Origin of the sequence: Agrobacterium sp. S7/73 (assembly GCF_019355535.1) — a bacterium.
Lineage (GTDB): Bacteria > Pseudomonadota > Alphaproteobacteria > Rhizobiales > Rhizobiaceae > Agrobacterium > Agrobacterium tumefaciens.
In genome coordinates this window covers 173,015-288,357 of the sequence record NZ_CP072136.1, presented here as the reverse complement: position 1 = coordinate 288,357, position 115,343 = coordinate 173,015, and the positions used below count along the sequence as shown (strand labels likewise).

103 protein-coding genes (2 of these 103 running past the window's edge) are annotated in these 115,343 nt (G+C 58.5%); 42 read left to right on the top strand and 61 right to left on the bottom strand.

Features of this window, described 5'->3' with window-relative positions; all coding sequences use genetic code 11:
• A protein-coding gene (locus J5276_RS01245) for a glycoside hydrolase family 2 protein (protein WP_112155399.1) crosses the window boundary here: on the top strand, positions 1–1,421 show its 3' portion. It extends 1,036 nt beyond the left edge of the window; the window shows 1,421 of its 2,457 coding nt (coding positions 1,037–2,457); its start codon lies beyond the left edge, outside the window; its stop codon occupies positions 1,419–1,421.
• Here J5276_RS01245 and J5276_RS01240 read toward each other — a convergent pair.
• Positions 1,392–3,209, bottom strand: a complete 1,818-nt coding sequence (locus J5276_RS01240) for a serine aminopeptidase domain-containing protein (RefSeq protein ID WP_112155398.1) — start codon at positions 3,207–3,209, stop codon at positions 1,392–1,394. The genes J5276_RS01245 and J5276_RS01240 overlap by 30 nt on opposite strands.
• Before the next feature lie 346 nt (positions 3,210–3,555).
• On the opposite strand from J5276_RS01240, the gene J5276_RS01235 reads away from it, so the two are divergent.
• From J5276_RS01235 to J5276_RS01220, 4 genes are all read left to right on the top strand, one after another.
• On the top strand, positions 3,556–6,273 hold the full coding sequence (locus J5276_RS01235; protein ID WP_003516808.1) for an ABC transporter ATP-binding protein: 2,718 nt from the start codon (positions 3,556–3,558) through the stop codon (positions 6,271–6,273).
• 43 nt (positions 6,274–6,316) lie between these two features.
• On the top strand, positions 6,317–6,772 hold the full coding sequence (locus J5276_RS01230) for a cyclic nucleotide-binding domain-containing protein (RefSeq protein ID WP_003516807.1): 456 nt from the start codon (positions 6,317–6,319) through the stop codon (positions 6,770–6,772).
• Between the two features lie 188 nt (positions 6,773–6,960).
• Positions 6,961–7,821, top strand: a complete 861-nt coding sequence (locus tag J5276_RS01225; RefSeq protein ID WP_019566087.1) for an MBL fold metallo-hydrolase — start codon at positions 6,961–6,963, stop codon at positions 7,819–7,821.
• A 209-nt stretch (positions 7,822–8,030) separates the two neighbouring features.
• The gene (locus J5276_RS01220) at positions 8,031–9,725 is read left to right on the top strand and encodes an adenylate/guanylate cyclase domain-containing protein (protein ID WP_003516805.1); all 1,695 of its coding nucleotides are present in this window, start codon (positions 8,031–8,033) and stop codon (positions 9,723–9,725) included.
• A gap of 37 nt (positions 9,726–9,762) precedes the next feature.
• Here J5276_RS01220 and J5276_RS01215 read toward each other — a convergent pair whose 3' ends face one another.
• Together J5276_RS01215 and J5276_RS01210 are read right to left on the bottom strand one after the other, a co-directional pair.
• Positions 9,763–10,245, bottom strand: a complete 483-nt coding sequence (locus J5276_RS01215) for a class I SAM-dependent methyltransferase (RefSeq protein WP_003516804.1) — start codon at positions 10,243–10,245, stop codon at positions 9,763–9,765.
• A gap of 79 nt (positions 10,246–10,324) precedes the next feature.
• Positions 10,325–11,665, bottom strand: a complete 1,341-nt coding sequence (locus tag J5276_RS01210) for a nucleotide sugar dehydrogenase (RefSeq protein WP_065703420.1) — start codon at positions 11,663–11,665, stop codon at positions 10,325–10,327.
• 127 nt (positions 11,666–11,792) lie between these two features.
• Between J5276_RS01210 and J5276_RS01205 the strand changes: the two genes are divergently transcribed.
• The gene (locus tag J5276_RS01205) at positions 11,793–12,890 is read left to right on the top strand and encodes a glycosyltransferase family 4 protein (RefSeq protein WP_065703418.1); all 1,098 of its coding nucleotides are present in this window, start codon (positions 11,793–11,795) and stop codon (positions 12,888–12,890) included.
• On the top strand, positions 12,887–13,630 hold the full coding sequence (locus J5276_RS01200; protein ID WP_065703416.1) for a polysaccharide deacetylase family protein: 744 nt from the start codon (positions 12,887–12,889) through the stop codon (positions 13,628–13,630). The genes J5276_RS01205 and J5276_RS01200 overlap by 4 nt, the downstream gene beginning before the upstream one ends.
• Here J5276_RS01200 and J5276_RS01195 read toward each other — a convergent pair.
• Complete coding sequence (locus tag J5276_RS01195; RefSeq protein ID WP_065703414.1) at positions 13,622–14,584, bottom strand: glycosyltransferase family 32 protein; 963 nt, start codon at positions 14,582–14,584, stop codon at positions 13,622–13,624. The genes J5276_RS01200 and J5276_RS01195 overlap by 9 nt on opposite strands.
• Before the next feature lie 213 nt (positions 14,585–14,797).
• Here J5276_RS01195 and J5276_RS01190 point away from each other — a divergent pair, with 213 nt between their 5' ends.
• The 7 genes from J5276_RS01190 (at position 14,798) to J5276_RS01160 (ending at position 24,480) form a co-directional block, all read left to right on the top strand.
• Positions 14,798–16,690, top strand: coding sequence for an ABC transporter ATP-binding protein (locus J5276_RS01190; protein WP_025594512.1), 1,893 nt, complete (start codon positions 14,798–14,800; stop codon positions 16,688–16,690).
• The gene (locus J5276_RS01185) at positions 16,687–18,588 is read left to right on the top strand and encodes an ABC transporter substrate-binding protein (RefSeq protein WP_112155396.1); all 1,902 of its coding nucleotides are present in this window, start codon (positions 16,687–16,689) and stop codon (positions 18,586–18,588) included. The genes J5276_RS01190 and J5276_RS01185 overlap by 4 nt, the downstream gene beginning before the upstream one ends.
• A gap of 1 nt (position 18,589) precedes the next feature.
• Positions 18,590–19,588: an ABC transporter permease gene (locus tag J5276_RS01180; protein WP_003516797.1), complete on the top strand. Its 999-nt coding sequence runs from the start codon at positions 18,590–18,592 to the stop codon at positions 19,586–19,588.
• Entirely contained in the window at positions 19,585–20,760 is a 1,176-nt protein-coding gene (locus J5276_RS01175; RefSeq protein WP_038492283.1) for an ABC transporter permease, read from the top strand. Before J5276_RS01180 ends, J5276_RS01175 begins: the two co-directional genes overlap by 4 nt.
• A gap of 72 nt (positions 20,761–20,832) precedes the next feature.
• Complete coding sequence (locus J5276_RS01170; RefSeq protein WP_003516795.1) at positions 20,833–22,041, top strand: glycosyltransferase family protein; 1,209 nt, start codon at positions 20,833–20,835, stop codon at positions 22,039–22,041.
• Positions 22,042–22,084: 43 nt separating this feature from the next.
• Positions 22,085–23,332, top strand: coding sequence for a glycosyltransferase family 4 protein (locus tag J5276_RS01165; RefSeq protein ID WP_209159553.1), 1,248 nt, complete (start codon positions 22,085–22,087; stop codon positions 23,330–23,332).
• Complete coding sequence (locus tag J5276_RS01160) at positions 23,329–24,480, top strand: glycosyltransferase family protein (protein WP_112155395.1); 1,152 nt, start codon at positions 23,329–23,331, stop codon at positions 24,478–24,480. The genes J5276_RS01165 and J5276_RS01160 overlap by 4 nt, the downstream gene beginning before the upstream one ends.
• On the opposite strand, the gene J5276_RS01155 is transcribed toward J5276_RS01160, so the two are convergent.
• The 6 genes from J5276_RS01155 to J5276_RS01130 form a co-directional block, all read right to left on the bottom strand.
• Positions 24,446–25,186 carry a copper homeostasis protein CutC gene (locus tag J5276_RS01155; protein WP_111782601.1) on the bottom strand — a complete coding sequence of 247 codons (741 nt, stop codon included), beginning with the start codon at positions 25,184–25,186 and terminating at the stop codon, positions 24,446–24,448. The genes J5276_RS01160 and J5276_RS01155 overlap by 35 nt on opposite strands.
• A gap of 79 nt (positions 25,187–25,265) precedes the next feature.
• A complete protein-coding gene (locus J5276_RS01150) occupies positions 25,266–26,471 on the bottom strand; it encodes an MFS transporter (RefSeq protein ID WP_065659915.1) in 1,206 nt (401 codons plus the stop codon).
• A gap of 66 nt (positions 26,472–26,537) precedes the next feature.
• Positions 26,538–27,968 carry a M81 family metallopeptidase gene (locus J5276_RS01145; protein ID WP_112155394.1) on the bottom strand — a complete coding sequence of 477 codons (1,431 nt, stop codon included), beginning with the start codon at positions 27,966–27,968 and terminating at the stop codon, positions 26,538–26,540.
• Between the two features lie 12 nt (positions 27,969–27,980).
• Positions 27,981–29,900 carry a beta-N-acetylhexosaminidase gene (locus tag J5276_RS01140; RefSeq protein WP_112155393.1) on the bottom strand — a complete coding sequence of 640 codons (1,920 nt, stop codon included), beginning with the start codon at positions 29,898–29,900 and terminating at the stop codon, positions 27,981–27,983.
• 42 nt (positions 29,901–29,942) lie between these two features.
• Positions 29,943–30,725 carry an SDR family oxidoreductase gene (locus tag J5276_RS01135; protein ID WP_065703402.1) on the bottom strand — a complete coding sequence of 261 codons (783 nt, stop codon included), beginning with the start codon at positions 30,723–30,725 and terminating at the stop codon, positions 29,943–29,945.
• A gap of 115 nt (positions 30,726–30,840) precedes the next feature.
• Positions 30,841–31,704 carry a MurR/RpiR family transcriptional regulator gene (locus J5276_RS01130; protein ID WP_003516783.1) on the bottom strand — a complete coding sequence of 288 codons (864 nt, stop codon included), beginning with the start codon at positions 31,702–31,704 and terminating at the stop codon, positions 30,841–30,843.
• A gap of 243 nt (positions 31,705–31,947) precedes the next feature.
• Here J5276_RS01130 and J5276_RS01125 point away from each other — a divergent pair, with 243 nt between their 5' ends.
• The gene (locus J5276_RS01125; protein WP_013636865.1) at positions 31,948–32,433 is read left to right on the top strand and encodes a hypothetical protein; all 486 of its coding nucleotides are present in this window, start codon (positions 31,948–31,950) and stop codon (positions 32,431–32,433) included.
• A gap of 146 nt (positions 32,434–32,579) precedes the next feature.
• Here J5276_RS01125 and J5276_RS01120 read toward each other — a convergent pair whose 3' ends face one another.
• The 5 genes from J5276_RS01120 to J5276_RS01100 form a co-directional block, all read right to left on the bottom strand.
• Positions 32,580–33,692, bottom strand: a complete 1,113-nt coding sequence (locus tag J5276_RS01120; RefSeq protein ID WP_003516776.1) for an ABC transporter ATP-binding protein — start codon at positions 33,690–33,692, stop codon at positions 32,580–32,582.
• A gap of 185 nt (positions 33,693–33,877) precedes the next feature.
• Positions 33,878–35,110 carry an extracellular solute-binding protein gene (locus J5276_RS01115; protein WP_003516773.1) on the bottom strand — a complete coding sequence of 411 codons (1,233 nt, stop codon included), beginning with the start codon at positions 35,108–35,110 and terminating at the stop codon, positions 33,878–33,880.
• Positions 35,111–35,150: 40 nt separating this feature from the next.
• Entirely contained in the window at positions 35,151–36,008 is an 858-nt protein-coding gene (locus tag J5276_RS01110) for a carbohydrate ABC transporter permease (protein ID WP_003516772.1), read from the bottom strand.
• Positions 36,005–36,889 (bottom strand): carbohydrate ABC transporter permease, encoded by an 885-nt coding sequence (locus J5276_RS01105; RefSeq protein ID WP_003516771.1) that lies wholly within the window; start codon positions 36,887–36,889, stop codon positions 36,005–36,007. The genes J5276_RS01110 and J5276_RS01105 overlap by 4 nt, the downstream gene beginning before the upstream one ends.
• A 12-nt stretch (positions 36,890–36,901) precedes the next feature.
• On the bottom strand, positions 36,902–38,083 hold the full coding sequence (locus tag J5276_RS01100) for a Gfo/Idh/MocA family protein (RefSeq protein WP_003516769.1): 1,182 nt from the start codon (positions 38,081–38,083) through the stop codon (positions 36,902–36,904).
• Between the two features lie 439 nt (positions 38,084–38,522).
• Between J5276_RS01100 and J5276_RS01095 the strand changes: the two genes are divergently transcribed.
• From J5276_RS01095 to J5276_RS01080, 4 genes are read left to right on the top strand one after another with little or no spacing between them, the layout of a single operon-like run.
• On the top strand, positions 38,523–39,278 hold the full coding sequence (locus J5276_RS01095) for a GntR family transcriptional regulator (protein ID WP_003516768.1): 756 nt from the start codon (positions 38,523–38,525) through the stop codon (positions 39,276–39,278).
• Positions 39,279–39,304: 26 nt separating this feature from the next.
• Positions 39,305–40,327, top strand: a complete 1,023-nt coding sequence (locus J5276_RS01090; protein WP_003516766.1) for an SIS domain-containing protein — start codon at positions 39,305–39,307, stop codon at positions 40,325–40,327.
• Entirely contained in the window at positions 40,324–41,490 is a 1,167-nt protein-coding gene (gene nagA / locus J5276_RS01085) for an N-acetylglucosamine-6-phosphate deacetylase (RefSeq protein ID WP_065703397.1), read from the top strand. Before J5276_RS01090 ends, nagA begins: the two co-directional genes overlap by 4 nt.
• 3 nt (positions 41,491–41,493) lie before the next feature.
• Entirely contained in the window at positions 41,494–42,420 is a 927-nt protein-coding gene (locus J5276_RS01080) for an ROK family protein (protein WP_065703396.1), read from the top strand.
• Positions 42,421–42,426: 6 nt separating this feature from the next.
• Here J5276_RS01080 and J5276_RS01075 read toward each other — a convergent pair whose 3' ends face one another.
• Both J5276_RS01075 and J5276_RS01070 read right to left on the bottom strand, forming a co-directional pair.
• The gene (locus J5276_RS01075; RefSeq protein ID WP_112155391.1) at positions 42,427–43,683 is read right to left on the bottom strand and encodes an FAD-dependent oxidoreductase; all 1,257 of its coding nucleotides are present in this window, start codon (positions 43,681–43,683) and stop codon (positions 42,427–42,429) included.
• 27 nt (positions 43,684–43,710) lie between these two features.
• Entirely contained in the window at positions 43,711–44,412 is a 702-nt protein-coding gene (locus J5276_RS01070) for a phosphatase PAP2 family protein (protein ID WP_065703394.1), read from the bottom strand.
• 163 nt (positions 44,413–44,575) lie between these two features.
• Here J5276_RS01070 and dxr point away from each other — a divergent pair, with 163 nt between their 5' ends.
• Positions 44,576–45,769: a 1-deoxy-D-xylulose-5-phosphate reductoisomerase gene (dxr, locus tag J5276_RS01065; RefSeq protein WP_112155390.1), complete on the top strand. Its 1,194-nt coding sequence runs from the start codon at positions 44,576–44,578 to the stop codon at positions 45,767–45,769.
• Positions 45,770–45,804: 35 nt separating this feature from the next.
• Here the strand turns inward: dxr and hemA are convergent, their stop codons facing one another.
• Positions 45,805–47,022, bottom strand: a complete 1,218-nt coding sequence (gene hemA, locus J5276_RS01060) for a 5-aminolevulinate synthase (protein ID WP_019566067.1) — start codon at positions 47,020–47,022, stop codon at positions 45,805–45,807.
• 371 nt (positions 47,023–47,393) lie between these two features.
• Here hemA and J5276_RS01055 point away from each other — a divergent pair, with 371 nt between their 5' ends.
• The 5 genes from J5276_RS01055 (at position 47,394) to J5276_RS01035 (ending at position 56,741) form a co-directional block, all read left to right on the top strand.
• Positions 47,394–47,645, top strand: a complete 252-nt coding sequence (locus J5276_RS01055; protein WP_003492347.1) for a YMGG-like glycine zipper-containing protein — start codon at positions 47,394–47,396, stop codon at positions 47,643–47,645.
• Positions 47,646–47,820: 175 nt separating this feature from the next.
• Positions 47,821–49,746 carry an autotransporter assembly complex family protein gene (locus J5276_RS01050; protein WP_112153887.1) on the top strand — a complete coding sequence of 642 codons (1,926 nt, stop codon included), beginning with the start codon at positions 47,821–47,823 and terminating at the stop codon, positions 49,744–49,746.
• Between the two features lie 45 nt (positions 49,747–49,791).
• On the top strand, positions 49,792–53,952 hold the full coding sequence (locus J5276_RS01045; protein WP_112153888.1) for a translocation/assembly module TamB domain-containing protein: 4,161 nt from the start codon (positions 49,792–49,794) through the stop codon (positions 53,950–53,952).
• 167 nt (positions 53,953–54,119) lie between these two features.
• A complete protein-coding gene (locus J5276_RS01040; RefSeq protein WP_003504949.1) occupies positions 54,120–54,596 on the top strand; it encodes a chemotaxis protein CheW in 477 nt (158 codons plus the stop codon).
• A gap of 408 nt (positions 54,597–55,004) precedes the next feature.
• Positions 55,005–56,741 (top strand): PAS domain-containing methyl-accepting chemotaxis protein, encoded by a 1,737-nt coding sequence (locus J5276_RS01035; protein WP_162647797.1) that lies wholly within the window; start codon positions 55,005–55,007, stop codon positions 56,739–56,741.
• Between the two features lie 43 nt (positions 56,742–56,784).
• On the opposite strand, the gene fdhD is transcribed toward J5276_RS01035, so the two are convergent.
• From fdhD to J5276_RS00995, 8 genes are all read right to left on the bottom strand, one after another.
• Complete coding sequence (fdhD, locus tag J5276_RS01030; RefSeq protein ID WP_111795625.1) at positions 56,785–57,600, bottom strand: formate dehydrogenase accessory sulfurtransferase FdhD; 816 nt, start codon at positions 57,598–57,600, stop codon at positions 56,785–56,787.
• Positions 57,601–57,875: 275 nt separating this feature from the next.
• A complete protein-coding gene (locus J5276_RS01025; protein ID WP_003516751.1) occupies positions 57,876–58,286 on the bottom strand; it encodes a F0F1 ATP synthase subunit epsilon in 411 nt (136 codons plus the stop codon).
• 129 nt (positions 58,287–58,415) lie between these two features.
• Entirely contained in the window at positions 58,416–59,870 is a 1,455-nt protein-coding gene (atpD, locus tag J5276_RS01020) for a F0F1 ATP synthase subunit beta (protein WP_003516750.1), read from the bottom strand.
• A 23-nt stretch (positions 59,871–59,893) separates the two neighbouring features.
• Positions 59,894–60,772 carry a F0F1 ATP synthase subunit gamma gene (locus J5276_RS01015; protein ID WP_003516748.1) on the bottom strand — a complete coding sequence of 293 codons (879 nt, stop codon included), beginning with the start codon at positions 60,770–60,772 and terminating at the stop codon, positions 59,894–59,896.
• A gap of 30 nt (positions 60,773–60,802) precedes the next feature.
• Positions 60,803–62,332, bottom strand: coding sequence for a F0F1 ATP synthase subunit alpha (gene atpA / locus J5276_RS01010; protein ID WP_003516747.1), 1,530 nt, complete (start codon positions 62,330–62,332; stop codon positions 60,803–60,805).
• The gene (locus tag J5276_RS01005; RefSeq protein WP_026330904.1) at positions 62,332–62,898 is read right to left on the bottom strand and encodes a F0F1 ATP synthase subunit delta; all 567 of its coding nucleotides are present in this window, start codon (positions 62,896–62,898) and stop codon (positions 62,332–62,334) included. The genes atpA and J5276_RS01005 overlap by 1 nt, the downstream gene beginning before the upstream one ends.
• A 261-nt stretch (positions 62,899–63,159) precedes the next feature.
• Positions 63,160–63,546: a phage infection protein gene (locus J5276_RS01000; protein ID WP_019566060.1), complete on the bottom strand. Its 387-nt coding sequence runs from the start codon at positions 63,544–63,546 to the stop codon at positions 63,160–63,162.
• 77 nt (positions 63,547–63,623) lie between these two features.
• On the bottom strand, positions 63,624–65,840 hold the full coding sequence (locus tag J5276_RS00995; protein WP_065705254.1) for a primosomal protein N': 2,217 nt from the start codon (positions 65,838–65,840) through the stop codon (positions 63,624–63,626).
• A gap of 144 nt (positions 65,841–65,984) precedes the next feature.
• On the opposite strand from J5276_RS00995, the gene J5276_RS00990 reads away from it, so the two are divergent.
• Together J5276_RS00990 and J5276_RS00985 are read left to right on the top strand one after the other, a co-directional pair.
• Positions 65,985–66,932 (top strand): tyrosine recombinase XerC, encoded by a 948-nt coding sequence (locus J5276_RS00990; protein WP_035252387.1) that lies wholly within the window; start codon positions 65,985–65,987, stop codon positions 66,930–66,932.
• 80 nt (positions 66,933–67,012) lie between these two features.
• Positions 67,013–68,107 carry a TraB/GumN family protein gene (locus J5276_RS00985; protein ID WP_065705232.1) on the top strand — a complete coding sequence of 365 codons (1,095 nt, stop codon included), beginning with the start codon at positions 67,013–67,015 and terminating at the stop codon, positions 68,105–68,107.
• Here J5276_RS00985 and J5276_RS00980 read toward each other — a convergent pair.
• The 16 genes from J5276_RS00980 to sdhC form a co-directional block, all read right to left on the bottom strand.
• Positions 68,091–68,579: a DUF2867 domain-containing protein gene (locus J5276_RS00980; protein ID WP_038492351.1), complete on the bottom strand. Its 489-nt coding sequence runs from the start codon at positions 68,577–68,579 to the stop codon at positions 68,091–68,093. The two genes, J5276_RS00985 and J5276_RS00980, sit on opposite strands and share 17 nt — an antisense overlap.
• A gap of 166 nt (positions 68,580–68,745) precedes the next feature.
• On the bottom strand, positions 68,746–69,246 hold the full coding sequence (locus tag J5276_RS00975; protein ID WP_065705230.1) for a cytochrome b: 501 nt from the start codon (positions 69,244–69,246) through the stop codon (positions 68,746–68,748).
• A 112-nt stretch (positions 69,247–69,358) separates the two neighbouring features.
• Positions 69,359–70,765 carry a dihydrolipoyl dehydrogenase gene (lpdA, locus tag J5276_RS00970; RefSeq protein WP_065705228.1) on the bottom strand — a complete coding sequence of 469 codons (1,407 nt, stop codon included), beginning with the start codon at positions 70,763–70,765 and terminating at the stop codon, positions 69,359–69,361.
• Between the two features lie 64 nt (positions 70,766–70,829).
• Entirely contained in the window at positions 70,830–71,474 is a 645-nt protein-coding gene (locus J5276_RS00965) for a LysE family translocator (protein WP_003516732.1), read from the bottom strand.
• Between the two features lie 14 nt (positions 71,475–71,488).
• Positions 71,489–71,902 carry an MAPEG family protein gene (locus tag J5276_RS00960; protein ID WP_013636885.1) on the bottom strand — a complete coding sequence of 138 codons (414 nt, stop codon included), beginning with the start codon at positions 71,900–71,902 and terminating at the stop codon, positions 71,489–71,491.
• A 68-nt stretch (positions 71,903–71,970) separates the two neighbouring features.
• On the bottom strand, positions 71,971–73,203 hold the full coding sequence (gene odhB, locus J5276_RS00955; RefSeq protein WP_019566052.1) for a 2-oxoglutarate dehydrogenase complex dihydrolipoyllysine-residue succinyltransferase: 1,233 nt from the start codon (positions 73,201–73,203) through the stop codon (positions 71,971–71,973).
• 53 nt (positions 73,204–73,256) lie between these two features.
• Positions 73,257–76,253 (bottom strand): 2-oxoglutarate dehydrogenase E1 component, encoded by a 2,997-nt coding sequence (locus J5276_RS00950; protein WP_065705226.1) that lies wholly within the window; start codon positions 76,251–76,253, stop codon positions 73,257–73,259.
• 176 nt (positions 76,254–76,429) lie between these two features.
• Complete coding sequence (gene sucD / locus J5276_RS00945) at positions 76,430–77,332, bottom strand: succinate--CoA ligase subunit alpha (RefSeq protein ID WP_003516727.1); 903 nt, start codon at positions 77,330–77,332, stop codon at positions 76,430–76,432.
• A gap of 17 nt (positions 77,333–77,349) precedes the next feature.
• Complete coding sequence (sucC, locus tag J5276_RS00940) at positions 77,350–78,543, bottom strand: ADP-forming succinate--CoA ligase subunit beta (protein WP_003516725.1); 1,194 nt, start codon at positions 78,541–78,543, stop codon at positions 77,350–77,352.
• 131 nt (positions 78,544–78,674) lie between these two features.
• Positions 78,675–79,637 (bottom strand): malate dehydrogenase, encoded by a 963-nt coding sequence (gene mdh / locus J5276_RS00935; RefSeq protein WP_003516723.1) that lies wholly within the window; start codon positions 79,635–79,637, stop codon positions 78,675–78,677.
• 176 nt (positions 79,638–79,813) lie between these two features.
• Entirely contained in the window at positions 79,814–80,977 is a 1,164-nt protein-coding gene (zapE, locus tag J5276_RS00930; protein ID WP_112153890.1) for a cell division protein ZapE, read from the bottom strand.
• Positions 80,978–81,064: 87 nt separating this feature from the next.
• Positions 81,065–81,607: an AprI/Inh family metalloprotease inhibitor gene (locus J5276_RS00925; RefSeq protein ID WP_112153891.1), complete on the bottom strand. Its 543-nt coding sequence runs from the start codon at positions 81,605–81,607 to the stop codon at positions 81,065–81,067.
• A gap of 205 nt (positions 81,608–81,812) precedes the next feature.
• Entirely contained in the window at positions 81,813–82,592 is a 780-nt protein-coding gene (locus J5276_RS00920; RefSeq protein WP_003516718.1) for a succinate dehydrogenase iron-sulfur subunit, read from the bottom strand.
• A 15-nt stretch (positions 82,593–82,607) separates the two neighbouring features.
• Positions 82,608–84,449 carry a succinate dehydrogenase flavoprotein subunit gene (gene sdhA, locus J5276_RS00915; RefSeq protein ID WP_003516717.1) on the bottom strand — a complete coding sequence of 614 codons (1,842 nt, stop codon included), beginning with the start codon at positions 84,447–84,449 and terminating at the stop codon, positions 82,608–82,610.
• A 7-nt stretch (positions 84,450–84,456) separates the two neighbouring features.
• Positions 84,457–84,837 carry a succinate dehydrogenase, hydrophobic membrane anchor protein gene (gene sdhD / locus J5276_RS00910; protein ID WP_003516716.1) on the bottom strand — a complete coding sequence of 127 codons (381 nt, stop codon included), beginning with the start codon at positions 84,835–84,837 and terminating at the stop codon, positions 84,457–84,459.
• Between the two features lie 14 nt (positions 84,838–84,851).
• Positions 84,852–85,244 carry a succinate dehydrogenase, cytochrome b556 subunit gene (gene sdhC, locus J5276_RS00905; RefSeq protein ID WP_013636889.1) on the bottom strand — a complete coding sequence of 131 codons (393 nt, stop codon included), beginning with the start codon at positions 85,242–85,244 and terminating at the stop codon, positions 84,852–84,854.
• Positions 85,245–85,550: 306 nt separating this feature from the next.
• Between sdhC and J5276_RS00900 the strand changes: the two genes are divergently transcribed.
• Positions 85,551–85,919: a hypothetical protein gene (locus J5276_RS00900; RefSeq protein ID WP_013636890.1), complete on the top strand. Its 369-nt coding sequence runs from the start codon at positions 85,551–85,553 to the stop codon at positions 85,917–85,919.
• Positions 85,920–85,924: 5 nt separating this feature from the next.
• Here the strand turns inward: J5276_RS00900 and J5276_RS00895 are convergent, their stop codons facing one another.
• The 5 genes from J5276_RS00895 to tsaD form a co-directional block, all read right to left on the bottom strand.
• Complete coding sequence (locus tag J5276_RS00895) at positions 85,925–86,569, bottom strand: methyltransferase (protein ID WP_111803902.1); 645 nt, start codon at positions 86,567–86,569, stop codon at positions 85,925–85,927.
• A 7-nt stretch (positions 86,570–86,576) separates the two neighbouring features.
• Positions 86,577–87,020 (bottom strand): EVE domain-containing protein, encoded by a 444-nt coding sequence (locus tag J5276_RS00890; protein WP_003516712.1) that lies wholly within the window; start codon positions 87,018–87,020, stop codon positions 86,577–86,579.
• Between the two features lie 6 nt (positions 87,021–87,026).
• Entirely contained in the window at positions 87,027–87,320 is a 294-nt protein-coding gene (locus J5276_RS00885; RefSeq protein WP_209159554.1) for a YciI-like protein, read from the bottom strand.
• 86 nt (positions 87,321–87,406) lie between these two features.
• Positions 87,407–88,390: an NAD(P)H-dependent glycerol-3-phosphate dehydrogenase gene (locus tag J5276_RS00880; RefSeq protein ID WP_112153892.1), complete on the bottom strand. Its 984-nt coding sequence runs from the start codon at positions 88,388–88,390 to the stop codon at positions 87,407–87,409.
• On the bottom strand, positions 88,390–89,487 hold the full coding sequence (gene tsaD, locus J5276_RS00875; protein ID WP_112153893.1) for a tRNA (adenosine(37)-N6)-threonylcarbamoyltransferase complex transferase subunit TsaD: 1,098 nt from the start codon (positions 89,485–89,487) through the stop codon (positions 88,390–88,392). Before tsaD ends, J5276_RS00880 begins: the two co-directional genes overlap by 1 nt.
• A 73-nt stretch (positions 89,488–89,560) precedes the next feature.
• Between tsaD and hemC the strand changes: the two genes are divergently transcribed.
• The 6 genes from hemC to J5276_RS00845 all read left to right on the top strand — a co-directional run bounded on the left by hemC (position 89,561) and on the right by J5276_RS00845 (position 95,582).
• Positions 89,561–90,490 (top strand): hydroxymethylbilane synthase, encoded by a 930-nt coding sequence (gene hemC, locus J5276_RS00870; protein ID WP_019566045.1) that lies wholly within the window; start codon positions 89,561–89,563, stop codon positions 90,488–90,490.
• A gap of 4 nt (positions 90,491–90,494) precedes the next feature.
• Positions 90,495–91,235 carry a uroporphyrinogen-III synthase gene (locus J5276_RS00865; protein ID WP_112153894.1) on the top strand — a complete coding sequence of 247 codons (741 nt, stop codon included), beginning with the start codon at positions 90,495–90,497 and terminating at the stop codon, positions 91,233–91,235.
• A 73-nt stretch (positions 91,236–91,308) separates the two neighbouring features.
• The gene (locus J5276_RS00860; RefSeq protein WP_112153895.1) at positions 91,309–92,751 is read left to right on the top strand and encodes a COG4223 family protein; all 1,443 of its coding nucleotides are present in this window, start codon (positions 91,309–91,311) and stop codon (positions 92,749–92,751) included.
• 3 nt (positions 92,752–92,754) lie between these two features.
• Positions 92,755–94,362 carry a heme biosynthesis protein HemY gene (locus J5276_RS00855; RefSeq protein WP_111803895.1) on the top strand — a complete coding sequence of 536 codons (1,608 nt, stop codon included), beginning with the start codon at positions 92,755–92,757 and terminating at the stop codon, positions 94,360–94,362.
• A gap of 10 nt (positions 94,363–94,372) precedes the next feature.
• Positions 94,373–94,861, top strand: coding sequence for a TerB family tellurite resistance protein (locus J5276_RS00850; protein WP_003516699.1), 489 nt, complete (start codon positions 94,373–94,375; stop codon positions 94,859–94,861).
• The gene (locus J5276_RS00845) at positions 94,851–95,582 is read left to right on the top strand and encodes a glutamine amidotransferase (protein WP_003516697.1); all 732 of its coding nucleotides are present in this window, start codon (positions 94,851–94,853) and stop codon (positions 95,580–95,582) included. Before J5276_RS00850 ends, J5276_RS00845 begins: the two co-directional genes overlap by 11 nt.
• A gap of 12 nt (positions 95,583–95,594) precedes the next feature.
• Here the strand turns inward: J5276_RS00845 and J5276_RS00840 are convergent, their stop codons facing one another.
• Positions 95,595–96,827, bottom strand: a complete 1,233-nt coding sequence (locus J5276_RS00840) for an MFS transporter (RefSeq protein ID WP_003516689.1) — start codon at positions 96,825–96,827, stop codon at positions 95,595–95,597.
• A 137-nt stretch (positions 96,828–96,964) separates the two neighbouring features.
• Here J5276_RS00840 and J5276_RS00835 point away from each other — a divergent pair, with 137 nt between their 5' ends.
• Entirely contained in the window at positions 96,965–97,255 is a 291-nt protein-coding gene (locus tag J5276_RS00835; protein ID WP_003516688.1) for a YggT family protein, read from the top strand.
• The gene (locus tag J5276_RS00830; RefSeq protein WP_209159555.1) at positions 97,252–97,563 is read left to right on the top strand and encodes a DUF167 domain-containing protein; all 312 of its coding nucleotides are present in this window, start codon (positions 97,252–97,254) and stop codon (positions 97,561–97,563) included. Before J5276_RS00835 ends, J5276_RS00830 begins: the two co-directional genes overlap by 4 nt.
• Positions 97,564–97,578: 15 nt before the next feature.
• Here J5276_RS00830 and ppa read toward each other — a convergent pair whose 3' ends face one another.
• The 4 genes from ppa to J5276_RS00810 all read right to left on the bottom strand — a co-directional run bounded on the left by ppa (position 97,579) and on the right by J5276_RS00810 (position 103,034).
• Complete coding sequence (gene ppa / locus J5276_RS00825; protein ID WP_003516686.1) at positions 97,579–98,112, bottom strand: inorganic diphosphatase; 534 nt, start codon at positions 98,110–98,112, stop codon at positions 97,579–97,581.
• A gap of 169 nt (positions 98,113–98,281) precedes the next feature.
• Entirely contained in the window at positions 98,282–98,788 is a 507-nt protein-coding gene (locus J5276_RS00820; RefSeq protein ID WP_003516685.1) for a GNAT family N-acetyltransferase, read from the bottom strand.
• A 215-nt stretch (positions 98,789–99,003) separates the two neighbouring features.
• Positions 99,004–100,824 (bottom strand): translational GTPase TypA, encoded by a 1,821-nt coding sequence (gene typA, locus J5276_RS00815; protein ID WP_003516684.1) that lies wholly within the window; start codon positions 100,822–100,824, stop codon positions 99,004–99,006.
• Between the two features lie 149 nt (positions 100,825–100,973).
• Entirely contained in the window at positions 100,974–103,034 is a 2,061-nt protein-coding gene (locus J5276_RS00810; RefSeq protein WP_112153896.1) for a M3 family metallopeptidase, read from the bottom strand.
• 176 nt (positions 103,035–103,210) lie between these two features.
• Between J5276_RS00810 and J5276_RS00805 the strand changes: the two genes are divergently transcribed.
• From J5276_RS00805 to J5276_RS00795, 3 genes are all read left to right on the top strand, one after another.
• Complete coding sequence (locus J5276_RS00805; RefSeq protein ID WP_112153897.1) at positions 103,211–103,636, top strand: hypothetical protein; 426 nt, start codon at positions 103,211–103,213, stop codon at positions 103,634–103,636.
• A gap of 133 nt (positions 103,637–103,769) precedes the next feature.
• The gene (locus J5276_RS00800; protein WP_112153898.1) at positions 103,770–104,225 is read left to right on the top strand and encodes a MarR family winged helix-turn-helix transcriptional regulator; all 456 of its coding nucleotides are present in this window, start codon (positions 103,770–103,772) and stop codon (positions 104,223–104,225) included.
• Positions 104,226–104,245: 20 nt separating this feature from the next.
• The gene (locus J5276_RS00795; RefSeq protein WP_080800730.1) at positions 104,246–105,424 is read left to right on the top strand and encodes a multidrug effflux MFS transporter; all 1,179 of its coding nucleotides are present in this window, start codon (positions 104,246–104,248) and stop codon (positions 105,422–105,424) included.
• Between the two features lie 55 nt (positions 105,425–105,479).
• On the opposite strand, the gene J5276_RS00790 is transcribed toward J5276_RS00795, so the two are convergent.
• Complete coding sequence (locus J5276_RS00790; RefSeq protein ID WP_003516677.1) at positions 105,480–106,703, bottom strand: argininosuccinate synthase; 1,224 nt, start codon at positions 106,701–106,703, stop codon at positions 105,480–105,482.
• Between the two features lie 339 nt (positions 106,704–107,042).
• Between J5276_RS00790 and J5276_RS00785 the strand changes: the two genes are divergently transcribed.
• A complete protein-coding gene (locus tag J5276_RS00785) occupies positions 107,043–107,897 on the top strand; it encodes an SDR family NAD(P)-dependent oxidoreductase (RefSeq protein ID WP_112153899.1) in 855 nt (284 codons plus the stop codon).
• 151 nt (positions 107,898–108,048) lie between these two features.
• Entirely contained in the window at positions 108,049–108,696 is a 648-nt protein-coding gene (locus J5276_RS00780; protein WP_003516674.1) for a LysE family translocator, read from the top strand.
• Positions 108,697–108,741: 45 nt separating this feature from the next.
• Here J5276_RS00780 and J5276_RS00775 read toward each other — a convergent pair whose 3' ends face one another.
• From J5276_RS00775 to J5276_RS00745, 7 genes are all read right to left on the bottom strand, one after another.
• Positions 108,742–109,536: an ABC transporter ATP-binding protein gene (locus J5276_RS00775; RefSeq protein WP_112178443.1), complete on the bottom strand. Its 795-nt coding sequence runs from the start codon at positions 109,534–109,536 to the stop codon at positions 108,742–108,744.
• Positions 109,533–110,414 carry an ABC transporter permease gene (locus J5276_RS00770; protein WP_003516669.1) on the bottom strand — a complete coding sequence of 294 codons (882 nt, stop codon included), beginning with the start codon at positions 110,412–110,414 and terminating at the stop codon, positions 109,533–109,535. Before J5276_RS00770 ends, J5276_RS00775 begins: the two co-directional genes overlap by 4 nt.
• A 96-nt stretch (positions 110,415–110,510) precedes the next feature.
• On the bottom strand, positions 110,511–111,464 hold the full coding sequence (locus J5276_RS00765; RefSeq protein WP_065688681.1) for an ABC transporter substrate-binding protein: 954 nt from the start codon (positions 111,462–111,464) through the stop codon (positions 110,511–110,513).
• A gap of 108 nt (positions 111,465–111,572) precedes the next feature.
• The gene (gene rlmN, locus J5276_RS00760; protein ID WP_075807724.1) at positions 111,573–112,745 is read right to left on the bottom strand and encodes a 23S rRNA (adenine(2503)-C(2))-methyltransferase RlmN; all 1,173 of its coding nucleotides are present in this window, start codon (positions 112,743–112,745) and stop codon (positions 111,573–111,575) included.
• A gap of 266 nt (positions 112,746–113,011) precedes the next feature.
• Positions 113,012–113,515, bottom strand: a complete 504-nt coding sequence (locus J5276_RS00755; protein WP_003516662.1) for an invasion associated locus B family protein — start codon at positions 113,513–113,515, stop codon at positions 113,012–113,014.
• Positions 113,516–113,813: 298 nt separating this feature from the next.
• Positions 113,814–114,194 carry a YkvA family protein gene (locus J5276_RS00750; RefSeq protein WP_013636907.1) on the bottom strand — a complete coding sequence of 127 codons (381 nt, stop codon included), beginning with the start codon at positions 114,192–114,194 and terminating at the stop codon, positions 113,814–113,816.
• A gap of 51 nt (positions 114,195–114,245) precedes the next feature.
• Entirely contained in the window at positions 114,246–114,551 is a 306-nt protein-coding gene (locus J5276_RS00745) for a 4a-hydroxytetrahydrobiopterin dehydratase (RefSeq protein ID WP_025594571.1), read from the bottom strand.
• 80 nt (positions 114,552–114,631) lie between these two features.
• On the opposite strand from J5276_RS00745, the gene J5276_RS00740 reads away from it, so the two are divergent.
• Positions 114,632–115,111, top strand: coding sequence for a low molecular weight protein-tyrosine-phosphatase (locus tag J5276_RS00740; RefSeq protein ID WP_111788686.1), 480 nt, complete (start codon positions 114,632–114,634; stop codon positions 115,109–115,111).
• On the opposite strand, the gene thpR is transcribed toward J5276_RS00740, so the two are convergent.
• On the bottom strand, positions 115,045–115,343 hold the 3' portion of the coding sequence (gene thpR / locus J5276_RS00735) for an RNA 2',3'-cyclic phosphodiesterase (RefSeq protein WP_003516655.1). The gene runs 295 nt beyond the window's last position; only the last 299 of its 594 coding nucleotides appear in the window; the start codon falls outside the window, past its right edge; its stop codon occupies positions 115,045–115,047. The two genes, J5276_RS00740 and thpR, sit on opposite strands and share 67 nt — an antisense overlap.

Sequence of the window (115,343 nt, the reverse complement as noted above, 5' to 3'; positions counted from 1 at the left end):
CGATGGCCTATGAAACGCCGGAGTTCTTCACGCTGTGCGATGAACTCGGCATCATGGTTTGGCAGGACGCCATGCTTGCCAATTTTGATTATCCAGCAAAGGATGAGGCGCTCAGCCAGCATATCGTTACGGAAATCTCGCAGTTCCTCGAGGCGACCGCCCTTTCCCCTTCGCTGATCGTTTTTTGCGGTGGTAGCGAAATGTACCAGCAGGGCGCGATGCTCGGTCTGCCGGAACAGATATGGAAGGGAACCCTCACCGAGACAATTTTGCCCGAAGTCCTGGCCGAAAAACGGCCAGACGCGGCCTATGTGGCGAATTCCCCTTCAGGCGGCGCCTTGCCCTTCTTTCCCAATGCCGGAGTTGGTCATTATTACGGTGTGGGCGCCTATTGCCGTCCGCTGGAAGATGCCCGCCGGGCCAATGTCCGGTTTGCCGCAGAGTGCCTGGCCTTCGCCAATATTCCCGAACAGGAAACGCTGGACAGACATCTACCCGCACTGGCGGTGCATGATCCGCGCTGGAAGGCGCGCACGCCACGCGATCGCGGCGCTTCCTGGGATTTCGAGGATATTCGCGACCATTATCTGAAACTGCTTTACGACGTTGAGCCGGACGTGCTGCGTCGGGAGGATGGCGGCCTCTATCTCGACATGTCTCGTGCCGTCACTGCCGAGGTCATGGAAGCAACCTTCGCCGAATGGCGTCGCGACACGTCCTCTTGCCGGGGCGCCCTGGTCTGGACCTTGCAGGATCTCGTTCCCGGCGCTGGCTGGGGTATCATCGATGCCACCGGCAGACCCAAATCTGTCTGGCATGCGCTGAAAAGAGCGTTTCGTCCCATCCAGGTCAGCCTTTCCGATGAAGGTACCAACGGGCTGGACATTCATGTCATCAACGAAACCGGCGACAACCTTGACGCCATGCTGGAACTGACCTGCCTGCGCGATGGCACGCAACCTGTCGTCCATGCCAAACGGCCGCTCACGCTCTCGCCGCGACAGAGCCAGACCATCGCCGCAACCGATTTGTTCGGCGCCTTTTTCGATACGACCTATGCCTATCGCTTCGGCCCGCCCTCCCATGATGTGACGGTAGCCCGGCTCCGCGATGTCGCGACCGGATCTGTCATCGCAGACGCGTTCCATTTTCCTCTCGGTCGGAAAAAAGCACTGCACGCCGCCAACCTTCAGGTGGGGGTGAGCGAGGCGAACGGCATCTGGTCGCTCGAGATCGGCACGGACCGGCTGGCGCAATCCGTCCATATCACGGCGCAAGATTACCGCGCCTCGGAAAGCTGGTTCCATCTCGCACCCGGTGAAACCAGAAAAATCGACCTTATCCCGGAGACAGCAACATCCGAAACGCCCCCTTCCGGCGATGTCGTCTCGCTAGGCTCCAGCCGGCGATTTTCCTTTTAGAGCCATCAGCTTCACCGCATCGATGTAGGCTTTTCTGGCCTGAGGCGTTGAAAGATTATGGTCGGCGTCAGGAATAATCGTCAGCGACACATTCCGATAGGCCGACAGGCCCCTGCCATCGGCGTTGAAATAATACCGGAAATGCTCAAGCCCGTCGTCATTGTCACTGTAAAGCAGGCTGATGGACACATCCCTTGTCTTGAGCTTGTCGAAAGCACCGTAGACGGCACGCCCTTCCTCGCTCCCCCGGCGGGAAAGCCTTGCCGTTTTTATCGAAAGCTTCTTGAGCGTCGCCTTGGCGATATTGCGACCAGCGCTCACCACATCGACATCGCCGCTGACGAGACGCTTGAACGTAGCGCCCTGGCGAAAACGCTGGCTGTATTCCCCAAAGGACCGTGGCGGTTTGTGCAGCGCTTCATCGACCGAGCGGCCTTTCCGCCAGTGGAACACAACCGGATTAACCGCAACCACCCCGCTGATCCGGTCATCGGCAAGCGCGCCATTGAAGGCGAGGTAGGCGCCACTGCAGCGCCCAGCAGCAACGACGGGTCCTTTGCCACGCCGACTGAGAAAATCGAGCGCAGCGGCCACGTCGTCATTCTGCGCCGCATCGTAAAGAACCTGATCGGGCGCGTTTTTGACCGGGGGGCTGTCGGCAATATTGGCCGCGTCGAACCGCAGCGAAGCGATACCCTCCCGTGCGAGCAAACGGGCCGTTTGCACGGAAAGCCTGCCCCAACCCGCATGCCGGTCGTAGGCCGCGCCGAGCAGAAGGACCGAGGAGACCGCCACCCGATCGTCAGGCTCGCAAAAAACACCGAAAAGCCGGCCGGCTTCGCCAAATTGCACCGGCTGTTCCAGAAAACCGCGACCGCGCTGCGGAGCGTTGACGATGAAATCCTCCTGTGGACCTGCCGCATCCGTGGTCTGGGTCTTGGACAGGACCCAATCCCGAAGCCGCTTCACCACATCGCCGGGTATTTTCGAGAGTGTAGGACTGGATACGAGATCGTCATATCCCTCAAATTCCGCCTCCCCCACCTCGGCACCAATCGCGGCGAGTTGTTTGGTAAAATCGCTGTCGCTCGCCCGGCCCGGTCTCGACAGCACCAGAATGCTCCGCGCAGGAGCAGTATCCAGCTTTGCAAGATTGACCTTCTTGATAGCATCAGCAACACCCACCGGCATGGCCATGCCTGCAATTGCCCCCGCCTCCGCCATGCGCTGCCCGGGACGAAGACCAAGGCCATCGTCAATCATGGACGACCACATTGCCAGTTCGCGAAGATAGCTCCGACCGGAGACGACGGGCGCCAGAAGCGCCATGGAACCGACCGCCGCCGCATCGGCGAGCGCCTGTATCGCGATCAGACAGCCGAGACCCTGAGCGATGACGACCACCCTGGAACAGCCGGAAAGACGTTTTAGATAATCGAGCGCCGCTCGCGTGTCCGAAAGCCAATCCGCCGCACGGTCGACATCCTCCGGATCGAGCGCATCCGCGGCGCCATGATAGTCGAACCGCAGGCTGGCGACGCCGGCCGCCGCCAACCGTTCAGCCACAACCCGCTGAAACTTGCGAGTGCACAGTTCCTCCATGCCCCAGGGGCTGACGAAAAGAACCGCATGGTCCTGTTTGACCTCTTTGCGCGCCGGGTGAAAAACACCCGTGCATCCTTGAAAAGAAACCGGATGTGCGATCGACCCATCGGATGCAATGCCCGAAAGCGACAACATGTCAGGGGACGGTTCACCGCTTGCACGCTCTGAAATATCTATCGCCATCGACCTTGCAATCACTACGCCTGTGTCGGCTCAACCATTTGCGGGATAACTATACCGGAGCGTCCTAACGTCCTGTTCTACAGTAAAACCAATAACATTAGGGAAGTCTAAAAATGTAGTCGTCTCAATATCGAATGTGGAATGCGCGTTACAAAAACAAATATCGGGGATCGTGGGCCAGCCTCGGCACGGGCGCTATTTTGCTCGAAACCGCTTGAATATACTGATAAATAGCGAGTCACATACCTATTTGCAGGAGGGGATCCCGCCACCCGGCAGCCTGACCGTCTTGACACCGCGCAAACCAACACGCCGGGCCCTGCCCGACAGGTCATAGAAGTTTTATATGGAACAAAGCCTTACGCGTTATATCTGGTCGCATACGAAGCGGCAGCAGCTTTTCATTCTGCTGATCGTCGCCCTGTCCATGATCCCCTATTTCCTCGCCTTCGATCTGCCCAAACAGATCGTCAACGGGCCCATTCAGGGAGACGGCTTCGAAGGGGCAAACGCGACACAGCTTTTCATGCATCTCACGGTCGATATTCCCTATTGGGGCACCGTGACGCTCTTCCCCGGGCTCGAACTCAACCGCATGTCGATGCTGATGGCGCTCAGCCTCACCTTCCTTGCGCTTGTCGTCATCAACGGGCTTTTCAAATATTATATCAACACCTTCAAGGGCCGCCTCGGGGAGCGGCTTCTCAGGCGTATCCGTTTCGAACTTATCGATCGGATCCTGCGGTTCCCGCCCACGCATTTCAAGCGGGTCAAGGGTGCTGAAATCTCCAGCATGGTGAAGGACGAGGTCGAGCCGCTGGGCGGATTTACCGGCGACGCCTTTGTGCAGCCGGCGCTTCTCGGCGGTCAGGCGCTCTCGGCACTCTTCTTCATTCTCGTGCAGAATTTCTGGCTGGGTCTGATTGCGGCTTTCATGGCCGCCATCCAGGTCGGCATCATCCCCAAAATGCGCCGTCGCCTCATCGAACTCGGGCGCCAGCGGCAGCTAAGCGCACGCCAGCTTGCCGGGCGCATCGGCGAAATGGTCGACGGCATCGGCACCATCCACGCCTATGACACCTCCAATTTCGAGCGTGCCGATGCCTCGCACCGGCTCGGCGACATCTTCAGGATCCGCTACGATCTCTACCAGTGGAAGTTTCTGGTCAAATTCATCAATAACTTCCTCGCGCAGCTCACCCCTTTCTTCTTTTATGCACTGGGCGGTTATCTCACGCTCAAGGGCAGCCTCGATGTCGGGCAGTTGGTTGCCGTCATCAACGCTTATAAGGAACTACCAGGACCGCTGAAGGAGCTGATCGACTGGGATCAGGCGCGTCAGGATGTCCAGGTAAAATACGAGCAGGTCTTCGAGCAGTTCGATGCGTCGAACATGATCGATGACAAGGTGCAAAAACTGTCACCGGGAGCAGTCGCGGCAATTGCCGCACCGATCGTCGTCAGCAATCTGACGCTGGAAGACGATAGCGGCAGCCGGCTTCTGGAACAGGCATCGTTGAAGATCGAGGCAGGCGAGGTGATCGCCATCGTCGGTGGATCGGGAGCAGAGGCGCTCGCGGATGCTATCGGCCGCACGCTCTGGCCGACTTCCGGCAAGGTGAGCATAAACGACGTCGACATATTGGAATTGCCTGAATCGCTGACGGGCCGGCGCATCTCCTATGTGTCCTCGGACAGCTATTTTTTCCACGCCAGCCTGAAGGACAATCTGCTTTACGGTCTCAAGCATGCACCGCTTGTCGAAAAGCAATACGAAGGTGCAGCGCTGGAACACCGCAAATGGGAGATCCGCGAAGCCAAGCTTGCGGGCAATCCGACGATCGACATCAACAGCGAATGGATCGACTACGCTTCAAGCCCGGCCGGTGATGGCAAACCGGAAAACCTCATCCAGGCCGTTCTGGCTGTGCTCGACAGCGTGGAACTTTCACAGGATATTCTGGAATTCGCGTTGCGCTCGACGATCGACCCTTTGACCGACCTGCATCTTGCGGCCCGCATTGTGGAACTGCGACATGTCCTGCGCGCCGAACTGGAAAAGGAGAACCTGAGCGGCCTCATCGCTCCGTTTGAGCTGGAGAGCTACAACAGTGAGGCCACCGTGGGCGAGAACCTGTTGTTCGGCACCATGCGCGACTCATCACAGTCGATCAGGACCGTCATCGAAAGCGAATATTTCCGTTCGCTGATGCGCGAAACAGGCCTCGTCAAAACCCTGTTCGAAATGGGGTATACGATTGCCGAAAACATCGTGGAAATCTTCGCCGACCTGCCGGGTGACCACCCCTTCTTCCAGCAGCTCACATTCATGACGCCCGACGATGTTCCGGTCTATCAGCAAATGCTGCAACGTCTTCAGAGCAGGAGTTTCGACGAGGCCAATGAAAGCGAAAGACGCGCGATGCTGCGGCTGAGCTTCTTCTACATTGAGCCCCGGCAGCGTTTCGGCCTGCTGTCACCGGAAATCATGAACCGGATCGTTGAAGTCCGGCACATGTTCCATGAAAACCTGCCGGACAGCCTGAAGAACGTGATCGAAATCTACGATCCGACGAAATACATGAGTGCCACCAGCCTCCTGGACAATATTCTCTTCGGCAAGGTCAGCCATCGTTATACCGACGCATCACGGCGCATCACCCACATCGTGGCCGAGGTCATGCGCAAGCAGGGCGTCTATGAGCGTGTGCTTGCGGTGGGTCTGGATTTCAACCTCGGCGCCGGCGGCAAGCGGCTCGGGCCACTCCAGCGGCAGAAGCTCAATCTCGCAAGGGCGCTGATCCGCAAGTCCGACTATTACGTCTTCAATCGCCCCCTTCCCGGCCTCGATCCGCGGCAACAGGAGGAAATTGTCGAACGGGTCATCACATTCCTGAAACAGAACAATAATAACCCGGCGATCGTGTGGGTTCTGTCGAATGCGACGCTCTCGCGCATGTTCGACCGGGTCATCGTCGTCCATCAGGGCCTTATCAGCGCTGATGGAAGTTACGAGACTCTTGCGCAGGAAAACGGTACATTCAAGGATATGGTCGCAACATAAATCCAAGAAAGTGACCGAGGTGGAACAAGAACAGGGTAAGGCAATGCTTTTCAAAGACGAAATTCAAATGCTGAAACGCGTCCCGTTTTTTTCGGAAATGGAACCGTCGAAGCTCAAACTTCTCGCATTCGCATCCGACCGCGTGTCCTATCACACCGGCGACATGTTGTTCCGGCAGGGAGATGTCGGCGATGCGGCCTACGTCCTTTTGACCGGCAAAGTGGATGTTCTGGTCGATTCTCCGTCGGGCACGTTAAAAGTGGCCGAAATGACCGGTAATGCGATCGTCGGTGAAATCGCCATTCTCTGCGACAGCGTCAGAACCGCAACCGTGCGCGCCTCCACCAACGTGGAAGCCCTGCGTATCGGCAAGGAACAGTTCTTCAAGCTCATGTCCGATTTCCCTGACATTACCATCAAGGTCATGCGCGTTCTTGCCGAACGTCTAACCCAGACGACGACGGAGCTTAGCAAAGCGCGTGCAAACGCGAGAACATGAGCCGCAATTTCTTGCTACCGTGGATGGCGATGTTGGAAAAATAAATGTCGCACCATTGCAATATAAATGAAATGCTGACTGAATAAGGGTAAGGGCGTCCGCCAAAAGAGAGCGGATATAATAATCTGTAGAGACAACGGGCTTCATGGGAGGAAGCGTGCAAGATTCCGTTGTAATCGGGGTGTGTCATGGCGTTCGATTCCGACATAGTAAGTCGGGAAGGTAATAAAGATTTTCGGGTAAAGATCTGGGGTGCGCGGGGAACGCTTCCTGTTTCAGGTGAAAACTTCCGAAAATATGGCGGGAATACCATCTGCATCGAGGTACGATGCGGAGATCATGTTCTTTTGTTCGACGCGGGTTCGGGGTTACACCCTGCTGGTCTGGCGTTGCGGGCGGAAGGTATTACCGACGTCAACCTGTTCTTCTCTCACTGCCATTACGACCACATCGTCGGCTTTCCCTACTTCAAGCCGTTCTACAATAGCTCCAACGATGTCGCCATCTGGTCGGGTCATCTTGCTGGCACCATGACAACGCGGGAAATGCTCAAGGACTTCATGAGCCCGCCATGGTTCCCCGTACCGCTGGAAGTCTGCTGCGCAAAAATGGCAACCCGTGACTTTATGCCGGGCGACGTCCTGGATGTTCATCCGGGCCTCTCGATCCGAACTGGAATGCTCAATCATCCGGGCAACGCCATCGGGTATCGCCTGGACTGGGCGGGAAAGTCATTCGCCATCATCACCGATACGGAACATGAACCGGGCAATATCGACAAGAACGTGCTTGATCTGATCAAGGACGTCGATCTCTTCCTCTACGACGCCATGTTTACCGATGAGGAGATGGGCCTTTATCGCGGTTATGGCCATTCGTCCTGGCAGGAGGCGATCCGCCTTGCCAAACTGGCAGGCGCAAAAAATGTCGGCTTCATCCACCACGCCCCAAGCCGCAGCGACGACGAACTGGACGACATCGAAAAACAGGCGAAAGCCCAGTTCAGCGGTGCATTCGCGACAATGGACGGCCAGATCATCGACCTCTGATCGCGGTCACCAATCTCGTGTTGCTGGCGTGCGTTTGACGCTTTTTTGAAGCCTGATTTGTATCATGCGGCGAACCGACGTTCGAACACGCACAATTGACCATCGCCGGCCCATTGCTCCACGATATTGCCACGAGATACCCTGCATTAAAGACACCAGAGCACACTTAATGATGATTCTGCGCCAAATGACCGCATGATGGGATTTGCATGATCCGTTTCTTTTCGGAGACCAATTTGAGACGCGCCCGGATCTTGTCCGGCCTCATCATTTTTGCCTTTGTATTTTCCCATCTTTTCAACCATTCGCTCGCTCTCATCTCCATCGATACCGCCGAGCGGGCGCGAAAATGGTTCAGCCTGATCTGGCTCAATCCCGTCAGCAGCCTGCTGTTTTATGGGTCGGTTGTGGTGCACGTCTGTCTTGTCCTGCGCTCGCTTTATCAGCGCCGGACATTGCGCATGCCGCTTCGCGAAGCGCTGCAAGCCATACTTGGTCTGTCGATCCCGTTTTTGATCATCAGCCACGCCGTCAATATTCGCGTGTCGCACATGATCTACAACATCGACGTGGGATATTACTCGGTCGTTCGCCGGCTCTGGATCAACAACCCGATGGCCGGCGCGTGGCAAAGCCTCGCATTGATCGTGATCTGGACCCACGGGTGTATCGGCCTGTTTTTCTGGTTACGGTACCGGGACTGGTATCCCAAAATTGCCGGGATATTCATGACTGTGGCGGTGATGCTGCCTTTGTTGGCGCTTCTGGGCTTCAGCGATGCCGGCCGCTGGCTGGAGGAGGTGGACAGAAAATACTCACTTCCTCCCGGGCTTGCAGATACCACCGTTCAAAGAGACGACATACCGTTGCAACGGGAGATGGAGACGCGTATCCGTTTCGTTACCGACGCAACGGAAGCGATTTTTGTCGGCGCGGTAATGCTGGTGTTCGTCTTGCGCGGCGTGCGCAGCTGGCGACAGAGATCGACGGCTATCGAAATCCGTTATGAGCATGGCGCGCAGGCGCGCGTCCCTGCCGGGCTCAGCATTCTGGAGGCCAGCAGACTCGCGGGCGTACCGCATTATTCCGTATGCGGCGGCAAAGGACGCTGTTCGACCTGCCGGGTCAGGATTGTCGAAAGCAAAGGCCCGCTTCCGCCTCCTGGAGATATCGAACAAACCACTTTGAGGCGCATCCATGCCGATTCAGATGTGCGGCTCGGCTGCCAGTTGCGGCCCACTCAGGATATTGGAATAGCGCTTCTGGTATCGCCGCCCCAACAGAGCGACCTGCCAGCGGATGCGCAACCGGCCCGGCCGGGCAAGGAAGAGGAGATCGCCATCCTCTTTTGTGATATCCGCAATTTCACCGCGCTTTCCGAGGCGAAACTGCCATATGACGTCGTGTTTCTTCTAAACCGCTACTTCACCATCGTCGGGCAGGCCGTAGAACAGGCCGGAGGACATCTCGACAAATTCATCGGTGATGGCGCCATGGCTCTTTTCGGACTTGGCGACGATGCAGAAAATGCCTGCCGCAACGCCATGAAGGCCGCCGCTATCATATTGCGGGAGCTTTCAATCCTGAATGAGGGACTGGAAAAACAATTTGCCGTCCGGCTGGAAGTGGTAGTAGGCATCCACGCTGGCCCGACGATAGTCGGCGTCATGGGCTATGGCGCAGCGAAAACCCTGACCGCCATCGGCGACACCGTGAATGTGGCGAGCAGGCTGGAATCCAAGGCCAAGGAATTCGGCGCCGCCATCGTCGTTTCCGAACCCGCCATCATTCAGGCGGGACAAGAGATTGCCGATCTGCGAAGCGAAAAAATCGCCATTCGCGGGAGAAACTCGCAAATGAAAGTTTTCCTGCTCTCGAAAGAAGAGAGCGAGCGTTACCTATAGGGCAATACCGGCGCGCTCGCTGACGGGCCATCCGGCCTCAAATCTTGCGATAGAGAAAATAACGGTCGGTCGGCACGCTTTCCGGCACCGGCAGAGGCTTCAGCATGGGATGATCCAGAGGCAGACCGCTGACCGCAACGCCGCCTTTTGCCAGCATGCCCGCGGCAAGGTCCGGCAGCCATGTCAGGGTAATGGCATCCTTTTCGGGGTAGCCCGTGCCGATATCGGCATGCACCATGGCCGCCTCCACACCGATGAAGGCCGGAGCGGTTTCCGATATTTCACCGATGACGAGATCTTCCTGCGCCGGAACGGAAGAGGCATGTGCACCCATGGCCCTGTCGAAGGCAACGATACGGCGTTGCGGAAACAGTTCCCGCAAATGATTGAACGTGCGCCCGTTTCCAAGGCCTATTTCCATGATCGCACCTTCGTCAGGCAGATCAAGATCGGCCTTGACGTGGTTGAGGATATCGCGCTGCGCGGTCAGCCGGCGAATAAAACTGTCCAATCTGCTCATAGTCCGTCCGTTCATGAATGCCGGGCATTTTCAGTAAAAGCGTATGGCGACTTTGCTGGAAATGTCCGGGAGAAGCCGATCAGGCCTTGATGATGTGTTTTGCGGCGATATCCCGACGTGCGAAGACGTTTCGCGTATCGATGATCAGCGGCGACCATTCGCAAAGAGCGGCATAGTCCACATTGTCGTGATCGGTCGCGACCAGAACAGCGTCAAAGGCGCTGACGGTCTGCTTGTCCCAAGCCACGGATTTCATGCCCATCAGGTGGCTATATTCCCGGGTTTTCGGGATTTCTGCCACGTGCGGATCATAATAGGCCGCTTCGCCGCCGCGCTCCTGAATAAGTTCTATGAGTTTCAGCGAAGGACTTTCACGAATATCGGGCACATTCTTCTTGTAGGCGAGACCGACCACCAGCACCTTGGAGCGGCTGAGCGCCTTGCCGGAACGGATGTCGAGGGCTTCCGCAACCCGTCCGATGACATGACGCGGCATGCCGGTGTTGATCTCGCCGGCGAGCTCGATGAACCTCGTCGGCAACTCATATTCCCGCGATTTCCAAGTGAGATAGAATGGATCGATCGGTATGCAGTGGCCACCAAGACCCGGGCCGGGATAAAACGGCATGAAACCGAACGGCTTGGTTTTCGCCGCGTCGATCACTTCCCAGATGTCGATGCCCATGGCCTCGTAGACGACCTTGAGTTCATTGACGAGCGCGATATTGACAGCACGGAAGACGTTTTCGGTGATTTTCACCGCCTCGGCCGTGGCGTTTGTCGAGACCGGAACGATCTTCTTGACCACTGAGCCGTAGAATGCAGCCATCAGTTTTCCGGCAGCCTCGCCATCGCCTGCAACGACCTTTGGAATGGTCGAGGTCTCGAAGTCGCGATTGCCGGGATCTTCCCGCTCGGGCGAAAAACCGATGAAGAAGTCGACGCCGGAGACAAGTCCGGTAGCTTCCAGAATGGTCTTCACAACTCCGTCGGTCGTGCCGGGATAGGTGGTCGATTCCAGCACCACAAGCTGCCCCTTGCGCAGATGCGCGGCAATGTCCCGGCAGGTCTTTTCGACATAGGAGAGGTCCGGCTCGCGATATTTCGTCAGGGGCGTCGGCACGCAAATGGCAATCACATCGCATTCAGCCAGTCTGGAAAAATCAGACGTTGCGATGAAGCCATCATCGCGCCTGACGCTTGCCAGCACCTCGTCCGAAACCGCCTCGATATAGCTGCGGCCGGCATCGATCGCGACCATTTTGCTGGGATCGATATCGAAACCGACGACCTTGAAACCGGCCTTGGCGATCGTGATGGCTAGAGGCAGGCCGACATAGCCAAGGCCGATCACCGCCGCTTTGGCGCTTTTGTTTTCGATGCTGGAAAGCAGGTTCTGGGAAACGACTGGGGAAGTCAAAGCGTGTCACGCTCCGCGCATGTGCAAAAGATGCCTTTCAGTTGGGCAAGAATGGTCAGGCTGTCAAGGCTCGGCCCTCTCAAATTCCGGTTGACGCCGGAGCCATGGGCGACGCACAACCATCCGGATGAGGATCGCTTTTTATTCACCGCTCAAATCGCCCAACCATCCCGTTCCCTCCGGAGACCGGCTGATGGCCCGCCTGCTGATGCAGGCGATGGCGATGGGCGGCCACGATGTTTCCGTCGCTTCCGAGCTGCGCAGCTTTCTCAAACAGGCTGACGATCCGGCGCGGTCCTTGCTTGCCGATGCTGCGACGCACGAAATCGAGACCATCACGGAGCGCTGGCAGCGGGAAGGCGCGCCGGATCTGTGGTTTTGTTATCACCCCTATTACAAGGCCCCGGACTTGCTCGGGCCGGAAATAAGCAGACGTTTCGGTATTGCCTACGTCACCGCCGAGGCCTCCTATTCCCCCAAGCGCAATGGCATGGGCTGGCAGGCGGTTCAGAACGAGTTACTGGCCGCATTGAACGCTGCCGCCATCAATATCTGCTTCACCGTGCGTGATCGCGACGGGCTTGTCCGCGCCTCTCCCGCACTCCGCTCGGCGATGTTGGCGCCCTTTATCGATGCCAGTAATTTTCTTGAAATTGCTCCGCGCCCCACACCGGGAAAACTCATCACCGTCGCCATGATGCGGGCGGGCGACAAGTTCGACAGCTATCGCGCGCTTCGCGAAGCGCTTGCGCTGTTGCCGCAGGATTTGAACTGGACATTGGATATCATCGGCGACGGGCCGGAACGCGCTGCCGTGCAAGCCATGTTCAGCTCTTTCCCCGATCGCCGTCTTGTCTGGCACGGAGAAAAAAACGCAAACGAAATCGCAGAACTTCTTTCAAAAGCATCGGTTTACGTCTGGCCGGGGCATGGCGAAGCCTACGGTCTCGCCTATCTCGAGGCACAGGCTGCGGGCCTGCCGGTTATCGCCGAAGCGGTGGCCGGCGTCCCCGAAGTGGTAAAATCCGGAACCACCGGATTACTGACACCGGAAAATGATACAGCCGCCTATGCTGGAGCAATCGAAACTCTGCTCGGCGACGACAAGCGGCGTGAGGAATTGGCAAGTGCAGCCCGCCAGTTCGTAAAAAATGAACGATCTCTGGAAAACGCCGCAAGAGAACTGAACGATATCCTGTTGCGAGCAAAGGCACGAACATCATGAGTCTGGAAACACTCGTAGCGGCACTGGATGAATGTGGACGACGCGGCATAACGGCCGATCTCTGGCTCAGGGACGACGATGCGGTGGAACCGACACCGGCGCTCGACACGCTGCTCGATCTTTGCAGCAGCTTTTCCGCGCCGGTCACGCTTGCGGTTATCCCCGAGATGACGACGGACAAGCTCGCGCAGCACCTGGATACGACTGACATTGCCCATGTCGCCGTGCATGGCTGGTCCCATACGAACTATGCCACCGAGAAAGAAAAGAAACAGGAACTCGGATCACACCGTGACCTGTCCATCGTTCTCGACGAATTGCAATCCGGGCTGGAAAAACTGCACGATCTGCATGGCAGGCGTTTCGTGCCTATGCTCGTTCCGCCGTGGAACCGCATAGATGCCAATGTGGTGCAGGGACTGGCAGACCTCGGATATCGAGCGCTTTCGGTTTTCGGCCCGGAGAAAGACGCCGTGCCACCTTGCCTGAACACCCATGTCGACGTGATTGACTGGCACGGCAGCCGCGGTGGGCGCGAAGACGACATCCTTTTCGCCGAGACCGCCGCCCGCATCCTGCAGACTGCGGAGCACGGCGGCACGACCGGCATCCTCACCCATCATCTCGTGCATGATGACAACGTCTGGCGTTTTCTGAAACGGCTGTTCGAAATTACCGGCAAACATCCTGCCGCGCGCTGGCGTTCCTCGGCGGAACTCATCAACCAGATATCACCATGACTTCCAGGCAATCAGCAAACCACCCGTCTTGGTGGCAAGTTCGCGCCTGACAGCTTCGACCTCCTGCAACGCGGCGCGATCGGCAAGAGAAGCGGCAACAAACCCCGCTGGCGCAAGGCTGATGCTCCCAGCCCGAGCGATAACGGTAAAGATCAGCGGACCCGTCGACCACCAGGCTGGCGCACGCGGCATTTCCTCAAGAATCCTCGGAAACGCCTCCAGCATCCTGCGGAAGACCGGATGGCCAGCAGGTGTCGCAATGAAAGAGTTGGCAAGAAGCATGCTGCCCTGCCCGGTATCGCGCGGTGTTTCTTCATCAAACGCCGTCAGCCCTACCAGTGGCAGGAAAGCATCGAAACTCGCATCATCCCGCGCCGGATACCAGTCGCAATCAAGATAGATGCCACCAAAACGCTCCAGCACGACATAGCGGGCCACATCGACAGCGCCGGGATAATCGCCATCTTCCAGCATCGTCCTGAAGACGTCATTCGAAAACACGCCTTCCCGCTCAAGATCGGCCTCCCGCCAGAGGTGATATTCGTAACCATGCGAGGCGGCATGGGCGGCCCAGGCCTTGACCGATACGGGCGGGGCCTTGTCTCCGATCCAAATCTGGTGGATGCGCCTGGGCACGTCCTCCCTGCTTTTCAGATTGATAGCGCGGTGTTCCTCCAGGGAAAAATGCGCATATTTTGCAAGCACCTGCGGCGGCGGAACCAGCGTATATTGATAGCCGATCCTCGCGACCACATCGCCTTCAGCCTTGGCAAGACGCAGCCGTGCCGCATGCAGCCGGCGCGGCAGACCGAGCACTGTCCGTTCACCCATCAGGTGCCCGTCTTTTACTGCAACCAGCGATAAGAGAAGCGCATGCGCTTCCGCATATTGTCCTTGGTTTTGCAACTGCCGGGCTCTATCCAGCTGGGCATCGTAATATTTCTTGTCGGACATGGATCCTCACCCGGGAACGTTCGTTAACATATCGCCAAACACAAGCCATCAGGCAAGCCATTGCAATTTGGAAGCCGGCTTTGAATTTGCTAAACAATTCGATGTTTCAGAGGCATAGACAGACAACAAACCCTACGATAACGTGCCTTTAAGCCCTCCTGAGCAAATTGTCACAAGACAACGATAAAGAGAGACGGCAAGGAACCCTTTAGCATGAGCGCAGGCGCAGATTTGCTCCGTATTGAAAATCTGCGGGTCTCGTTTTCTCTTATGGGTGGCACGATTGACGCCGTGAGGGGTGCCAGCCTTCGCATTCTTCCGGGAAAAGTGACCGCGCTTGTCGGAGAATCCGGCTCCGGAAAATCCGTCATCGGCCAGACCATCATGGGCATCCACCCCAAGACGGCGCGCGTGAACGGCCGCGTGCTGTTTACCGATCCCGCAAATGCCGCAGCCGGCCCCGTCGATCTGCTGCAACTGCCGAAGGACGGCCGGGAAATCCGCGCTATACGCGGAAATCGCATCGGGCTGATTTTTCAGGAACCCATGACGTCTTTTTCGCCGTTGCATACGATCGGCAACCAGATTGACGAAGCGCTGAGAATCCACAGCATCCTGTCGCCGGCCGAGCGCGCGGAAAAAATGTATGAGACGCTCGACCTTGTAGGGTTTTCCAACCCGAAGAAGGTCGTGAACATGTATCCCTTCGAATTGTCGGGCGGCATGCGCCAGCGCGCCATGATCGCCATGGCACTGATCTGTCGCCCCGCGCTTCTGATCGCCGACGAACCGACGACGGCTCTTGATGTAACCATACAGGCGCAAATCCTCAAACTCCTGCGCGATCTCCAGAGCCGGCTGAACATGAGCATGCTGCTCATCACCCACGATCTCGGCGTGGTGGCAAACATCGCCGACGAGGTTGCCGTGATCTATCAGGGCGAGATCATGGAAGCCGGAACGGTCGACGATATTTTCAAGGCACCGAGCCACCCCTATCTCAAGGGCCTGATGGCCGCCGTGCCGCATTTCGACATGAAGCCGGGTGAGAGGCTGAAGGCGCTTCGTGAGATCACCGTCGACCACGAAAGCCTTGTCGGCAAGAAGACCGCCGCAGTGAACAAGACCCCCGGCCCGCTCTTGACCGTGGAGAATATCAGCAAGACCTTCACGACCCGGAAGTCCAGCTGGTTCAGCCGCCGCGATGCCAATGCCACCAAGGCGGTGAACAGCGTCAGTTTTGAAATCCGCCGGGGAGAATGCCTTGGCCTCGTCGGCGAAAGCGGCAGCGGCAAGACAACCGTCAGCAAAATCCTCATGCGCGCCGTTCGCCCGGATGAAGGCTCCGTGACCTTTCACCGGCCGCAGGGCGATATCGACGTCCTCAATGCTAGGGACGGCGATCTAAAGGAATTGCGGTCGAAGATACAGATGGTCTTCCAGGACCCGATCTCATCGCTTTCACCGCGCATGACCGTGCGCAATATTTTGAGCGAGCCGCTTGAAATCCATGGACGGGGCGATGCGAAATACCGCGCGGAAAAAGTCCGTAATCTCGTCAAGGCAATCGGCCTTGGAGAAAGCGCGCTGAACCGTTATCCGCACAGTTTCTCAGGCGGCCAGAGGCAGCGTATCGGCATTGCCAGAGCCCTGGCGTTGGGTCCCGAACTGCTGATCTGCGACGAACCCGTTTCTGCCCTAGATGTCTCGGTGCAGGCGCAAATCCTCAACCTGCTCAAGGATTTGCAGAAGGACCTCGGACTTACCTACCTCTTCATCTCGCACAATCTGGCAGTGGTGGATTACATGGCGGACCGCGTGGCGGTGATGTGCGAGGGCCGCATCGTCGAGCTGGCGCCGCGGGAAATCATGATGCGCTCTCCGGTTCACCCCTATACAAAATCGTTGCTGGCGGCCGTGCCTTTTCCCGATCTCGACCGTCCGCTCGATTTCCGCACCATCGGCAAGATCAGCGCGACGGGCAAGTTCGACTGGGGCAAGCAATTCCGCGACGAGGGTGACGGCGAAATGATCTCTGCCGATCTTGGCGATGGCCATTTCGTTCTCGCAAATGGCAATGCCGACATCAGGGAGCTTCGCTCGTGATTACGCGCCGCACCACCCTTGCCTTGATGGCCTCCGTCTTTTTGCCAACCTATACGCGCGCTGCCTATACCGACCCCGCCTACTTCAAGGAAAAGCGGGAAAAAGGTGAGCTGCCTGATATTGCCGAGCGCTTGCCGAAAAACCCGCGCGTCATCGATATGAAGGCGCTTGGCCGGGAGCCCGGAAAACACGGCGGTTCCGTGCGCATGCTGATCGGCGGCCAGCGCGATATCCGGCTTATGCCCATCAGCAACTATGCCCGCCTTGTCGGTTACGACGAAAAATTCGAGCTTCATCCCGACATTCTGGAAAGCTACGACGTTCAGGATGAACGTATCTTCACCTTCAAGCTACGCGAAGGCCACAAATGGTCCGACGGCAGCGATTTAACGTCCGAGGATTTCCGGTATTTCTGGGAGGATGTCGCTCTCAACAAGGAAATTCACAAGGGCGGCCCGCCAATCGAACTGCTGGTCAACAACAATCCTCCCCAGATCGAAGTCATCGACCGGCTGACGGTGCGCTATACCTGGCAAGGCCCTAACCCCGATTTTCTGGCGAAGCTCGCAGCGGCATCGCCCGCGCGGCTTTTCCTGCCCGCCGCCTACATGAAGCAGTTCCACGTCAAATATCAGACCGCGGAAAACCTCGCCAAGCTCATCAAGAAGAACAAGGCGGATGACTGGAGCGGGCTGCATATCAAGATGTCGCGGCAGGTCCGTCCGGAGAATCCCGCTCTGCCGACGCTGGACGCCTGGCGCAATACGACTTCGCCACCGGCCGAACAGTTCGTCTTCGAGCGCAATCCCTATTATCACCGTGTCGACGAAAACGGCCTGCAACTGCCCTATCTCGACCGGTTCCTGCTGAACGTTACGTCCTCCGACATCATCTCGGCCAAGACGGCGTCGGGTGACAGCGATCTGCAATATTTCGGCCTCGATTTCGCCGACTACACCTTCCTGAAGGATGCCGAAAAACGCTTTCCTCTAAAGGTGAACCTCTACAAACGCTCTCAAGGTTCGCGCATTGCGCTTCTGCCCAATCTGAACTGCGCCGATCCTGTATGGCGGAGCTGTTTCCAGGACGTGCGCGTGCGCCGCGCAATGTCGCTCGCTATAAACCGGCACGAAATCAACATGGTCTGCTTTTACGGGCTGGCCAAGGAAAGCGCCGACACCGTCTTGCCGGAAAGCCCGCTTTACCGACCGGAATTTGCCGAGGCCTGGAGTGCCTTCGACCGGGCGATGGCCAACAGGCTGCTTGACGAAGCAGGTCTCGATAAGCGCGACAGCGCCGGCAACCGGCTTCTGCCGGACGGCCGTCCAGCCTATATCATCGTCGAGACCACAGGCGAAAGCACGCTCGAAACGGACGTGATGGAACTGGTCACGGACCACTGGCGGCATATCGGCATTGCGGTTTCGGTCCGCCCGACCCAGCGCGATGTCTTCCGCAAGCGCGCCATGGGCGGCGAGGTGCTGATGTCGGTGTGGATGGGCATGGACAATGGCGTGCCGACCCCCGACATGTTGCCTTCGGGCCTTGCGCCCACCGGCGACGACCAGTTGCAATGGCCGGTCTGGGGCATCCACTATCTGTCCGGCGGGCGCGAGGGCAAGGAGCCTGACCTGCCGGAAGCAGCGCAACTGCTCGATCTCCTGAAAAAATGGCGCCGAAGCGTCACCGAGGAAGAGCGCGAGGCAATCTGGCTGGAAATGCTTGGTATCTACACGCAGCAGGTATTTTCCATCGGCATCGTCAACGGCGCGCTACAACCCGTCGTCCATGTCAAACGCATGCGAAACGTGCCGGAAAAGGCGCTTTTCGGCTTTGAACCCACATCGTATCTCGGCATCTACATGCCGGATGCCTTCTGGTATGACGGAGACGCCTGATATGCTGCGGTATATTCTCAAGCGCATCCTCGTCATGATCCCCACGCTGATCCTGATCTCGATGCTGGTCTTCACCATCATCGAATTGCCGCCGGGCGATTATTTCGAAAGCTACGTCGCCGAACTGCGCGCCATGGGCGAGACCGCAAACCTTGCCGAAATCGAGGAGTTGCGCGTCCGCTATGGCTTTGACCAGCCGGCGCCGATCCGTTACTTCCGCTGGGCAACCGGCATGCTGGTTGGCGATTTCGGTTATTCTTTCGAATATCAGCTCCCGGTAAACGAGGTTGTGGGAGACCGTCTGTGGTTGACGGTTCTGGTGTCCTTCGTCACCATCATCGTCACTTGGATTCTTGCCTTCCCGATCGGCATCTACTCCGCCACGCACAAATATAGCTGGGGCGACTACGGCCTGACCTTCCTCGGTCTGCTTGGCATCGCCATCCCCAACTTCATGCTGGCGCTGATCCTGATGTATTTCGCCAATATCTGGTTCGGCATCTCCATCGGCCATCTGATGGATCGGGAATATCTGAACCAGGCGATGAGCTGGCCAAAGTTCAAATCGATTCTCGAACATATCTGGATACCCGTCCTCATCATCGGAACGGCGGGCACGGCCGGCATGATCCGCCGCCTGCGCGCCAACCTCTTGGACGAGTTGCAGAAACAATATGTCGTAACCGCCCGCGCCAAGGGGCTTCACCCTTTCAAGGTGCTGATCAAATACCCGCTGCGCATGGCGCTGAATTTCTTCATCTCGGACATCGGCTCGATCCTGCCCGCCATCATATCAGGCGCGGAAATCACCGCCGTCGTGCTGTCGCTCGAAACAACCGGTCCGATGCTCATCCGGGCGCTGCAAAGCCAGGACATGTACCTGGCCGGCTCCTTCCTGATGTTCCTTGCTTTCCTCACGGTGATCGGCGTTCTTGTGTCGGATATCGCCCTTGCCATACTTGACCCGAGAATCCGCTTCGGAGGTGGTAACGTCAAATGACTTCATCCATCCCGACATCCGGCGAAGCACTGCCCCACTACGTTTCGACGGCGCCGTTCGACCCGTCGCTCATCGAACCCAATACGTCCGGAATGGCGGCCTTCAGCAAGGCGTCGCAGCTGCGGCTCATGTGGTGGCAGTTCCGTCAGCACAAGATCGCCGTCTGGTCCGGCGCCTTTCTGGTGGTGCTTTATCTTTCGATCCTGATCAGTGAGTTCCTCGCGCCTTACAATCTTCACACACGCAATATCGAGCATATCTACGCCCCACCCCAGGCCATTCACCTTTTCAATGACGGAAAATTTGTCGGGCCTTTCGTCTATGGTCGGGAAATGACGCTCGACATGGACAATCTGCGGCGTGTCTACCGGGATGTGCCGACGGATATCCAGCCGCTGCGTTTCTTCTGCAAGGGCGATACCTATCATTTCTGGGGCATGATCGAGGCTAGAACCCACCTCGTATGTCCGGCCGAAGGTGGTGAATTGTTCCTGCTCGGCACCGACCGGCTTGGACGAGACGTGCTGTCGCGAATCATCTACGGCGCGCGCATCTCGCTGACGATCGGCCTTCTCGGTGTCGCCATGAGCTTCGTTCTCGGCATTGTGATCGGCGGTCTTGCAGGTTATCGCGGCGGCACTTTCGATCTCATCGTCCAGCGTATCATCGAAGTCCTGCAATCCATTCCGAGCATTCCGCTGTGGCTCGCACTCGCAGCAATCATGCCGGTGACCTGGAGTCCGATCCTCGTCTATCTTGGCATCACCATCATTCTCGGCATGCTGGACTGGACGGGACTGGCGCGCGCCGTGCGCTCCAAATTGCTGGCATTGCGCGAGGAAGACTATGTTTTGGCTGCACAACTGATGGGCGCCGGCACGCCGCGCATCATCGGCAGGCACCTTATCCCCGGCTTCATGTCACATCTGATCGCATCGGCGACGCTGACGATACCGGGCATGATTCTCGGCGAAACCGCGCTGAGCTTCCTTGGTCTCGGCCTCAGGCCGCCGATCACAAGTTGGGGAATTCTGCTCACGGAGGCGCGCAGCGTCAGCGTCATTGCGCTATATCCGTGGCTTCTCATCCCGACGATTCCGGTTGTTCTCGTCATTCTGGCCTTTAATTTCTTCGGTGACGGACTACGTGATGCTGCGGATCCCTTCAGATAAAATGGAACACGCCTTGATAAACTGCTCTTCCGCCATCGCCTTTTTTGGGAAAGGCAAAAAGAGGTGTGGCCGATGACCTCCCGTCTGAACGACGCACGCATCCTCATGTACAGCCACGATTCCTTCGGCCTCGGACATCTGCGGCGCTGTCGCACGATCGCTCACGCGCTGGTGGAGGATTATCGCGGCCTCAACGTGCTTATCATTTCGGGTGCGACTATCGCCGGCGCCTTCGATTATCGCGCTCGTGTCGATTTCGTGAAAATCCCGAGCGTCATCAAGCTGCGCAACGGCGAATACACCTCCATGGACCGGCATATCGATCTTCAGGAAACACTGAAGATGCGCCGCTCCATCATCTATCACACTGCCGAAAGCTTCCAGCCGGATATCTTCATCGTCGACAAGGAGCCCATGGGTCTTCGTGGCGAGGTGGAGGAAACGCTTGCGTATCTCAAGGGACAGGGAACCAAGCTTGTCATCGGCCTCCGTGACGTCATGGATGCACCGCAGTTGCTTGAAGCGGAGTGGAAGCGCAATGACGTGATGACCAAGATCGGCAAGTTCTATGACCACGTCTGGATTTATGGCCCCCCGGATTTCCACGACCCCTTGACGGGGCTCGACGTTCCCCAGACCGTTCGCGACAAGATGGATTTCGTCGGCTTCCTGCAACGCTCCAAAACGCAGGCGGAAACCGTGGCGCACCGGCCGGAGGGCGACTATCTTCTCATCACCACTGGCGGCGGCGGTGACGGCAGCGAATTGATCGATGACGTCATCAACGCCTACCGTCATGATAGCGAACTGACGCACAAGGCGCTCGTGGTGCTCGGCCCTTACATGCCGGCAGACCAGCGCCAGCGATTCATGAGCAGTGTTGCCGACATTCCGTACATAGAGATCATCGAATTCGACAACCGCATGGAAGACCTCGTTGCCGGCGCTCAGGCCGTCGTGTCGATGGGCGGCTACAACACCGTCTGCGAGATATTGTCGTTCGACAAGCCTGCCCTCGTCGTGCCGCGCACGGTGCCGAGAGAGGAGCAGCTTATCCGCGCAAGCCGCGCGTCGGAGCTCGGCCTTTTCGACATGCTTTTACCTGAGGATGCCGAGAATCCGGCAAAAATGGCGGCAGCTCTTAAAGCGCTGCCGAATCGCGCGCCGCCTTCCGTCAATTCGCAGGACCTGAAGCTCGATGGTCTGGAAAACATTTCGAAACGGATAGCCGAATGGCTGCCGCCCGAGGGCGACAAGGTGCCAATAACGCTGACGGCGTGACCGGCTCCCCGACAACCACCGCTTCAAAAGAGACACGCGCAACGTGACCGACACAAAAAAAATCGTGGTGCTCCTCAAGGGCTATCCGCGCCTGTCCGAGACTTTCATCGCCCAGGAACTTCTGGGGCTTGAAAAGGCTGGCCTTACGCTGGAACTCATGTCCATGCGCCGCCCGACGGATAAAAAACGCCACCCCGTTCACGATGAAATCCGCGCACCCGTGACCTACCTGCCGGAATATCTGCATGACGAGCCCATCCGCGTGCTGAAGGCCCTGTGGGCATGCCGCAAAAAGCCAGGCTTCACCAAGGCGCTGCGTCGGTTTTTCAGCGATCTGCCGCATGATCTCAGCCGCAACCGCTTCCGCCGTTTCGGGCAGGCGGCCGTGCTGGCGCACGAATGGCCCGTAGATGCCGGGTGGCTGCACGTCCACTTCATCCACACACCCGCCTCGGTCGCCGCCTATACACATCTTATCACCGGCACGCCCTGGACGATTTCGGCCCACGCCAAGGATATCTGGACCTCCAGCGACCGGGACCTTGCCGCAAAGCTGGAAAGCGCCCGCTGGGCCGTGACCTGCACCGCAAGCGGCTTTCAGCATCTTCGCACCCTTTCCGGCGTCAAGCAGAATGTGCATTTGAGCTATCACGGTCTCGATCTCACCCGCTTCCCGCATTTCGACACGCCGCGTCCGCAAAGAGATGGATCGGACGCTCATGATCCGGTCAGGATTTTGAGTGTTGGACGGGCCGTCAAGAAAAAGGGCATCGATATTCTGTTGCAGGCTTTGGCCTCGCTTCCACAGGACATCCATTGGCGTTTCACCCATATCGGTGGCGGCGACGAACTTGCCGGGTTGAAAAAACTCGCCGACGAGCTTGGCATCGCCGACAGGATCGTCTGGACCGGCGCCATGGACCAGAAACAGGTGCTGGAGAATTACCGCGAGGCCGACCTCTTCGCCCTTGCCTGCTGCATCACCAGCGATGGTGACCGAGACGGTCTTCCCAATGTGCTGGTCGAGGCCGCCAGCCAGGCGCTGACCTGCATTTCCACCAATATATCAGGCATTCCGGAATTCTTCGTGGACGGTGAAAACGGCCTGCTGACGGAGCCCGAAAATCCGGTTGCCTTCGCCGAGGCTCTGCGCACGGCGATTACCGATCCACAATTGCGTGAGCGTCTGGGTAGTGCGGCGGAAAACCGTGTGCGAACCGCCTTCGACAACCGCACCAGCATTGCCGAGTTGAAGACGCTGTTCGAAACCGAGTGGGAAAAAACGCCATGACCGATACGGAAAAGCGCCCTTCCGTTTTCTTCTACGTCCAACACCTTCTGGGTATCGGCCATATCGCCCGCGCCAGCCGCGTTGCCAATGCCCTTCAGGCAGATGGTTTCGATGTCGTTCTGGTGACAGGTGGCACCCCGGTTCCCGGCTTTCCGGGCGAAGGCATCCGCCATGTCGAATTGCCGCCGATCGCCGTCAGCGACGGCAGCTTTTCCGGCCTTGTCGATAGTTCCGGCAAACCGGTCGATGACGACTTCAAGAAGCTTCGAACGGATATGCTGATCGGCGCCTATCACGGCGCAAAGCCGGATATCGTCATCATAGAGGCCTTCCCCTTCGGCCGCAGGCAGGTGCGTTTCGAATTGCTGCCGCTTCTGCACGAGATCGAGGACAGTGAACCACGCCCGCTCGTCATGACGTCGCTGCGCGATATTCTGCAGGAAAAAGCCAAACCCGGCCGGGACGAAGAAACCGTGTCGCTGGTGAAGAAACATTTCGACGCGGTGCTGGTCCACGGAGATCCGGATTTCGTCCGGCTGGAGGAGACCTTTCCCCTTGCCGGCGAAATCAGCCAGCGCGTTGTCTATACCGGCCTCGTCGCGCCGCTGCCACCGCCGGAACCGGCGGAAAAATTCGATATCGTCGTTTCCGCTGGCGGAGGTGCCGTTGGTGCAGCCCTTATCCGGGCCGCACTTGAGGCATCGCCTCTGCTGGAAGAGATCAAAAGCTGGTGCCTCATAACCGGCCCCAACATGCCGCAGGCAGATTTCGATGCGATCTCGGCGCAGGCGCCCGAAAATGTGTCCATCTTCCGCTTCCGCAAGGATTTCGCAAGCCTGCTTGCCGGCGCGCGGCTTTCGGTTTCGCAGGCCGGTTACAACACCGTCTGCGATATTCTACAGGCAAAATGCCGCTCGCTTCTGATCCCGTTTGCGGCCGATGGCGAAACGGAACAGAGCGCCCGCGCCGAACGGCTGGCGCGGCTGCGACTGGCACAGGTTCTGGAAGAGAAGGAAATCTCTGCGCAATCCATGGCCGATGCCATCAGGGCGGCATTGGCCCTGCCGGGACCGGACGTGATCCACCTCGATCTCGATGGCGCCGCAGGAACGGCTAGAGCTTTGCGCCGCCTTTTTGATGAGCGGTGAGGATCGCCTTTAACTCTCGAACGGCCTCTTCATCCGTGCCCTTGCGCCCTGCGCCGGTGAAACCGAGTTTCGCCACCCGGCTTTCCGGATCGTAAAACGGAATGGCGGAACAGGATGCGTGGATCTCCGTAATGGGAAAGCGGTCCAGCAATGTCTGCACAACTGGTGGACGCACCCCGGCCCCCGGCATGATGACAATTCGTCCGGCGGCAAGCTCGGATAATCGGGCCAAGGTCTCGATGCCCTCAAGCGCCGAACGCGCGCCCCCGGAGGTCAGAATTCTCGGGAAACCCAGCGCGATAGCGGCCTCCAAGGCTTCATCCATGTCGGGAACAACGTCGATCGCCCGGTGCAGCGTCATATCGAGCCCGTTGGCGTGGCGGCACAGCTCTTCGAGCAGGGGAATATCGAGCGAGCCATCGCCAAGCGAGGCACCGAGCACCACGCCGGAAAGCCCCGCCGCGCGCGCCGCATCGATATCGCGTTTCATCACATCGGCTTCGTCGCGCGTGAACACGAAATCCCCGGCGCGCGGCCTGATCATCACGCTCACCGGCAGGGCGTAGGCCGCCGCCCGGTGCATGAAACCCGCAGACGGCGTCACACCGCCACCGGACAATGCCGCGCAAAGTTCTATTCGGTCGGCCCCACCCCTGACCGCCGCTTCCAGACCGGCCACGTCGTCCACGCAAATCTCGAGAATCATCGTAACCTCTTTCTTTTGAATGTGCCGTGTTTTCGCGCCGGCTAATCCGAAAACCGCCCACACTTTTCGGTCCGACGCTCTACCTGCGGCGGCCCTTCCCATCAAGCGCGTAGAGCATGTAAACGCCGCCGAGACCTACAACCGCTCCCAGGATTGAAGTGCCTGAATAGCTCGTGACGAGCGTGCCGACGGCAAAAATCAGCGCACCCAAACCCGCGCCGAGGAAGATGTTGACGGCAATCAGCGAGCTTCCAAGCCCCGGCCGATCCGCAATCAGTTCCTGCAGATAGGTGATCGGGATACTGATGATGGCGGCTGCGCCGAGCGCGCTGATCAAGGTCTGCGCATAGATATGCCAAGGTGCCGTCGCGAGACCCTGCAGGATGAGGTAGATGGCATAAAGCCCCGCTCCCGCCGCAAGGGTCAGCGTTTGCGGCACCTTCTTTTCGATCCAGCCCCACAGCAGAATGAAGACGATTTCCAGCGCGGCAACGATGCCAGCGACGATACCGATATCCGCGACCGTTCCCTTTGCCTGACCCGTTATGATGAGCGAGCGGATGGAATCATTGAGATGCAGCATCGAGCAGATGAGCGCGATGGCGATGATTCGCAGCAGCACCCGTCGCTCCCCGATTTCCGCAAGTGAAGCGCGGACGCCGAAACGTGCTTGCGTGTTCACCGATGTCGGCGTCGCCGTGCGCGGCAGGCAGAAGGCGACAAGCAGAAAGCAGATAAGCGCGCAAATGCCTGAGAACAGGAAAGCCATCAGCATATTGCCGGAGTTTACCAGAAAAATACCGACGATACCCGGCACCAGCACCCATGAAAGCGAAATCGTGGCCCGCATGATCGAATTCACCGCGATCATGTCGCCCGTCGAAAGATTGCGGGCATCGGCGCGCACATGCGCGAAAATCAGAGAGTTCATCGCCCCGAAAATCGGCAGGAGCAGCAGCTTTGCGGTCACGAAGGCGGTGGCATTACCAACGAGATAAACCAGCAGATAGCCGCTGACGCCGAAAAGCGCGATCAGCAGCATGGGTTTGCGATATTCGCCGAGCCGGTCTGCAACGATGCCCATCAGCACGCTGGCGCTGACATTGATGATGGCGGCAAACAGCATCAGCAGGGAATAGACGGTGTTGCTGAGCCCGATTTCGCGAATGCCGATCACCGCCTGATAGGGGGCGGTGGCGGCATTCGAAAATCCGAAGAACAGGATGGCGAGCGCCCCGATGCGGATCGACGGATTGTTGAAAACGATGGAAAGAGCCGACGGCATGAAGGTTCGCCTGAGATGATCCGGCACGGCCGGATCGCTGAATGAAATGCTATCGAACCGCTGTCATCACCAGCGGGCCGAAAGGATGGGTTTCGGGATATAGTTGAAATGCGGTTTCCATGGGTAAAAATCGCCATCCCGGCGGCGATTGGGGAGGTTTTCGATATCCTGATTGATAACCCCCTCCGTCAACGCCATGAGATTGGGATTGGCGATGGGCGCAAGCTCCGGCGAAAGATAACCTGACTTGACGACCAGCAGCCTTACCGCCTTCGGATCGAAGCCCAGACGGGTGAAATCCGCGATCATGTGATAAGGCCTGCGCCTTGCAGCCAGAATGACGGTAATGCCATCGATGACGACTACCGCCTGCCGCTGATCGGAAGCACCTGGATCGTCCAGTTTCAGGACCTTGGCTTCGACAGTGATGGAAGGGCTTTCGGGATCGAGACTGCCGCCGATCTTCAGGGAAAGCGCCGCGCCCTCGCCCGCCGCAAAACAGGCCTCGACCGCCGGCTTGTCGGTGATGCCGCCGATCAACGCGCCCTGCCAATTGCGCGAAATCAACGCCGCCAGAACATCGGCCCGATCGCCCACCCCGCCGCCGGTCGGATTGTCGCCGGAATCCGCCAGAATGATCGGCCCGGTTGTTGTTTTTTCCGCAATATCCATGATGACCTCGAGCGGTTCGGTCACGGGACCGAAACGGAAATCCTGTCGGGCATTCCAGTAGGATTGCGCAATCTCCGAGGCGACCGCCTGCGCGGCATCTTTGTCCGTCCCGGTCACGACAGCGCAGGCCGTCGCCCTTGGTTCATCGGCCCAGACGTAGCCGATCATGAAATTCGCATCCCAAATGCCGGGCCGCGCGTCGTAGTCCGGCAAGACGGCATAGAGGCTTTTGGCCGGTTCATCTTCCGTGGAGGTTTTTTCACCCGGCAGGAGAACGGGGATTTTCGCCCATGCCACACCGGGCTTCTCGCCAGTTTTCAGAGCCTTGATGAGCATCGTCCACGCCCGCACCATCGTCTCGCGCACATCGATATGCGGCGCAGTTCGGTAGCCGGCGAAAATATCCAATTGGTCGATGATCGACTGGCTGACATTGCCGTGCAGGTCGTAGCTGGCGGAAATGATCACATCCGGTCCGACTACGGCGCGGGCGCTGGAAATCCAGTCCCCTTCCGCATCGTCCATTCCCTCGACATTCATCGCGCCATGCATGGCGAGATAAAGCCCGTCGAGCGGCAGGCAAGCCTTGAGACGCTCCAAGAATTCCTGCTTGAACACATCATAGGCCGCGCGCGACACGGGACCACCCGGCACCGCCCGCGCATGCAGAAGCGGCAACACCTCCGCCCCGCCTTCACCGAGGAAATTGAAATATTCGGCTTCCAGCAACTCCGCCCCGCGAAAGACGCGAAAATCTTCCTGACGCATCAGCACCGGCGAATAGGTGCTGCATTCGGTATGAATTCCACCAACGGCAATACGCATCTCGCCTTCCTCTCAATAGACCGGGCTCAAGCGGACGATGGCGGAGAAACGCAGCCAGTCCTTCTGCGCTTTCGGCGTCCACGCCGCCTCGGCAATGGCGGGCAGTCTCGGGAAAACCAGATGGTTGAAATAGGCGCGATTGAGGAAATGTTCGGACCAGATGCAGGCCTGAACGCCTTTCATTCGCTCCTTCAATTCCTCGGGGAACTCACCGACTGCCTCGTAAGCATATGTATGCGACGGCGGAACGGTGCCGGCCCAGCTTGCGCCCGGCTCCTGCCAGGCTTCATCCTGCACCATGTCAAGATAATAGGCCTGTCCCGGCGTCATCACGACGTCGTAGCCCTGCTTTGCAAGCTCCAGGCCAACTTCCGGCTTCTGCCAGGCCATCAGCAATGTTCCCGAGGGATCGACGCCGCCGCCGTGCGAAACTTCGTCCCAGCCGGCAAGCTGGCGGCCGCGCTCATGCAGCATCCCCTGAATACGTTTCATGAAATAGGACTGAATGCCGAAGGTGCCGTCGAGGCCTTCCTTTTCCATCAACGACTTGGCAAGCGGCGAGGCAAGCCAGGAGCCATCTGCTACCTCGTCGCCGCCGATATGGATCAGCCGCGAGGGGAAAAGCTCCACCATCTCGTCGAATATCTTGCCAAGGAATTCATAGGTCGGCTCGATGGCGGGATTGAGCCCATTGTTGGGATAGCCCTGTACGGAGCGATAGCTGTCCGGCGCTTCCTGCCCATCCGTCAGCTCCGGATAGGCAACGAGAGCCGCCGTGCTGTGGCCGGGAATATCGACCTCCGGTACGATTTCGATGTTCAGTGCCGCCGCATGCGCGACGACCATGCGAACATCATCCTGCGTGTAATAACCGGAAACCGGCTCAGCCCCATTGCCGAGCTGCGGCAGAAGCGGCGCATCCGGTCCGCGCGTCGCGCCGACTGTCGTCAGCAGCGGGTAAGCCTTGATTTCGAGACGCCAAGCCTCGTCATCCGTCAGGTGCCAATGGAACCGGTTCATGCGCAGCCATGCAAGAATGTCGATCAGCCGCACGACATCACCGGTCGGATAGAATTGTCGCGAGACATCCAGATGGCAACCGCGCCAGCTGTAACGCGGCGCATCGGCGATGGTGCCTGAAACCGGGAAACGGAATTTGGTATCGGTGCGCGCGCCGTGCAGCAATTGCGCGAGCACAGTCAGACCGTATTGCAGACCTGCAGCGGCCGAATATTCCACGACGACGGCGTCATCAGAGAAAGACAGGCGATAACCTTCCGCTTCCAGACCGCTATGTTGTTTGAAACGAAGCGGTTTGCCCTCATGAACAGGCGCGAGGCTGAAAGGCACGTGACCAACGGCAAAAAGCCTCCGGAACAGCGACGAAACAGTTTCCACCGCAAGCACTTCTTGCTTGCCTGCCTCTTCGGTCGGGAAGAGTGCGACGGGGAAGTCTTCGCCCGGCGCGGCATCGATTTCTGCAGGCCAGGGCTGGATGGCGAAGGGCAGATCGAGCTTTCCTTCGGGAAGCAGGGCTGGCGCCGGCTCGCTATGGCGCCCGTCAAGCATCAGGTCAGCGACATCAACCGCGCGATGTGTGCCGTCGGCAAGGCTGATATAGGCGGATTTCGCACCGTCTGTGCGATGGCGAGCAGGCCTGAGCAGGCCGTCAACGGTGAAACGCCACGATTTCCCGGCTTCGAGCACGAAACCCGTTGGCGGCGCAAATTCATGGAAATTGGCATTGCGGCGCAGATAGACGGCATTGCCGCAGACGGGCTTGTCGATGGTCCGCGTCAGCGACGTATAGACGATCCGGAAATCCTTCACCGGCTCGCTGGAAAGATTGAACAGGGTGAAGGTGAAGCCACCCGATGCGGAATCGTCGAGCGGATGCCATGAGTTTTCGAGACGAAATTGTGCGAGCGCCATGATGCTCCCCTTTATTGTGCTTCAAGCCCGAGAGGACTTCGGTCAGTAGTGTTCGGATTGTGAGAAAGTGCGGGCGAGCGGCGCCTGCCCTGCCGTCAGGCCGCAATCCACCGGCAGGCACACGCCGCTGATGGCCGCTGCCTGTGGCCCGGCTAGAAAAGCGACGGCGTTGGCGACATCCTCAGGCCTCACGATGCGCTGCAACGGATACCAGTGCTTCGCTTCCTCGAAGACCTGAGGATTGACTGCCGCCCGCGCTTCCCAAGCCTGCGTGCGCACGGTTCCTGGAGCAACAGCATTGGAACGGATGCCGAATTTACCGTATTCGACAGCGATCAGCTTCGTCAGATGGATCAAGCCTGCCTTTGCCGCGCTATAGGCGGGATGGCCGAACACAGCCATGCCGTTGACGGAGGTGATATTGATGACAGACCCTTGCGTGCGCTTAAGCGCGTCCTCGAAAGCCCTGAAGCAGAGAAACGGTGCTTCCAAGTTAAGGGCATTGTCCTTGCGCCATATCTCTGCGGTCGTGTCGTGCAGGCTGACGGCCCTTGCAGCACCAGCATTGTTGACGAGGGTCGCGACATCACCCAGCTCCCCAACCTCCAAGGCCAGCCTTGCAAGATCCTGCGGATCGGTGACGTCGCAGGTTTTCGAAACGAAGGCGGAACCGGAAAGCAGGGAAAGCGCATTGGAAAGGGCGTCGGGATCGATATCGACCAACACCACCTTCGCGTGGCTTTCAGAAAGCGCCGCGGCAATTGCCCGGCCGATGTCGCCCGCCGCGCCCGTTACGACGGCGACCTGGTCTTTCCTGTCCTGCATGTCATGCTACTCCTTCGAGGCTTTCCAGAGCGGGTTTTGAGGTCAAGCCGCTCTACATCTTTGTTTTTATGCATTTTCCGGGCGTGAAACCGCTACGCGGCTCACTGGAAATGCTCTAGTCACCCAGCAATTGCCGGTCGTCCGGATCACGATGCTCCACAAGCTGCTGCTTGATGTGCCGCAGGGTCACCATCGACCGCTGCCGGTGGTGATAGGCAGCTAGCGTCGCCAGAACATCAACCGCCGCCAGATAGGCATAACGCGATGATGTTGGGCGGAAGATATTGTTTCCCTCAGGCACGTTGACGGCCACCACCATATCGGCGGCCAAGGCGACGGGCGTATCGCTCTGGGTCAGCGCGATGGTGGTGACCCCCATTTCCCGCGCCAGCCTGAAGCACTTCACCAATTCCATGTTGCGGCCGGAAAAGGAGGATCCGATGATGACGTCTTCCTTCCGCGCAGCGGCAGTCATCATCAATTGCATGCTGTGATCGGCGCTGGTCGAAACGCGCAGGCCAAGGCGAAACAGCCGGTTCTGAATTTCCGAGGCGATCATCGAGGAATTACCACCGGCTCCAAACGCGTAGATCATGCCGCTATTGGCAATCCGGACGGCCGCTTCGTCGGCGAGGGCGGGATCGAGCGTCTTGTGCAGCAGGAAAAGCGCCTCCTGCGCCTTGGCAAGCACTTCCTCGGCGACGTCCGACGGGCCTGTGCTTGTCGGTTCCGAGGTGAGGTAGCGGATGCCGACATAAGCGGTCTTGGCAAGGCTGACCTTGAAATCCGAAAAGCTCTGGCAACCCAGACGGCGGCAGAACCGCGTCACGGTTGGCGGTGAAACCTCGGCGCGGGCGGCAAGCTCGATGATCGATGCATTGACCGCAAACTCGAAGTCCGAAACCAGAATATCGGCGATCCGCCGCTCCGATTGCGAGAACTGTCCCCTGTCGTCTTGAATCTTTGCGAAAATATCCATGCTCACCGGTCTCCGTTCCGCCAAAACTTAAGGCTTGGCCCCGTTTCCGATGCACCCTAATCCGAGACGCCCGTCAACCGTACACACCCATGAATCGACCATGTTTCGCCCCGTTGACGACACGCCGGACACCTTTGATTTGAAAATTATTTTCTCTGTTGATTGCGAGATGAGCATATGCCAACAATATTCGCCAGAGAAATATCCAAATCTTGAAAATAATTTCAACAACGGACCTGAATCATGCGCGACCCATTCAAAAACCCTTTTCCCGAAACAGACGTCGCCCGCCACTCCATCTGGGACATGCTGGTAACGCGGGATATCGACGCCTTCCTCACTGCCGACTGGTCGAAAGTCGCGGATGATTTCGTAAAGGACGGCTTTCTCGGCATCAACGCCAACCGGGATGCAAACCCGGACAACTGGCGCCTGTCCTTCCCCTCGCTTGACGCCTATCGCGACGAATGGCTGCGACAGGCGCAGGATTTCCAGACCCAGCAATTCGCTGAAGACCCGCGCAACGCGATCTTCACCACCACCACGCTGGAAGAAATCGAAGTGGAAGGTGAGACCGCGCTGGTTCGCAAGAAGTTCGACGGCGGGCTTCGCAAGGCCGACGGCAGCTTCGACGTCATGAAATGGCAGACGCTCTATTATTGCCGACTGCATGAGGGCCGCTGGAAAATCAGCGGTTTCACCGGATACATGCCCAATCCCATGCCGTGATCCAGCGGACCTGCCAGACCGATTTGAACGCCGGGCCGAAAGCCCGGCGTTGCTTTTTCGTCTGGAGGACGAAGGCCGCTCAAAAACGATAGCGTCGCAGAAAACCGGGCATGGCGAGACAGATTTCATGGCCCGGTTCCCGCCCTTTATTGTATCAGTTTGAGGACAGAAAGATCGACACGCCGTTCGAGCGATGTGCCGCTTTCATCAAACAGATGGCAATCCGACGCCTTGATACCGGTGACGATGGTTTCATCGACGACAACAGGCGCAGAACCGGAAAGAAGCGCGCAATAATTTTCACCCGTGGGCGCGACGCCATAAGCGATCGTATTCACACCCAGCCGCTCGATAACGCTGGGCGCGACCTTGATATTCAGGTCGGCCGTTTCGAGACCGGTGTGTTCCGGGCGAATGCCGAGCGTCAGTTGCGTGCCTTCAAGACCGGCGCGCGGCTCCACCGGCACGGTGATTGTCTGGCCCTCATACTCCACGGTCACACCATCGGCGCTGACGGATTTGCAGGTGACCTTCAGGAAATTCATTTTCGGATTGCCGATGAAACCGGCGACGAACAGGTTTGCGGGCTTGTGGTAAAGTTCCAGCGGCGCGCCGACCTGGGAGATTTCGCCCGCATTCAGCACCACGATGCGGTCAGCCATGGTCATGGCTTCCACCTGGTCATGCGTCACGTAGATCATCGTCGCCTTCAGCGTCCGATGCAGATTGGTGAGCTCGATACGCATGTCGGCGCGAAGTGCGGCGTCAAGGTTGGAAAGCGGCTCGTCGAACAGGAATATCTTCGGCTCGCGAACGATGGCGCGGCCGATCGCTACACGCTGGCGCTGGCCGCCGGACAACATGCCGGGACGCTGCTGCAGGCGCTGGTCGAGTTGCAGGATCTTGGCGACGGCCTCCACCTTTTCCTTGATCTTGCCCTCTTCCATCTTTTCGACTCGGAGGGGAAAAGCGATGTTTTCAAAAACCGTCATATGCGGATAGAGCGCATAGGACTGGAACACCATGGCGATGCCGCGTCTAACCGGCGGCAAGTCATTGACCTTCACGCCGTTGATGACGATGTCGCCGGCGGAAATATCCTCAAGGCCGGCGATCATGCGCAGCAATGTGGATTTACCGCATCCCGAGGGGCCGACAAAAACGACGAACTCGCCATCCCTGATGTCGAGCTGAACGCCCTTGATGACTTCGAAATGTCCATAGTTCTTGCGGACGTTGTTGAGATAAAGCTGACCCAAAACTTGCCTCTCCCGTCACCAGCCGACATCAGGCTGCGTTCAGAGACGTTCCGCGACACGGAAAAATCGCGCCTTATCGGAACCGTTAAAACACACGAGAAGCTCCTGCCGTCATAGCGGCGGGTATTCTCGCAACGAATTATGAGGTTGCGGGCGACCTGCGCCCGCAACCGTATAAAAGTGGATTACTTGTACTGCTCGAGAGCGGCAGAGGCCTTCTTTGCGGCATCTTCCGGTGTCGCCTTGCCGGTAACGACAGACTGCACCATCTCAATCATCGTGTCCTGGAAGCCCTTGTAGTCAGTGAAGAGCGGCTCGGGACCGCCATAGGCGATACCGTCGATCAGCGGCTTCCAGAAGGGGTCCTTGGCGATGAACTCATCAACCTTCGGCGACGGACGAAGCGGGGTCAGGCCAGCGCCGCCCTGCAGTTCGTATTCGCCCTGCGGGCCGGGAGAAGTGATGAACTTGGCGAATTCAGTCGCCTTTTCTTCGACACCGGTTCCCTTGAAGATCGCGAGGCTGTCGGTGATGAGCAGCGTGCCGGGACCCTTGGCTTCAGGGCCGAGCGGCAGGGTTGCGATACCCCAGTTGATCTTGGTTTCCTGCAGGCGGGTTGCAGCACCCGATCCCGCCTGGATCATGCCAACCTTGCCATCGAGGAAGATGGCGCGGATTTCGTTCTGCTCGTAGGCCGTCGGACCTTCGACGGAGTAAGGCGTGATGTCCTTGTAGGCCTTCAGAGCTGCAAGAACCTGCGGGCTGTCGACGGTGATCTTGTCGCCGTCGATAACCTTGCCGTTATTCGTGTAAACCCAGTGCATGAACTGGTGCATGGTGTTGTCGAAGGTCTTGGCGGGCAGACCATAACCGGCGACACCGGTCTTTTCCTTGATCTGCTTGGCAAAGGCGATCTCTTCAGCCCAGGTCTTCGGCGGCACTTCCGGATCGAGACCGGCCTGCTTGAAGAGGTCCTTGTTCCAATAGAGCGCCTTGGTCGAGAAGGCGACGGGCACGCCCCACTGCGTATCCTCGAAGGTAACCGTGTCGACGATGTTAGGATAATAGGTCTTCTTTTCGTCTTCGGTCATCGGCACCGGAACGATGAGGTCGTTCTGTGCGAACTGCTTCAGCGTGCGCGAACCGACATAGGCCATGGCGACCGGAGTGCCGGCGGCTGCGAGCGTGGTTGCCTTGTCCTGGCACTGCGCCCAGCCGACGACTTCCGGAACGACCTTCCAGCCGGCATTCTTGCCTTCCCATTCCTTGATGTATTTTTCATGGATGGGGTCCATCTTGTCGCCGCAATAGATCCAGCTGATCTCCTTGTCGGCGGCGTGTGCCGCCACCGTGCCAAGGGCAGTGGAACCGGCAAATGCGAAGGCGCAAAGCGCCAATCCGTAATGTTTCAGTGCCATAGATAGTCTCCCGTTTTCTGGTGGTCGTTCCTATTGTTGATTATTTCACCGCGCCTGCGGTAAGCCCGCTGACGAGATAGCGTTGCATGAAGAAGATGACGACCATGGCCGGCGCAATGCCGACGAAACTGGCCGCCATCAACTCATTCCAGACGACTTCCTGACGACCGAAATAGGCAAACAGGCCGATGGGCAGCGGCATATATTCGGTCTTGGAATTGAAGGTGAGCGCGAAGATGAACTGCTGCGCATAAGCACCGATGAAGGTGGTGATGGACACGACGGCGATGCCAGGCATCGCAAGCGGCAGGATCACCCGGCGGAAGGTATAGAAATAGCTCGCGCCGTCCACATAGGCCGCCTCTTCCAGTTCGCGCGGAATGCGCAGCATGTAGGTTCGCAAAAGCCAGATGGCAGTGGGGATCAAAAAGGCGGCGCCGGGAATGATCATCGCCAGATAGGTGTTCAGCACGCCCATATTGCGCATCAGCCGGTAAAGCGGGATCAGAAGCACCGCACCGGAGAACATGTTGATCGCCAGAAACGCGCCGAGCAATTGCCCGCGACCGCGAAACTGGAACCGCGCGAAAGCATAGGACGCCGGCACCACCAGAAGCAGAACGATGATGGTCGATATTGTCGAGATGAAGAAGGAGTTGAAGACGTAGCGGGCAAAGCCGGGAACGCTAACCCACATGGTCCGATAAGCTTCGAAGGAGCCGTTTTCCGGCCAAAACTTGTACGGTGACGAAAAAAGCAGGCTGAGCGGTTTCAGCGAAACCAGAAACCCTTCGACAAACGGCGCCAGCACGAAGGTCAGGAATACGGCGATGCCGCAATAAATCCCGACGATCTCATACCATCTGTAACGGTTGATCATCGCATTTTTGTCGGTCATCGGCTGGTCTCCTGCGAGATACGGCTGGTGATGCGGAAGTAGAAGTAGGTGAATATGGACAGGAAGATGCAGATCAGCACTGCACGCGCCGCGCCCTCACCGTATTTGTAGGAACCGATCGCCGTCTTGTAGGTGTCGATGATCATGGTCGTCGTCTGGCCCGTCGGTCCGCCCTGTGTCAGGATCCAGATGATGTCGAAGGAATTGAAGGTCGAAATCAGCGAGATCATCGACATGGTAATCATGGCCGGCAGCATCAGCGGCAACGTGATGCGGCGGAAGCGGTAGGTGCGGCTGGCGCCGTCGGTCCAGGCTGCCTCGTAAAGATCTTGCGGAATGGCCTGAATTGCCGCCAGCAGATAAAGCGTCACCATCGGCACGCCGATCCATACGTCGGTGATGATGGTCGCCCAGAAAGCCGTGCTGCCATAGGCGAGGAAGGCGACTGGACCGTCCACCAGGCCAAGGTTCTGGAGAACACCGGAAATCATGCCGAACTGGCCGTTATACATCCAGCCCCACATGAAGATGCCGATAGCCATCGGCACGATCCATGGCGGCATCGTCAGGATGCGAAACAGGGCCCGACCGGGAACGGCCGAATTCAGCAACACCGCACCGAAGGTGCCGATGATCATCTTTATCGAGACGGAAAAGAACGTCCAGATAAAGGTCCGCGTGATGACCCCGGCGAAAGTCTCGTTGAAGATCTTCTCGTAATTGATGAAACCCACCCAGTTCGTCGTCTTTTTCAACGACGCGTCCGTGAAAGACAGGATGAAGGTATCGACGAGCGGATAAGCAACAATAACAGTGATGTATAAAAGCGCCGGCAAAAGAAGAAGCCAGGCAAAGATGACCGCGCTGCGTTTCGCATCCATCGCAGCGCCCCCTTAAGCCGATTTCACGGCGGGCGACTTCAACTGCCCGTGGAGTGCCAGATCATATTCCTCCCACACCGGCTTGAGATCGACCACCTTGCGGCCATGGCGCGCCTCGTCCATGGCGAGCGCCAGAATACCGGCCTCGATCGCATCGAGCGCGGAAACCGGCAGGGGCGTCCCCTTGACGACATGGTTGATCACGTCCTCGGCCATCTGCTCATCAGCGCCATAATGCTGGGAGAGCACGGTTGCCGCCGAATAGGTCTTGGCAACGGTCTTTTCGTTGGTGCGGGCATTGTGCACGTTCAGGAAGCCGCGCACGAAATCGCCCTCGGCCATGCCCTTGGCGCCGATGACGCAGAAACGGCGGAAATCGTCGGGAACGTTCAGATTGGTATGGAAGGCGAGCGATGCGCCATTTTCATATTCGACGATCGCGGTCTGGTAGTCGATGATATCGCCGTCGCTGTCGAAAACCTTGTCGGAACCCATCCAGCCGCTCGGCTTGCGATGGTAGACTTCCATGTCGTTGATGCCGTCATTTTGCGGAGCATTTGCAGGCGTGAAGCTCTTGCGCCCGCCAAAGCTCGACACGAAACGCGGCCGGGCACCCACCACGCCATTATAGAGATCGAGGTCGTGGCAGCATTTTTCCAGCATGAAGGAGCCGGAATAGTTCTCGTAACGCCGCCAGTCGCGCATGAAGAACGCGCCATGATAGGGCGGGATATGTTCCGAAGCCTCGATGGAGACGACGTCACCCAGCTTGCCTTCGGCCTGCGCGGCGCGCAGATCGCGGTAAAGCGGCGAGTAACGCAGGACCAGACCGACCAGCAGCCGCTCATGTCCATGCTTGTTGAGCAACCGGGCGAGTTCGAGGCTTTCCTCGATGCTGACGACGATGGGTTTTTCCGAGAAGATGGTGCAACCGGCTTCAAGCCCGATGCGGATATGCTCCAGATGCATATGGTTCGGTGAGCCGATCATCAAAAGGTCGAATGTCTCGCCGGCAATCAGCGCCTCGGGGCTGTCATAGGCCTTGCCAGCCGAAATGCCCTTTTCCTCAAGACCCGGCAGACCGGCCGGGGCAGGATCGACATAACCGACGATCTCGAAATCCTTGTCGATCTCGTGAAAAACGTAGCCCAGATAACCGAGACGGAATCCGAGTCCGATAATTCCCACCTTCATGAACTTTGTTCCCTGTTCATTCGTAATTCATTTTCGCAGAGGCAACCATTTCTGTGCTGGTTATCCTGATATCTGCGATAATTTTCCGCCACGATGAAATTAATTTTCATAACGGTCAAGTTAAATTCGATCTCGCAAATCCTAGTGAGGACCGGAGACCGATTTCCCCAGCGGAGACAGGCGCAAGATAGAGCGCCGTCAGCCACTGATACAAAAACAATACCAAAAAAATGCCAATCGTCTATAGCAATTCCAATTGCCGGAAATTTTTTTTGGTTAATGCAGAAATTTCAAGCAAGAGGCCTTATTATTCGGCAAATGATCGAAAAAACCACCGATTAATCGTACAAATCCACTAATGGTTCTATTTTGGTATTGCCGATTGTGACGCATATGGTATAGCCGGAATTCGCCACATCGATTGTGACAGAGGTTATGGATGAACGGGGCAGCGCTTAATCTGGACGACCTGCAATCGGGAGGCGGCGGCCCGCTTTACCTGAAACTGCGTCAGACGATTGAAGACGCCATCAATGGCGGCCGCCTCAAACATGGCGATGCCCTGCCGCCCGAGCGCGACATTGCCGAAAGCGCCTGCGTCAGCCGCGTCACGGTGCGCAAGGCTGTGGACGATCTCGTTCGCGACGGACTTCTCGTGCGCAGGCATGGGTCGGGCACCTTTGTCGTCAAACCGATCACCCGTATGCAGCAGCCGTTGACCAAGCTTACCTCGTTTACAGAGGATATGCGCCGCCGGGGAATGGTGGCGAGCACGCGCTGGCTTGAAAGAGGCCTGTTTTACCCGACCGGTGACGAGATGATGGCTCTCGGCCTTTCCCAATCCGCCATGGTTGCCCGGTTGACGCGACTGCGCCTTGCCAACGACCAGCCGATCGCACTCGAAGTCACGAGCCTGCCGGGCGATATTCTGCCGGACCCACAGCTGGTGGAAAACTCGCTTTATCAGGAGCTTGCGAAAAGCGATATTCGCCCCGTCCGCGCCATCCAGCGCATCTCTGCGCGCAACCTTACGGATGAGGAAACGATGCTGCTTGGGGTTCCCCCCGGGTCTGCTGCACTTTCCGTCCAGCGCATGGCCTATCTCGAAAGCGGCCGCCTCATGGAAATATCGCGCGCCCTTTATCGCAGCGACGCCTACGACCTCGTCGCCGAACTGACGATGACCTCCGACTGAAACACATCGACCAAGGACAGAAAACGATGACAACCCTGATGCGCCAGGAAATCAACGAGATTCCCGATGCCGTCGCCCGTCTGCTGGACAATACTAGTGCCGACTTCCGGCAGGCCGGAGACAAGCTGAAAGCCCGTGACCCGGCCGTTATCGTCACCATTGCCCGCGGATCGTCCGATCACGCCGCGCATTTCCTGAAATATGCGATCGAGTTACAGACGGGGCTTCCAGTCGCCTCTCTCGGTCCTTCGCTCGCCTCGATCTACCAGACGAAACTGCGGCTGGAACGGGCGGCAGCCTTCGCCGTATCGCAATCGGGCAAAAGCCCTGACATCGTCGCTTTGGCGGAAAGTGCCCGCAAGGGCGGAGCGCTTACCTTCTCCCTCGTGAACACCCTGCCCTCCCCCCTTGGAGACGCAGCCAATCACGCCATCGACATCCAGGCGGGACCGGAAAAGGCAGTTGCCGCAACCAAGTCCTTCGTCAACTCCATTGTCGCCGGTCTGGCCATCCTTGCCGAATGGACGGAAGACAGCCTGCTCGCGAAGGCCGTCAGCACCCTGCCGCAGAATTTCGCCAAGGCAATCGCACTTGACTGGAGCCATATTGGCGAGGCTGTGAAGGGTGAGGATTCACTTTATATGCTGGGCCGCGGCCCCGCCCTTGCGATTGCCGCGGAAGCCGCGCTGAAATGCAAGGAAACCTGCGAGCTGCACGCGGAAGCCTATTCGTCGGCAGAAGTCATGCACGGCCCGGTTTCGCTGGTCGCACCGAAATTTCCGGTAATCGCCTTTGCCGCGCGCGACCGCGCCGAGACCTCCGTTACGGATATTGCCGCAAGCCTTGCCCACAAAGGCGCCAATGTTTTCGTCACATCTGCCAAGGGTAGCCCGGCCAAGCCCTTGCCCTTCGTGGAAACCAACCATCCCCTGACCGATGCATTGCTGCTTATCGCACCGTTTTACGGCTTCATCGAGCAATTGTCGCGCGCAAGAGGCTTCAACCCGGATGCTCCAGTGGCATTGAAAAAGGTGACTGAGACCCAATGAGCGGCATAAAGGCATTTGTCGGCGCCCGCATTTTCGATGGCGCCGAATGGCATGATGACAAGGTGCTCCTGATCCGCGAAGGGCGCGTTGCCGCTGTCCTGGACAGCGTGCCTGCCGACGCCGAAGTGATCGATACAGATGGGCTGTTGATCGCGCCGGGCTTCATCGACCTTCAGGTCAATGGCGGTGGCGGCGTCATGTTCAACAACCAGCCGGATGTGGCTGGCATTGCCCGCATCTGCTCCGCCCACGCCCAGTTCGGCACGACGGCTTTGATGGTGACGCTCATCACCGACCGGTCGGACGTGACTTTCAGGGCGGCGCAGGCGGGGATTGCCGCGGGCAAGCAGCATGTGCCCGGTTTCCTCGGCCTGCATTTCGAGGGGCCGCATCTTTCTGTCGCGCGCAAGGGCACGCATGATCCGGCGTTGATCCGCAAGATGGAGATAGACGACCTCGCAGTCCTAACCGGCTGCAGGGCGGAACTCCCCTTCGTGCTGACAACCATTGCCCCGGAAAATGTTACTGTCGAGCAGGTTGCAGCACTCAGCGACGCCGGCATCGTCGTCAGCCTCGGCCATACCGACACCGGTCTCGATGTTGCGACGGCCTATGCTGATGCAGGCGCATCCATGGTAACGCATCTCTTCAATGCCATGAGCCCGCTTGGCCACCGCGAGCCGGGGCTGGTCGGGGCCGCACTTTCGAACGGCAAGTTGCATTGCGGGCTTATAGCCGACGGATTCCATGTCGATCCGGCCGCAATCGGCATTGCGCTGCGCGCCAAGAATGGCCCGGCCCGCATCTTCCTTGTCACCGACGCCATGTCCACCATCGGCACGGATGATGACGGTTTCGAACTGAACGGCCGGCGCGTCTATCGCAACGGTGGACGGCTAACGTTGGCCGACGGCACGCTGGCGGGAGCGGATATAGACATGCTCTCCTGCATCCGTTTCATGCGTGAGAAGATGGAAATGCCGCTGGAAGAAGCTTTGCGAATGGCATCCGCCTATCCGGCGCAGGCAATCGGCGCCTCCGGCAAGGGAAAACTCCTGCCCGGTTTCGATGCTGATTTCGTGATGCTGACACCAGACCTCCAGATGCATTCAACATGGATTGGCGGAGAAAAAATCTACGATGCCACACGTTCCGGAGTCTGAACCATGATCGTTTGTTTCGATATCGGCGGAACGACCATCAAGGGCGCGATTGCCCATGCCCCGGACGATATTCGCCCCGTACCGCGTATACCAACGCCCAAAACCAGCTTCGAAGACTTCGCTGCCGGCTTGAAATCCGTCATCGACAACAGCGGCGGCACACCCGACTGCGTATCACTGTCGATCGCGGGCGTCATCGATCTTGATACGGGAAAGGCGACAGTCGCCAATATTCCCAGCATTCACCGCAGAACGTTAAAAGACGATCTGGAAAAAGCCCTGAACCTTCCTGTTATCGTTTCGAACGATGCGGATTGTTTCGTGATCGCCGAATCGGAAATCGGCTCCGGACAAGGACATCGCGTCGTCTTCGGCGTTATCCTTGGAACAGGTGTCGGCGGCGGGCTGGTGATTGACGGCAAGCTCATCAACAGCGACGGCGGCTTCGCTGGCGAGTGGGGACATGGGCCAGTGGCCGCGACATTGGCCGGCAATCCACCGGTATCGCTGCCGCGATTCGAATGCGGTTGCGGCCTCACCGGCTGTGTCGACGCGATCGGCAGCGCGCGCGGCATGGAAAAGCTGCATCTGCATCTTCACGGGCAGGATATGACCAGTGAGGATATTATTGCCGCCTGGCAGGCAGGCGATGCGCAAGCCGCAAGAACTATCGATGTACTCATTGATATTCTCGCCTCACCGCTGGCGATGGTGATCAATGTCACCGGCGCAACCATCGTGCCCGTCGGCGGCGGGCTTTCGAATTCAAGGGAACTCGTGACAGCTCTGGACGAAGCCGTCAGGGGTCGCATTCTCAGGCGCTTCGACAGGCCGCTCGTCGTGCCTGCCATTTGCCGGATCGAGCCGGGGCTGATTGGTTCCGCCGTTATTGGACTGAAATATGCCAAGGAAATCGTAAACGCGGCTTAAGCCGCGTCACACCGTCTCGATCTTTTCCCGACGAAAGCCCAGCCCCACCAGCCTGCCGGTCAGATGGGCAAAAAGTGGAAACCGCATGATCGCCCTAACGATGGCGGGTGGGCCTTTCGGCTTTTCCGCCGTTTCCGTCTGCTCTTTCTTGCGACCGACACGCATCATCCGCTGCAAGAATTGCGTGGCCTTGGTTGGAAAGGATCGCCGTTTCTCTATGGCGGCAAGGTGGTCATCGGCAATGGTCCGGCCGGATGTGAATACCGGCACCAGAACATTGGCCGCGGCAACCGCATCCTGAATGGCAAGATTGATGCCGACACCGCCGACGGGCGACATGGCATGGGCCGCATCGCCGATGCAGATCAGGCCGGGCTTCCACCAGCGCTTCAACCGATCGATACGGACGGTGAGCAGATGCACGTCATCCCAGCTCGTAACTTCGTCGAGCCTCTCGCGCGGGAAAGGGCAGATTTCCGCAACCCGGTTCCTGAAGGCTTCAAGCCCCTCAATCTTCATGTCAGCGAAAAAGCCCTTGCGCACCACGTACCCGCATTGCCAGTAGTCACCGCGGTTGATCATCACGAAACCCTGCCGCGAACCCGCATGGCCCATGGTGTCGGCCGGATCACCCGGCTGTCTCGAAAGGCGCATCCAAAGCACCTCGGTCGGGATGCCGAAGCGCTGTACTTCAAGCTCCGCCGCCTCGCGGACGATGGAGTTGCGGCCATCCGCGCCCACCACCAGATCAGCGGCGATCTCGATTGCGCCTTCCGGCGTATTGACCATGAGGCCACCAACACGCCCGTCGCGCTCGATCAGGCCGGTTACCGGCGCATTCATCAGCAGCCGAAAATTCTCATATTGCCCGGCCTTGCCGACGATAAAATTGAGAAAATCCCATTGCGGCATGAAGGCAATGAAACGATGATGGACCGGCAGCCGCGAAAAATCCGCGATCGTGATACGCTCGCCGCCAATGACTGCGTTCAGCCGTGGCGCACGCGTATGCGGGAGGCTCAGGAACTCCTCGGCGAAACCCAGCTGCTCCATCAGTTCAAGCGTGGAGGGGTGAATGGTGTCGCCGCGAAAATCGCGCAGAAAATCTCCATGTTTCTCGACAACCGTTACGTCTATACCGCTGCGGGCAAGCAAAAGGCCGAGCATCAGGCCGGCCGGCCCGCCACCCGCCACGACAACGGACGTGCGGATGTGCTGAACGGCCCTGCAGTCATTCTCCGGCACGACTTTCGCTTCTTCCATCACCGCCCCCCTGTCCGTTAAACGTCTCTATCGTGCATCCGTCGCCGGCAGGTTTGCATTTTTCGGCTGTGGCCAACCATGTGCATCGAAACGGAAAAGCATTTCGGACCGGGCAAAGATAAAGGCGAAGGCCATGGCCGTCCACATGCCAAGCAACAGCCCGGCGGCCACATCGCTTGGATAATGCGCGCCGACGATGACGCGCGAAACACCAATGACAAGGGCAAGCAGCAGGAACGCCCAGCGGAAGCGCGGCATCAGCATGGCGAAAACACCGAAAAACGCCCCGGCAGCCGTCGAATGGCCTGACGGGAAGCTCTCATAAAGATTGTCACCGGTAAAAGGCGTGAGGCTATAGGCACCCATTTCCAGAAAAAGCTCCGGCCGCGCCCGCCCGATCAGGAATTTCAGCGTGTGGACCAATATGCTCGCCGTTCCGATCGTCAGGAAGAAGTAAGCGAGAAGCCGCCATGCCGTTCTCAGCCGGCCGGCATAGGTCCGCGCCTGCAGGACACGCGCGCCGACATAGGCAAGGATGGCAAGAGCGCCGGTGGAATAAAGCATCCAGCTGAAAGTACCGAAATCGGTAATGGAGCGATTGAAGGAAACTATCCTTCCCGGCAGGGCTTGAGCATGTTCCGAAAGGCGTGGGTCGAAAGGAATAAAGACCAGAACCAGCACAAGGCTTGCCGCAAAAATCCAACCGCTGGAAACCAGAAAACGTCGCATCAATATTCTCTCATCGTTTTTCTTGCATATGGCTTTGCCATCCGCAAAAACAATAGCCCGGCTGTGTCCTTGTTATGACGGGTTTTCACGAGTAGAGGCTAGTGCATGTCGCCAGAAACTATGCATCGGTTTCGGGCAACCGGAAACGACCGACGGACGGAAGATGACAGATACCAGTGAAATGCCACGCAGGCTGACGATATTGGGTTCGACGGGTTCGATCGGTACGAACACACTGGATGTCGTCCGTCAGCTGGGTGGTCGCAGACAATTCGAGGTTTTGGCGCTCACCGGCGCCGGAAACATCGATCTTCTGGCGCAACAGGCGCGTGAATTCGGCGCACAGCTTGCGGTAACCGCCGAGGATGGCAAATACGAAGCGCTGAAAGCGACCCTTGCCGGCACCGGCATTGAGGTTGCGGCAGGCAAATCCGGCCTCGAAGAAGCGGCCTCGATGGAGGCCGGCTGGGTAATGGCAGCGATTGCCGGAACACCTGGTCTTGCCCCGACATTGACAGCCGCACGGCGCGGCGCAGACATAGCGCTTGCAAACAAGGAATGCCTCGTTTCCGCAGGCGATGTTTTCCTGCGCACGGTCAAACAGGGCGGTGGCAGGTTGATCCCGGTCGATAGCGAACATAGTGCGATCTTCCAGTGCCTGACGGGCGATCACAAACAGGCCGTGGAGCGCATCGTACTCACCGCATCCGGCGGACCCTTTCGCACCTGGTCGCGTGAGCAGATGGCCAATGTCACGGCAGATATCGCCCGCGCACATCCCAACTGGTCGATGGGGTTGAAGGTATCGATCGGCAGCGCCTCGATGTTCAATAAGGGGCTGGAAATGATCGAGGCGAAATATCTCTTCGATCTCAAGCCCGAGCAGGTGGAGGTGATCGTTCATCCGCAGTCGATCATACATTCGATGGTGGGTTATACGGATGGCTCCTATATCGCCCAGCTCGGCTCGCCCGATATGCGAACCGCCATCTCTTATGCCCTCACCTATCCTGAGCGCGGCAATCTCAATGTCGAACGCCTGGATTTCGCCAAACTGGCGCGGCTCGATTTCGAAGCGCCTGATGAAACCCGGTTTCCAGCACTCCGACTGGCGCGCACGGCGCTGGAGCGCGGAGGCTTGCAGGGCGCGGCTCTGAATGCCGCCGAAGAAACCGCCTTTCACGCCTTCGTCGAAGGCGGCATCGGTTTTCTCGATATGGCCGAAATCGTCGAAACGGTCATGGACCGCATGCATGACGGCCGATCAGCCAACAGCATCGAAGACGTATTTTCGGCGGACGGGGAAGCCCGCAATCACGCGCGGGAACTGATCGCCAGCAAAGAAAAGGCCGCGTAAACGCGGCCAGATTTTCTCTTGTTTGAACTGCGGCCTTAAGCCACGGCACGCGCCAGCGCACAATGCGACCAGAGCTGGTGCAACGCGCCGACCAACTGTTCGATGTCGGCATCGGTGTGCAGCGGTGTCGGGGTGATGCGCAGACGCTCGGTCTTGCGCGGCACGGTCGGATAATTGATCGGCTGCACATAGACGCCGTGATTGTCGAGCAGGATATCCGAAATCCATTTGCACTTGGCGGCATCGCCCACCATGACCGGTACAATATGGCTGGGATTGTCCATATGCGGAATGCCGCGTGCATCCAGAAGCCCCCGCAGCTTGCGCACCCGGTCCTGATGGCGGGCGCGCTCAAAGGGGCTTGCCTTCAGATGCTGGATCGAGGCGATTGCGCCGGCAGCGAGCGACGGCGGCAGGGCCGTCGTGAAGATGAAACCGGAGGCGAAAGAACGGATAAAATCACAGACCGCCGTGGACCCGGCAATATAACCGCCCATCACGCCGAAAGCCTTGCCGAGCGTTCCCTCGATGATCGTCAGGCGATCCATCAGGCCTTCGCGCTCGGCAATACCGCCGCCGCGCGGTCCGTACATGCCAACGGCATGGACTTCGTCGAGATAGGTCATGGCGCCATAACGATCGGCAAGATCGCAGATTTCCTTGATCGGGGCGATATCGCCATCCATCGAATAGACGGATTCAAAGGCGATGAGCTTCGGCGCGCTTGGATCGGCTGCCTTGAGCTTTGCCTCGAGATCTTCGAGATCATTGTGTTTCCAGATCACCCGCTCGCAACGGCCGTAACGGATGCCTTCGATCATCGAGGCATGGTTGAGCGCATCGGAGAAAATGACGAGGCCCGGAATTTTCTGGCCAAGTGTGCCGAGTGTCGCCCAGTTGGAAACGTAACCCGACGTGAAGATCAGCGCCGATTCCTTGCCGTGCAGATCGGCAAGTTCCTGTTCCAGCAGGACGTGATGATGGTTGGTCCCAGAAATGTTCCGGGTGCCTCCCGCACCCGCGCCACAGTGATCGATGGCGGCTTTCATGGCTTCGATGACTTTGGGGTTCTGGCCCATGCCCAGATAATCGTTGGAACACCAGACGGTTACGTCTTTGCGCTCGCCATTGGCGTTGTACCGTGTCGCGCGGGGAAAATTGCCCTGCTGGCGTTCGATATCCGCAAAAACGCGATAGCGTCCCTCAGAATGCAGGCTCTGCAGTTCCGTCGTAAAAAATGCCTCGAAGTCCATGCCATGCTCCAGAATTGACCAGATCGTTTTCTGCCTCGACACCGGGACCGTCAACCCTTGCGAGCTGCTTTAACCACGTCTGCGTCAATTCGCCGTTGTTTTGAACCATTCCAATAAACCGTTTATAGACGCCGATGAAAAGTACAAAATTGATTCACATCAAAAAACCCGGAAATTTGGAACCTTTTTCAAACGGCGCCGTTGTTTGGGACGCAATCGATTTACGCGCGGAAGAACGCCTGAAAGAGGAGGCTTCCCTAAACGGTATCGAATTGTTAGTTATCTGTGGCGGTCGGAGGTAGCAGTCGCCGCAGATAAATATGGGACGCCTACCGAGCCGAAGAGCTCATTGTAACGTTGGAGAGAGTTTCATGAAAAAGGCAATCATATTTGCGCTGGTCGGCCTGTCGCTTGCAAGCTGCACGCAGACTGAAAAGGGTGCTTCGATCGGTGCCGTTTCCGGTGCGGTCCTGGGCGGCGCTATCACGGGCAACGTTCGTGGCGCGGCAGTGGGCGCGGCGATCGGTGGCGTTGGCGGCGCGTTGATCGGCAATGCATCCGAACCGGGCTATTGCTATTATCGCGACCAGTACGGTCAGCGTTACACGGCGCGTTGCCGTTAATAGCTGCACGAGATACCGTTGCACAGAAGCCCCGGTCATCCGGGGCTTTTTGCGTTAAGGCGGGCAAAACACAGTCCGAAGGGTCCTCAACGCCGTTTATTTATGATTAAACTGCACTGTTAACGGACAGGAAACGGGTCAGAGCCATAATAAATGCTCAACCATAAAGCAGCTTATGCGAAGAACACGGACTAACCCGAAGACAGGTATTGCGTATGGGAAAGCTGGCACCGCTCTTGCGGTTGCCGTTACGTTCGCCCTGTACCCGGCGTTTACTCGCGATGCTTTTGCTTTCAAGCTGTTCGGCGTGCGTCTCTGGGGTTCGGAAGAACCGGAGATCGAAGTTATAAATCCGGTCAAATATGCCGTGACGCTGAATGCTGCCGATGCAGACAAATCTCTCAAAGACAGCCTGGAAAACAGCTCGCTTCTTCTGGCCGACAAGGACAAACCGGCCTCCGGCGATCTCGGCCTCCTGATCAAGGCGCGTGATGACAGGGACAGGCTGATCGCAGCGCTTTACGAAAACGCCCGATATGGCGGCATCGTCAAGGTCACGGTCGCCGGCAAGGATGTGGACGATCTGCCACCCAATCCGGTGTTCGATCACTCCGCTCCGGTGCCCGTGGTCATAACCGTCACCCCCGGCCCGGTCTTCACGCTCGGCAATATCAGGCTCGAGGGTGATGTGACGGGCCGCAACCTTGAAGAATACGGTCTCGTCACCGGCGGCGATGCCGGATCTCTGGCAATCATCCGCGCCGGTAACAAGCTGATCGATGATCTGAAAGCCGAAGGCCGCCCGCTTGCGAAGCTGACGAAACGCGAGGCCGTTGCAAACCACGCGACGAACACGGTCGATATTACCATGGCTGCCGAAGGTGGCCCCGTGGCACACCTCGGCGCGGTCACCGTCACCGGCGAAAAAACCGTCGACGGCGACTTCATCCGCCGTTATTCGCGCCTCAATGGCGGCGAACCCTACTCCCCGGAAAAACTGCGCAAGGCCGCAGACCGGCTACGCCAGCTCGGCGTCTTTTCCAGCCTGACAATCAAGGAAGCAGGAACGCTGTCACGCGATGGCTCCATTCCGCTCACCATCGAGGTGTCAGAGGGCAAGCACCGTTATTTCGGCGTCGGCGCACAATATTCCACCACGGAAGGCATTGGCCTCCAGGGGTATTGGGGCCACAGGAACCTGTTCGGGCAGGCGGAATCGCTGCGGATCGAGGGTTCGGTTTCACGCATCGCCGAAGCATCGAGCGTCGAAGGTATGGACTATTCGGCGGGCATCTCCTTCACAAAGCCCGGCATGTTCAACCCGCGCACCACATTCAAGACCAGCCTGATCGCCAAGACCGAACATCCCGATACCTATGAGGCCAAGACCATAACGGGAGCCGCCGGTTTCAGTTATGAGCTGAACGACACCGATACCGCAGCCGCCGGTCTCGAGGTGCAGTGGGCAGATACCGAAGACGCATTCGGCAAGAACAAATATCTGACCACCTCCATACCGCTGGAATTCGTTCGCGATACGCGCGACGACAAGCTCAACCCCACTGAAGGCTTTCGTGCATCGGTGGCCGCCAAGCCCAGCTACGAAGCGCTGAACGGCACTTTCTTTTCCTCCTTTGAAGGCTCTATTTCGGGTTATAAGGGACTCGGCGCCGAAGATCGCTTGATCATGGCCGGAAAGCTTTCCGGCGGCGTGCTCGTCGGCGGCAGCAATCTGCAGGACATACCGACCACAAGGCGCTTTTATGCCGGCGGCGGCGGATCCGTCCGCGGCTATAGCTACCAGGAAATATCGCCCTATAATGCAGCCGGTGATGCAACTGGCGGCCGCTCTTACGTGGTTGGCTCCATCGAAGCCCGTATCAAGGTCACCGATACGATCGGAATCGTGCCCTTTATCGATGCGGGTGTGGTATCCGACAGCGTAACCCCTGATTTCTCCGATATCCGGGCTGGCGCCGGTATTGGTTTGCGTTACGCAACGCCCTTTGGGCCTTTGCGTCTTGATGTCGCCATGCCGCTTGAAAAATATGATGGTGGCAACAATTTCGGCATTTATGCTGGCATCGGCCAGTCTTTTTAAACGCCGCCATCGAACACCCTAGCAACAGAGTGTAGATTACGCTTGATGAGAACGTTGATTCGATTGCTGAAATGGCTGGGCTACGCTGCTCTTTGCGGCGTGGTGCTGGTGTTGCTTGCGGTTCTGTTCGTCGGTCTCACCCCGATGGGTGCAAGAATTGCCGCAAAGCAGATTTCATCGCTCGTTTCCACGCCCGACCAGACAATCGAAATCTCTCCACCCAGCGGTCTTTTGACCGGTCGCCTGCGGCTCGACAATGTCACCCTTTCGGATCGGCAGGGACCTTACGCCCGTGTGAACCAGATCGCCGTTGACTGGTCGCCGCTCTCGCTTCTTGCCGGAACCTTCCACGCCGACCGGGTGTCGGCCGGATCGATTGATGTCGATCGCAAACCGCTTCCCGCTGAGCAAACATCGACCAAAAGCTCCGGCAGTTCGTCCCTGCCGATTGAAATCGGCATCGACAGTTTCAATTTCCCCGATATTAGCCTCGGACAATCTCTTCTTGGCCGCGACTTCGAGCTGACCGCCGAGGGTAATCTCAAGGCCGCGCAGGACGATATCAGGCTATCGCTCACCGCCCACCGGCAGAGCACGCCGGACGCTGCCATCAATGCGGACATCGCGTTTCTGCCGAATGAAAATGTCTTGAAGTTGAAAGCGGAGATGAAGGAGCCCGAGGGCGGGCTTCTGGCCACGCTGCTCTCGCTTCCGGGCACACCCGCCGTGGCGATCGATGTGAACGGTGAAGGTCCGCTTTCTGACTGGACCGGCACTCTGCGCGGCAACGTCGCCGGCAACCCCGTGCTCAACGTCACCGGCCACCATCTACTTGAAGACGACGGCACGCGGCGTATCGAGGTCGCAGGCGGCGGCCAGCCCGATCTGCTTCTGCCCCCCGCTTTCCGGCAGCTTTTTGCCGGCGAGACGAAACTTGATGCAAACGCCACGCTCTCACCACAGGGCCGCATCGAAATCGGCAGCAGCACACTGGAAACCGGTACATTGCTGCTGACGGCCTCGGGCACCGTGGATCCGAACGGCCAGAACGATCTTAGTGCCAACCTCATCGGCACCGCCGGGCCAGTAGATTTCCGCTGGCCGCTGAACAATGGCGAGATCCAGGCCCTCATCAATGGCATTGATCTTTCCCTGAAAGGCAACGCTGATGCCGCTCATCTCAACACCACGGCATCGTTGCGCAGCCTTTCCCTCCCACAGGGTAGGCTTGATGATGTCAAGCTGACGGCCAGGAGCGGCAATCTCAACATTGCCGATCGCAGCGGCACCATCGACACCATTCTCTCCGTGGCACAATCGTCCTTCGTCAGCCCGGATATCGACCGGCTGGTGCGTGCGCCGGTCACCATCAAGGCGCCGGTCAGCCTCACCTCGTCGACGATCGGCTTTGACGGCGCGACGCTGGAGAGCGCCAGTGTCGGCGGAACGCTGAACGGCAGTTTCGACCTCGCCAACAATCGCCTGACATCCAGCGTGCAGCTCTTCGCGTTGCCCGCCACCCTGCCGCCAGCGCTGGCGGAAAAATTCGATACCACCATCGCTTTGCAGGGCGATATCGACCTGGTCATTGGCGGGCGCACAAGCGTTCAGAACCTCGTGGTCAAATCCGGAACAATTGAAGCGACAGGTGATGTCAGTCTCGAAGACGACGCGTTGAGCGCCAATCTGACGGGCAAGTTTCCCGCTCTCGAAAAACTGACGCCACAGGCAAAGGGCGTTGCCGATTTTGCAATTGAAGCCAGCGGCGCGCTTGCCGCGCCCGACTTCAATGTCACCTTAAGCTCCGAAAGTGCCACTCTTGCCGGACGGAAGCTTGAAGCCCTGAAGGTCAATGCCGCAGGCAAGGCCGATCCGGCCGCACCGCAGGCAAAACTGACCGCCAGCGGCAGCCTCGACCGGCAGAAGATCGACGCCAACGCCAATGTGGTGCAGACAGAAAACGGCACGGCAATACCCGAGCTTCATGTGGCAGTGGGTCGCAACATCTTGAACGGGAAGCTGCAATTCTCGCAACAATTCCTGCCATCTGGCAATCTGTCGTTCAATTTCCCGGACTTGGCCCTGCTGGCGGCACTTGCCGCGCAACAGGCAGATGGCGATATTGCCGGCGACATCGTACTCAGTAACGATAACGGCCGGATTGCCGCGACGATAAAGGCGAATGGCGGCAGTATCCGCCAGGGCACAACGGTTATTTCGAAGCTCGCTGCCGATATCTCCATTGACGACCTTCAGGCGCTCGCCATCAACGGCAAGGTCAGCGCCGACAGCGTCAATGCTGGCACCGCGGCGATTTCGGCGCTGAATGCAACCATTGGCCATTCCGGCACGACCACCAACTTCGATGTCAACGGACGCTACGACAATGCGCCGCTCGTGGTAAAGGGCAGTGCCAATACCGCAGGATCGCCGATGACCGTGCGGCTCGATGCCTTCTCGGCCGCCCCCAAGGGCGTTGCCGTACGGCTTGAAAAGCCGAGTACAATTGCGATCGAAAACGGCACGGCCCGCATCTCCGGTCTGACTATCATCACCGGCGACGGGCGCGTCGAGGTAAACGGCACGGCGGGTTCGACACTCGACATCAACGCCAATATCCGCTCGCTTCCCGCGAACCTCGCAAATGCCTTCGCCACCGGGCTGGATGCGGCGGGGAGTATATCCGGGACAGTCAGCGCCAAGGGCACGGCTTCAGACCCGGCGGTCGATTATAATCTGAACTGGACGAATGCCGAGGTTGCCCAGACGCGTGCGGCAGGGCTTGCAGCGCTCGGCATCAAGGCAAACGGCCGTTTCGCCGGCGGCACCCTGCAGATCGATACGAATGTAACCGGTCAGGGCGGCATGTCGCTTTCGGGCGGCGGCTCTCTCGGCATTGCCGGTAACCGTCCGCTTTCCATGGCCTTTTCTGGGAGGTTGCCCTTCTCCGCCGTTGCCGCACAAACCGCAGCACAGGGCCTCGATGTGGACGGCACCGCCGCCATCGATGTGAAGATTTCCGGCAGCGCTTCCGCGCCTGTCGTTACCGGCAGCATCACAACCGATGGTACACGACTGACCGATGTGCGCCGTAACCTCACGGTCAACGGGCTGGCAGCAACGGTCACCTTCGATCGTGATCGCGCCGTCATATCCCGGCTGACGGGAAAGCTTGCTGGCGGTGGAACGATCTCGGGAACGGGTAGCGTCGGTATAACGGGCGGTTCGGGCTTTCCAGCCGACATCACGATCACGTTGGACCGCGCCGGTTACAATGATGGCACACTGGTGACGACCATCGTGAGCGGCACGCTGACACTGAAGGGTCCGCTTCTGAATTCGCCCGTGCTTGGCGGCAAGCTGACGCTGGACAGAAGCGCCATCACCATCCCGGAGAAACTTCCAGCCTCGCTGACGGAAATCGACGTCAAGCACAAGAACGCCCCGCCGCAGGTGCGGGCGCAGGTAAAGGCACTCGGCAACGATCAGGGCGGCAGTGGTAGTTCATCGACCATCAATCTCGATCTTCAGGTAAACGCACCGAGCGGCATCTTCGTGCGCGGACGCGGCATCGACGCAGAACTGACCGGCAATCTGACCATTCGCGGTACGGCAGCTGTTCCCGTCATCTCCGGCGGTTTTGAAATGCGCCGTGGACGGCTCGAAATTCTCACCCGCCGTCTCGATTTCAATACGGGCAAGATAACCTTCGGCGGCGGCCTCGTGCCGGTTCTGGATATGGAGGCGCAGTCCACCGCTGGTTCCGCCACCATCACCGTTGCGGTTTCCGGCAATGCCAACGACCCGACATTCGCCTTCTCCTCAACCCCGGCTCTGCCGCAGGATGAGGTTATGGCACAGCTGATCTTCGGCCAATCCATGTCCAAGCTCTCGGCCTTGCAGATCGCGCGGCTGGCGGATGCGGCAGCACAGCTTGCCGGTGGGCGCTCCACCTCGTTGTTCGACAAGCTCCGAAGCAATCTCGGTGTCGACGATCTCGACATCTCGACGGATTCGGAAGGCCAGGCCCGCGTTTCCGCCGGAAAATATCTCAACGAGCGAACCTATCTCGAGCTGCAGCAAAGCGGCGATTCCGGAGCAAAGGCCATCATCAACCTCGATGTCGGGCGCGGCGTGAAGCTGCGCGGTGAAGCGGGCGGTAATGGCGAAGGTGCAGCCGGTATATTTTACGAGAAAGAATATTGAAGTCTTCGCATTTAGGTTTGCGAAACCATCTCATGCTACGAATCTTCCATTGAAGGCGGAAAATATTGTTTCCGGCTGTTCAGGCACCAGGCAGAACGCCAAATTCGCATATGCAAGTGTCGGTGCACTTGCGCTGGCCTCCACAGCGAGCATTGGGAAGAATTCTGATGGCAATGATAAACTCTACCAACTTTGGCGGCGAGACGCTCGAAATCATCGCATTCCGCCTGCATGATCAGGAATTCTGCGTGAAGACGACGACTATCCGCGAAATTCGCGGCTGGGCGCCTTCAACGCCCATTCCCCACGCGCCGAAAGACGTCATCGGCGTCATGAACCTGCGCGGTTCGGTTATTCCGATCATCGATCTCGCACACAAACTCGGAATGAAAAGCACCGTCGCAAATGAAAGAAGCGCCATCGTGGTGGCCGAAGTGCACAACATGGTCATCGGCATGCTCGTCGATCGCGTTTCGGACATTCTGACGATCCCGGCAAATCAGGTCCAGCCGGTTCCGGAAATCTCGGCCTCTTTCGACAAGTCCTACTCCGAAGGCATCATTGCCAACGAACATGGCATGATCTGCTTCCTGAACCTTGCAAAGATGTTCAAGGGAACCGAAGCGGAAGATCTCGCCGCCTGATCGTTGCAATTCCTTTGCATGACGGCCGGTTCGCGTTCTTAGGCGACCTAGGAACAAAGGCTCAAATACGAGACTATTGACCATTGAACCAAACCGCCGGAGCACCTGCCCGGCGGTTTTTGTTTTCATGACCGCCTCTTTTATTAAATAAGAACATTTTAATATTATAGATATCTAATATTAAAAGCCGACGAACAGTACCGCGCCTACATCACATCACGCGGGGTCCGATACCTGACTGAGGCTGACAAGTCGCAAGTGCCTGCATTGCTGCCTTTGGCGGCAGAACCTGTTCGTTGTTCAACATGATACGGCGCCGACCACACCTCCTGTGCGGCAGCGCGCGCCGAGGCCGCTATTTGGGGGACGTTAATGCTGGGGTTAGGGAAAAGCGCAGACAATCGAAATATGCTCGATGCGATATCCAGATCGCAGGCAGTCATAGAATTCGATCTTAAAGGCAATATTCTTACGGCAAACAGCAATTTCTGCGTGACGCTGGGCTATGATCTCGCGGAGATCGTCGGCAAGCATCATCGTATCTTCTGCGACCGGGAATTTGTCGCATCGCACGCATACCAGGAATTCTGGGAATCTCTTGCGCGCGGCGAATTTCAGGGCAAGGAATATCGCCGCATACGCAAGGATGGATCGACCGTATGGATCGAGGCCTCCTACAACCCCGTCTTCAGGTCAGGCAAACCCTATAAGGTTGTCAAGATAGCGACCGACATCACAGCCAAGAAGATCAAGGCTGTAGAAGATGCTAGCAAACTCGAAGCGCTTTCACGCTCCCAGGCCACCATCGAATTTTTGCCGGATGGCACGATCATTACCGCCAATCCGAATTTCTGCGCCACTGTCAACTACGACCTCAAGGAAATCGAAGGCCGGCACCACCGTATGTTCTGCGATCCGGCCTATGCAGCATCGCCAGCCTATGCCAATTTCTGGCCGCGGCTGGCATCCGGAGAATTCATCTCAGACGAATTTGTTCGTTATGGAAAGAACGGCAAGGAGATATGGATCCAGGCCGCTTACAACCCGGTATTGGATGAGACAGGCAAGGTGGTGAAGGTTGTGAAATTCGCAACCGACGTGACGCCGCGTATGAGCGCCATCACCCTTCTCGCCGATGCCTTGCAGGCACTGGCCGAGGGTGACCTGGTGCAGCGTCTCGATAGCAGCTTCGTGCCCAGCATGGAGAAATTGCGCCAGGACTTCAACGACGTGGTCGGCAAACTTCAGTCCACCATGCAGACGATCGCTCACAATGCCTCGACAATCGCATCCGGCTCGGGTGAAATCCGCATAGCCGCCGATCAGCTCTCGCAGCGAACCGAACAGCAGGCGGCCTCGCTGGAAGAAACAGCAGCGGCGCTGGAGCAAATCACCACCACCGTGACCGATGCCAGCCAGCGCGCCGGCGAGGCCGGGAAACTGGTGCTGCGCACGAGAGAACATGCCGAACATTCCGGTGAAGTCGTTCAGCAGGCAATTTCCGCCATGGACGCGATTTCGCGCTCCTCCGGTGAAATCACCAACATCATCGGCGTCATTGACGACATCGCATTCCAGACCAATCTTCTGGCGCTGAATGCGGGCGTGGAAGCTGCCCGTGCCGGTGAAGCGGGCAAGGGTTTCGCAGTGGTCGCCCAAGAGGTGCGGGAACTCGCGCAACGATCCGCCGTTGCTGCCAAGGAAATCAAGTCCCTCATCAACACCTCCCGCGAACAGGTCGCCAATGGCGTCGATCTGGTTGGCAAAACCGGCGGTGCACTGCGGGATATTCAATCGCAAATGGGCGAAATCGATGCCAACGTCTCGGCCATCGTCGAGGCCTCGCGCGAACAGGCCAACGGTCTGAGAGAAATCAACCAGGCCGTCAACGTTATGGATCAGGCGACCCAGAAAAACGCCGCTATGGTGGAAGAAACCACTGCCGCCAGCCACGGCCTCGCCAATGAAGCGGACAACCTGCACGAATTGCTGCGGCAGTTCAAAATATCCCGCGAAGGACAGATATCATCCGCCCAGCCGATCGATAAAAGAGCCGCTGCAATAACGAGGCTGACAGCACCACAGCCGCGATACGCAACGGCAAGGTCTCACGGAAATGCCGCGCCCGAATGGGCGGAGTTTTAGTATGCTTCGAAGCCCGGATGCCAATGCCGGCCGGCAACTGGCATTATAAAATGACGCGGTCCGCACGGGTGAAGATTTCGAAGTCTTCACCCCGCACCAGCGCAACAAGCGTGATGCCCGCACTCTCGGCGGTTTCGATGGCAAGCGCGGTAGGAGCCGAAATTGCTGCCATAACCGGACTACCAAGGATCGCTGTCTTCTGAACCATCTCCACCGACAGGCGACTGGTGACGGCAACAATGCCTGTCTTGGCGGAAATACCGGCATTCACGACAGCACCGGCCAACTTGTCGAGCGCATTGTGGCGACCGACATCTTCGCGCACCGCAAGCAAACCATCTTGAGGACTATAAAAACCCGCACCGTGAACGGCCCTGGTTTCGCGGTTGAGGCTTTGTGCGTCGCTCAGTGCTTTCACCGCGGCAACGATGTCATCACCGTGGATCGACATTCTCACGCCGCTGAGATCGGGGACCACGCGAACCGCCTGTTCTATGGATTCGATCCCGCACAGACCGCAACCAACCGGACCTGCCATATGCCGCCGTCTCGCCCGTAGGGCATCGGCCTCGGCATCCATCAGATCCACCTGGACATCATAGCCCTGCCCGGCTTCAATGACCTCTATCGCCCGGATTTCTGTGCGTGCCGATATGATGCCCTCTGTCAGGCTGAAGCCGACGGCGAAATCGACAAGATCAGCGGGACTAGCCATCATCACGGCATGGGTGCTGCCGCCGTAAGAAAAGGCAACCGGCACCTCCTCCGGCACGGCGCGCTCACCCGTGCTGAGGGCGCCCTGTCGCAGCGCGGATCTTGCGACCCTTCGATAACTGGCTTCTATCGACACGGCGATTATCCCTCCATGACAAGAAACATGCCTTCTCGCCTACTCCCGACCGGCAGCAGCACGTTACTTTTCACCATCATGTCTAGCCTATCGCCCTGAAAATCGGAATCGATTTCCGCAAACGTAATGAGCGGACCGAGGCGCTTTTACTGGAACGAGAACTCAGATTTTCTGCCTGCTTAAGAAAACAGGCAGTGGCCGAAAACAAAAAAGCGACCGAAACGGCCGCTTTTTTGTTTTAGGTATTGTGTGGACAGTCATTCTTTCGAACCCGCCCGGTGCTTTCAAGCGGCGACGAGAACCTCATGCAGGTTCGTCAGTTCGTAGAGATGCTTTTCAAGCTTGGTCAGATGTTCGTGGTGATGATTGCCTTCCTGGATTTCGGCCTTGGCCAAATCGATGCGCTTCTGCAGCGTGTCAGGGGACATATCGTCAGCCGAAACAGCGGATTCGGCGAGAAGCGTGCAACCTGTCGGAAGAATATCGGCAAAACCACCGAAAACGACGTATTTATGGGTTTCGCCAGAGGCGAATTTCACCGTCACCAGGCCCGGCTTGATCGTCGTCATGGTGGGCGCGTGATTGGCCAGAACCGTCATCTCACCCAGCGTAGCCGGAATGACGACTTCCGTAACCGTTTCTGAAACGAGCAGACGTTCCGGGGAAACGAGATCGAATTTGAAACTGTCAGCCATGGCTATTCACTTCTTTTCAATTACGCGGGCGTCACGGACTTGTTTATTAGAACGCCGGCAAAGCCGTTCCGGTTTCACCGTCATCGTCGGCAAGGCGCGTGGTCGAACCACGCGCCCGCCAATTCATAATCAGGCAGCTTCAGCAGTCAGCTTCTTTGCCTTTTCGATGGCTTCTTCCATCGAACCGACCATGTAGAAAGCTGCTTCCGGCAGGCTGTCGTATTCGCCGTTGACCAGGCCCTTGAAGCCCTTGATCGTGTCTTCGAGTGCGACGAGCTTGCCCGGAGAACCGGTGAAGACTTCGGCAACGAAGAACGGCTGCGACAGGAAGCGCTCGATCTTACGGGCGCGGGCAACCGTCAGCTTGTCTTCTTCCGACAGTTCGTCCATGCCGAGGATGGCGATGATGTCCTGAAGGGACTTGTAGCGCTGCAGGGTCGACTGAACCTTACGGGCAACCTCGTAGTGTTCTTCACCGACGATCATCGGGTCGAGCATGCGCGAGGTGGAGTCGAGCGGGTCAACAGCCGGGTAAATACCCTTTTCTGCGATCGAACGCGACAGAACCGTCGTTGCGTCAAGGTGCGCGAACGAAGTGGCCGGTGCAGGGTCGGTCAAGTCGTCGGCGGGAACGTAAATCGCCTGAACCGAGGTGATCGAACCCTTGTTCGTGGTGGTGATGCGTTCCTGCATCTGGCCCATGTCGGTTGCGAGCGTCGGCTGATAGCCCACAGCCGAAGGAATACGGCCGAGAAGAGCCGACACTTCCGAACCAGCCTGCGTGAAGCGGAAGATGTTGTCCACGAAGAACAGAACGTCCTGGCCTTCGTCGCGGAAGTTTTCAGCGATCGTCAGACCGGTCAGAGCGACGCGAGCGCGGGCGCCCGGCGGTTCGTTCATCTGGCCGTAAACGAGAGCTGCCTTGGAACCTTCGCCGCCGCCAAGCTTGTTGACGTTCGACTCGATCATTTCGTGATAGAGGTCGTTACCTTCGCGGGTACGCTCACCCACGCCGGCGAATACCGAGTAACCACCGTGCGCCTTGGCGACGTTGTTGATCAGTTCCATGATGAGAACCGTCTTGCCAACGCCAGCGCCGCCGAACAGGCCGATCTTGCCGCCCTTGGCGTAAGGAGCCAGAAGGTCAACGACCTTGATGCCGGTAACAAGGATCTGGCCTTCAGTCGACTGCTCGACGTAAGACGGTGCGTCCTGGTGGATGGCGCGCTTCTTGGCCGTTACGATCGGACCTGCTTCGTCAACCGGCTCACCGATGACGTTCATGATGCGGCCGAGCGTTTCCAGACCGACCGGAACCTCGATCGGGGCGCCCGTATCAGCGACGACCTGACCGCGGACGAGACCTTCGGTCGAGTCCATGGCGATCGTGCGTACGACGTTTTCGCCGAGATGTTGAGCGACTTCCAGAACGAGGCGGTTGCCGTTGTTATCGGTTTCGAGCGCGTTGAGGATCGGAGGCAGTTCGCCTTCGAACGCCACGTCGACAACAGCGCCGATAACCTGGGTAACCTTGCCCGCGCCGTTCACCGCTGCGGTTTTCTTGGGGGTAGCTGCCTTAGCCATTATCCTTACCCTCTTTCCTTACCTCAGAGCGCTTCCGCGCCCGAAATGATTTCAATGAGTTCCTTGGTGATCTGAGCCTGACGCTGACGGTTGTAGGAAAGCGTCAGCTTGTTGATCATATCACCGGCATTGCGCGTTGCGTTGTCCATCGCGCTCATCTTGGCGCCCATTTCACCGGCAACGTTTTCGAGCAGAGCCCGGAAAACCTGAACCGAAATGTTGCGCGGAATAAGGTCTTCCAGAATAGAAGCCGCATCAGGCTCATATTCGTAGACGGCGCTCTGCGTTGCCTCAACCTCTTCCACAACAGGGACTGCGGCAGGAATAAGCTGCAGACCGGTCGGGATCTGGCTGATGACGGACTTGAATTCCGAGTAGATCAGCGTGCAGACGTCAAATTCACCCGCATTGAACAGGGAGATCACCTTCTTGGCGATCTGGTCGGCGTTTTCGAAACCGACCTTCTTCACTTCGCGCAGTTCGATACGCTCGATGATATTAGCTGCGAATTCGCGACGAAGGCTGTCGTAACCCTTCTTGCCGACCGTGATGATCTTGACCGTTTTGCCTTCGGAAATCAGCTTGCGGGCTTGATCGCGGGCAAAACGGGAAATCTGCGAGTTGAAACCGCCGCAAAGACCACGTTCAGCCGTGCAGACAACGAGCAGATGCACGTTGTCCTTGCCGGTGCCGGTCATCAGCGCCGGAGCGACGTCCGCCTCTACCGCCTTGGCGATGTTGGCAAGAACGGCGCCCATGCGCTGAGAATAAGGCCGGGCGGCCTCCGCAGCTTCCTGGGCGCGCCGAAGCTTCGCCGCGGCGACCATTTTCATCGCCTTGGTAATCTTCTGCGTCGCCTTTACGGAGGCAATGCGGTTTTTCAGATCCTTTAGTGAAGGCATCCGTTATCCGTCCGAGTAAAAGAGCCCTAATTACGAGAAAGACTTCGCGAAGCTATCAAGAGCGCCCTTGAGCTTGCTCTTGGTATCGTCGCTGATTGCCTTTTCCGTGCGGATGGTGTCGAGGATCGCCTTGCCTTCCGAGCGGAGGTAGGAGAGCAGACCCTGCTCGAACTTGCCGACCTGCGCGACCGGAATCTTGTCGAGATAACCGTTGACACCGGCGAAGATCACCGCGACCTGCTCTTCCGTCTTGAGCGGAGAGAACTGCGGCTGCTTCAGAAGCTCGGTCAGGCGGGCACCGCGGTTAAGCAGGCGCTGCGTGGAAGCGTCAAGGTCCGAGCCGAACTGGGCGAAGGCGGCCATTTCGCGATACTGGGCAAGTTCACCCTTGATCGAACCGGCAACCTGCTTCATCGCCTTGATCTGGGCGGCAGAGCCAACGCGCGAAACCGACAGGCCGACGTTAACGGCCGGACGGATACCCTGGTAGAACAGGTCGGTTTCAAGGAAGATCTGACCGTCGGTGATCGAGATCACGTTGGTCGGAATGAAGGCCGAAACGTCGTTGCCCTGGGTTTCGATGACAGGCAGAGCCGTCAGAGAGCCAGCACCCATTTCGTCGGAGAGCTTTGCAGCGCGCTCCAGAAGACGGGAGTGAAGGTAGAAGACGTCGCCCGGATAAGCTTCGCGGCCCGGAGGACGGCGCAGCAGAAGCGACATCTGACGGTAAGCAACGGCCTGCTTGGAAAGGTCGTCATAACCGATGAGGGCGTGCTTGCCGTTATCACGGAAGTATTCGCCCATGGCGCAACCGGCAAACGGTGCAAGGTACTGCATCGGAGCCGGGTCGGAAGCCGTGGCAGCAATGATGATCGAATACTGCAGGGCGCCGCGCTCTTCCAGAACCTTTACGAACTGGGCAACGGTCGAACGCTTCTGGCCGATAGCAACGTAGACGCAATAAAGCTTGTCGCCTTCCGGACCATTGTCGTGAATGGCCTTCTGGTTCAGGATCGCGTCGAGAATGATCGCGGTCTTGCCGGTCTGGCGGTCGCCGATGACGAGCTCGCGCTGGCCGCGGCCAACCGGGATGAGGGCGTCGATAGCCTTGAGGCCGGTCGACATCGGCTCATGAACCGACTTACGCGGAATGATGCCGGGAGCCTTGACGTCAACGCGCGAACGCTTGGCGGCGTTGATCGGGCCTTTACCGTCGATCGGGTTGCCGAGGGCGTCAACGACGCGGCCGAGCAGTTCCGGACCGACCGGAACGTCAACGATAGCGCCAGTCCGCTTTACGGTGTCGCCTTCCTTGATGGCACGGTCGGAACCGAAGATAACCACACCGACGTTGTCGGCTTCGAGGTTGAGCGCCATGCCGCGAACGCCGCCAGGAAACTCGACCATTTCGCCGGCCTGAACATTGTCGAGACCATAGACGCGGGCGATACCGTCACCGACGGAAAGCACCTGACCGACTTCCGAGACTTCCGCCTCGTTGCCGAAATTTTTGATTTGATCTTTCAGAATTGCGGAAATTTCCGCGGCGCGGATATCCATCAGCCAACCTCTTTCAGTGCAAGCTTAAGGGTGGAAAGTTTGGTGCGAAGAGACGTATCGATCTGGCGAGAACCAACCTTGACGATCAGGCCACCGAGGATCGAAGGATCAACGGTAACGGAAACCGTCACATCCTTGCCGGTAACGCTCTTCAGCGCCGCCTTCAGTTCAGTTTCTTGCGCTTCGTCGAGCGCATGTGCCGAGGTGACCTCGGCGGTAATTTCGCCGCGATGGGCAGCAGCAATGGAGCGATAGGCGCGGATCATGCCGGGAACGGCAAACAGACGGCGGTTATTCGCAACGACCTTGAGGAAATTGACAGCAAGACCGGCAATACCGGCCTTCTCGCAGATTGCGGTGATTGCCTTGAACTGATCCTCGGCGGAAAACACCGGGCTCGCAACCAGACGCTTCAAATCGTCACTTTCATCGAGAAGTGCGCCGAACCTGTCCAGATCGGCTCCAACTGCCTCGACCGCACCCGCTTCCAAAGCAAGCTCGAAAAGCGACGATGCATACCTTTCGGCTACACCGGATGTTCCATGGGAGGTATCTGCCACGGGCACTTTTTCCCTGCTAATCGTCCAAGAACATCAGCGAGGGGGATCCTCCGCATCAAATTCTTGAAATCGTTTCAATTTCCCCGAAAAAGACCGGAATTCCCCCCTGCCTTTTCCCAATTTCGCGGTCCGTCTAGCATAGGACGCCGGGACTCGCAACACGCGTAATAGCGGAAAGCGCCGTTTGGGCAAGGGGGAATGCGTTTAAATTTTCCGATTCCGCCCAGGATGCGCCGCAGGTGCGGCACAAAAGCCAAAAAGCCCGTCTCAGACCAGTCCGAACACGTAGCTCAACGACAGTGCAGACAACAGAAGGTGTACAACCAGAAGTATGAAATTCCGCACTGTTGCGCCTCCATCCGAGAGAATGGAGAGAATGCCGCCGAACACGCTGAGACCGAAAGCCGCACCGAAGGCGAGATAGACCATGGGCTGCGCCAGAAGCAGGGCGGAAGCACCGAGGCCGAGATAAAAACCGGCAAGCGACGAGCGCACAAGCGCGTAACCATCCCGGCGCTCGCCGATCGCCTGCAGACCGAAGGCACGCAGAGTAACGCCTGGTGCAAACATGAAAAAGAGGCCGATCACGACCGACACCACCGCAGCGCCGAAGGCCAGCTGCTCGCCGAATTCGGCGGGAAAATAAAACTCCATCTCGTTCCCCAAATCATTTTTGCCTGCTGCGTTATGACACGGTCATGACAGCGGGAAAACGTCCCCATTGATAAAGTTCAAAGGAAACTTTGCGGATCGATATCGAGCTGCACATGCACGCTGCCGCGTTCCTTCGGGCCATTGGCCATAAGCGTTCGAAGGAAGGATTGCATGTCGGAATTGCGCCGACCATGCACCAGCAGGCGAAAACGGTGCCGGCCACGGATAAGCGCCAGCGGCGCTTCCGCCGGGCCGAGCAGCATGATGCCCGTAACCTGCGGTGCTGCTGCCCTTAAACCCCGCGCATGGGTTTCGGCCTCCGCACGCGTATCGGCGGAAACGATGATTGAGGCAAGCCGTCCGAAAGGCGGAAGAACGGCTTTTTCCCGCTCCACGATCTCCCTTTCGTAAAAGGCAGATGCATCGCCGGAGACGATTGCCTGCATAACAGGGTGTTGCGGCTGATAGGTTTGCAACAGGCCGTGGCTTTTCAGCCCGGTTCGCCCGGCGCGACCGGTCACCTGCGAGAGCAGCTGGAACGTTCGCTCCGCTGCGCGCGGATCGCCATTGGCAAGCCCGAGATCGGCGTCGACAATACCGACAAGCGTCATAAGGGGGAAGTTGTGCCCCTTGGCAACCAGCTGCGTGCCGATGACGATGTCCGCCTCTCCCTTGACGATCGCCTCCAGCTCCAGACGCAGCCGCTTGACGCCCATCAGGTCAGAGGAGAGCACGATGGTGCGGGCCTCGGGAAAGTGTTTCTCCACCTCCTCGGCGATCCGCTCTACCCCAGGCCCGCAGGCCACCAGATGATCGAAGGTGCCGCATTCCGGGCAATGGTCCGGCGTCGGCTCGTTGTGACCGCACTGGTGGCATTGCAGTTGATTGCGGAACCGGTGCTCCACCAGCCAGCTCGAACATTGCGGGCACTGGAAACGGTGACCGCAGACCCGGCAGAGCGTCAGCGGCGCGTAACCGCGACGATTGAGAAAGAGCAGGGACTGCTCGCCCTTTTCGATGGTTTTGCCGATGCCGCGCAGGAGAACCGGCGAAAGAAACCCTCCCCTTTCCGGCGGATGGCGACGCATATCGATCAGATGCAGATCGGGCATCGCCGCATCGCCGAAGCGCGTATGCAGATGGATGGTGTTATAGCGGCCAGAACTGCCGTTGACCTGGCTTTCCACTGACGGCGTGGCGGAGACCAGCACCACCGGGAAATCCCCGATCCGGGCTCTGACGACCGCCATGTCGCGGGCGTTGTAAAAGACGCGGTCTTCCTGCTTGTAGGCCGGGTCATGCTCCTCATCGACGATGATGAGGCCGAGATTGTCGAAGGGAAGGAACAGCGCCGAGCGCGCGCCGGCCACCACCTTCACCTCACCCGTCACCGCCTGTCGCCAGACCTTTTCGCGCATGCGCGGCGACAGGTCAGAATGCCATTCCGCCGGCTTAGCGCCGAAGCGGTCGTGAAAGCGATCCAGGAAGGCCGCCGTCAGCGCGATTTCCGGCAACAGGATGAGAACCTGCTTGCCTTGTCGCAGCGTTTCCGCCACCGCCTCGAAATAGACCTCGGTTTTGCCGGAGCCGGTCACACCATCAATCAGTGAAACATGGAAACCACCCTTGCGCACATCCTCGAGAATTTCCGATGCCGCCTGTTTCTGCGGGCCTTCCAGTCGCGGCTCGGCATAGTCAGGATCAGGCTCGGCCACAACGGGCGGCGCGGGCAGAAATACCGTCTCGAATACGCCCTGCTTGACCAGACCATCGACAACGCTGGTAGAAACGCCGGCGGCATGGGCAAGGCCACTCTTCGTCCAGCCATGGCCCTCGGCCGCCAGTTCCATCACTCTCTCGCGGGCGGGAGTAAGCCGCTCCGGCCTGCCTTCGGTCAGCCGCAGCCCCTCGATCATAGGTTCGGGATCGAAGGCGGCGGGGGCGCGTAGGGCCATGCGCGCCACAAGGCCGGGCGGAGAAAGCGTGTAAGCGGCAACCCAGTCGATGAAGCGCCGCATTTCCGCTTTCAGCGGCGGGCACTCGAAACTCTTGGTGATGGGCCGCAGCTTTTTCGGATCGACGCTCTTCTCTCCTGCATCGTCCCACACCACGCCGAAGACCTGCCGTGGTCCAAGCGGCACCTGAACGATGGAGCCGGTCTCCACCACCATATCGTCAGGCACGGCATAACTGTAGGGTCCAGGCGCCGGCATCGGCACGAGAACGGGCACCGTGCGCGTGAGCGACGGCGGGTCGAACAGAGCCCCAAACAGATCGGACGAATCTTTTGCCATGATGTGGCGAACATGCCCCGGCGGAATGAAAAAGGAAACCGCCCGGATGTAATGGCAGACCCCGGTAAAGTCCACGCCAGATGCAAAGCCCAGGCGCAAGCCTTAACCAAATACTGACCATAAGGGCATAGCGTTGGGAGAGGAATGGAGCGCCCCGTGACCGAAATTCTGACTTTTGCCACACCCGATCTCTTGAACGAGCGCCAATCCTGGCTTGCCGCGATTGCCGGTGAACGCCGCCTTGCGGACAATACCGTCGAGGCCTACGAGCGCGACACTCGCCAGTTTTTGACATTCCTCACCGGCTATATCGGCAAGCCAGCTTCAATCGCCGATATCGCCGATCTGCGCCCGGTCGATCTTCGCGCCTTTCTGGCCAGTCGTCGCAGGGAAGGCGCCGGCGCACGCTCGCTGGGGCGGCATCTGGCGGGCCTGCGTTCCTTTCTGCACTATCTGCAAAAGAAAGGTCTGGTGAATGCGGCCGGGGCCACCGCCATGCGCTCGCCGAAACAGCCGAAATCTCTGCCGAAACCGCTGACGGACCGGCAGGCGCTGAAAATAACCACCACCGAGGCGCAATTGAATGAAGAGCCGTGGATTGCCGCCCGTAACGCTGCGGTTCTCTCGCTTCTTTATGGCTGCGGTCTTCGCATCTCCGAGGCGCTCGGGCTGGCTCCGGCCGATTTCACGCCCGACGCCCGCAGCCTTCGCATCACCGGCAAAGGCAACAAGACCCGGATGGTGCCTTTGCTGGCGGTGGTAACGGAAGCGGTTGAGGCCTACAAAAAGCTCTGCCCCTATCATCTGGCTGCCGACCAGCCGCTATTCCTCGGCGCGCGCGGCGGCAAGCTGCAACCTGCCATCATCCAGCGCGAGATGCAGAAGTTGCGTGGCGCTTTCGGCCTGCCGGAAAACGCCACACCGCATGCGCTGCGCCACTCCTTCGCCACCCATCTATTGGCCGGCGGCGGCGACCTGCGCACCATTCAGGAACTGCTCGGCCATGCCAGCCTCTCCACCACGCAGATCTATACCGGCGTCGATACCGCAAGATTGCTGGAAATCTACGATAATGCCCACCCGCGCGCATGAAGCAGGAAATGCTTAACCATAGTCATTAATCAGACGTCCAAGCCGCCGTTCTATAAGTGGACTAGAACCGGATGGTACCTATGCAAAGCCTGATAAAGCCACAAAATCTCACCGCCACCCTGATGGGCAAGACCGGCGACACCCTGCTCTGGTTGCTCGCCGCGCTGCACGTCACTGCTGTCGCAATCCTCTTCGCGACGTTGCTATCGTTGGGTGAGGCGCAAGCCGCCGAACAGGAGATAAGCTGCACGGGCAGCGATATTCTCGTGGAGATGCGCAAGAGCGACCCGCAGAGCTTCGCGAAGATCGAACAGGAAGCGGCAGCTATACCGAACGGCAAGGGCAACTTCTGGCGCATCGAAAAAGCTGGAACGGCACCGTCCTTTCTTCTCGGCACCATGCATGTCACCGATCCACGTGTTCTTGGCATGCCAGCGGCCGCAACACCCGCATTTGAAAAAGCCGCGACGGTCATCGTGGAATCGGACGAAATCGTCGATGACAAGAAAATTGCGGCATCGCTGCTGACAAGACCCGACCTCACCATGTTTCTGGACGGCAAGTCGATCACCGACATCCTGTCACCCGAAAATGTCGCACGCCTTGAAAAGGGTCTTAAGGAGCGCGGCATTCCGCTGAGTGCCGTTTCGCGCATGAAGCCATGGATGCTGTCGAGTTTCGTCGCCCTTCCCGCCTGCGAATTTGCCCGCAAGGCCACAGGCCTGTCTTTCCTGGATAAGAAGCTCGCTGAAGATGCGGTCGCGGATGGAAAGCACCTTGTCGGGCTGGAGACCATGGTGGAGCAGCTTGCGGCCATGTCTGAGCTGCCAATGGAATTTCATCTGCAGGCGCTGATCGAAACGCTCGAATTGGGCGACCGCATGGACGACATCATGACGACCATGACCGATCTTTATGTCAGCGGTGACATCGGCATGACCATGCCCATGCTGAAGAGCATCGATCCCAAGAAAGCGTCTGAAAATGACCAGGGCTACGCCGCCTTCGAGCAACGCATCATCACCGATCGCAACCACGTCATGGCGGAGCGATCGGCCCCTGAGCTTGCCAAAGGCAATGTCTTCATGGCCGTCGGCGCTTTGCACCTGCCGGGCGAAGAAGGCGTAATTGAACTCCTGCGTGCGCAGGGCTTTACCCTCACACGGGTCGACTGATCCACTCGTCTCCGGCCTTGACGGGGCGGACATTGGCGCAAAACGGCCGCATCGTCGCCGGCACGATGCGACGATGAAACGGACCGACGACGAAAAGATAGAGACGCCCGAACAGGTTCTTGCGCCGGACGATAGTCGTGACCTTCACGATCTGCCGACCAGGCTCCTGTTCCACATCGACGACGATACGGAAATCGAGATGGTTGTCGTCAAAGCCGAGCACTGTCCGGTCCGCAGTAGACGACAGCACGGGAAATCCGCCCGCCGAAGTACCCGCCGCCAGCTCGACCGTTCTGAGACCGAAAAGCGATACGAGACGGTTTCGAAGCGCCATAAGGCCGCTGATCCATGCCGGAGGATGATCGAGGAGAAGTCTGCTCACGTCGAGTGAACTCGATGCGGCCGTCACCATCTCTCCTTCAAAGCAATCCCGCCAGTCCGCGCCCGGCAATATGTCTTCGCTATCCCGCATCCCATAACCTCATTGCCGCCTTGTGTGGCGAGGCTCATCATCACTATTTCCGATCATCCGGGAACGTGACAAACCGCCGCTAATGGCAATTCGAGCGGGTTTAGCTTCAGAAAATACGAAGAGACAGACACATGGAGCGTTTTCACTTTTGGAAAAGCGTAGTGCTTTAGCCGTGCGTCATACGCTTCAAAACATTGGTGCGCCAGTAGAACTGGTGAACCAGAACTGCGGCGACGTGGCCGGCGATCAACACCCACATCAGCCCCTTGAACGGCCCGGAATGCAATTCTCCTGCTACTCGCGCGCCGAAATAATAGGCCGCAATGCCCGACAATGGCAGGGCAAAAAACAGCGCGTAAAAGGTGAAATGCGCGACCTTCGCGGCGATTTGAGAAGCGCGCGGTTCATTGGCGGGATGCGGCGGCACCCCCTGGAAAAACCGCAGACAGAGGCGCAGAACCGCAAGGGACAGGACGGCAAAGCCGACATACGCGTGAATATTGGCCGAGGAGATCTGGTCCGGCGTCAGCGTTTCACCCCGCCGCATCAACCGATACGCATGGGCCATGCCATCTGGAAACAGAAGGTTGAAGAAGATCAGAAGCGCCATCGTCCAGTGAAGGATACGCTGCGGAGCGGAGAAGGAAACTTGAGTAGAGGACGCCATTTTATTGCCTTTTATCAAAAGGTTAGACAGGCTATGGCGCAAATATGCTGAACCCCGGCCTGCATTGCAAGCCGGGGTTCGCTTTATGGCTGAAATTTAATATTGGCTACAATCACATATGGATCGGCTTGAAGAAAGTTGCCAGCGCCGCTTCCTTCACCGCTTCCGACATGGTCGGATGCGCATGGCAGGTACGGCCGAGATCTTCCGAGGAACCACCGAATTCCATGAGCACGGTGATCTCGTGGATCATTTCGCCAGCGCCGAAACCAACGATATGGCCGCCGAGAACCCGGTCGGTTTCCTTGTCAGCGAGGATCTTCACGAACCCATCAGTCACCTGCATGGCGCGGGCGCGACCATTGGCGGTGAAGGGGAACTTGCCGACCTTGTAGGCGACACCAGCGGCCTTCAGTTCTTCTTCCGTCTTGCCGACGGAAGCGACTTCCGGCTGCGTATAGACCACGGCCGGAATGACATCGTAGTTCACATGGCCGCGCTGGCCGGCAAGAATTTCCGCAAGAGCGACGCCCTCGTCTTCCGCCTTATGTGCCAACATCGGGCCCTTCACCACGTCGCCGATGGCGTAGATGCCATCCACATTGGTCTTGAAGTGGCCGTCGATTTCGACACGGCCGCGGCTGTCGAGCACGACACCGGCTTCCGCAAGGCCGAGACCCTCGGTGTAGGGCTTGCGACCGGTGGAGATCAGCACAACGTTGGCTTCCAGCGTTTCAGCCGCGCCACCCTTGACCGGCTCGAACACCACCTTTGCGCCGGTTCCCGTCTTTTCAACGCCCGTCACCTTGGCACCGAGCTTGAAATCGAGACCCTGCTTGGCGAGCAGACGCTGAGCCTGCTTGGAGACTTCGCTATCCATGCCGCCGAGAATGGTGTCGAGATATTCGACGACGGTGACCTTCGCGCCAAGACGCGACCAGACCGAACCAAGCTCGAGGCCGATGACACCGCCGCCCACCACGATGAGCTTTTCCGGAACCTTGGAGAGCGCAATCGCGCCGGTGGAGGAAACGATGACGCTTTCATCGATATCCACCTCGACGCCGGGAATACCAGCAACATCAGAACCGGTGGCGATGACGATGTTCTTGGCTTCGATTTCCTGGCTCTCGCCCTTGTCATTGGTGACGGAGACCTTGCCGGCGGATACAACCTTGCCTGTGCCCTGGAAGGCATCGATCTTGTTCTTCTTGAACAGGAAGGCAACGCCGTCGACATTGGCTTTCACCACGCTGTCCTTGTGCCCCATCATCTTCTCGAGGTTCAGCTTCGGAGCGGCGACTTCGATACCAAGCGTATCAACGCCATGGGCCACATGCGCGAAGGTTTCGGAAGCGTGCAGCAATGCCTTGGAAGGAATGCAGCCGACATTGAGGCAGGTGCCGCCATAGGTCGCGCGCTTTTCGATCACTGCGACCTTCAAGCCAAGCTGTGCCGCCTTGACCGCGCAAACATAACCGCCGGGACCCGTACCGATTACCACTACATCATATGCCATGTTTCTGTTCCTGATTGATTGCGGGCAGGATTTTGAACCGCCCTGCTTCCGTTTGACCTGAAACTCAGGCCGCTTTTTCCGTTGCGAGTTTTATACCGAGAGCGATGAAGACCACGCCACTGGTGCGGTCGATCCATTGGCTGGCGCGCTGAAAAGCTGCGCGCATGCGAGGTGTCGTCATGAACAGGCTGACGCCGACGAACCACAGGATAAGGCAGCTTGCCATGACGAGCCCATATCCGAACTTGATGCCAACAGGCGTATGCGCGTGAACCACCGTCGAAAAGATCGACAGGAAGAAAAACACCGGTTTGGGGTTAAGCGCGTTGGCGGCAAAACCGAGCGTGAAGGCCTTCAATGCAGTCTGGCCGCTTCTTGCCCGAACGCCATCTTCGCCTTCCGCAGCCGGCAATTCGGTCTTGCCTGCGCGCAGCGCCTTGATGCCGATATAGATCAGATAGGCGACACCCAACCACTTGACGATGTTAAAGAGATATATCGACTGGGAAATGATGAGACCAAGTCCAAGGATCGTATAGGTGACGTGGAACATCAGGGATGTGCCAACACCGAAGCTGGTGATGATGGCCTGCTTGCGCCCATGCACCATGGCCTGACGCATGACCATCGCCAGATCCGCGCCGGGAGAAACGATCGCGAAAAAGAAGATCGCCATCAGGGATGCAAGTTCGATCAGATACTGATGCATGGGAAAATCAACCTCTAAAACATCAACACGAAAAGCATCAGCCCAAGACCGAGCATCGAACCGAGCCAGACCAGCGAGCGGATATAGGGCACACCAGCGAGATAAAGTGGAATATAGACCACCCGGCAGATCAGCCAGATCAAAGCGCCGGTGAAGGCCAGCCCGGACGGATCGCCGGCCATGATGACACCGAAGGCGAGCGCAATGAAAGCGGGATAGGTCTCGCGAAAATTCGCCGAGGCACGCGCGGCGCGTCCGGCAACCCTGCCCTGCGGCTTCTTTTCAGCATCCCGCGGACCGGCATTCCAGTCCAGCCCGAATTCCCGCGTTGCCGTCATTCCCTGCAGCGCAATGTGGGCGGCCAGCAGCAGGACGCTGAGCCCGATCAGCGGCAAAAAGGGTGACGCGGCAAGAAATGTCGGCTGCACTTTCGCTCTCCTGATGGCATTTCAGCGGGATCGACTTGAAACCCCGCTGAAACGAAAAGCAAGACCGATCAGAGATCGAGAACCAGACGTTCCGGATCTTCGAGGCTTTCCTTGACGCGAACGAGGAAGGTCACGGCTTCCTTGCCGTCAACGATACGGTGATCGTAGGAGAGCGCAAGATACATCATCGGACGGATGACGACCTGACCACCGATGGCGACCGGACGCTCCTGGATCTTGTGCATGCCTAGGATGCCCGACTGCGGCGCATTAAGGATCGGCGAGGACATCAGCGAGCCGTAGACGCCACCATTGGTGATGGTGAAGGTGCCGCCCTGCATGTCGGCCATGCCGAGCGAACCGTCGCGCGCTGCCTTGGCGAGACGGCCGAGTTCCTTTTCGACACCAGCGATGGAGAGCTGGTCGGCATCGCGAATGACCGGAACGACGAGACCCTTGTCGGTGCCGACAGCCATGCCGACGTGACAATAGTTCTTGTAGATGATGTCCGTGCCGTCGATTTCAGCGTTAACCGCGGGCAGTTCCTTCAGCGCGTGGGTCACGGCCTTCGTGAAGAAGCCCATGAAGCCCAGCTTGACGCCGTGCTTCTTCTCGAAAACGTCCTTGTAGCGGTTGCGCAAATCCATGACGGCGCTCATGTCCACCTCGTTATAGGTGGTCAGCATGGCGGCCGTGTTCTGTGCATCCTTGAGGCGACGTGCGATCGTCTGGCGCAGGCGGGTCATCTTGACGCGCTCTTCGCGAACCTGATCCTGCTCGGCCGAAACCGGACGGGGAGCAGCAGCAGCGACTGGAGCGGCGGCAGGTGCCGAAACACCCTTGGCAACAGCGGCGAGAACGTCGCCCTTCAGAACCTGGCCACGCTTGCCCGAACCGTCGACCTGATCGGCGGAAAGGTTGTTTTCAGCGAGCAGCTTGCCGGCGGCAGGTGCCGGCGGCATGGCGCTTCCAGCCGGAGCGGCGGCCACGGCTGCGGCAGGTGCCGGTGCAGCAGCAGGCGCAGCAGGCTTTGCTGCGGGTGCAGAAGTTGCAGCGCCGGCAGCACCTTCGGCGATCTGGCCGAGAAGGGCGTCGAGACCGACGGTTTCGCCGTTCTGCACGACGATTTCGGTCAGCACGCCGGAGGCGGGCGCCGGAACTTCGACGGTAACCTTGTCGGTTTCGAGTTCAACGAGAGGTTCGTCGGCCTTGACGGTATCGCCGACCTTCTTGAACCAGGTGCCGACGGTCGCTTCGCTGACGGATTCGCCGAGGGTTGGTACGCGGATTTCAGTGGCCATGATCTAGTTCCGTTATTCGGGTGTCTTTTTTGCGGGGCGATGCGGGAGAGTTCTCACTCTCCCAGCGCGTCTTCCAGGAACGCAGCAAGCTGCGCCAGATGCTTGGACATCAGGCCGGTCGCCGGAGAGGCGGCAGCCGGACGGCCCGTGTAACGGACCTTCTGGTACTTGGCGTCGATATGCGCCAGAACCCATTCAAGGTAAGGATCGATGAACGACCACGCACCCATGTTCTTCGGCTCTTCCTGGCACCACACCATTTCCGCGTTACGGAAACGGGAAAGCTCGTTGATGAGCGCCTTGGCCGGGAACGGATAGAGCTGTTCGACACGCAGCAGGTAGATGTCGTCGATACCGCGCTTTTCACGCTCCTCGAGCAGATCGTAATAGACCTTGCCCGTGCACATGACGACGCGGCGGATCTTCGAATCCTTCTGCAGCTTGATCGGACCATCCTTGATGACCTCCGCATCGTCCCACAGGAGACGGTGGAAGGAGGACTCGCCTGCAAGCTCCGCAAGCGACGAGGTGGCGCGCTTGTGACGCAGCAGGGACTTCGGCGTCATCAGGATGAGCGGCTTGCGGAAGTCACGCTTCATCTGGCGGCGCAGGATATGGAAGTAGTTAGCCGGCGTCGTAACGTTGGCAACCTGCATGTTGTCCTCGGCGCACATCTGCAACCAGCGTTCCAGACGGGCGGACGAATGTTCCGGACCCTGACCTTCATAACCATGCGGCAGGAGGCAGACGAGACCGGACATGCGCAGCCACTTGCGTTCACCCGAAGAGATGAACTGGTCGAATACCACCTGGGCTCCGTTGGCGAAGTCGCCGAACTGGGCTTCCCAGAGCGTCAGTGCATTCGGGCGGGCAAGCGAATAGCCATATTCGAAACCAAGAACCGCTTCTTCCGAAAGCATCGAGTTGATGACTTCGTAACGGGCCTGCGTCGGCGAAAGATTGGCAAGCGGGATGTAACGCTCTTCAGTCTCCTGATCATAGAGAACCGAGTGGCGCTGCGAGAAGGTGCCGCGTTCGCAGTCCTGACCGGACAGACGAATCTTGTGGCCGTCTACGACCAGCGAACCGAAGGCCAGAGCCTCAGCCATCGCCCAGTCCAGCCCCTCGCCGGTCTCGACCATCTGGGCACGGTTTTCCATGAAGCGCTGGATCGTGCGGTGTGCGCTGAAGCCTTCCGGAATGGTCGACAGCTTCTTGCCGATTTCCTTCAGCTGCTTCATCGGCACGCCGGTCTTGCCACGACGCTGCTCATCGGCATTGTCGGCGGCGCGCAGACCGGACCACTGACCATCCAGCCAGTCGGCCTTGTTCGGCTTGTAGGACTGGCCTGCCTCGAACTCCTGCTCGAGATGGGCGCGCCAATCGGCCTTGATCTTCTCGAAATCGCCTTCGGTGATCAGGCCTTCCGCAATCAGGCGGTCAGCATAGATGCGGGCAACAGTCTTGTGGCCACGGATGACCTTGTACATCTTCGGCTGCGTGAACGCAGGCTCGTCGCCTTCGTTATGGCCGAAGCGACGGTAACAGAACATGTCGATGACGACAGGCTTGTGGAACTTCATGCGGTATTCGGTTGCAACCTTTGCCGCATAAACCACCGCTTCCGGATCATCACCGTTAACGTGGAAGATCGGCGCCTCGATCATCTTGGCAACGTCGGACGGATAGGGCGACGAGCGCGAGAAGGCCGGGTTCGTCGTGAAGCCGATCTGGTTGTTGATGATGAAGTGCATGGTACCGGCAACGCGGTGACCGCGCAGGCCGGAAAGGCCGAGAATTTCGGCAACCACGCCCTGACCCGCAAAAGCGGCATCGCCGTGCAACAGGAGCGGCAGCACCTTGGCGCGTTCCGACAGCGGAATGATGTCGCCGTCCCATGTCTTGGCAAGCTGGTCCTGCTTGGCGCGGGCCTTGCCCATGACGACAGGGTTGACGATTTCAAGGTGCGACGGGTTGGCCGTCAGCGAGAGGTGAACCTTGTTGCCGTCGAATTCGCGGTCTGAGGAGGCACCGAGATGGTACTTCACGTCACCGGAACCTTCGACGTCATCAGGCTTGAATGAACCGCCCTTGAACTCGTGGAACACGGCGCGGTGCGGCTTGCCCATCACGTTGGTCAAAACGTTCAGGCGGCCGCGGTGAGCCATGCCGAGCACGACTTCTTCCAGACCGTCCTGGCCGCCGCGCTTGATGATCTGCTCAAGTGCCGGGATCAGCGATTCACCACCATCGAGGCCGAAACGCTTGGTGCCCTTGAAACGCACGTCGAGGAACTGCTCGTAGCCTTCGGCTTCGACGAGCTTGGACAGAATGGCCTTCTTGCCTTCCGGCGTGAAGTCCACACCCTTGTCCGGACCTTCGATGCGCTCCTGGATCCAGCCCTTTTCTTCCGGGTTGGACATATGCATGAATTCGACGCCGAGCGTCGAGCAATAGGTGCGCTCGAGGATATCGACCATTTCGCGCACGGTCGCGTATTCGAGACCGAGGACGTTATCGATGAAAATCTTGCGATCGTAGTCGCTTTCCTCGAAGCCATAGGACTTCGGCGAAAGCTCGTTATAGTCCTCAACGGCGCTGGCGATGCCGAGCGGGTCGAGCTTGGCGTGCAGATGGCCACGCATGCGGTAGGCGCGGATCATCATGATGGCGCGGACGCTGTCACGGGTCGCCTGAAGCACTTCGGCTGGGCTGACGGCCTTGCCGGTATCGGCGCTCTTGGCCTCGGCCTTCGCCTGAACCTTCTTCTCGATGGCCTTCTCGACCGTAGCCCAGTTGCCATCAAGCGCGGATACCAGGTCGCCGTTTGCCGGGATCGGCCAGTTGGAGCGCTTCCAGGAGGCGCCCTTGGCTGCCTTCTTCACGTCTTCCGGATTGTCGGACAACGCCTTGAAGAAGCTCTGCCACTCCGGCGACACGGAAGAGGGATCCTCTTCGTACCGGGCATAGAGCTGCTCGATATAGGCTGCATTCGCGCCGTCCAGAAACGACGTGATCTGAAACTGCTCGTTCGCTTCTTGCCTTGCCATTGTGTTCTTGCGGACTTGTCCGTCCGCCTCCTCGATGCCGTTAGGGCCGTTTATCGGCCTGCCGCTTGATTATTGCTGTCTGCCGCCGGGGCGGTATGCCGTCTGTCTGTCGTTCTTTGCGGCTTCGGGCAGCGTGGCGTTAAAGCCGCACCGCCCGTTACCGGTCTCATGTGGTCTCAGCCCTTGAGGACTTCAACCAGCGTTTTGCCGAGGCGCGCCGGGGAAGGCGATACCTTGATGCCTGCAGCTTCCATTGCTGCAATCTTCGATTCCGCATCGCCCTTGCCGCCGGAAACGACAGCGCCGGCGTGGCCCATGGTGCGGCCCTTCGGAGCCGTACGGCCCGCGATAAAGCCAGCCATCGGCTTCTTGCGGCCCTTCTTGGCTTCGTCGATCAGGAACTGTGCCGCATCTTCTTCGGCCGAACCGCCGATTTCGCCGATCATGATGATCGACTGCGTGGCTTCGTCGGCCAGGAACATTTCCAGCACGTCGATGAACTCGGTGCCCTTGACCGGATCGCCGCCGATGCCGACAGCCGTCGTCTGGCCGAGGCCTTCGTTGGATGTCTGGAATACGGCTTCATAGGTCAGCGTGCCGGAGCGCGAAACGATACCGACCGAACCCTTGCGGAAGATCGAGCCCGGCATGATGCCGATCTTGCATTCTTCAGGCGTCATGATGCCCGGGCAGTTGGGGCCGAGCAGGCGCGAGTTCGAACGGTCGAGGCGGGCCTTGACGCGCACCATGTCCATCACCGGAATACCTTCGGTGATGCAGGTGATGAAGGGGATCTCAGCCTCGATGGCTTCGATGATGGCGTCGGCTGCACCTGCCGGCGGAACATAGATCACGGATGCGTCTGCACCGGTCTTTTCCTTGGCTTCGGCGACCGTTGCGAAGATCGGCAGGCTTTCGCCCTTGGAGCCGGTCCAGGTTTCGCCACCCTTCTTCGGGTGAATACCACCGACCATCTGCGTGCCGTAATAAGCAAGCGCCTGTTCGGTGTGGAAGGTACCGGTCTTGCCGGTCAGACCCTGAACGAGGATCTTGGTGTCTTTATTAACAAGAATAGACATTATTTCCGGTCCCTCAATTAGCCGTTGATCGCCGCGACGATCTTCTTGGCTGCGTCGTCCAGGTCGTCAGCAGCCGTAATCGCAAGGCCCGATTCGTTCAGGAGCTTCTTGCCAAGTTCGACGTTGGTGCCTTCGAGGCGAACAACGAGCGGAACCTGCAAACCGACTTCCTTCACCGCGGCGATAACACCTTCGGCGATGACGTCGCACTTCATGATACCGCCGAAGATGTTGACGAGGATACCCTCGACCTTCGGGTCAGCAGTGATGATCTTGAAAGCTGCAGCAACCTTCTCCTTGCCGGCGCCGCCGCCGACGTCACAGAAGTTTGCCGGCTCCTTGCCGTAAAGCTTGATGATGTCCATCGTCGCCATGGCGAGACCGGCACCATTGACCATGCAGCCGATGTTGCCATCGAGCGCAACGTAAGCGAGGTCCCACTTGGAGGCTTCGATTTCCTTGGCGTCTTCTTCGGTCTCATCGCGCAGCGCCTTGACGTCGTCATGGCGGAACAGCGCGTTGCCGTCGAAGGACATCTTGGCATCGAGAACGCGCAGATGACCGTTTTCCATGACGATCAGCGGGTTAACCTCGAGGAGAGCCATGTCCTTCTCGTTGAAGGCCTTGTAGAGGATCGGGAACAGCGCCTTGGCGTCTTCCGCAGCAACACCTTCAAGCTCGAGCGCCTTGGAGATCGCAGCAACGTCAGCGTCGCTCACACCCTTTTCCGGGTCGATGGCGATGGTGTGGATCTTCTCGGGCGTGTCGTGGGCAACAGCTTCGATATCCATGCCGCCTTCGGTGGAAACCACGAAAGCAACGCGACCGACCGAGCGATCGACCAGCAGCGAGCAGTAAAGCTCGCGAGCGATATCCGCGCCGTCTTCGATGTAAAGGCGGTTGACCTGCTTGCCGGCATCGCCCGTCTGCGCCGTTACCAGCGTGTTGCCGAGCATATCCTTGGAGTGGGAAACGACTTCTTCGATCGTCTTTGCGAGACGAACGCCACCCTTGGCGTCGGGGCCGAGTTCCTTGAACTTGCCCTTGCCGCGGCCGCCAGCGTGAATCTGGCTCTTGACGACGTAGAGCGGGCCGGGAAGCTGCTTTGCGGCGGCTTCGGCTTCTTCAACCTTGAGGATGGCGACGCCTTCAGCGACCGGCGCACCATAGCCCTTCAGAAGAGCCTTGGCCTGATATTCGTGAATATTCATGGAATAATCCCTGTTTGGAGCCGCTTGAAGCGCCCTGCATCCTTATCTGACGCAGGGCGCTTCAAGCTGTTGAATCTACGCATCGTGCCTTGCAAAAATCCAATCCGGTTTTGCGCCGATGCGTCAGGCTATTACTTCAGCGACGGAGCGATGTTGATGCAGGCTTCGCAAAGACCGGCAACAGCGCCGACGGACTTCTGGAAGGCGGCTTCTTCATCTTTGTTCAGCTCGATCTCGATGATGCGCTCGATACCACCGGCGCCGATGATGGTGGGCACGCCGACATACATATCGTCCACGCCGTACTGGCCCGACAGATGGGCAGCGGCGGGCAGAACGCGCTTCTTGTCCTTGAGGTAGGATTCAGCCATTTCGATCGCCGAAGCGGCTGGCGCGTAATAGGCCGAGCCGGTCTTGAGCAGGCCGACGATTTCCGCACCGCCGTCGCGGGTGCGCTGGATGATCTCTTCGAGACGCTCGGCGGTGAGCCAGCCCATCTTGACGAGATCGGTCAGCGGAATGCCGCCAACGGTGGAGTAACGCGCCAAAGGCACCATCGTATCGCCGTGGCCGCCGAGAACGAATGCCGTTACGTCCTGAACCGAAACGTTGAACTCTTCGGCGAGGAACAGGCGGAAGCGAGCGCTGTCGAGAACGCCGGCCATGCCGACGACCTTGTTCTTCGGAAGACCGGAGAACTTCTGAAGCGCCCAGACCATGGCGTCCAGCGGGTTGGTGATGCAGATGACGAAAGCGTTCGGGGCATATTTCTTGATGCCGGCGCCGACCTGCTCCATGACCTTGAGATTGATGCCGAGAAGATCGTCGCGGCTCATGCCGGGCTTGCGGGCGACGCCAGCGGTGACGATGCAGACATCAGCGCCTTCGATGGCAGCGTAGTCGGAAGCGCCAGTGAGCTTGGCATTGAAACCTTCAACCGGTCCGGACTGGGCAATATCCAGACCTTTGCCCTGCGGGATGCCGTCGGCAATATCGAAGAGGACGATATCGCCCAGTTCCTTCAGGCTGGCGAGATGCGCCAGCGTGCCGCCGATCATGCCAGAACCAATAAGTGCAATCTTTTTGCGAGCCATCGAATGCTTCCTCTAGAGCTTCAATTCAATTTCACCACGCCACCGGCAGCCAAATTGTCGCACTTCGATTAGCCCCATTGACCAAAATTGGCAACAGATTCTTTTGGCATGAATATTTTCAATCGTTTAGATCATTATTTTCTTACGTAAACGTAAGAGAATGCGTCACGAAAGTGTCAAACTTTCTGCCGTTTTTCATGGTGGAGCACCAGATAATCTGCACTGCGCATCTCAAACAGGCGCGAGGCGGTGCGATCGAACTCGAAACCTTCGGTGCCCTTGCGCTTGCCGAGCAGGTCTTCGGGCATGGCCGCAGCGGAGGCGAAGAGGCGGACGCTGTGATCGTACAGCGCGTCTATGAGAATGATAAAACGCTTGGTTTCGTTCCGTTTGTCGGCATTGAGAAACGGGATGTGGTCGATGAAGACTGTATCGAAACGATTGGCTATCGCGAGAAAATCAGAAGCGCCGAGCGGCTTTTCGCAAAGGTCGGAGAAGGAAAAGCGGGCCACACGGCCGCTGGCGCGCGGCACCAGAATGGAGCGGCCCTTCATCGGTATTTCAGTTGGCGCGACAAGATGGCCGCCGGTCATGTGCCGCCAGGCCATATCCATCGCCTGATCCGCCGCACCGTCTAGTGGCATGACATAGACCGGCAGGCTTTCCAGCTTTTCCATGCGGTAATCGGTGGGACTGTCCAGCGTCACCACTTCCACATGCTTCTTCAGCAAATCGACAAAGGGCAGAAACAGGTCGCGATTAAGCCCGTCCTTGTAAAGATTGTCGGGCACAACATTGGACGTTGTTACCAGTGTGCAGCCATTGGCAAAAAGCTCGCTGAACAGCCGGGCGAGGATCATCGCATCGGCAATATCCGTGACGGTGAACTCATCGAAGCAAAGAAGCTCCGCTTCCGCCAGAAGCTGGGCTGCCACAGGAGGAATGGGATCGGCCTGCTTGGTTTCGCCATTCTTGAGCTTCTGCCGATGCGCGTGCACGCGATTATGGACATCAGCCATGAATTCGTGAAAATGGCAGCGCCGTTTGGAAGAGACGGGCGCCATCTCGTAGAACATGTCCATCAGCATCGTCTTGCCGCGTCCAACGCTGCCATGGACATACAGTCCCTTGACGAAGGCGGCAGGGCCAGCCTTGCGAGCGAACATCCAGCCGAGTGCGCTTTTTTTCCTGGCGGGTTTGCGCGCTTTCAAATCGGCAAGGATACGGTCGAGGTGGGCCGCAACGCCGCGTTGTGCGGCATCCGCCTGCAAGGTGCCAGCTGCCGTCAATGCGTTGAGCTGTTCAACGACACTATGGTTGTAGTCAGGCAATGGCTTCATGGAAAAGCGCCCCGGTCGCGGACGGACGCCCGCGACGAATGGAATGGCTTGAAACAGGCGAGGCGATCCGGATGCACCGGAGATGCTCTATCGGCTGAGGCTCAGCGGCTGGCCGCTATTCGTCGTGCCGTCAAAGCGCGCATCGGCGCTCTTGTAGACGCGGCCGATCGTATCGCCGGAACGGTTCTTGAAGAGGACCATCTTGCCGGACACTTCCCAGGACCCCATCGCCGTGAGTTCGCCGGAGCAGCCACGCGTGCCGCCACGAGAACCGCTGCCGAGATTGGTAAGCGTCAGGAACATGTCGCAATTGGCGCCGCCATTGGAAACGCGCCAGTTGCCAACCATGGATTCCTTGGTGACATCAAGCGCCGTTGTCGGCGGAGCGGCAGAAGCCATATCAGCGCCGCCAGGCGTCGCAGAAGCGGGTGCTGACGGGAACTGACTGCCGGAAGCACCACCGGGTGGCGGCAGGGCGCCAGACTGAACGGAGGGAACCGGCTGTGCCTGCAACGGCGGCGTATAACCGGGATTGTTGCTGGTGTTGTTGTTGTAATCGTAGGAGGTACGTTGGCAACCGGCCAGGCTCATTACAACCGCAAGACCCGTCACCACATATCTGAATTGCATATCAAGCTCCCGATTCTCTCGCTTCCGGAAAGACCATGATCAAACAAGAAGGCTGAATTATTACCAAAGCCTTATCTTGCGCAAGCGATGGCTGGGATAATTACCATTTCGGTCGATTTTTACCGAAATTTCCCGCGCCCGGTTGTAAAAAAGGGCCGCGGTCCAAACCGCGGCCCGATAGATTTTCTGTCCAAACGAATCGTCTTCAGACGCGACGCTCGACCATCATCTTCTTGATTTCCGCGATCGCCTTGGCCGGGTTGAGACCCTTCGGGCAAGCCTGCGCGCAGTTCATGATGGTGTGGCAGCGATAAAGACGGAACGGATCTTCGAGATCATCAAGACGTTCGCCGGTCGCTTCGTCGCGGCTGTCGATCAGCCAGCGATAGGCCTGCAGCAGAACGGCGGGGCCGAGGTAACGGTCGCCGTTCCACCAGTAGCTGGGACAGGAAGTGGAGCAGCAGGCGCACAGAATGCACTCGTAGAGACCGTCTAGCTTCAGGCGGTCCTCATGGCTCTGCTTCCATTCCTTGGCAGGCGTCGGCGAAACCGTCTTCAGCCACGGCTCGATGGAGCGGTGCTGCGCGTAGAAGTTCGACAGGTCCGGAACGAGATCCTTCACCACTGGCATATGAGGCAGCGGATAGACCTTCACCGTTCCCTTGATCTCTTCCATGCCCTTGGTGCAGGCGAGCGTATTGGTGCCGTCGATGTTCATAGCGCAGGAACCGCAAATGCCTTCACGGCACGAGCGGCGCAGCGTCAGCGTCGGGTCGATATTGTTCTTGATGTACAGCAGCGCATCGAGAACCATCGGCCCGCAATCGTCGATATCTATATAATAGGTATCGATGCGCGGGTTCTGGCCATCATCCGGGTTCCAGCGATAGATCCGGTATTCGCGAACGTTCTTGGCACCATCCGGCTTCGGCCAGACTTTGCCTTCGCTGATCTGGGAATTCTTGGGGAGAGCGAGTTCAACCATATCCAGTTCCTCAAATCAGTAGACGCGAGCCTTCGGCTCGATCTTTTTCGGATCGATGCCGTCGGCAATCAGGTCGGTGTGAACAGGGCGGTAGTCGAGCTTGACATCACCTTCAGGGCTGACCCAGGCAAGCGTGTGCTTGCGCCAGTTCACGTCGTCGCGACCGCCGAACGGACCATCGACGAAATCCTCGCGGGCATGCGAACCGCGGCTTTCCTTGCGCGCTTCCGCGCCGTAGACCGTGGTGATCGCGTTGGCCATCAGATTGTGCAGTTCGAGCGTTTCCACCAGATCGGAGTTCCAGACCATCGAACGGTCGGTAACCTTGACGTCAGGCAGTTCCTTCCAGATGGCGGAAATGCGCTGGCAACCGCTTTCCAGCGATTCCTGTGTCCGGAATACGGCGGCATCGTCCTGCATGGCGCGCTGCATCTTGTCACGTAGCACTGCCGTCGGCGTCGAGCCGTTGGCATAACGCAGGCTGTCGAAGCGATCCATGATCTTGTCGCAGGCAGCCGTGTCGAGAGCAGGAACCGGCGAATCGCGGTCGATGACCTGGGCTGCACGGATGGCGGCAGCGCGGCCGAAGACCACAAGGTCGATCAGCGAGTTGGAGCCGAGGCGGTTCGCGCCGTGAACCGAGGCGCAACCGGCTTCGCCAACGGCCATCAGGCCGGGAGCGATGCGTTCCGGGTTCTCGGCGTTGGCGTTCAGCACTTCGCCCCAATAGTTGGTCGGAATGCCGCCCATATTGTAGTGAACGGTCGGCAGGACCGGGATCGGCTCGCGCGTCACGTCAACGCCGGCGAAAATCTTGGCACTTTCGGAAATGCCCGGAAGACGCTCGTGCAGGATCGCCGGATCAAGGTGATCGAGATGCAGGAAGATGTGGTCCTTGTTCTTGCCGACGCCACGACCCTCGCGGATTTCCATGGTCATGCAGCGAGACACCACGTCACGCGAAGCAAGGTCCTTCGCCGAAGGAGCATAACGCTCCATGAAGCGCTCGCCTTCGGAGTTGACGAGATAACCGCCCTCGCCGCGCGCGCCTTCGGTGATCAGGCAGCCAGCGCCGTAAATGCCGGTCGGGTGGAACTGAACGAATTCCATATCCTGAAGCGGCAGGCCGGCACGTGCGATCATACCGCCGCCGTCGCCGGTGCAGGTATGAGCCGAGGTCGCCGAGAAATAGGCGCGGCCGTAACCACCGGTCGCCAGCACCACCATCTTGGCGGAGAAGCGATGGATCGTGCCGTCATCGAGGTTCCACGCCACGACGCCCGTGCAACGGCCATCGGGCGCCATAATGAGGTCGAGCGCGAAATATTCGATGAAGAATTCCGCGTTGTTGCGCAGCGACTGGCCGTAAAGCGTGTGCAGAATGGCGTGGCCGGTACGGTCGGCTGCGGCACAGGTGCGCTGCACCGGCGGGCCTTCGCCGTAGTTCTGCATATGGCCGCCAAACGGGCGCTGGTAGATCTTGCCTTCGGCATTACGCGAGAAGGGCACGCCGTAATGCTCCAGCTCATAGACCGCCTTTGGCGCTTCCATGGCGAGATATTGCATCGCGTCGACGTCGCCCAGCCAGTCGGAGCCCTTTACGGTGTCGTAAAGGTGCCACTGCCAACAGTCGGGTGTCATGTTGGTGAGAGAAGCGGCGATGCCGCCCTGCGCCGCGACCGTGTGGGAGCGCGTCGGGAAAACCTTGGTGATGCAGGCCGTGCGGAACCCCTGTTCCGCCATGCCGAGCGTTGCGCGCAGACCCGCGCCGCCGGCGCCCACCACGATCACGTCATAGGAGTGATCGACGTAGGTGTAAGCCTTGCCATTCTGGGAAGGTGAACTGATCGATGCCATGGCCGATTTATCCTGCGAATGCGATTTTCAGAATGGCGAAGATGCAAAGACCGCCAATGAGAACCGCGAAAAACGTATTGAGCATCAGAAGAACGAGCTTCGAAACCTCGCCGTGCACGTAGTCTTCGATGATGACCTGCATGCCGAGCTTCATGTGAATGAGGCCGGAAACCAGCACCAGACCCATGATGACCGCAACGAGAGGGTTGGAAAGCGCCGCCGCAACTTCCGGATAGGGAGCGCCGGCATATTTGATGAGAAAGACCACGAAGAAGATCAGCAAGGGCACGTTGGCGACGGCCGTAAGGCGCTGGCGCCAGAAATGGTCGGTGCCTTCCTTGGCGGAGCCGAGGCCACGAACCTTTCCGAGAGGTGTACGCATATCCATGACAGGCTATCTCCTTAGCGCACGATCAGGGCGATGACCCAGATCAGCGCGGTCAGACAGATCGACGCTACAAAGGTCGCCTTGGCGAGTTTCGTGTTGAAGTTCTTCTCGAAGCCATGGCCGAGATCCCACATGAAGTGGCGAAGGCCGCCCAGCATGTGGTGAACGAGAGCCCAGGTATATCCGATCAGGATAAGCTTGCCGATGATCGTACCCATTGCCCAGCTGACCCAGTCGTAATAGGCAGGGCCGGAAGCAAGTGCGATAAGCCACCAGGCGACAAGAAGCGTTCCGAAATAAAGCGCCGCACCCGTGATGCGGTGCACGATGGATGCGACCATCGTCGGAATCGGCTTGTAAATTTGAAGATGCGGCGACAGAGGCCGGTTATTTGTCACGTTCGCCATCAGAACCTCGCGGCGTTTTCCCGTGCACCCGTCAGATCGGGCGCCCCCAAGCAACAGCACATGACGAAAGAATGTGCATTGCACCAACCGCGACGTTTAATCACATGGGAGCATCACGACAAGCACATTTCATGACCGATTCCAATTTAATCGATTGGTTCACGAATTTTTTTTGGAATTTTTTTGCTCGAAAATAAAAAAACGAGCATTTCCAAGATTTACGCCTTCAAAATATTTACCTTTACGTAATTTCGAAATCATGTAATTTACTATTCGTTAACCGAAAAAATCCGGAGAATGAGGCTCATGTTACAGCGTCGAATCGCAGCTCTGGCGGTGATGACTGCAGGCATTATTTTCACGGCACTGCCTCCTGCTGCGGCAGGTGATTTTTATAGTAGCCACCATTATCAGCATCGTCAGTCACAGTTGAGCTTCTCCACGGACGGACTGCCCTCCACGCTTTCCGGTGGCACTTATGTTGGTGGAATATCCGCCTTGAGGGTCCGCGGGAACGGCAATTATTTCGCGATCAATGGTGGGCTTTCGCGACAAGGCGCAACCGTCAATATGGGCGCGCAGCTGGCACCGAAGGCGAAAATCATCAACGTCCGCGCCGAAACGACAGGCGACGCCTGCGATTACCAGCACGGCGTCTGCATCATCAGGCCCTGATATAATCAGACAAAACGCCAGACGGTGGTCTTTTTGACTTCACTGTCTTCCAGAGCCCGCGTCACCGGCACCTGATAGGTTGCCTCGGCGTATAGGCGCTGTTTGGGCAGGTAGGCCCGTCCCGGATCGCCGACGAGCACGGTCACGCCTCTATCCGCCAGTTCCAGAAACCAAGGCACGAGGAGATCGGCAAAGGCGCGATCATAAAACACGTCGCCCGCCAGCAGAACATCCGCCTCAACCGGCGTCCCAACCAGATTGCGGCCGGTAAAATCGATGGCCACACCATTGAGAGCCGCATTCAGCCGAATGGCCGTTTCCGTCCACGGATCGATATCGGCGGCGACAACAGCCGCGGCGCCCGCCTTTACGGCGGCAATGGCGACCAGTCCGGAACCGCTGGCGAAATCCAGCACACGTTTGCCGGAGACACTTTCAGGATGATCGAGAATGTAGCGGGCAAGTCCCTGTCCACCAGCCCAGGCGAAAGCCCAGAATGGCGGCGGCAGGCCGATCTCTTCCAGCTCCTCCTCCGTCTTCAGCCACAGCTCATGGGCTTCGGTCGCAAGATGGAGGCGCAATTCCGGCACATGTGGTGGATGCATGATGCCGGTATTGTCGAGAATGAAGCGTTCGGGATCGGTCCTCACCGAAAGCTCAGTCCGGAGATTTCGGTGGATTGGAAAGGCCACCCATGCGGCAGACTTCGAGATATTCCTCTTCCGTCACCGGCTGCACCGAAAGCCGCATGGAGGTGACCAGCGACATCTTTTCGAGTTTCGGATTGGCCTTCACATCCTTCAGCGAAACAGGTTTCGGCATGTCGCAAACGGCGCGGATATCCACGCAATCCCACTTCAGATCGCCCTCTGCGGTCGAATCCGGGTGCGAAAGGGCGCAGACCTCCACGATGCCGACGACATCAAGCCCTTCATTCGAGTGGTAGAAAAAACCCTTGTCGCCGATTTTCATGGCGCGCATGTTGTTGCGGGCCTGATAATTGCGCACGCCGGTCCATTCTTCGCCAGCCTCGCCCTTGGCCTTCTGCATTTCCCAGGACCATTTGAACGGCTCAGACTTGTAAAGCCAGTAATTCGCCATGGCCGGTCACGCCCCCGGATTGTTGAAGACCCAGTTATAGGGCTTCACATCCACGCTTTCGAACAGGCCGGCCTTTGCATAGGGATCGGCATCGGCAAGGGCCTTAGCCGCATCGATGTCGGCAGCTTCCACGATGACAAGGCTGCCATTCGGCTTGCCTTCGGCATCCAGAAACGGTCCGGCAATCTTCAGCGTGCCTTCGGCGTTCAATTTGTTCAGGTGCTCCAGATGAGTCGGGCGCGTGTCCATGCGCACGTTCAGATGGCCGGGCTTGTCTTTGCAGATAAAGGCAAACAGCATTTTCGTCTCCTCGCTGGCGCATGCCTCCCAAAAGTGTAAGCGGTTTTGGGACCAGGACATGCGTAAAAACTATTCGAAGGCCACACTCATTCAGTGGTGATGGGCCTTGTCATCAATTGTTGCATGGCGCTCGCCACGTCCAGATTGCCGTCGATGATGGCCGCAACCGCCTCGGTCACCGGCATGTCGACAGCGTGATGTTCGCCGAGCCGGGCGGCAACGGCTGCCGCAAAGGCGCCCTCCACTAGCCCGCCGGACATGTCCTTGCCTTCGCCCCGGCCAAGCGCGATGCCGAAACGCAGGTTTCGCGACTGGTGGCTTGTGGCGGTCAGCACGAGATCGCCAAGGCCGGAAAGACCGCGCACGGTATCGGCCTTGCCGCCCATGGCAACGACCAGACGCGACATCTCGGCAAGCCCCCGCGAGATCAACGCCGCCCGTGCGGAATCGCCGAGGCCCGCACCTTCAACGATGCCGGCGGCAATGGCGAGCACATTCTTTAGCGCGCCGCCAAGCTGCACGCCCGTGCGGTCGGTCGAGGCATAAAGCCTGAAGGTTCTGCCGGAAATCGTGGTCGCCAGCCGCTCGGCGATGACAGCGTCTTCCGCCGCTATCGCCATCGCCGTCGGCAGTCCGCGCGCGATATCGGCCGCAAACCCCGGACCGGAGAGAACGGCGATTGGATGATGCGGCAGTTCCGCCTCCAGAAGTTCCGTCAGCAGCCGGCCGGACACCCGGTCGATGCCCTTGGCGCAGGTAACGATGATACAATCATTAGCCAGATAAGGACCGTAATGGCGCGCCGCATCGGCATGGGCCTGAGAGGGCATGGCAAACAACACGATGCCTGCATCGGCCAGCACATCCGGCTCAACGGAAAATTCCAGCGCGTCCGGCAAATCTACACCCGGCAGGGCAGCCTCGTGAATACGATCAGCCCTAAGATCGGCCATCAGGGACGCATCACGGCCGAGCAGGGTCACGTCATGCCGGTTCTCCAGCGCGATGACGACGGCGAGCGCGGTTCCGAAGGCGCCAGCGCCGATGACGACGATTTTCTCCCGCTGCATCAGGCCTTGGCTCCCCTTTTGCCGAAACCGATCAATGTCTCCGCGCTGCCATCAAGCGGCCAGCGCGAGCGCGGCGCGATCTCCAGCGCATCGGGTTCCCGGCCGCATGCCATCCGCTCCAGCCCGGCCCAGGCAATCATCGCGGCATTGTCGGTGCAGAGCCGGTGCGGCGGTGCGACAAAGCGGAACCCGTGCGCCTCACAAAGCGCCTGCAGGGTCTGGCGGATTTCCGTATTGGCGGCAACGCCGCCGGCCACGACCAAAGCGGGCTCCGTCTCGAGATGCGGAAACTCTTCCTTAAAGCGGGCAAGCCCACGGCCGATACGGTCCTTGAGCGTGCGTGACACCGCCTTCTGGAAGGAGGCGCAGATATCTGCAATATCCTGATCCGAAAGCGGAGCGATCGCGGTTGCCGCCTGCCGCACCGCTGTCTTCAGACCGGAGAAGGAAAAATCGAGTCTCGTCTCGCCGACCATCGGGCGCGGCAGTGCAAAACGGTCAGGGTTGCCTTTCGCTGCTGCCTTTTCAACCGCAGGCCCGCCGGGATAGGGCAATCCCAGAAGCTTAGCAGTCTTGTCGAAGGCTTCCCCAAGCGCGTCATCAATGGTCGTACCCCAGCGCTCGTATTCACCCACACCGCGAACCAGCACGAGCTGGGTGTGGCCGCCGGAGACCAGCAGCATCAGATAGGGGAAGGAAAGACCGTCGGTCAGACGCGCCGTCAGCGCATGGCCTTCGAGATGGTTGATGGCGTAAAGCGGCTTGTCTGCAGCCTTCGCAATCGCCTTGCCGGTCATCAGGCCCACCAGCAGACCGCCAATGAGGCCGGGGCCGGATGTGGCCGCGATGGCATCGACGTCCGCAAGGGTGACACCCGCCTGTTCCAGCGCTTCTTCCACCAGCGTGTCCAGCGCCTCGACATGGGCGCGGGCAGCAATTTCGGGCACCACGCCGCCATAGGCGCTGTGTTCCTCAAGCTGCGACAAAACGACGTCGGACACGATCTCGCCACGTCCGTCCGCATGCCGAACCACAATGGATGCAGCGGTTTCGTCACAGCTTGTCTCTATGCCGAGGATACGAAGAAAGGGGGTCATCAATTCTGTTCGTTCATTGCGATCATGCGCTGAGTTGGTCTAAGACAACTCCGGTAACAATGGATAGACGCGGATGCAAACAAAACCTTTCCGAATCGGCACGCGCGGCAGCCCTCTGGCGCTCGCACAGGCTTACGAGACCCGTAACCGGCTGATGTCGGCACACGGTCTGCCGGAAGATATGTTCGAAATCGTCGTGCTTTCCACCAAGGGTGACCGGATAACCGACCGCGCTTTGTCGGAGATCGGCGGCAAGGGCCTGTTCACGGAAGAACTGGAGAGCCAGCTTCTTTCCGGCGAGCTCGATATTGCCGTGCATTCCTCCAAGGACATGCCGACCGTTTTGCCGAAGGGCCTTTATCTTTCCGCTTTCCTGCCGCGCGAGGATATGCGCGACGCCTTCATTGGTCGCACCGCACCAAAGCTTCTGGAACTACCGCAGGGCGCCGTTGTCGGCTCCGCATCCTTGCGCCGCCAAGCGCTGATCCGCCGCCTGCGTCCGGACCTGAGCGTCATCATCTTTCGCGGCCAGGTCGAAACCCGCCTGCGCAAACTGGAGGAAGGCCAGGCGGATGCCACGCTTCTCGCCTTTGCCGGCCTGAAACGGCTGGGCATGGAGAACGTCCCGACGGACATTCTCGACCCGAAGGAATTTCCACCAGCCCCCGCGCAGGGCGCGATCTGCGTCGAGAGTCGTATTGGCGACACACGCATGGACGAGTTGCTTTCACCTATCAACGACATACCCACCTACGATGCCGTTACCTGCGAGCGCGCCTTTCTGGCCGCCCTCGATGGTTCCTGTCGCACCCCGATTGCAGGCTTTGCTACCTGCCACGGCGAGGAACTTCATTTCTCCGGCCTGATCCTCACACCGGATGGACAGACGAGCCACAGCGTCGAGATTTCCGGTGCTCGCAAGGATGCCGAGGACTTGGGTCGAAAGGCCGGTGAAGACGTGCGCGCCAGGGCAGGCAGCAACTTCTTTGACGGCTGGAGCTGAGCCGATGCGGATCGTCGTCACCCGGCCGCTTCGTTCGGGCGAAAAGATGGCCGCAAAGCTTGAAGCCCTCGGTCACGAGCCGGTGCTTCTTCCGCTGTTTCATCCCGTCCACCAGGGCCAGCGCGCCATACTAGCGCTATCGGAGCCGCTGTCGGCCATCGCCGTGACCAGCGCCGAGGCCTTGCGGGCGCTTAGAGATTTCCGCCACCGACTTGCGCCCCATCTTTCGAAACCGCTTTTCGCCGTCGGCGAGGCGACGGCGGAAGCGGCGAGGGAAGTTGGCTTCCAAAACGTCCTCACCGGATCTGGCGATGCGGTGGCTCTCGCGGGGCTTGTCTCGGAGCATCGCCCCCTAACGGAGAGCACAGATCCATTGCTCTATCTTGCCGGCACGCCGCGAGGCGCCGTGTTCGAGGACGGCATTGCCGCTGCGGGAATTTCCTTCCGAACCGTCGATTGTTACGAAATGCAGCCGTCAGATCTTTCAGACGATATGCTCGACACAGCGCTTGTGAAGACAGCTGCCGATGTGGTCCTGCTCTATTCGTCGGAAGCCGCACGGGCCTTTTTCCGCCACGCATCGTCGGAAAAATATGTGGCGGCGCTGACCACCACACAATTCGTCTGCATCAGCCGCAATGTGCTTTCACTGGTTCCGGAAATCTTCCGCGCGAACGCCGCAGCCGCCGAAGGGGCAAACGAGGCAGCCATGTTTGAACTTCTCCACCGAAAGTCTGGAACCTAATTCAGGCTCGCCTCTTTCCTTTGCCGCCGTCACTGACTAGGTTTAGACTATTGCAGGCAGAAATGAGGTTGTCATGGTATCGGGAAAGCCGCCACGCCACTCCAAGTCAAACGCCGAACCGGTCACCATCGACCTGGACGCAAAAGACGTGAAAGCAATTTCCGCCGACGTGGATGCTGCGAAGACTGATGACAAGACCGGCGAGACGACACCGGCAGCAGCTCAGCCAAACGTTCCTCCCAAGCCAGAAGCAGCCGAAACGTCCAGCCCGGCTCCCGTTTGGGAACAGACGCATAAAACACCCATGGAGCCTGCACCGAACGTTCACAAGGCAGAACCGGCAACCGGCAAGCCCCAGGTGGAAAAACCTGCCGACAAACAGCCCGAGACAACTTCGCCAAAAGCCGAAGCGAAACCGGTGACCAGCGCGACTGACGCAAACGCTGCTTCCGCTTCCGCGGCGGGCGCAAAGCCTGCGACTTTTGCTTCCACATCGTCGTCCGCAGCATCCGGAAGCGCGACTACTGGTGCAAAGCCATCGACAGGCGCGTCATCCTCCGGACCGGCCAAGCCATCCACGCCACAGCACCCCGAGCGCAAACAGGCGGCAACCTCCGGTGTGATCGCGGCGGGTATCGTGGGTGGCCTTGTGGCGCTCGCAGCTGCCGGCAGCATGCAATATGCCGGCATTCTGCCCTCGTTTAATGTGAGCAAGACCGGAAGCGATGAGATTGCCGCATTGAGAACCGAGCTAGGGAGCCTGCGTCAGCAGCTCGCCAATGTTCCCGCGGCAGGAGGGGATACCTCGGCGCTGGAACAGCGCATCGCCGCTCTTGAGGGCGCAAAGGGCGAAGCCCCGCAGGTGGACGCACTTTCGGAAAAAATAACCGCGCTGGAATCCGCGCTCACGTCAGAGCGTTCCGCGCAGGCCTCAGCAACGGCGGAGCTGACACGCCGCCTGACTGACGCGGAAACCAAGATCAATGAACCGCGCGACGATATAGAAGTCGCCCGCGCCATTGCGTCGGCCGCACTGAAAGCCGCGATCGATCGCGGTGGGCCGTTCCTCACTGAACTCGACACATTGTCTAAGGTAACCCCGGACGATCCGGCAATCGCATCCTTGCAGTCTTTCGCCGCAACCGGCGTGCCGTCGCGCTCGGAGCTGATGCAGAAATTCCCCGACGTTGCGAATGCGATGCTCTCGGCGATCAATCGGCCCGACCCCAATCAGGGCATCATGGAACGTCTGACGGAAAGCGCCTTTTCGCTGGTGAAGGTCCGCCCCGTCGGAAACATCGAAGGAGAGACCCCCGACGCCATGATCGCGCGCATGGAAAACAAGTTGCGCAACGGAGATCTGCAGGGTTCGGCACTTGAATGGAATGGGCTTCCCGAGGCCGCCAAGACAGCATCCGCCGACTATAAAAAATCTCTGGATGCGCGCATCGAGGTCGAAAACCTGGTGGGAGGCACGTTAAACCGCGCCATCACCAGCACCGGCAAGCAGGGGTAAGGCATGACCAGAATTCTGACTTTCGTCCTCATCGTTCTGGCGCTCGGTTTCGGTTTCTCCTGGCTGGCGGACAGGCCCGGTGTCCTCTCAATCGTCTGGCAGGGCCAGCTGATCGAAATGAGCCTGATGGTCGCCGCCTCCATCGTTGCTGCATTCGTTGCGGCCGTCATGCTGGTCTGGTGGGTCGTCAATGCCATATGGACATCGCCGAACGCGGCGCGACGCTATTTTCGCGCCCGCAAGCGCGACCGTGGTTATCAGGCGCTCTCCACCGGCCTCATCGCCGCCGGCGCCGGCAACGCCATTCTGGCCCGCAAGATGACGGCCCGCACGCAGGGGCTTCTCAGTGCTGATCAGGAGCCGCTGATCCACCTGCTCGATGCGCAGGCCGACCTCATCGAAGGCAAATATGACGAGGCGCGGCGCAAATTCGAGGCGATGGCCCGCGATCCTGAAACCCGCGAACTTGGCCTTCGCGGCCTTTACATCGAGGCGCGCCGACAGGGAGCCCATGAAGCAGCCCAGCAATATGCCGAGGACGCAGCCGAAAAAGCCCCTTACCTGCCCTGGGCAGCACAGGCGACACTGGAAACCCGCTGCCGCAACGGCGAGTGGGATGACGCGATCCGCCTGCTCGACCAGCAAAAAGCAGCAGGCGTCATCCAACGCGGCGAGGCGGAGCGGCTGAAAGCTGTGCTTCTTACCGCAAAGGCCAGTGAAAAACTGGAGAGCGACCCGGTGGGTGCGCGCGAAGACGCAAAACAAGCCCTCAAGCTTGCAAAAAGCCTTGTGCCCGCAGCATTGATCGCAGCAAAATCCTATCTGCGCGAAGACAATCTGCGCAAGGCCGCAGCGGTTCTGGAACCGGTATGGAAGAACGATCCCCACTCGCAGATCGCCGATCTCTATGTTCGGGCGCGCAGCGGCGATACGGCCATCGATCGCCTTAAACGTGCCGAACGGCTTGAGAGCCTGAAACCCAACAACATCGAATCCCTGTTTGCCGTGGCGCAGGCAGCTCTCGACGCCAAGGAATTTGCCAAGGCACGTGCCAAAGCGGAAGCCGCCGCCCGGATCGAGCCGCGTGAAAGCATCTTCCTGCTGATGGCCGACATCGAGGAAGCCGAAACCGGCGATCAGGGGCGGGTGCGTTACTGGATGGCGCAGGCGCTGCGCGCACCGCGTGATCCCGTCTGGGTGGCAGATGGTGTCACTTCGGAAAAATGGCTTCCGGTTTCGCCCGTGACAGGCCGTCTCGACGCCTTCGAGTGGAAGGCGCCTTTTGGCCAGCTTGAAGGACCTGTCGAAGACCTGACAATCGAAAATGCGATTGCAGCAGCACCGGCAAGGACCGAACAGGCTCCGACCCCGATCGTTGTTGAAGTGGCACCTCAGCCCATTGTTGTGACGAAACCCGCACCAATCGAGGTCAAGCCGGACGTATCTGCCCCGAAGGAGAAAAAGCCGGCAACAAATGAAGCTCCGGTGGAAGCCAGGCCAGCGGATGCGAAGACAGAACCAGTGCCATTTTTCGGTGGTGCACCGGATGATCCCGGCGTCAAGAAACCCGGCGTGGAAGCCGAACCCAAAACCCGGCTAAAACTCTTCTGACAGGCTATCGATGTTCAACCAGATCCAGTCGTTTATTCAAAACCTCGTTGGCCAGCATGCGGATGAATTCAGCCCCGATGATCTGAGGGTCGCGGTGGCCGCCCTCTGTTTTCAGGTGATGGAAGCGGACGGCACGGTCTCCAAAAGCGAGCGTGATCGCCTTCGTGAGATCCTCCACGACTATTATCATCTCGATGCCGGCAAGCTGGACGCGCTTCTTGCCGCCGGCCAGGAGGCAGGCAAGGAAGCGGTAGACTATTATCGCTTCACCACCGATATCCGCCGCCATCTCGATGAAGAGCAGCGCGTGGAGCTTATTGGCATCCTCTGGGATATTGTTTACGCTGACGGCGAACGAAGCGAGATGGAAGATCATGTGATCTGGCGCGTGGCCGATCTACTCGGTGTTTCCGTGCGCGACAGGGTTCTGCAACGTCAGCAGGCCGCCACCAGGTCCGGACCCGCTGAAGAAAGCGAAAACGAAGACGATGCTGTTTGACCCCTCCAGGCAACAGAGAAAACAACCTTCGCTGCTCGTCATCCTGCATCAGGAACGTTCCACGCCGGGCCGCGTCGGCCAGATGCTGGTGGAAAAAGGCTATCGGCTGGATATAAGGCGCCCCGCGCTTGGAGACGATCTGCCGCAAACGCTGGAGAAACATGCGGGCGCCATCATCTTCGGCGGCCCCATGAGCGCCAACGACCCGCATGACTATATCAAAGCCGAAATTGACTGGCTGAAAGTGCCGCTGAAGGAAAACAAACCCTTTCTCGGCATCTGCCTCGGCGCACAAATGCTGTCCAAACATCTGGGTGGTAAGGTAGAGGCCGACCGTGAAGGCAAGGTGGAAATCGGCTGGTATCCGCTTCATGCGACCGAACACGGGCGATTGCTGATGCCGCATTGGCCGAAGATGGTCTATCATTTCCACCGCGAAGGGTTCGATTTGCCGCGGGGAGCGGAGCTTCTGGCATCGGGCGAAACCTATCCCAACCAGGCTTACCGATACGGAAAAAACGCCTGGGGCCTGCAGTTTCACGCAGAACTGACCCGCGCGATGATGCACAGCTGGGTGGTGCGTGGCGCACAGCGTTTCGGCATGCCCAATGCGCAGGTCGGCAGCCAGCATCTGGAGGGGCGCATGTTGTTCGACACACCGCTCCGGTCCTGGCTTGGCAATTTCCTTGATCTGGTTTTCGAAGGCAAACCGCAGCGCTGAGCCGCGTCAGCGTCAGCGTGGTGCGTCGAGATTATCGATCCTGCGCAGCTTCGAAAAGCCGAGTGCCCAGATGACCGCAACCGCAAGCGTGCCAGCCCCGCCGATGACGACGGCTGGCACGGCCCCGACGACATGGGCCATGGTGCCGGCGCGGAACTCGCCCAGCTCGTTGGACGCCCCGACAAACACCATGTTCACCGCATTCACGCGCCCGCGCACCTCATCGGGCGTCCAGAGCGCAATCAACGTTTCCCGCACATAAACCGACACCATGTCCGATGCGCCCATGACCACCAAAGCGGCAATCGACACCCATGCGGTTTGAGAAAGTCCGAACACCACGGTGGAAATGCCGAAAAACCCGACACCGACGAACATCAGCAGGCCGGCATGGTGGCGGATGGGCCTGAACGCCAGAATGACCGCGACGGTTATGGCGCCGATACCGGGTGCCGCGCGCAGAAGCCCAAGCCCCCAAGGCCCGAGTGTCAGCACTTCCTTGGCGAAAATCGGCATCAGGGCGACAGCGCCGCCGAGCAACACAGCAAAAAGATCGAGCGAGATGGCGCCGAGAACCACTTTTTCCTGCGAGATGAATTTGAACCCGGCCAGCATGGTCTCGAGGCTGATCGCTTTCGCCGGACCCCGTTGCTCCGGTTTGCGGATCGTCACCGCCAGCATAGCGGACACGATGAACAGCACGAGCGCCACGCTATAGGCCACGGAAGCGCCGAGACCATAAAGCAGGCCACCGGCGACAGGGCCAAGAATGGACGCCATCTGCCATGAAGAGGAGTTCCAGGCGATAGCGTTCGGCAAATCCTCGACAGGCACAAGATTGGGAGCCAGCGATTGCACCGCCGGCCCCATGAAAGCCCGCTCTATGCCGAACACGACGAGAATGGCAAAGACCGGCCAGGGAGAAAAGCTGTGTGCCAATGTCAGGCCGAGCAGAGCCGCCGCGCAACCGGCCGCGATCAGAAGGCATACGGCCATAATGCGCCGGCGATTGTGCCTGTCCGCCACCGTTCCAGTGACAAGGATCAAAAGCAGCGATGGCAGAAACTGGAAAAGACCGATCAAGCCGAGATAAAAGGCATTGCCGGTGACCTCATACATCTGCCAGCCCACGGAAACGCTGACGATCTGGATTGCGAAGGCCGAAAAAAACCGGGCGCTGAAAAAACGGCGATAGGAACTATGCCGGAATGCACCGAAGCGGTTTTCGGCAGAAGGCAGGGACATCGGCTGGGTGCTCTCGAGACAATATGAGAAGTCTGCAATAGAGCGATACGACAAGAATCGCCAGCCCTATAGGCGCAACACTTGCCGGTTCACGAGCGAATGTCTAAATGTCTTGCAATCAAGATACGGAGATATTGATGCTTGCCCTGTTTCAGACCATCGATCTGGCTTTGAACCTCTATACGTGGGTGCTGATCGCCAGCGCCATTTTTTCCTGGCTTTACGCCTTCAACGTCATCAACTCCCGCAACCAGTTCGTGAATGCCATCGGCAGCTTTCTGGTCAACGTCACCGAGCCGGTTCTGCGCCCAATCCGTAGCATTCTGCCTAATCTCGGCGGCATCGATATTTCGCCGATCATCCTGCTGCTGATCATCTTCTTCATTCGCTCCTTCATGTGGAATACGCTCTATCCCATGGTCGCTTGAGCGACCTCTGGCAAAGACACGGCGATCACATACGCCTGTCCGTTCGCTTCACCCCGAACGGGGGACGCGATGCCATTGACGGCGTGGAGCAGGATGCTGCCGGAAATGCCCATCTAAAGGCCCGCGTCAGCGCAGTGCCTGAAGGCGGCAAGGCGAACAAGGCCCTGGTCATTTTGCTGGCGAAAAAATTCGGCCTGCCCAAATCGTCCATCACCTTCATTTCAGGTGAAACAGCGCGTAAAAAAATCCTCCGGATCGATACCGACCCGGAGGATTTCGAAAAGCTTTTTAGAAAGCTGGAAGTCTAAGGCAACGGGCTGAAATCAGCCCTGCGTCTTGTAGCGCTCGATGGCTTCGACGATCAGCTTCTTGGCAACGTCGACATCCTGCCAACCGCCCATCTTCACCCACTTGCCGGGCTCCAGATCCTTGTAGTGCTCGAAGAAGTGCTCGATTTGCTTCAGCGTGATTTCCGGCAGGTCGGTGTAGTTGTGGACCTTGTCGTAACGGCGCGTCAGCTTCGGAACCGGAACGGCGAGGATCTTCTCGTCCTTGCCGCCGTCGTCTTCCATGATCATGACGCCGATGGGGCGCACATTGATCACGCAGCCGGGAACCAGCGGGCGGGTATTGCAGATAAGAACGTCGATCGGGTCGCCATCGTCGGAAAGCGTGTGCGGCACGAAGCCATAGTTACCCGGATAGGTCATCGGCGTGTAGAGGAAGCGATCGACGATCAGCGCACCGGCGTCCTTGTCCATCTCGTACTTGATCGGCTGGCCGCCAACCGGCACCTCGACAATAACATTCACGTCTTCCGGCGGATTCTTGCCAATGGAAATTGCATCGATACGCATTCGCTTCCCTCATTCGACGGGGTTGGATTTGGTTTTCGATACTGGGAAAGTCGCCGTATTGCAACATGGCTTTAGGCGGATAAGGCAGAATGCCGAATTTGAGGGCATCGGGATTGTGAATGGCCGACCGGAAAAAATGAAACCGGCGTGAAATCACCCGGCTGCGTACTTAGTTCCAGACGAAACCGATCTTGCGCAGCGACCTGCCGCCGAAATCTTCCATGCCCTCGGCGATGTCCCGGCCGCCATGCGAACGGAAAAACCGATTGGCGACCTCGCTATCTTCGAGGCACCAGACCACAACACCGTTGCAGCCGAGCGAGGTCAGCAGCCGGCGAGCTTCCGTGAACAGCAGCGAGCCAAGCCCGATGCCCTGATATTCCGGCCGCAGATAAAGCTCGTAGATCTCGCCGTCATGCGGCAGCCCACGCGCACGGCTTAAGCCCAGCGTGGCATATCCGGCAACCACGCCCTTCACTTCCACCACCAGCATGGTTGCGGAACCCCGGGTCGCCTTCTTCCACCAGATTTCGCCGCGGCGCTCCAGCATCTGCGTCAGCGGTCGGTGCGGGATCAGCCCGGCATAGGCCTGTTGCCATGACAGACGGTGCGCTTCGGCTATTGCGCGCGCATCTTGCGGTTCGGCTCGGCGAACATCTATGGATAACGTTTTCATAACGCGATTCTGGCCCCGACCATGAAAACTTGCCAGCCATAAAGGTTAACGACAGCAAGCTTACCCACAGCCTATTCATGTGGACGACCGAGAAAAATTAACGCATCCTTAACCTTTGACACAAGGGTCTTTCGACTCATGCACAAATAAAACATGCGCATAAAAAAACCCGGCTCGCGGCCGGGTTTTTTCAAATTCTTTACGGGAAACCGCAATCAAACTGCGAGCTTCGCCTTTTCGAAACGCTTGCGATCGTTGGCGTCGAGGAACATCTTGCGCAGACGGATGGACTTCGGCGTCACTTCCATCAGCTCGTCGTCCTGGATCCAGGAAAGCGCGCGGTCGAGCGTCATGCGGATCGGCGGCGTCAGCTTTACGGCTTCATCCTTGCCGGCGGCGCGGATGTTGGTCAGCTGCTTGCCCTTCAGAACGTTCACTTCGAGATCGTTATCGCGCGAGTGAATGCCGATAATCATGCCGGCATAAACCTTCTCACCCGGCTCGATGATCATCGGGCCACGATCTTCCAGGTTGAACATGGCGTAGGCGACAGCTTCGCCCGAACCGTTCGACAAAAGAACGCCGTTAACGCGACCAGCAATCGCACCCTTGTACGGCTGATAGTCGTGGAACAGACGGTTCATGATCGCCGTGCCGCGCGTGTCGGTCAAAAGTTCCGACTGGTAGCCGATCAGGCCGCGGGTCGGAGCGTAGAACTTCAGACGAACGCGATTACCGCCGGAGGGGCGGAGCTCAGCCATTTCAGCCTTGCGCTCGGACATCTTCTGAACGACGACGCCGGAGTGCTCTTCATCGACGTCGATCACGACTTCTTCGATCGGCTCCATCATGGCGCCGTTCTCATCCTTGTGCATGACAACGCGCGGACGCGAAACTGCAAGCTCGAAGCCTTCGCGACGCATCGTTTCGATGAGAACTGCCAGCTGCAATTCGCCACGCCCGGAAACGAAGAACGAATCCTTGCCTTCAGCCTCTTCAATCTTCAGCGCGACGTTGCCTTCGGCTTCCTTGAACAGACGGTCGCGGATGACGCGGCTCGTGACCTTGTCGCCTTCGGTGCCGGCAAGCGGGCTGTCGTTGACGATGAAGGACATGGTAACGGTCGGCGGATCGATCGGCTGCGCGGTCATCGCCTCGGTGACGGAAGGGTCACAGAAGGTATCGGCAACAGTGCCCTTGGAAAGACCAGCGATGGCGACGATGTCACCTGCATGGGCTTCATCGATGGACGTGCGCTCAATGCCGCGGAATGCGAGGATCTTGGAAATACGACCGGTTTCGATCGTCTTGCCGTCCTGGCCAAGTACCTTCACGGCCTGGTTCGGCTTGATCGAACCGGAAGCGATACGGCCGGTGATGATACGGCCGAGGAAGGGGTTGGCTTCGAGGATGGTACCGATCAGACGGAACGGGCCTTCTTCAACCGTAGGCTCCGGAACATGCTCGAGAACCAGATCGAGCAACGGTGCAAGACCCTGATCCTTCGGACCTTCTGGGTTGACGTTCATCCAGCCGTCACGGCCGGAACCGTAAAGGATCGGGAAGTCGAGCTGCTCGTCGGTAGCATCGAGGTTTGCGAAAAGGTCGAAAACTTCGTTGATGACTTCTTCATGGCGGCCATCCGGACGGTCGATCTTGTTGATCGCGACGATCGGGCGAAGACCAACCTTCAGCGCCTTGCTGACGACGAACTTCGTCTGCGGCATCGGGCCTTCGGAACTATCGACCAGAACGATCGCGCCATCCACCATCGACAGGATACGCTCAACTTCGCCGCCGAAATCGGCGTGGCCGGGGGTGTCGACGATGTTGATGCGAACACCCTTCCACTCCACCGAAGTCGCCTTGGCAAGAATGGTGATGCCGCGTTCCTTTTCGAGATCGTTGCTATCCATCACGCGTTCCGCAACGCGCTGGTTGTCGCGGAACGAGCCGGACTGCTTCAGAAGCTCGTCAACGAGCGTCGTTTTTCCATGGTCAACGTGCGCGATAATCGCGATGTTGCGAATTGCCATTGTTCAAAATCTCTGAGGTTGGGCGCTACCGTCGGGAGATGCGCCAATTTAGTTTGGCGCGCTCATAACCTTTTTTTTGCAAATGCGAAAGGGGGGCATTGTCATATGCCCCCTGCGCTCAGGTTCTAGCTCAAGAATATGACAGTCTTTTATACGAGGCCGCGCTTCAAAAGCATGGCATCGGGACTTGGCATCTTGCCGCGAAAAGCGAGATAGGCCTCCTCCGGATCGATCGAGCCACCGACTGAATAGATATTCTCTTTCAGCTTGCGCGCCATTTCACCATCGAAGGCGTTGCCGGTTTCCTCGAAGGCAGAAAACGCGTCGGCGTCCAGCACCTCCGACCACATGTAGGAGTAATAACCGGCCGAATAACCATCACCGGAAAACACATGCTGGAAATGTGGCGTCGCATGCCGCATGACGATGGACTTCGGCATGTTCAGGGCGGAAAGCACCTCACCTTGTACGACCATGGGATCGCCGACGCTGTCACGGGTGTGGAACGCCATATCGACGATGGCCGAAGAAGTGAATTCCACCGTGCTGAAACCGGCATTGAAGGTCTGTGCTGCCAGAACCTTGTCCAGCAGCGCCTTTGGCATAGGTGCCCCGGTTTCATAATGCAGCGCATATTTCTCCAGAATTTCCGGCACGGTCAGCCAGTGTTCGTAAAGCTGCGACGGCAACTCGACGAAATCGCGCGACACACCCGTTCCGGAAACGGAAGGATAAGTGACATCAGATAACATGCCGTGCAGGGCGTGGCCGAATTCGTGAAACAGCGTGCGCGCATCATCGAGCGAAAGCAGCGCAGGCTTTCCCTCTGCCGGTTTTGCAAAATTGCAGACATTGTAGATGATCGGTATTTCACCGACAGTGCCGTTCTTCAAAGGCAGCTTGTGCTGCGACTGGAACGAACTCATCCACGCGCCGGAACGCTTGGACGGGCGGGCGAAATAATCGCCGAGGAACATGGCCTTCAGGTCGCCCTTGTCGTCGCGGATTTCAAAAACCCGCACATCGGGATGATAGGCGGCGACACCCTTGATCTCGACGGCACGAATTGCAAAGAGCCGGTTGGCCACATCGAAACACGCATCGATGATCTTTTCCAATTGCAGATACGGCTTCAATTCGGTCTCGGAGAAGCTGAATTTCTGTGCCCGCAGCTTTTCGGCGTAATGGCGCCAGTCCCAGGGCATCACCTCGTGGTTCTTGCCCTCCGCGGCGATGATGGCGGCAAGTTCAGCCTCCTCCTCACCTGCGCGCAGCACGGCCTTTTCCCAGACCTGGCCCAGAAGACCGTTCACGGCATCCGGCGTTTTTGCCATCGTGTCGTCCAGCTTGTAGGCAGCAAAATTCGTGTAGCCGAGAAGCTGTGCCTTTTCCTCACGCAGTTCCAGCGTACGGCGGACGGTTGCGCGGTTGTCGGTATCGCCACCATTTTCGCCGCGAGCCACCCAGGCCTTGAAGGCTTGCTCGCGCAAGTCGCGGCGTTCGGAGAAGGTCAGGAATGGCTCGATGATGGAGCGGGAAAGGGTAACGGCAAATTTGCCGTCTTCGCCATGTTCGCGCGCGGCGCCTGCCATGGCATCACGCAGAAAACCGGGAATGCCGGAAAGCTCGTCATCGGTGGAGAGCAAAAGTTTCCAGCTCTTTTCATCCGCCAGAACATTCTGCCCGAATTTGGCACCGAGACCGGCAAGCTCTTCATTGATGGCCGCCAGACGCTCCTGACGGTCCTTCTGCAACTTTGCGCCGGAGCGCACGAAACCCTTCCAGTGCCGTTCGAGAACGCGTTTTTCCTCGCCGGTCAGGGAAAGCGCATCGCGCGTTTCCCATAGCGTGTCGATGCGTCTGAACAGCGACTCGTTCATGCCGATCTTGGAATAGTGCCGTGACATTTTCGGCGCGATTTCCCGCTCCAGTGCCTGAATGACGCTGTTGGTGTGGGCACCCGCCTTGTTCCAGAACAGTGCCGAAATGCGCGAGAGTTCGTCGCCGGCGATTTCAAGCGCGGTCACGGTGTTTTCGAAGGTCGGCGCCTGCAGATTGCCGGCAATCGCATCGATTTCCTGTTCATGGGACAAAAGGGCGGCTTCAAAGGCCGGAGCAAAATCCTCATCCTTGACCGCATCGAATTTCGGCAGACCGTTCTGACCGTTCCAGGTAACGAGTGCGGGATAGGGCGCGGTCGTGGATGGCATTTCATCTTCCTTGTACAATTCCGGTTTACGCCCATATGGGCATGCCTCCACCGCCAATTCAATATGCCGGAATTTGGTGTGGAAGACATGATCGTCAACACCGCCAAGTATTGACCGGCATGGCGACGGCATGTTTTGATTTCTCGTAATAATATCCCATGATGGAGATATGTATTATGGAGATTTATTCTTTAAGGTCTGCCAATAGTTTCCTTTTCAGGGACAATTCCAAAAACAGCAAACCCGTGGGAAGCCCCGATTTCGGCAAGGCAGCCCCATCCGACGCGGCCACCGGCTTTGAAGAAACGATAGACCGCATCGATTTCACCCGTGTCAGCCCCCGTCAATTGCGGGAAATCGCGCAGGCATATTACGATACCGGAAAAATCAGCCACGATACCTGGCTTGAGCTTTCGTCCGAACTTCCGGCACAGACGCTGAATGCCAATGGCGATGTGATTGACATTGCCGACGTGACCGACGACACGGATTTCGACTTTGTGACGTATTTTTCTGACCGGATCGAGATTGCGCGTTCCATTGGCACGACGGATGAAGTGGAAAAAATGCAGGACGTATTGTCTTTTTTTGCTTCGACGTGACGATGACGGGCAATGTTGTTGGACGTCCCGCAATCAAACTGACGAATACTTTACGCAATTTTCGATAATATGATTTATGCGCCATTGCTTATCGTCCGAAACTTAGTAAGGCTGACTTACCAAAAGGCGAAGCATGGGCACACGCGAAAAAGATTCATTGGCATTTTTGCTGAACAGCGGCGCACGCCTGCTGAACAGTGCATTTGAGCGCCGTATCTCGGAAGCCGGACTGGGCCTTACCCCCGGCGAAGCAAGAGCATTGCTGACAGTTGCGGTTATCGATGGCAGCAAACAGGCTGACATCGCCGCCCGTCTCGGCATCGAACCCATGACGATCTGCGCCTATCTCGACAAGTTGCAGTCACTCAATCTGATAGAACGCCAGCAGGACCCGCAGGACAGGCGTTCCAAACGTATCGTCCTGACGAAAAGATCCGCCGACATGCTGGAAGCTGTCGGTCATGAAATCGACCAGCTCGTTCTTCAGGCCACACAGGGACTGAACGAAGAGGAAGTCGCGCTTTTCCGTAGCTTCCTGCAGACGCTTCGCAACAATCTGCAACCGGAACAGCAGGGCCAGAACGGCTGATCGCAATGTCGAAAACGATCATGTCCAGAAAACGCACGGCTTTGCTCGGAGCATTGCTGACAGCGCTGGCGCCCATTTCCATGTCGATTTACACGCCGGCCATGCCGGAACTGACACGGGTTTTCGCAACCAGCGACTCCGCCATAAAACTCAGCCTGTCGCTCTATTTTGCCGGTTTTGCCTTAGCCCAATTGCTTGCCGGGCCGGCATCCGATGCCTTCGGGCGGCGCAAGGCGAGCCTCGTCTTCCTGTCGATCTTTCTGGGCGGCGGTGTGCTCGCCCTCTTGGCCCCAACCATCGAAGTGCTGCTGTTCGCGCGCCTCGTTCAGGGCATCGGCGCTTCCGTTGGCATGACTGTTGCGCGCGCCGTGGTGCGCGATCAGTTCACCGGCCCGGAAGCCTCCAGCATCATGAACCTCATCGGCATCATGCTGGCGATCGGCCCTGCGATGGGGCCGACGATCGGTGGTCTGTCACTTGCGGCTTTTGGCTGGCAATCGGTGTTTTTCCTCATGGCCGGTCTCGGAGCTATCGCCATCCTTTCGGTGGTGCTTTTTCTGCGTGAAACGACGGTGCCTGACAAAACCAGGATCCGACCCCGACACCTTCTGTCGGCCTATGGCACATTGCTGAAGCAGCCGCGTTTTCTTCTGGCCGCCCTCGTGCTCGGCGGCTCCATCGGCGCACTTTATGCGCAAGCCACCATGCTGACCTTCATCCTTATCAACGAAGTCGGCATGTCTCCCACGGCCTTCGGTGTCGGCATGCTGATGCAAACAGGCGCCTATTTCTTCGGTTCGATTGCGTTGCGTTACATCGCGCCAAGACTGGGCGACCGGCGTTCCGTCGTGCTTGGCCTTTGTTTTTCCGGCACGGGCGGTCTTCTCATCATGCTGTCGGTTTTCCTCGTGCCGCCATCCTTCCTCTCCATCATGGGGCCCGTCGCAGTGGCGACCGTCGGGATCGCGCTGTTGACGCCTTCGATGGTCACGGCGGCCCTCGCCCCCTTCCCGCATATCGCCGGCTCGGCATCGGCCATGATGGGTTTCATCCAGATGGGATCTGGCTTTGCGGGTGGGGCAATGGCCTCGCTCATTGGTTCCCCGCTGACCAGCTTCGGCATCATCATTCCGGTTATGGAATTCGTGGCCGTTGCCAGCTACATCGGCTTTCGCGCCGTTTCCAGAAGAGAGACATGAAAAAACCCGCAGGCGTTGCCACCTGCGGGTTTTTCCAATTCATGCTTCAGCAGAATTACTTGCCGAGATTACGCTTCGCAAGGGTGCGCAGGCGCAGGGCATTGAGCTTGATGAAGCCAGCTGCGTCCTTCTGGTCATAAGCACCGTGGTCGTCCTCGAACGTCACCAGCGCGTCGGAATAGAGCGACTTCGCGCTCTCGCGGCCAGTCACCATGACATTGCCCTTGTAGAGCTTCAGCGTCACTTCACCTTCCACATGCTCCTGGCTCTTGTCGATCAGGGCCTGCAGCATCTCGCGCTCGGGCGAGAACCAGAAGCCGTAATAGATGAGTTCGGCGTAACGCGGCATCAGATCGTCCTTCAGATGCGCGGCACCCCGGTCGAGCGTGATGGATTCGATCGCACGATGCGCAGCCAGCAGGATGGTGCCGCCGGGCGTTTCGTAGACGCCGCGCGACTTCATGCCGACGAAGCGGTTCTCGACCAGATCGAGACGGCCGATGCCGTTTTCGCGACCATAATTGTTGAGCGTCGCCAGAAGCGTGGCAGGCGACATTTCCACACCGTTGATGGAGCAGGCATCACCCTTGCGGAAACCGACCTTGATAACGGTTGCCTTGTCAGGCGCCGCTTCCGGGGAAATGGTGCGCATGTGCACATATTCCGGAGCTTCCTTAGCCGGGTCTTCCAGAACCTTGCCCTCGGACGAGGAGTGCAGCAGGTTGGCGTCGACGGAGAACGGCGCTTCGCCCTTCTTGTCCTTGGCCACGGGAATCTGGTTCTTTTCGGCAAATTCCAGAAGGTCGGTCCGGCTCTTGAAAGTCCAGTCGCGCCATGGGGCGATGATCTTGATATCCGGGTTCAGCGCATAGGCCGAAAGCTCGAAACGGACCTGGTCGTTGCCCTTGCCGGTGGCGCCATGCGCAATGGCATCGGCACCGGTCTTCTTGGCGATCTCGATCAGGTGCTTGGAAATCAGCGGGCGGGCGATGGAGGTACCGAGCAGATAGACACCTTCATAAACGGCGTTGGCACGGAACATCGGAAAAACGAAATCACGCACGAACTCTTCGCGGACGTCCTCGACGAAGATTTCCTTGATGCCCAGCAACTCGGCCTTCTTGCGCGCCGGCTCAAGCTCTTCGCCCTGGCCGAGATCGGCGGTAAAGGTCACGACCTCAGCGCCGAGTTCCGTCTGAAGCCACTTCAGGATGATCGAGGTGTCGAGGCCGCCGGAATAGGCGAGAACGACTTTCTTAACGTCTTTCGGGAGTGCCATTATGATGTCCATCTGCATGATGACGGCATCGGGGTACCGCCATTTCCTTGGGATTTCGGCACTTTTACAGTGCAACCCGAAAACTGTGAAGCGATTTTCGGAAAAGATGCCCGACAAAACAACGAATAGGACGAAAGGGCAATAGGCATTTGCGAAAGGTCAGATCCCCGCAACAGCGCGTCATGACTGGAACGAACGAATTGTCACATGCATTATGCGATTTCGCGCTTTAACATGAAGCGGCGCGATCAACTTGAAGACCGTGAATGAAGCCACTCAGGGTTCAGGCAACGTTGCAAACGGCTGGAAACAGCACAAAACGACGCGAAAGGAAAACCTATGACGACCATCCACCCCGCATTCAAGGAAGATAATGTCGCTGTCATCACCGGCGCGGCCTCCGGTATCGGACTTGCCGCGGCCCGGAAATTCGCCAGTTTCGGCATGAGCGTCGTCCTCGTCGATCTCGACGGTGACAGGCTTGCCGCAGCGCATGCTGATATTCTGACCATCGCAAAAGACGGCGAAGCACAGATCGTCGCAATACCGACCGACGTGTCGAAACTCGATGAGCTTGAGGCGCTGGAACGCGCTGTCATCCAGCGTTTCGGGCGGGTTCATGTGTTGATGAATAATGCCGGCATCCAGCCGGGCAGCGCCATCTTCGGCGCTCAGGCCAACTGGGAAAAAGTCATCAACGTCAACCTGATGGGTGTCGTGAACGGCAGCCGGGTGTTTGGGCAGGGCATGGTCGCCCATGGCGAGGCCGCGCTCATCATCAATACCGGTTCGAAACAGGGCATCACCACCCCGCCGGGCGATCCGGCCTATAATGTCTCGAAGGCCGGCGTCAAAGCCTTCACGGAAGCGCTACAGCACGAGCTGCGCAATATTCCGAACAGCGCGGTTTCCGCCCATCTACTGATCCCCGGTTTCGTCTTCACCGGCCTCACGGCAAATGGCAGGACGGAAAAACCAGCAGGAGCCTGGACCGGCGAGCAGACCGTTGATTTCATGATCGAGAGCATCGCCAGGGGCGATTTCTACATTCTCTGCCCGGATGGCGAAGTGGATCGCCCGACGGATGAGAAACGCATTCTGTGGGCCGCTCAAGACATCGTCCAAAATCGTCCGCCACTGTCGCGCTGGCACACCGAATATTCCGCCGCCTTCACCAGCTTCCTCAAAAACTGATCGCCCGACGCCGCCGCACTTTGAAAGTTGCGGCGGCTATCCACTTTTGATCATCCCCGGTTTTCGTACCAATGTCCCGGCGCGCAAAAACATTGGCAGAAACGCGAATTCGCGTTAAGCAACGGCAGTCTCCAGCTTTACGGGTGCCGCGATGGATTTCGTTCCGAGCCTGCCAACACTTGCCGCCTTCACCGTCGCCATCCTGCTTCTGGCGGTAACGCCCGGGCCTGACATGACGCTATGGATCAGCCGGTCAATACGCGAGGGCCGGGCAGCGGGTTTCATGACCCTTGTGGGCACCAATCTCGGTATTACCGTGCATACAATGCTGGTTGCCTTCGGCGTCGCGGCCCTCATCGTCGCATCGCCGACAGCCTTCCTCATCCTGAAGACCGGCGGGGCCGCCTATCTTGTCTGGCTCGCCATTCAGGCGATCCGCAAGGGCTCGGATTTCGTGATGGTCAAGACCACGGGCGAAAAACAGCAATCCTCACTGAAATCCGCCTTGCTGAACGGTATTTGGGTCAATCTGCTCAATCCAAAGGTCATCATCTTTTTCATGACCTTCCTGCCGCAATTCGTCAGCGCATCCGATCCGCATGTCACCGGCAAGCTTATTTTCCTTGGGCTCTGGTCAATCATCGTGGCGCTGCCGATCGGCATCGGCATCGTCGTTGCCGCCGATGTGCTGTCGGCCTGGCTCCAGCGCAACAAGAAGGTTCTGCGCGGGCTGGATTATACGATCGCCGGTGTATTTTCGCTTTTCGCCGTCAAGATTTTCCTCACCCAGACGCGATGACGCACAAATAAAAAAGGCGCCCGCAGGCGCCTTTCGGATAACTCATCAGCCGATCAATAGCTCATCGTCATCAAGCGTCTGGCCGCGTATCTTACGGAACATGTCGATAAGATCTTCGACCTGAAGACCCTTGCGGCTTTCGCCGGACACATCGAGCACGATCTCACCGGCGTGCAGCATGATCGTGCGGTCGCCATAGTCCAGCGCCTGACGCATGGAATGGGTAACCATCAGCGTCGTCAGCTTGCGCTCGGAAACCACCTTGCGGGTCAGCTCCATCACGAACTCCGCCATGCCGGGATCGAGTGCTGCCGTATGTTCGTCAAGCAGCAACACGTCCGAACTGGAAAGCGTTGCCATGACAAGCGAGACCGCCTGCCTTTGCCCGCCGGACAACAGATCCATGCGGTCCTTCAAACGATTTTCCAGACCGAGATTGAGCGAAGCGATACGCTCCCTGAAGAAATCCCGCCTGCCTCGCCCAAGCGCCGGCAACAAGCCGCGACGCTCTCCGCGAGACGCCGCAAGCGCAAGGTTCTCCTCAATTGTGAGCGCGCCACAGCTGCCAGCCAATGGGTCCTGAAACACGCGCGCCACCCGCCCAGCCCGGCTGGCGGTCGTTTTGCGTGTGACATCGGCGCCACCAACCATCACCTTTCCGGCCGTCGGCAGGACATCGCCCGCGAGAACGCCGAGAAGCGTGGATTTGCCGGCACCGTTGGAGCCGATCACGGTAACGAAGGAACCATCCTCGATGGTAAGATCGATCTTGGCCAGGGCCTGCTTTTGCAGCGGTGTGCCACGCCCGAAGATGACCTGAATGTCGGAAAGGGAAATCACGATGTTGCTCCCCCGCGGCGCAGTCGAGGCAGGATCAATGCAATGGCTACCAGTACCGCCGTAACGAAATTGAGATCGGAGGCCTTGAGACCCAGCACATCGCTCGACAAAGCGAGCTGGATGGCAAGGCGGTAGGCGATGGAGCCGAAAACACAGCCGATGAGCGCAATCAGAATGCCCCGCGAGCCGAACAGCGTTTCGCCGATGATGACGGCCGCAAGCCCGACGACGATGGTGCCGACACCGGCAGTCACATCGGCAAAGCCATTGGTCTGCGCAAAAAGCGCGCCGCCGAGCGCGACCAGTGCATTCGAAAGCGCCATGCCAAGATAGATCTGGTTGCCGGTCTTCACCCCTTGGGCGCGCGCCATCCGCGCATTCGCGCCCGTCGCCCGCATGGCAAGGCCCGCGTCGCTCTCAAGGAAACGCCAGACGAGAATGACAGCGAGCAATACCAGAACGCCGATAAAGAGTGGCCGCACGAGATATTCGGAAAGACCGAGACCGTAGAACGGCGAGATCATCGTATCCTGATTGAGCAGCGCCACATTCGGTTTTCCCATCACCCGAAGGTTCACCGAAAATAGCGCGATCATCGTCAGGATTGACGCAAGCAGGTTGAGTATCTTGAACCGAACGTTGAGCGTGGCCGTAACGATGCCAGCACCGGCGCCGGCAACCATCGCAATCGCCGTCGCGACCCAGGCATTGAGGCCGGCGATGATCATCACGGCCGCAACGGCTGCGCCGAGCGGAAAGGAACCGTCAACGGTCAGATCAGGAAAATCAAGTACCCGGAAAGCGAGATAGACGCCGATCGCCACGAAGGCGAAGACCAGTCCCAGTTCCACGGCACCCCAGAAAGCGATTTGGCTCACGGTAATGTCCTTGTTATTGCCGCCGCGTCGGCGGATACGGGCACCGTTGCGTGCCGCGCAAAGCGGGCGGCGAGTGACCGCCGCCCGAAGTCCGGTTTAGTCGATGACCTTGGTGGCGCGCTTCGTCACGCTTTCGGGGAAGGTGACACCAGCTTTTTCAGCAGCCTTCTTGTTGATCACCAGATCGGTGCCGACGGCAACGGTTGCCGGAATGTCGCCGGGCTTCTCACCCTTGAGAATGCGAACAACGACAGCACCGGTCTGCTTGCCAACGTCGTAATAATTGAAGCCGAGAGCCGCAACCGCACCGCGCGCAACGGAATCCGTATCGGCGGCATAAAGCGGAATTTTCGCCTCACTCGCAACGCCAGCTGCCGCCTCGAAAGCGGAAACGATGGTATTGTCGGTCGGCACGTAGATCACGTCGGCCTTGCCGACCAGTGCGCGCGTCGCGCCCTGCACTTCGGCGGATTTTGTGGCGACAGATTCAACGACCTTCAGGCCGGCCTTTTCAGCCTCAGCCTTCAGCGCTGCAAGCGTCGAGACGGAGTTGGCCTCGGCGGAGTTGTAGATAAAGCCGATGGACTTGGCGTTGGGCGAAATTTCCTTGATCAGCGCCAGATGCTCAGCAACCGGCAGCATGTCGGAAAGTCCGGTCACGTTGCGGCCGGGCTTTTGCATGTCCTTGACGAGCTGTGCGCCAACCGGATCGGAAACAGCCGTGAAGACAACCGGAATGTCGCGCGTCGCCGCAACGACGGCCTGAGCGGACGGTGTGGAGATCGGCACGATGACATTGGGGGCTTCGCCCACGAACTGACGCGCAATCTGCGCTGCGGTGCCTGGATTACCCTGCGCGGACTCGTAGAGGAACTTGAGGTTCTCGCCTTCCTTGTAACCGGCTTCGGCAAGCGCTGCCTTGACGCCGTCACGTGCGGCGTCAAGCGCCGGATGTTCGACAATGGCGGTGACGGCAACGGTGACGTTTTCAGCCTTGGCCGGCAGAACGAGGGCGCTCGCGGCTGCGAGCGCCAGAATGAATGCACGCATAGGTATCCTCCAGTTGGTTTCTTATTGCCGTCTTATTAGAAACAAGACCGCCCGAAATCAATCAAAGAACCGTAACGAACCAAGCTTTCTGCCGCGATTGGCGTCGATTCAGTCGTCTGCACCGTGGTTGGCAATCATCATCGCCTCGAAAGCCAGCCTTTCGGTTTTGCGCATGCGCTCGGATTCCGATTTCAGCTGGCCGCAGGCAGCGAGAATATCACGGCCGCGCGGCGTACGGATCGGCGAAGCGTAACCCGCCTGATTGATGAAATCCGCGAACTTCTCGATCTGCGCCCATTCGGAGCACTGGTAATTCGTGCCTGGCCACGGATTGAAAGGAATGAGATTGATCTTGGCTGGAACGCCCCTCAGAAGCTGCACCAGCATCTTGGCGTCTTCCAGGCTGTCGTTCACATCCTTCAGCATCACATATTCGAAGGTGATGCGGCGGGCGTTGGAGACACCCGGATAATTGCGGCAAGCCTCGATCAGCTCCTTCAGCGGGTATTTCTTGTTGATCGGCACCAGCATGTCGCGGAGATCGTCGCGCACCGCATGCAGTGAAATCGCCAGCATGACGCCGATCTCATCGCCCGTGCGGAAGATTTCCGGCACGACGCCCGAGGTGGACAGGGTCACGCGACGCTTGGAGAGCGACAGGCCGTCACCATCGGTGGCGATCAGAAGTGCGGTCTTCACATGTTCGAAATTGTAGAGCGGTTCGCCCATGCCCATCATCACGATGTTGGAGACCTTGCGGCCTTCACTCGGCACATAGGCGCCGACCGGCGTCGAACCGTCAGGAAAATCGCCGAGCCGGTCGCGGGCGAGCAGAAGCTGGGAGAGAATTTCCTCGGCCGTCAGGTTCCGCACCAGACGCTGCGTGCCGGTGTGACAGAAGGAACACGTCAGCGAACAGCCCACCTGGCTCGAAATGCAAAGCGTGCCGCGTCCTTCTTCGGGAATATAGACCGTCTCGATCTCGACAGGACGTCCCGCACCGCGCGGCGGAAAACGCATCAGCCATTTGCGGGTGCCGTCGTTGGAAATCTGCTCCTCGACGATTTCCGGGCGGGCAATGGTGAAGGCTGCTTTCAGCTTTTCCCTGAGTTCCTTGGCAACATTGGTCATGTTGTCGAAATCCGAGACGCCGCGCACATACAGCCAGTTCCACAACTGGCTGACACGCATCTTCACCTGCTTCTGCGGCACGCCGATCTCGGCCAGCGCCTCGCCCATTTCCTCACGCGTCATGCCGATCAGCGACGGCTTGCCGGACATGAGATCGCTATTGGCGATCAGGGGAGTTTTGACTGCCAGACCGGCAGGGGCATGCAATACGGACATCACGCTATCCCATCATCCAATGCATCGCACGACCGGCCTTTAGGAAAGGCGGAAAATCGTCTGCATGTCGAGAAAATCAAAGGCGGAGCACTTTTCGCGCATCCGCCTGTCAATGTTGCCGCGCCTTTAGCATCAAACAAGCAAAAACGCAAATGGCCGGTCGATGACCGGCCAATCACAAAGCTGACGAAGCGTCAGGATTACTTGCAGCTTTCGATCTGCTTAAAAGCAGCCGAAATGCCCGAAAGCGAATAGGAATAGGAAGTCGCGGTGCCGCGGCCGGAGACCGCCTTCACCGTCATCGACTTGCCGCCCTTCATCGCGGCCACGAGAGCGGGTTCTTCGGCAGCATTTTCAACCCAGGCAGCCTTGTCCTTGGTGAACATCACGAAGTTCTTGTTGTCGATCGTGACATTGACCTTGGAGCCCTGCTTCAGCGGGTAACCCACCATGGCCTGCGGCTCGTAGGAAATATTCTGGCCCGGACGCTGCGACACGATGAAGAAGATATCGCCGTGATCGACGCTCGCCGGTTCCTTGGAAGTGGGGATGGAAAGAACGTAGCAGACGGTGCTGTTGCCCGATTTGTACGAATAGGCGCCCCATGCATTAAACTGCTGGATGCGCGTGGGCGACTGTGCAGATGCTACGCCGACGCTGGTCAGCAAAATGGCCACTGCGGTTGCTACACTTCTTACAAACATAGAATTTCCTGCCGGGTTATTGTCTTCCATTGGCCCGAAGCAGCGGCGGGCTCCATGTTTATGGATCGGCCACGTTCAGGTGCGGATCGTCTTTTCTCATTGTGGTCAGGAAGCGGTTACCAAACCGTCAACAACACGTATAAAATGCCGAAAACGTCTTGAAGTGTTACAGATCGGCTACGCCCGCACCCTGAGAAGAAAGGCGTGGCACGCCCTCCCCGTCATGTCTATGACACACAAATTCAGGCAACAATTTGTCACCTGCCCGGCTCCGAAGAGCCTCGTCATCACAGACGTGTTATTCGGCCTCCTGCTGCCGTTTCAGCATGGCATCCGCTGCATCGTAATGCTCCATCTTGATGTGGGCGCGGATCATCGCAAGCGCGGCCGTAATGACCGCGATGTCGTCGGTAAATCCAACGACCGCAAGCATGTCCGGTATGGCATCAAACGGCATGATGAAGTAGGCAAGCGCGGCCAGAATGATGCCCTTGGCACGCAGCGGCGTGTCCCGATCGATCGCGCAATAATAGGCTGCTGCCGCATCGCGCGCGAAGGGCACCTTTGTCATCACACGCTTCAGCTTCGGCCAGAATTTGGCGCGCACGACGCGTTCGCGTTCGCCATCGCTGCCCGTTTCCCCGGGCAAAAGAATTTCACCGATTTTCACATCATCCATAATCGACGGTCCTCCGGTCACGGTTATTATATGGGAGTTAAAGCCCGCCGTTCAATTCCCACGGCCCGTTGCCGCCTTCTGCATGGCCTCCGCGAGCAGGAAATCCCGCTCGGTCACGCCTTGCGAATCGTGGGTGGTAAGGCAGACCCTGACGCGCGAATAGACGTTGGACCATTCTGGATGATGATTGAGCTTTTCTGCCACAAGTGCGGACTCCGCCATGAAACCGAAAGCCTCCGCAAAACTCGCAAACTTGAACGACCGGACGATTGCCGCCCCGTCCTCGCGCAAGGACCAGCCTTCGAGTTTTAAAAGCGCCTGCCGGACCGCTTCCGGTTCAAGTCTGGGATATTTCATGCATCTTGCCTCCGCTTGACATGCGATCCGCTGTTTCGGACAAACATTAACGCCTCAACGACCGGATCGACGCATATTCAATGAAACATACAGCCGTTCTTTTTGTCTGCATGGGCAATATCTGCCGCTCACCGCTTGCCGAAGGCATTTTGACAAACCTTGCCGAAACCGGAGGCCTGTCTCGCCAACTCACTGTCGATTCCGCCGGCACCGGCGGTTGGCACACCGGTACCGCCCCGGATCGCAGATCCATCGCAATCGCCCGCAAGCATGGCATCGATATTTCCCTGCAGCGTGCACGGCAGGTCAGCCAGGCCGATTTCGAGACCTTCGATCTCATCCTTGCCATGGACGGAGGAAATCTCGCGAAACTGCTCCGAAAGGCGCCCGAAAACCGGAAGCACAAAATCCACCTGTTCCTGGACTACGCTTCGGGACGCCACGAAAACGTGCCCGATCCCTACTTCGGTGGCGACGACGGATTTCTGGTCGTCTACAACATGCTTTTTGCGGGATGCAGCTCGTTGCTCGAGAAGATGGCGCTGGACCGCGCTTCGTGAAGCGGGAACACCTCTTCCACGATGTAGGGTCCGCCACCCACCGATTCCTTGGACGACATCAGCACGAAACGACCGACCGTGAAGGCCGATGTGCGGAAATTGCCGCGCCCGGAAAGATACTGCACCACATCGTCCAGCCGTGAAGAGCGCAACCGCGCCAGCGTCACATGCGGCATGAACTTGCGCGGATCCGGCGGCAGGCCGATCCGCTGACAGATCCTCTCGACCTCCG

What these genes read in the sequence shown, in the direction of transcription:
- J5276_RS01240 (WP_112155398.1), bottom strand. Translation starts at nt 3,209, where the DNA reads ATGGCGATAGATATTTCAGAGCGTGCAAGCGGTGAACCGTCCCCTGAC.
- J5276_RS01235 (WP_003516808.1), top strand. Translation starts at nt 3,556, where the DNA reads ATGGAACAAAGCCTTACGCGTTATATCTGGTCGCATACGAAGCGGCAG.
- J5276_RS01230 (WP_003516807.1), top strand. Translation starts at nt 6,317, where the DNA reads ATGCTTTTCAAAGACGAAATTCAAATGCTGAAACGCGTCCCGTTTTTT.
- J5276_RS01225 (WP_019566087.1), top strand. Translation starts at nt 6,961, where the DNA reads ATGGCGTTCGATTCCGACATAGTAAGTCGGGAAGGTAATAAAGATTTT.
- J5276_RS01220 (WP_003516805.1), top strand. Translation starts at nt 8,031, where the DNA reads ATGATCCGTTTCTTTTCGGAGACCAATTTGAGACGCGCCCGGATCTTG.
- J5276_RS01215 (WP_003516804.1), bottom strand. Translation starts at nt 10,245, where the DNA reads ATGAGCAGATTGGACAGTTTTATTCGCCGGCTGACCGCGCAGCGCGAT.
- J5276_RS01205 (WP_065703418.1), top strand. Translation starts at nt 11,793, where the DNA reads ATGAGGATCGCTTTTTATTCACCGCTCAAATCGCCCAACCATCCCGTT.
- J5276_RS01200 (WP_065703416.1), top strand. Translation starts at nt 12,887, where the DNA reads ATGAGTCTGGAAACACTCGTAGCGGCACTGGATGAATGTGGACGACGC.
- J5276_RS01195 (WP_065703414.1), bottom strand. Translation starts at nt 14,584, where the DNA reads ATGTCCGACAAGAAATATTACGATGCCCAGCTGGATAGAGCCCGGCAG.
- J5276_RS01190 (WP_025594512.1), top strand. Translation starts at nt 14,798, where the DNA reads ATGAGCGCAGGCGCAGATTTGCTCCGTATTGAAAATCTGCGGGTCTCG.
- J5276_RS01180 (WP_003516797.1), top strand. Translation starts at nt 18,590, where the DNA reads ATGCTGCGGTATATTCTCAAGCGCATCCTCGTCATGATCCCCACGCTG.
- J5276_RS01175 (WP_038492283.1), top strand. Translation starts at nt 19,585, where the DNA reads ATGACTTCATCCATCCCGACATCCGGCGAAGCACTGCCCCACTACGTT.
- J5276_RS01170 (WP_003516795.1), top strand. Translation starts at nt 20,833, where the DNA reads ATGACCTCCCGTCTGAACGACGCACGCATCCTCATGTACAGCCACGAT.
- J5276_RS01160 (WP_112155395.1), top strand. Translation starts at nt 23,329, where the DNA reads ATGACCGATACGGAAAAGCGCCCTTCCGTTTTCTTCTACGTCCAACAC.
- J5276_RS01155 (WP_111782601.1), bottom strand. Translation starts at nt 25,186, where the DNA reads ATGATTCTCGAGATTTGCGTGGACGACGTGGCCGGTCTGGAAGCGGCG.
- J5276_RS01150 (WP_065659915.1), bottom strand. Translation starts at nt 26,471, where the DNA reads ATGCCGTCGGCTCTTTCCATCGTTTTCAACAATCCGTCGATCCGCATC.
- J5276_RS01145 (WP_112155394.1), bottom strand. Translation starts at nt 27,968, where the DNA reads ATGCGTATTGCCGTTGGTGGAATTCATACCGAATGCAGCACCTATTCG.
- J5276_RS01140 (WP_112155393.1), bottom strand. Translation starts at nt 29,900, where the DNA reads ATGGCGCTCGCACAATTTCGTCTCGAAAACTCATGGCATCCGCTCGAC.
- J5276_RS01135 (WP_065703402.1), bottom strand. Translation starts at nt 30,725, where the DNA reads ATGCAGGACAGGAAAGACCAGGTCGCCGTCGTAACGGGCGCGGCGGGC.
- J5276_RS01130 (WP_003516783.1), bottom strand. Translation starts at nt 31,704, where the DNA reads ATGGATATTTTCGCAAAGATTCAAGACGACAGGGGACAGTTCTCGCAA.
- J5276_RS01125 (WP_013636865.1), top strand. Translation starts at nt 31,948, where the DNA reads ATGCGCGACCCATTCAAAAACCCTTTTCCCGAAACAGACGTCGCCCGC.
- J5276_RS01115 (WP_003516773.1), bottom strand. Translation starts at nt 35,110, where the DNA reads ATGGCACTGAAACATTACGGATTGGCGCTTTGCGCCTTCGCATTTGCC.
- J5276_RS01110 (WP_003516772.1), bottom strand. Translation starts at nt 36,008, where the DNA reads ATGACCGACAAAAATGCGATGATCAACCGTTACAGATGGTATGAGATC.
- J5276_RS01105 (WP_003516771.1), bottom strand. Translation starts at nt 36,889, where the DNA reads ATGGATGCGAAACGCAGCGCGGTCATCTTTGCCTGGCTTCTTCTTTTG.
- J5276_RS01100 (WP_003516769.1), bottom strand. Translation starts at nt 38,083, where the DNA reads ATGAAGGTGGGAATTATCGGACTCGGATTCCGTCTCGGTTATCTGGGC.
- J5276_RS01095 (WP_003516768.1), top strand. Translation starts at nt 38,523, where the DNA reads ATGAACGGGGCAGCGCTTAATCTGGACGACCTGCAATCGGGAGGCGGC.
- J5276_RS01090 (WP_003516766.1), top strand. Translation starts at nt 39,305, where the DNA reads ATGACAACCCTGATGCGCCAGGAAATCAACGAGATTCCCGATGCCGTC.
- nagA (WP_065703397.1), top strand. Translation starts at nt 40,324, where the DNA reads ATGAGCGGCATAAAGGCATTTGTCGGCGCCCGCATTTTCGATGGCGCC.
- J5276_RS01080 (WP_065703396.1), top strand. Translation starts at nt 41,494, where the DNA reads ATGATCGTTTGTTTCGATATCGGCGGAACGACCATCAAGGGCGCGATT.
- J5276_RS01075 (WP_112155391.1), bottom strand. Translation starts at nt 43,683, where the DNA reads ATGGAAGAAGCGAAAGTCGTGCCGGAGAATGACTGCAGGGCCGTTCAG.
- J5276_RS01070 (WP_065703394.1), bottom strand. Translation starts at nt 44,412, where the DNA reads ATGCGACGTTTTCTGGTTTCCAGCGGTTGGATTTTTGCGGCAAGCCTT.
- dxr (WP_112155390.1), top strand. Translation starts at nt 44,576, where the DNA reads ATGACAGATACCAGTGAAATGCCACGCAGGCTGACGATATTGGGTTCG.
- hemA (WP_019566067.1), bottom strand. Translation starts at nt 47,022, where the DNA reads ATGGACTTCGAGGCATTTTTTACGACGGAACTGCAGAGCCTGCATTCT.
- J5276_RS01055 (WP_003492347.1), top strand. Translation starts at nt 47,394, where the DNA reads ATGAAAAAGGCAATCATATTTGCGCTGGTCGGCCTGTCGCTTGCAAGC.
- J5276_RS01050 (WP_112153887.1), top strand. Translation starts at nt 47,821, where the DNA reads ATGCGAAGAACACGGACTAACCCGAAGACAGGTATTGCGTATGGGAAA.
- J5276_RS01045 (WP_112153888.1), top strand. Translation starts at nt 49,792, where the DNA reads ATGAGAACGTTGATTCGATTGCTGAAATGGCTGGGCTACGCTGCTCTT.
- J5276_RS01040 (WP_003504949.1), top strand. Translation starts at nt 54,120, where the DNA reads ATGGCAATGATAAACTCTACCAACTTTGGCGGCGAGACGCTCGAAATC.
- J5276_RS01035 (WP_162647797.1), top strand. Translation starts at nt 55,005, where the DNA reads ATGCTCGATGCGATATCCAGATCGCAGGCAGTCATAGAATTCGATCTT.
- J5276_RS01025 (WP_003516751.1), bottom strand. Translation starts at nt 58,286, where the DNA reads ATGGCTGACAGTTTCAAATTCGATCTCGTTTCCCCGGAACGTCTGCTC.
- atpD (WP_003516750.1), bottom strand. Translation starts at nt 59,870, where the DNA reads ATGGCTAAGGCAGCTACCCCCAAGAAAACCGCAGCGGTGAACGGCGCG.
- J5276_RS01015 (WP_003516748.1), bottom strand. Translation starts at nt 60,772, where the DNA reads ATGCCTTCACTAAAGGATCTGAAAAACCGCATTGCCTCCGTAAAGGCG.
- atpA (WP_003516747.1), bottom strand. Translation starts at nt 62,332, where the DNA reads ATGGATATCCGCGCCGCGGAAATTTCCGCAATTCTGAAAGATCAAATC.
- J5276_RS01000 (WP_019566060.1), bottom strand. Translation starts at nt 63,546, where the DNA reads ATGGAGTTTTATTTTCCCGCCGAATTCGGCGAGCAGCTGGCCTTCGGC.
- J5276_RS00995 (WP_065705254.1), bottom strand. Translation starts at nt 65,840, where the DNA reads ATGGCAAAAGATTCGTCCGATCTGTTTGGGGCTCTGTTCGACCCGCCG.
- J5276_RS00990 (WP_035252387.1), top strand. Translation starts at nt 65,985, where the DNA reads ATGGAGCGCCCCGTGACCGAAATTCTGACTTTTGCCACACCCGATCTC.
- J5276_RS00985 (WP_065705232.1), top strand. Translation starts at nt 67,013, where the DNA reads ATGCAAAGCCTGATAAAGCCACAAAATCTCACCGCCACCCTGATGGGC.
- J5276_RS00980 (WP_038492351.1), bottom strand. Translation starts at nt 68,579, where the DNA reads ATGCGGGATAGCGAAGACATATTGCCGGGCGCGGACTGGCGGGATTGC.
- J5276_RS00975 (WP_065705230.1), bottom strand. Translation starts at nt 69,246, where the DNA reads ATGGCGTCCTCTACTCAAGTTTCCTTCTCCGCTCCGCAGCGTATCCTT.
- lpdA (WP_065705228.1), bottom strand. Translation starts at nt 70,765, where the DNA reads ATGGCATATGATGTAGTGGTAATCGGTACGGGTCCCGGCGGTTATGTT.
- J5276_RS00965 (WP_003516732.1), bottom strand. Translation starts at nt 71,474, where the DNA reads ATGCATCAGTATCTGATCGAACTTGCATCCCTGATGGCGATCTTCTTT.
- odhB (WP_019566052.1), bottom strand. Translation starts at nt 73,203, where the DNA reads ATGGCCACTGAAATCCGCGTACCAACCCTCGGCGAATCCGTCAGCGAA.
- J5276_RS00950 (WP_065705226.1), bottom strand. Translation starts at nt 76,253, where the DNA reads ATGGCAAGGCAAGAAGCGAACGAGCAGTTTCAGATCACGTCGTTTCTG.
- sucD (WP_003516727.1), bottom strand. Translation starts at nt 77,332, where the DNA reads ATGTCTATTCTTGTTAATAAAGACACCAAGATCCTCGTTCAGGGTCTG.
- sucC (WP_003516725.1), bottom strand. Translation starts at nt 78,543, where the DNA reads ATGAATATTCACGAATATCAGGCCAAGGCTCTTCTGAAGGGCTATGGT.
- mdh (WP_003516723.1), bottom strand. Translation starts at nt 79,637, where the DNA reads ATGGCTCGCAAAAAGATTGCACTTATTGGTTCTGGCATGATCGGCGGC.
- zapE (WP_112153890.1), bottom strand. Translation starts at nt 80,977, where the DNA reads ATGAAGCCATTGCCTGACTACAACCATAGTGTCGTTGAACAGCTCAAC.
- J5276_RS00925 (WP_112153891.1), bottom strand. Translation starts at nt 81,607, where the DNA reads ATGCAATTCAGATATGTGGTGACGGGTCTTGCGGTTGTAATGAGCCTG.
- J5276_RS00920 (WP_003516718.1), bottom strand. Translation starts at nt 82,592, where the DNA reads ATGGTTGAACTCGCTCTCCCCAAGAATTCCCAGATCAGCGAAGGCAAA.
- sdhA (WP_003516717.1), bottom strand. Translation starts at nt 84,449, where the DNA reads ATGGCATCGATCAGTTCACCTTCCCAGAATGGCAAGGCTTACACCTAC.
- sdhD (WP_003516716.1), bottom strand. Translation starts at nt 84,837, where the DNA reads ATGGATATGCGTACACCTCTCGGAAAGGTTCGTGGCCTCGGCTCCGCC.
- sdhC (WP_013636889.1), bottom strand. Translation starts at nt 85,244, where the DNA reads ATGGCGAACGTGACAAATAACCGGCCTCTGTCGCCGCATCTTCAAATT.
- J5276_RS00900 (WP_013636890.1), top strand. Translation starts at nt 85,551, where the DNA reads ATGTTACAGCGTCGAATCGCAGCTCTGGCGGTGATGACTGCAGGCATT.
- J5276_RS00890 (WP_003516712.1), bottom strand. Translation starts at nt 87,020, where the DNA reads ATGGCGAATTACTGGCTTTACAAGTCTGAGCCGTTCAAATGGTCCTGG.
- J5276_RS00885 (WP_209159554.1), bottom strand. Translation starts at nt 87,320, where the DNA reads ATGCTGTTTGCCTTTATCTGCAAAGACAAGCCCGGCCATCTGAACGTG.
- J5276_RS00880 (WP_112153892.1), bottom strand. Translation starts at nt 88,390, where the DNA reads ATGCAGCGGGAGAAAATCGTCGTCATCGGCGCTGGCGCCTTCGGAACC.
- tsaD (WP_112153893.1), bottom strand. Translation starts at nt 89,487, where the DNA reads ATGACCCCCTTTCTTCGTATCCTCGGCATAGAGACAAGCTGTGACGAA.
- hemC (WP_019566045.1), top strand. Translation starts at nt 89,561, where the DNA reads ATGCAAACAAAACCTTTCCGAATCGGCACGCGCGGCAGCCCTCTGGCG.
- J5276_RS00865 (WP_112153894.1), top strand. Translation starts at nt 90,495, where the DNA reads ATGCGGATCGTCGTCACCCGGCCGCTTCGTTCGGGCGAAAAGATGGCC.
- J5276_RS00860 (WP_112153895.1), top strand. Translation starts at nt 91,309, where the DNA reads ATGGTATCGGGAAAGCCGCCACGCCACTCCAAGTCAAACGCCGAACCG.
- J5276_RS00855 (WP_111803895.1), top strand. Translation starts at nt 92,755, where the DNA reads ATGACCAGAATTCTGACTTTCGTCCTCATCGTTCTGGCGCTCGGTTTC.
- J5276_RS00850 (WP_003516699.1), top strand. Translation starts at nt 94,373, where the DNA reads ATGTTCAACCAGATCCAGTCGTTTATTCAAAACCTCGTTGGCCAGCAT.
- J5276_RS00845 (WP_003516697.1), top strand. Translation starts at nt 94,851, where the DNA reads ATGCTGTTTGACCCCTCCAGGCAACAGAGAAAACAACCTTCGCTGCTC.
- J5276_RS00840 (WP_003516689.1), bottom strand. Translation starts at nt 96,827, where the DNA reads ATGTCCCTGCCTTCTGCCGAAAACCGCTTCGGTGCATTCCGGCATAGT.
- J5276_RS00835 (WP_003516688.1), top strand. Translation starts at nt 96,965, where the DNA reads ATGCTTGCCCTGTTTCAGACCATCGATCTGGCTTTGAACCTCTATACG.
- ppa (WP_003516686.1), bottom strand. Translation starts at nt 98,112, where the DNA reads ATGCGTATCGATGCAATTTCCATTGGCAAGAATCCGCCGGAAGACGTG.
- J5276_RS00820 (WP_003516685.1), bottom strand. Translation starts at nt 98,788, where the DNA reads ATGAAAACGTTATCCATAGATGTTCGCCGAGCCGAACCGCAAGATGCG.
- typA (WP_003516684.1), bottom strand. Translation starts at nt 100,824, where the DNA reads ATGGCAATTCGCAACATCGCGATTATCGCGCACGTTGACCATGGAAAA.
- J5276_RS00810 (WP_112153896.1), bottom strand. Translation starts at nt 103,034, where the DNA reads ATGCCATCCACGACCGCGCCCTATCCCGCACTCGTTACCTGGAACGGT.
- J5276_RS00805 (WP_112153897.1), top strand. Translation starts at nt 103,211, where the DNA reads ATGGAGATTTATTCTTTAAGGTCTGCCAATAGTTTCCTTTTCAGGGAC.
- J5276_RS00800 (WP_112153898.1), top strand. Translation starts at nt 103,770, where the DNA reads ATGGGCACACGCGAAAAAGATTCATTGGCATTTTTGCTGAACAGCGGC.
- J5276_RS00795 (WP_080800730.1), top strand. Translation starts at nt 104,246, where the DNA reads ATGTCCAGAAAACGCACGGCTTTGCTCGGAGCATTGCTGACAGCGCTG.
- J5276_RS00790 (WP_003516677.1), bottom strand. Translation starts at nt 106,703, where the DNA reads ATGGCACTCCCGAAAGACGTTAAGAAAGTCGTTCTCGCCTATTCCGGC.
- J5276_RS00785 (WP_112153899.1), top strand. Translation starts at nt 107,043, where the DNA reads ATGACGACCATCCACCCCGCATTCAAGGAAGATAATGTCGCTGTCATC.
- J5276_RS00780 (WP_003516674.1), top strand. Translation starts at nt 108,049, where the DNA reads ATGGATTTCGTTCCGAGCCTGCCAACACTTGCCGCCTTCACCGTCGCC.
- J5276_RS00765 (WP_065688681.1), bottom strand. Translation starts at nt 111,464, where the DNA reads ATGCGTGCATTCATTCTGGCGCTCGCAGCCGCGAGCGCCCTCGTTCTG.
- rlmN (WP_075807724.1), bottom strand. Translation starts at nt 112,745, where the DNA reads ATGTCCGGCAAGCCGTCGCTGATCGGCATGACGCGTGAGGAAATGGGC.
- J5276_RS00755 (WP_003516662.1), bottom strand. Translation starts at nt 113,515, where the DNA reads ATGTTTGTAAGAAGTGTAGCAACCGCAGTGGCCATTTTGCTGACCAGC.
- J5276_RS00750 (WP_013636907.1), bottom strand. Translation starts at nt 114,194, where the DNA reads ATGGATGATGTGAAAATCGGTGAAATTCTTTTGCCCGGGGAAACGGGC.
- J5276_RS00745 (WP_025594571.1), bottom strand. Translation starts at nt 114,551, where the DNA reads ATGAAATATCCCAGACTTGAACCGGAAGCGGTCCGGCAGGCGCTTTTA.
- J5276_RS00740 (WP_111788686.1), top strand. Translation starts at nt 114,632, where the DNA reads ATGAAACATACAGCCGTTCTTTTTGTCTGCATGGGCAATATCTGCCGC.